The sequence below is a fragment of the Bacillus sp. FSL W8-0770 genome, from assembly GCF_038008705.1.
GTDB classification, from domain to species: Bacteria; Bacillota; Bacilli; order Bacillales; family Bacillaceae_G; genus Bacillus_A; species Bacillus_A cereus.
In genome coordinates this window covers 5,101,372-5,216,714 of sequence record NZ_JBBOZR010000001.1, presented here as the reverse complement: position 1 = coordinate 5,216,714, position 115,343 = coordinate 5,101,372, and the positions used below count along the sequence as shown (strand labels likewise).

Genomic DNA, 115,343 nt, shown 5'->3' with positions numbered 1-115,343 from the left:
ATCGTCCTGCAGTAGTAGAAGTTGTATTGAAGAAAGATCCAATTCAAGAATGTGAAGAATATTTAAGAAATGTTATTCACAATATGGGTGTGGAAGTTGAAATTAGTAAAATTGTAAAAGGACGCGAGATCGAATTTACAATTTCTGGTGATGATGTAGGAGTTTTAATTGGAAAAAGAGGTAATACATTGAACTCTTTGCAGTATTTAACAAAACTTGTCGCAAATCGTAACACGAAGCAGTATATCGGTATTACAATAGATGCTGAAAATTATCGTAGTAAAAGAAAAAGTACGTTAGAATCACTTTCTTATCGATTAGCGAAACAAGTATTTAATACGAAAAAAAGAGTTATTTTAGAACCGATGCCATCTTTTGAACGAAAAATTATTCATCAGGCATTATCAAATCATCAAGGTATCAATACAACTTCTGAAGGAAATGAACCACATCGGCATGTTGTAATATCTCCTAAATGACCGGTTGCTCAAATGAGTGCCGGTTTTTTTGAGCGGAAAATAGATGTGGATAACTAAAAAACACTAAACTTATCCACTGTGAATAAGTTTAGTGTTTTTTACATGGGGATATAATAAAATGAGTTATTCTTCTTTTGTAGATAGGTTCGTTATGGTATCCTAATAATTTAGTGAAAGAAATAATCATGTTGAAATAGAGATAAATAAGCAAGTGAGGTGAAAGGACATGGAATTTGATACAATTGCTGCGATTTCCACAGCGCTTGGAGAGGGTGCAATTGCCATTGTTCGAGTAAGTGGGGATGATGCGGTTGAGAAAGTTAATCGTATTTTTAAGGGGAAGGATTTAACAGAGGTTCCTTCTCACACTATTCATTATGGTCATATTGTTGATTTAGATACAAATCAAGTTATTGAAGAAGTTATGGTGTCTATTATGCGCGCACCAAGGACTTTTACACGTGAAAATATAGTGGAAATTAACTGTCACGGTGGACTTGTTTCAGTAAATAAAGTATTGCAACTTATTCTAGCACAAGGAGTACGATTGGCAGAACCGGGCGAATTTACAAAACGTGCTTTTTTAAATGGACGTATCGATTTATCACAAGCAGAAGCTGTTATGGATTTGATTCGAGCAAAAACAGATCGTGCGATGAATGTAGCAATTAATCAAATGGAAGGGCGATTATCTAAATTAATTGGTCTTTTGCGTCAAGAAATATTAGAAACATTAGCTCATGTTGAGGTAAATATAGATTATCCAGAATACGATGATGTAGAAGAGATGACACATAATATTTTAATTGAGAAAGCGACGCATGTTCGTTCGGAAATCGAAAAAATATTAGAAACATCAAAACAAGGGAAAATTTTACGTGAGGGTATTGCTACAGCAATTATCGGTAGACCTAACGTTGGGAAATCATCGTTATTAAATAGTCTTGTTCAGGAGAAAAAGGCAATTGTAACTGATATTGCAGGAACAACTCGTGATGTTATTGAAGAGTACGTTAACGTGCGTGGTGTACCTCTTAAACTTATAGATACAGCCGGTATTCGGGAGACAGAAGATGTTGTTGAACGAATTGGTGTGGAACGTTCAAAAGAAATGATGAGCCAAGCGGATTTAGTATTAGTTGTTGTTAACTATAGCGAGGCTTTAACAAATGAGGATGAAGATCTATTCCGTGCGGTACAAGGAAAAGACTTTATTGTTATTGTGAATAAGACTGATTTACCGCAAGCGATTGATATGGAACGTGTTACAGAGTTAGCCGCGGGAAATCGTGTTATTACAACATCCTTAATTGAGGAACAAGGAATAGATGAACTCGAAAAGGCAATAGCTGATTTATTCTTTGAAGGAACAATCGATTCTGCAGATATGACATATGTTTCTAATGCGAGACATATTGGATTATTAACACAAGCAGGAAAAACAATCGGTGATGCAGTTGAGGCGATTGAAAATGGTGTACCAATTGATATGGTACAAATTGATTTAACAAGAACGTGGGAAATACTTGGTGAAATTACTGGGGACACAGTGCATGAAAGCTTAATTGACCAGTTGTTCTCTCAATTTTGTTTAGGAAAATAATATAGTGAAGTTGTAGAAAGATAGAGATTATTAGGAGGAATAAACAATGGGATACAATGCCGGTTCATACGATGTCATAGTAATCGGTGCAGGTCATGCAGGATGTGAAGCTGGTCTTGCGGCAGCACGAATGGGCTCAAAAACATTAATGTTAACAATTAACTTGGATATGGTAGCATTCATGCCATGTAACCCTTCTGTTGGTGGACCAGCAAAAGGGATTGTTGTTCGTGAAATTGATGCATTAGGCGGAGAAATGGGACGTAATATTGATAAAACTCATATTCAAATGCGTATGCTAAATACAGGTAAGGGACCAGCCGTACGTGCACTTCGAGCGCAAGCTGATAAATTCTCTTACCAACATGAATTAAAGAAAACAATTGAAGAAACACCAAACTTATCGTTGTTCCAAGGAATGGTAGAGCGTTTAATCGTTGAAGAAGGTGTATGTAAAGGGGTAGTTACACAAGCTGGTGCAGAATATACAGCAAAAACAGTTGTAATTACAACTGGAACATTTTTACGCGGCGAGATTATCATGGGCGACTTAAAATATTCAAGTGGTCCAAATAACCAGCAACCGTCTATTACATTATCTGAGCATTTAGAGGAGCTTGGATTTGATCTTGTGAGATTTAAAACAGGGACACCTCCTCGTGTAAACAGTAATACAATTGACTACAGTAAAACAGAAATTCAACCAGGTGATGATAAGCCACGTGCATTCTCTTTTGAAACAACGAAATTTATTATGGATCAAATTCCATGTTGGTTGACATATACAAGTACAGAAACACACCGTTTAATAGATGAAAATTTACATCGTTCAGCTATGTATTCTGGTATGATTAAAGGAACAGGTCCTAGATACTGTCCTTCTATTGAAGACAAAGTAGTAAGATTTAATGATAAACCACGTCATCAAATTTTCTTAGAGCCAGAAGGGCGTAATACACAAGAAGTATATGTACAAGGTTTATCCACAAGCTTACCAGAAGATGTACAACGTGACATGCTTAGAACAATTCCAGGCCTAGAAAATGTTGAAATGATGCGTACAGGTTATGCAATTGAATATGATGCAATTGTGCCAACACAACTATGGCCAACACTTGAAACGAAAAAGATTAAAAATTTATATACAGCAGGACAAATTAATGGAACTTCTGGTTACGAAGAGGCGGCCGGACAAGGGCTTATGGCTGGAATTAATGCAGCATGCCGTTCTTTAGGTAAAGAAGAAGTTGTTTTAGGTCGCGAGGATGCTTATATTGGCGTCTTAATTGATGATCTTGTAACGAAAGGTACAAATGAACCATATCGTTTATTAACGTCTCGTGCAGAATACCGTCTATTATTACGCCACGATAATGCTGATCTTCGTTTAACTGAAGTTGGTCGTAAAATTGGATTAATTAAAGAAGAGCGCTATGAGCGATTTACAAATAAAAAATTACAAATTGAACAGGAAAAGGAACGTTTAAGCAGCATTATTATTAAACCACGTCCTGAAGTTCAAGAATTAATTCGCAATATTGGCGGAAGTGAATTGAAAGATGGAATACGTGCAAGTGACTTATTACGTCGTCCAGAGATGACATATGAGCATATTCATCTTTTAGTACCAAGTGAAGTAGAATTAAGTGATGAAGTTAAAGAACAAGTTGAAATTCAGATTAAGTATGAAGGATATATTGAAAAATCTTTACAGCAAGTAGAGCGTATGAAGAAAATGGAGAATAAAAAAATCCCTGTAGATATTGATTATGATGCGATTTCTAGCATTGCTTCAGAAGCTAGACAGAAATTGAAAGATGTTCGTCCACTTTCAATGGGGCAGGCTTCACGTATTTCTGGCGTAAATCCAGCGGATATTTCCATTTTACTTGTTTATATAGAACAAGGAAAAATTGCACGCGTATCGAACCAATAAATAGTAAGGAGATATTGCTAGATGAACATAGAACAATTTCAATCTATGCTAGAAGAGAAGGGAATCACCCTCTCTTCTAGACAGTTAGAGCAGTTCAAAATCTACTTTGAAACATTAGTAGAGTGGAATGAAAAAATGAACTTAACGGCTATTACAGAAAAAGAAGAAGTATATTTAAAACACTTTTTTGATTCCATTACAGCTGCTTTTTATTATGATTTTTCAAAATCATTCTCAATTTGCGATGTTGGTGCAGGTGCTGGATTCCCAAGTATTCCTTTAAAAATTTGTTTCCCGCATTTAAAAATAACAATTGTAGATTCGTTGCAAAAACGTATTAATTTCTTAAATCACTTAGCACAAAAGTTAGAATTAAGTGATGTTGCATTTTGTCACGATCGTGCTGAAACGTTTGGGAAAAAAGAAGGTGTACGTGAATCATACGATATTGTAATGGCACGTGCAGTTGCGCGTCTTTCTGTATTAAGTGAGCTATGTTTACCGCTTGTAAAAGTTGGAGGAACATTCATTGCAATGAAAGGTGCAGCAGCAAACGAAGAAATTGAAAATGGCAAGTATGCTTTAGAGGTGCTAGGCGGAGAGTTAAAAGAGATGTCTACGTTCCAATTACCGTTTGAAGAGAGTGAACGTAATATTTTATTAATCGAGAAAAAGCGCAAGACACCAAAGAAATATCCACGCAAACCGGGAACACCCAATAAATTACCTATTGAAAAATAAATCTTATTAGACGTAAGATTAAATTATATAAATGAAAACGTAAATGTTTCATAGGAAACATTTTATGGAGAATAGTCAATAGGCCTAAAAGGTGGTGGAATATGTATGAAAAATACGTTTTCTCGTTTATTTGGCTTTGGAGATAAAGAGAGCGAATTCGAATTACAAGACGAAAGCCATGAAGAGATAGATAAAAAGGTATATGAAGAAATACAAGAAATTCCGATAGTAAATATTACCCCTAACCGTTATCAACCAAGAACAGTTTTTGATGATGCGCGTATTGATGAGCTAGCATTAACAATTCGTACACATGGACTTATTCAGCCGATTGTTGTAAGGCAATATGAGGATGATAAGTACGAGATTATTGCTGGAGAAAGACGTTTTCGCGCGGCAACAAAGTTAGGGTGGGAAAAGGTTCCTGCAATTATAAAGAACTTAAATGATACAGAGACAGCTTCTGTAGCTTTAATTGAAAACTTGCAACGTGAGGAACTAACGGCAATCGAGGAAGCTGTGGCATATCAAAAGCTGATTGAGTTACATAATTTAACACAAGAAGCATTGGCACAACGACTTGGAAAAGGACAATCTACAATCGCAAATAAGTTGCGATTGTTAAAGTTGCCTGAAGAAATAAAAAGTGCATTATTAGAAAAAAGCATTACAGAACGTCATGCCCGCGCTCTCATTCCTTTAAAAAATGAGGAATTACAACTGAAAGTTTTACAGGAAATTGTGGAGAAACAACTAAATGTAAAGCAAACAGAAGAACGAATTGCGAAGTTACTAGAGGAAGCGAAACCGAAGCGTAAGGCAAAGCAAAAAGCAGTAAGTCGAGATACGAGGATTGCTATGAATACAATTAGACAATCTTTACAAATGGTTACTGAAAGTGGTTTGAATGTTAATTCTGAGGAAGAAGAATTTGATGAGTACTATCAAATTACAATTAAAATTCCAAAGAAAAAATAATAATGACGTGTTAGAGACCTTATCCTATTGGAGAGGTCTCTTTTACTATATTTTCTTGTTAAATGAAGAAGGAGTTTAGAAATAAATTTTGAAGTTTAATAAAGGACGTAAAAGAAAAAGTTTTATTTCATGTTACAATAAACGTAATTGTTACTAGAATAAGATAGAAAGGTTGAAAGTAGGTGACATCATGGGAAAAATCATTGCTATTGCTAATCAAAAAGGCGGTGTTGGAAAAACAACAACATCTGTTAATTTAGGGGCTGGATTGGCGCAAGTAGGTAAAAAAGTCCTTCTTGTAGATATTGATGCTCAAGGAAATGCAACGACTGGTGTGGGAATTGAAAAATCTGAATTAGATCAATGTATTTACAACGTTCTTGTGGAAGATGCAGATGTTCAAGGGGTTATACAGAAAACCGCAACTGAAAACTTAGATGTTCTACCCGCTACAATTCAATTAGCTGGTGCTGAAATTGAATTGGTACCGACTATTTCCCGGGAAGTACGTTTGCAAAGAGCATTACAGCCAGTTCGTGATGAATATGACTATATTATTATCGACTGTCCCCCATCTTTAGGGTTATTAACGATTAATGCATTAACAGCAGCAGATTCTGTTATTATTCCTGTACAGTGTGAATATTACGCACTAGAAGGGTTAAGTCAGCTATTAAATACAGTTCGACTTGTACAAAAACATTTAAATAAAAATTTAGCAATTCAAGGTGTATTGTTAACAATGTTGGATGCCCGTACAAATTTAGGAATCCAAGTTATAGATGAAGTGAAAAAGTATTTTAGAGATAAAGTATATCGCTCGATTATTCCGCGTAATGTACGCTTGAGCGAGGCTCCAAGTCATGGGAAACCTATTATGCAGTATGACGCTAAATCAAGAGGAGCAGAAGTATATATAGATTTAGCAGAGGAAGTGATTGCAGGTGGCTAAAGGATTAGGAAGAGGAATTAATGTGTTTTTTCCTGATTTAGATGTGAAAGAAGAGGAAACAATTCAGGAGATTCTTGTAACTGAATTAAGGCCGAATCCATATCAACCGCGTAAACACTTTAATAAAGAGGCGATTCAGGAATTAGCAATTTCGATTAAGGAACACGGTATTCTACAACCATTAATTGCTAGGAAGAGCATTAAAGGATATGAAATTGTTGCAGGTGAAAGACGATTTCGTGCTGCGAAAGAGGCTGGTTTAGAAAAAGTACCTGCGGTTGTAAGACAATTAAATGAACAGCAAATGATGGAATTTGCTTTGTTAGAAAACTTACAACGAGAAGATTTAAATCCTATGGAAGAGGCAATGGCATACCAGATGTTAATGAATGAGCTAAATGTAACGCAAGAACAATTAGCGAAACGTCTTGGTAAAAGCAGACCCTACATTGCAAATTATACTAGGTTATTAAGCCTACCTTCTTTCGTACAAGATATGATTGCAAATGGTCAACTTTCAATGGCTCATGGGAGAACTTTACTTACGATAAAAGATGAAGAACAATTGAAGTCCTTATTGAAACGCATTGAAAAAGAAGGATTAAATGTTCGTCAATTAGAGAAAATCGTCCAAGAGATTAATCAACACGTTTCACGTGAAACAAAAAAAGTGAAAAAAGAGCGAAATATATTTTTCGTAGAACGTGAAACGTTCTTAAGAGAAAAGTTTGGCACAGATGTGAAAATTAAAGAGACGAAAAAAGAAAAAGGTAAAATCGAAATTGAATTTTTTAATAAAGAAGATTTAAATCGTATTTTAGAACTATTAGCACAGAAAAATTAAAAAGCAAACCATCTTATTATTTATAGATGGTTTGCTTTTTTTAATGCGGATAATTTTTGATCCGTCTCTTTTATACTTTGTGCGATTACATCAGCCATTTTCATGACTAAACTTAATCTTGTATTTTGAAGAACGAAAAACTCCATAAACCCATTTAGATTGACGATACCGTGTATGTGCAAATCACCAACTGCAGGTAATTTCTTATTCATAGCAGCTCCAGGTTTACTAGGTCCCTTTCCAGTAGTGATTGATCCGATATTTTGGGACTTTCCTAAACATGCATCAACAGCAATTATAAATGCAGTAGGATATTCTTTCTGTATATTCTGAATTTTCTCTTCCAAATTTAGCGCATGTACTGGCTCATCTAGTGTACCGAATACTTGGAGGTTTTGGATGTCTATTTGTTCAAGTTTTGTACCAACTAATGGGCCGAGTGCGTCACCTGTAGAGCGATCTGTGCCGATACAAACGAGAATGAGTGGTATATTAGTTTTAATAGGAATATGGGTAAGTAAGAAATTACTGATTATCTCGGAGGCTTCTAGATCTTGGTGCATAACGTTTTGAGTTTCTTTCTCAAAAAATGGTAAGCGAAAACTTCCAATATTCATGAAGCACCCATCCTTTTAATAAATTTTCAATATATGTTATATGGTGAGGAAAATGGAAAGTTATAAGTGCGTAATTTTTGCAAAATGTGAATGAAAACGGAAATAATAGTACTAGTATATATACATTCGTTCCATTTTATACCTGGATGTCGGGGATAAAATAGGATTAAAATCATAAAATTTTTTCAGCAATTAGGGGACTTCTGATACAATAATAAGGGTAACTAAAAAGAAATTTTAGCTAGAGAGGTAGAGGTACATGGATTTATTAGCGAAGTGGTTTAATTCTATGAAACAGTATTTATTAGATGCTGATCGTTGGGCTCATATTGGAGTTGCGACATTAAAAATATGTATTATTTTAACAATTGGTGCAGTTGTTGTGCGAATTGCAAGAGCGGTTGTACGAAATGCGTTTCGCATGGGAAGTCGTTCTCCAATTCAAATTTCAGAACGTCGTACAGTTACAGTAGCGAAATTACTTGAAAATATTGTAGCGTACGTTGTTATGTTCATTATGCTAATTGCGATTTTAGGTGTGTTTGATATTAATGCATCAGGTTTATTAGCGGGTGCTGGGGTAATTGGTTTAGCAGTCGGATTTGGTGCTCAAAGTTTAGTGAAAGATGTTATTACAGGTTTATTTATTTTGTTAGAAGATCAGTTTTCGGTTGGCGATTATGTTAAAATCGGTCAATTTGAAGGAGTCGTTTTAGAAATTGGACTTCGTACAACGAAAGTAAAGAGTTGGACAGGTGAAATTCATACTTTACCAAATGGAAGTATTGTTCAAGTTACTAACTACTCAGTTAGTAATAGTGTAGCGTTTGTTGATGTATCTATTTCATATGAGGCTGATATTGCGAAAGCAGAGCAAGTTATTGAAGATTTATTAGTAGAATTACCTTCAAAGTACGAAAAAATGGTAACAACACCTCAATTATTAGGTGTGCAAACATTAGCTGCATCAGAAGTTATATTACGTGTTATTGCTGAAGTAGAACCGATGCAACATGCAGTTATTGCAAGGGCACTTCGTAAAGAGATTAAAAATCGTCTTGATTTACATGGAATTGAAATTCCATATCCACGTATGGTTTTATATAATCGTGAAGAATTAGTTAGTGGAAAAGCAATTTAGTATGGAGAGGAGTTTGGAGAGTGGAGCAAAAGGAATATAACTTGTATGATGTTGTGGAAATGAAGAAAGCCCATCCATGTGGCGAGAATCGTTGGAAAATTATTCGTATGGGAATGGATATCCGCATTAAGTGCGAGGGGTGTGACCATTCAGTAATGATTCCTCGAAGAGAGTTTGATCGTAAGGTGAAAAAAATACTTGTGAAGCACGAAGAATAGAGGGAGAGTAACAGTTACAGTAGGTAACTGTTACTTTTTTTCGTTTGGCGGAAACTTGTCATTTTTTTCGTTACTATCTATAATGATGAAAGATTGAGACATAGGAGTGAAAAATATGGGATTAACGGCTGGGATTGTTGGATTACCTAACGTAGGGAAGTCCACTTTATTTAATGCAATTACACAAGCAGGAGCAGAATCTGCGAACTATCCATTCTGTACAATTGATCCAAACGTAGGGATTGTAGAAGTACCAGATGAGCGTTTAAATAAATTAACGGAACTAGTAGAACCGAAAAAGACTGTTCCGACTGTATTCGAGTTTACTGATATTGCAGGTATCGTAAAAGGTGCTAGTAAAGGTGAAGGTTTAGGAAATAAATTCTTATCTCACATTCGTCAAGTAGATGCAATTTGCCAAGTTGTTCGTTGTTTTGAAGACGAAAATATTACGCACGTTTCAGGGAAAGTAGATCCAATTGATGATATTGAGACAATCAATTTAGAGCTAATTTTAGCGGACTTAGAGTCTGTTGATAAGCGTATCGAGCGTGTTGCGAAATTAGCAAGACAAAAAGATAAAGAAGCGGTATATGAGCATGAAATTTTAGTTCGTTTAAAAGAAGCTTTTGAAGAGGGAAAACCAGCTCGTACTGTTGAATTTACAGAAGAGCAGATGAAGATTGTTAAAGGCCTTCATTTACTTACAACAAAAGAAATGTTATACGTAGCGAATGTAAGTGAAGACGATGTTATCGATCCTTCGGAAAATAAATACGTACAAATGGTAAAAGAATTTGCAGCAAATGAAAATTCTCAAGTTATCGTTGTATGTGCAAAAATCGAATCAGAAATCGCTGAATTAGACGAAGAAGAGAAAAAAGTATTCCTTGAAGAATTAGGAATTGAAGAGTCTGGTTTAGATCAATTAATTCGTGCAGCATATGATCTATTAGGACTTGCTACTTACTTTACAGCTGGCGTTCAAGAAGTACGTGCTTGGACATTTAAACAAGGAATGAAGGCACCACAATGTGCTGGTGTTATTCATACAGACTTTGAGCGTGGATTTATTCGTGCAGAAACAGTTTCTTACGATGACTTAATGACAAACGGTTCTATGACAGCTGCAAAAGAAGCTGGAAAAGTACGTTTAGAAGGAAAAGAATATATCGTAAAAGACGGAGATGTTATGCACTTCCGTTTTAACGTTTAATTTAATATTTCCTAGGAAAAATAAAGATATGAGCTTGGCAAATATATTATATGTTTGCCAAGTTTTTTATGTATTGGTGAGTTGATTCATATAACTTACTATGATATAATCTAAACTCGTGAGTAATTACTATAAATTAATTGCTCCTTGCCCATTACGGGCCGTTTAGACCAAAAGGAGGTGAAAGTGTAATGAGAAAGTACGAAATTATGTACATCATTCGTCCTGGCGTTGAAGAAGAAGCTCAAAAAGCTTTAGTTGAACGTTTTGCAGGTGTTTTAACAAACAATGGTGCAGAAATCATTAACACGAAAGAGTGGGGTAAGCGTCGTTTAGCTTACGAAATCAACGACTTACGTGAAGGTTTCTACATGATCTTAAACGTGAAATCTAACGCAGAAGCGATTAATGAATTCGACCGTTTAGCTAAGATCAACGAAGACATCCTTCGTCATATCGTTGTTAAAGAAGAAGAAAAATAATTGATATATAAGGGAGAGTGGTTCGATTGATGAATCGTGTTATCCTCGTTGGTCGTTTAACTAAGGACCCTGACTTACGTTACACGCCCAATGGTGTTGCAGTAGCTACTTTTACGTTAGCTGTGAATCGCGCATTTGCCAATCAACAAGGTGAGCGTGAAGCTGACTTTATTAATTGTGTAATATGGCGTAAACAAGCAGAAAACGTAGCAAATTATTTGAAAAAAGGTAGCTTAGCAGGCGTAGATGGACGTCTTCAAACTCGTAATTACGAGGGACAAGATGGTAAACGTGTATACGTAACAGAAGTTCTTGCGGAAAGCGTGCAATTTTTAGAGCCGCGTAATGGCGGTGGGGAGCAACGTGGTTCATTTAATCAGCAACCATCAGGAGCTGGTTTCGGTAACCAAGGCTCTAACCCATTTGGTCAATCTAGTAATTCAGGTAACCAAGGTAACTCTGGATTTACGAAGAATGACGATCCATTTTCAAATGTAGGTCAACCGATCGACATTTCCGACGACGATTTACCGTTCTAATACAGTAAATTTGTTAGTTTTAACAAAGAATGGAGGGAAATAGACATGGCAGGACGCAAAGGTGGACGTGCGAAACGTCGTAAGGTGTGTTTCTTCACAGCTAACGGCATCACTCGCATTGACTATAAAGATGTTGATTTATTAAAACGTTTCGTTTCTGAGCGTGGTAAAATTTTACCTCGTCGTGTAACAGGAACAAGCGCGAAATACCAACGCAAACTTACAGTTGCAATTAAACGTGCTCGTCAAATGGCACTTTTACCATATGTTGGTGAATAATAGCGTATGAAATGCACAGTAGAGTCGGACTCTACTGTGCATTTTGCTATGCTTTTCTTTTTTGAAAGAGAGGTTAAAATGTGAAACAAGCAAGATTTATTACTGAAGGTGCCGCGTTGTTGGCTATATATGCAATGTTATTGCTTATATCTATGTATGTTCCGGTTTTGGGTACAGTTGTAACTTTTGCGTTGCCGTTACCATTTATACTATTAATGATAAGACATAAACTATCTAATGTGCTCGTGTTTTTTGTAGCGGCACTTTTTGTTACTATTATTGTGAGCCAACCGATGAATTTAGTGAAGACAATTATGTTTGGATTGATAGGGATTGTTTTAGGATATATGTATAAAACAAGAAAAAAGCCAGTGGAAATCTTAATAGCTGGGACGCTTGCATACTTAATTGGTTTTGTACTTATTTATGTTGCGAGTATAAAGTTTTTCAACATAGATATAATGAAGCAAATGCAAAGTATATTTAGTGAAAGTATGGCGAAAAGCGAAAAGATAGTAAGTGCTACAGGTATGCCGATTAGTAAGGAACAAAAAGAGTTACTTGCACAAATGAATGATATATTACAATCGTTACTTCCGAGTATACTTGTGCTAGTTTCAGTATGTTTTTCTTGGATTACAGTGATAATATCAGGTAGTGTTTTGAAAAAGTTAAAACATGACGTTATATCTTGGCCTAAATTTAAAGATATACAATTACCAAAGAGTATCATTTGGTATTACGTTATGTTTATTTTGTTAGCAACTTTTATAAAAGTAGAACCAACATCATATTTACATATGGTATTTTCTAACCTAAATGTCATATTTGCACTATTGCTTGTACTGCAAGGTCTGACATTTATCGCCTTTTTAGCGTATAGAAAAGGTTTTACTAAAGGGGTTCCTATTATTAGTTTTATTGCATGCATGTTTATTCCGATGCTGTTTCCTCTTGTGACAATCTTAGGTATAATTGACTTAGGGATTTCATTGCGTTCTAAAATAGGGGGATAAAATAATATTCCTTATACTATTTTAATCTGTTTAACTAACTGGAAGGTGAGTTAGTTTTACTTTATAGGAGTTGTATACATGCCTGAATTTGATAAGAAACAGTGGTTTTTATATCCTGTTTATGTATTGGCATTTTTTGTGTTTGTGCTCATTTCAATTCTCTGTTATTTTCATTTAATTATGGGGATAGCTGCTTTTGTCATTTTTTGTATCGTATTCTTTATCGTTATACGATTTGAACTTAATTTTCAAAGGAATTTCGAAAAGCATACGACAGATATGATTACAAGGGTAAAGAAAGTGAGTAATGAAGCATTTAACCAGATGCCGATTGGTATTTTGTTATACAATAAGGATTATGGGATTGATTGGGCAAATCCTTATTTATCTTCATGTCTGGGACAGCATGCATTAGCTGGATGGCACCTTTACGATGTATCAGAAACATTACTTCTTTTCATTAAAGGAGAAACTTCTGATGATATAGTCTCTTTAAATAATCGAAAGTTTCGCGTTTTTGTAAGGAAAGAAGAAAAGTTAATTTATTTCTTTGATGTAACGGAACAAACAGAAATCGAAAAGATGTACGAGGATCAAAGGACTGTTTTAGCTGTCATCTATTTGGATAATTATGATGAAGTTACACAAGGATTAGATGATCAATTACGTACGAATATAACAAGTCTTGTGACATCGCGACTAAATGAATGGGCACTTAAGTATGGGGCGTATTTAAAACGTGCATCTTCAGAAAGATTCTTCGTTGTGCTAAATGAAAGTATTTTGACGCAGATGGAAAAAGGGAAATTTAGCATTTTAGATCAGGTGCGTGAAGAAACATCTAAAAGGAATATACCACTTACATTAAGTGTGGGTGTCGGATCAGGTGATTTACCTTTATCAGAGCTTGGAGCAATGGCTCAATCTGGTTTAGATCTTGCGCTTGGGCGTGGGGGAGACCAAGTAGCTATTAAACAAGCGACAGGTAAAGTTAAGTTCTATGGAGGTAAGACAAATCCGGTTGAAAAACGTACCCGTGTACGCGCTAGGGTCATTTCGCATGCGTTAAAGGATTTAGTATTAGAAAGTAGTAATGTCATTATTATGGGGCATAGGGCTCCCGATATGGACGCAATTGGTGCTGCGATTGGTATTTTAAAAGTGGCTCAATTAAATGAGCGTAAAGGATATATTGTGTTAGATGAAAATGATTCCGATAAAGGAATTAAGCGTTTGATGGACAAAGTGAAACAAAATGAGGAGTTATGGTCTCGTTTTATTACTCCAGAGCAAGCGATGGAATTTGCAAATGATGAGTCGTTACTTGTTGTTGTCGATACGCATAAACCTTCTATGGTGATGGAGCAAAAACTGTTACATAAAATTGAAAATGTAGTAGTTATTGATCATCATCGCCGTGGAGAAGATTTTATTGAAGATCCATTGCTAGTTTATATGGAACCATATGCTTCTTCAACAGCAGAATTGGTTACAGAATTACTTGAGTATCAACCTAAAAATTTAAAGATGACAATGTTAGAAGCGACGGCATTGTTAGCGGGTATTATTGTCGACACGAAAAGTTTCACATTCCGGACAGGGGCTCGTACATTTGATGCTGCTTCTTATTTACGCTCACATGGTGCAGATACTGTACTTGTACAAGAACTTTTAAAGGAAGATATGGATCAGTATTTACGGGTTGCAAAAGCTATAAAAAATGCGTACATTTATAAAAATGGAATTGCGATTGCTAAAGTTGATAGTGATGATTACTACGATCAAGTGCTTATTGCGCAATCGGCAGACACGTTATTAACGATGACAGGGATTATTGCATCATTTGTTGTTGCGAAACGTGGCGAGAATCTCATTGGAATTAGCAGCAGGTCTTTAGGTGAAGTGAATGTGCAGCTAATTATGGAAAACTTAGGCGGTGGCGGGCATTTGACGAATGCAGCCACACAGATGAAAAATGTTACAGTAGATGAAGCTGAGGAGAAGCTTCGATTTGTTATTGATGACTATTTACAGGGAGGCACACAATCATGAAAGTAATTTTTCTAAAAGACGTAAAAGGTAAAGGTAAAAAAGGAGAAGTAAAAAACGTACCAGATGGCTATGCAAATAACTTCTTATTAAAACAAGGATTAGCTGCTGAAGCAACAAATAGCAGTATGAAAACTTTAGAAGCTCAAAAGCGTAAAGAAGAAAAAGATGCAGCAGCAGAGCTTGAAAATGCAAAAGAGTTAAAAGAGACTTTAGAGAAATTAACTGTAGAATTAAAGGCGAAATCTGGAGAAGGTGGCCGTTTATTTGGTTCTATCACAAGCAAACAAATCGTAGATGCAATGCAAAAATCACACAAGATTAAGCTTGATAAACGTAAATTTGAAATGGACGATGCAATCCGCGCGTTAGGTTATACAAACGTTACTGTGAAATTGCATCCACAAGTAACAGCAACAGTAAAAGTTCATGTTAGTGAACAATAAAAATAAATTAAGCAAGGAGGATTGCGTATGAGTGATGTACTTGCTGATCGTACCCCTCCGCATAATATAGAGGCTGAGCAGGCGGTTTTAGGGGCCATATTGATTGATCAAGATGCGTTAACTTCAGCATCAGAGTTATTGGTACCTGATTCGTTCTATCGAACGAAACATCAAAAGATTTTTGAAGTCATGCTTGGGCTATCTGATAAGGGAGAGCCGATCGACTTAGTAATGATGACATCAGCAATGGCTGATCAAGGATTACTAGAAGAAGTTGGTGGGGTTTCTTACTTAGCAGAGTTAGCAGAAGTTGTGCCAACTGCAGCTAACGTAGAATATTACGCACGCATCATCGCTGAAAAGGCGCTTTTACGTCGTTTAATTCGCACGGCGACTCATATTGTATCGGATGGATACGAGAGAGAAGATGATGTGGATGGTCTTTTAAATGAGGCTGAGAAAAAAATATTAGAAGTATCCCATCAAACGAATGCAAAAGCATTCCAAAACATTAAAGATGTTCTTGTAGATGCTTATGACAAAATTGAACTTTTGCATAATCAAAAGGGTGAAGTTACTGGGATACCAACTGGGTTTACTGAATTAGATAAGATGACAGCAGGTTTCCAACGAAATGATTTAATTATCGTGGCAGCACGTCCATCAGTAGGGAAAACGGCATTTTCATTAAATATTGCACAAAACGTAGCGACGAAAACGGATGAAAATGTAGCGATTTTTAGTTTGGAGATGGGTGCTGATCAGCTTGTTATGCGTATGCTTTGTGCAGAAGGGAATATTGATGCACAAAGACTTCGTACTGGTTCATTAACTTCCGATGATTGGGCAAAATTAACAATGGCAATGGGGAGTCTCTCAAATGCTGGTATATATATTGATGATACGCCAGGTATTAAAGTAAATGAGATTCGAGCAAAATGTCGTAGATTAAAGCAAGAACAAGGTCTTGGTATGATTTTGATTGACTATTTGCAGCTTATTCAAGGAAGTGGGAAATCAGGAGAAAACCGTCAGCAGGAAGTATCTGAGATTTCTCGTACCTTAAAAGGGATTGCACGTGAATTGCAAGTGCCTGTTATTGCTTTATCACAGTTATCTCGTGGTGTAGAATCTCGTCAAGATAAACGCCCGATGATGTCTGATATTCGTGAATCTGGAAGTATTGAGCAGGATGCTGATATTGTAGCTTTCCTATATCGTGAAGACTACTATGATCGAGAAACGGAAAACAAAAATACAATTGAAATTATTATTGCAAAACAACGTAACGGTCCAGTAGGTTCAGTGGAACTTGCATTCGTCAAAGAGTTCAATAAGTTCGTTAACTTAGAACGTCGTTTTGAGGATGGACATGCTCCACCGGCATAAAGGCAGTATAAAAAAGAAACACATTTCTTATAATAAGATGTGTTTCTTTTTTTTTTATAAGAAAGATAAGGCTTTCATAAGTTAAATATATAATTCTTACGAACGAAAATGTTTTTTTGTGAAAAAATGTTCGCTTTTCGGTTGACTTCTCTTTCGGTTTTGGTACAATTATATTGTTTGAATAGATCGTTTGAAAATTGCGGAGGTGCTTTAATAATGTCTTCAGTAGTAGTTGTAGGAACACAATGGGGCGATGAAGGAAAAGGTAAAATCACTGATTTTCTTTCTGAGCATGCGGAAGTAGTTGCAAGATATCAAGGTGGAAATAACGCGGGACATACAATTGTTTTCGGCGGAGTTAAATATAAATTACACTTAATTCCATCTGGTATTTTCTATAAAGAGAAAATTTGTGTAATCGGAAACGGATTAGTAGTAGATCCAAAAGCATTACTTGAAGAGTTAAAATACTTACACGATCGTGGTGTAAGTACTGATAATTTACGTGTAAGTAACCGTGCACATGTTATTTTACCTTACCACTTAAAGCAAGATGAGTTAGAAGAAGCAAGTAAAGGTGATAACAAAATCGGTACAACGAAAAAAGGTATCGGTCCTGCATATATGGATAAAGCTGCTCGTATTGGTATTCGTATGGCTGATCTTTTAGACCGTGAAGCATTTAAAGAGAAGCTTGAGCGCAATTTAGTAGAAAAAAATCGTTTATTTGAAAAAATGTACGATACAGAAGGTTTCACTGTAGAAGAAATTTTCGAAGAGTACTTCGAGTACGGGCAACAAATCGCGCAATATGTATGTGATACATCTGTTGTATTAAATGATGCATTAGATAATAATCACCGTGTATTATTTGAAGGTGCGCAAGGTGTTATGCTTGATATTGACCACGGTACGTACCCGTTCGTTACATCTTCTAACCCAATTGCTGGTGGTGTAACAGTTGGAACTGGAGTTGGTCCTGCGAAAGTTACTCGCGTTGTAGGTGTATGTAAAGCATATACAAGCCGCGTTGGTGATGGTCCATTCCCTACGGAGCTTCATGATGAAATTGGTCATCAAATTCGTGAAGTTGGTCGCGAGTATGGAACGACAACTGGTCGTCCACGCCGCGTAGGTTGGTTCGATAGCGTTGTTGTAAGACATGCACGTCGTGTTAGTGGTTTAACGGATCTATCATTAAATTCTATCGACGTTTTAACAGGTATTCCAACTCTTAAAATTTGTGTTGCTTACAAATACAATGGTGAAGTTATTGATGAAGTTCCAGCTAACTTAAACATTTTAGCAAAATGTGAGCCTGTATATGAAGAGCTTCCAGGTTGGGAAGAAGATATTACTGGTGTAAAATCATTAGATGAACTTCCTGAAAATGCACGAAAATACGTAGAACGTGTTTCTGAGTTAACAGGAATTCAAATATCTATGTTCTCAGTTGGACCAGATCGTAACCAAACAAATATTGTTCGTAACGTATACGAAGCTTAATTAATAGTGTTTAGAAAAAACTCATGTCCGCATGAGTTTTTTCTTATTCTTTTATAAAAAAACGAAAAAAGTATTGCAATAAATACAGAATACATGTTATGATACATCTTGTCGTCACGAAAATATGACGTTGGTGAGTATGAGCCATTAGCTCAGTTGGTAGAGCATCTGACTTTTAATCAGAGGGTCGAAGGTTCGAGTCCTTCATGGCTCACCATTTTATTTTTCGTGGCCCGTTGGTCAAGTGGTTAAGACACCGCCCTTTCACGGCGGTAACACGGGTTCGAATCCCGTACGGGTCATGTTTTTTTTTGCTTATTTTTGGTCCCGTGGTGTAGTGGTTAACATGCCTGCCTGTCACGCAGGAGATCGCCGGTTCGACCCCGGTCGGGACCGCCACTTTTGTTTATACCACCATTAGTGGTTTTATATATAGTTTTGGCTCGGTAGCTCAGTCGGTAGAGCAGAGGACTGAAAATCCTCGTGTCGGCGGTTCGATTCCGTCCCGAGCCACTCTCAGGATATTAAGTGGGCCCACTTAATATCCTTTTTATTTATGTAATTTTACAAAACTGAGTAGTTATTTTAAAATAGAACGAGGAGCCTCTAGCAGTTGAAGCTAGAGGTTTTTCTATAGATCGTATAAGATGCCGTGTAAAAGTGGATCATACATGAGTCTATGAGAATAGAGGAGAAAATACTTAAACAAAGGATGCGGTCATATAGGACATACTATGTAAACATCAATATGTTTAGGGATTATTGACCATATTTTTATAAGGAGGAAATAGACGATGATGGGAAAGAAAATTTTAGTAGTTGATGATGAAAAGCCGATTGCAGATATTTTGAAGTTTAACTTAGAAAAAGAAGGTTTTGAAATAGTAATGGCACATGATGGTGATGAAGCAATTGAAAAGGCTAATGAAGAGCAACCAGATATGGTTTTATTAGATATTATGCTACCAGGTAAAGACGGCTTAGAGGTTTGCCGTGAAATACGTAAAAGCTCAGAAATGCCGATTATTATGCTTACAGCAAAGGACTCTGAGATTGATAAAGTATTAGGGCTTGAGCTTGGGGCAGATGATTATGTAACGAAGCCATTTAGTACAAGGGAATTACTTGCTCGTGTGAAGGCGAATTTACGCCGCCATCAACAAGGTGGTGCTGCGGAAAAAGAAGAAAATACAGAAATGGTTATTGGACCAATTGTGATTAATCCAAATGCATATAGTGTAACGAAGCGCGAGGAAAATATCGAGCTTACACATCGTGAATTTGAGTTGCTACATTATTTAGCGAAACATTTAGGACAAGTTATGACACGCGAACATTTATTACAAACAGTTTGGGGTTATGACTATTTTGGAGATGTGCGCACAGTAGACGTTACAGTACGTCGTTTGCGTGAAAAAATTGAAGATAATCCAAGCCATCCTACTTTAATTGTAACTAGACGTGGAGTAGGGTATTACTTGCGTGACCCAGAGCAGGAATAGTATATGAAGAAAGTTGGTTTTTTTCAATCTATTCATTTAAAATTTGTGCTTATATATATGCTATTAATATTAATAGCGATGCAAGTTATTGGAGTATATTTCGTAAGGGAATTAGAGAAGAGCTTAGTACAAGGTTTTAGGGATTCTTTAACGCAGCAAACAAACTTATTATCATATAATTTGAAGCAAGAGTTTAAAAAAAGTTATACAAAAGCAGAAACAGAGTCAACAGATGAAACGATTAAAACGTCAATTCGAAAATTTGCCTCTGATCAGAAGAAAGTTATACAAGAGGTAAGTGTATTTGATTCGCACAGAAAGTTACTGGCTATTTCAGATGAATCAAAGCAGAATAAGGTGAATCGAACATCAACTGATATAGCTGTTCAGCGAGTGTTAGTACAAAAAAAGCCAGAAGTGAAAATTGAGAAGGATGGTAGTACAGGTCATCGTGTTCAAGTTATGCTTACTCCGATTCTAGATGATAACGGTAAGGATGCGCTTGGTGTTATTTACATTGTGGCATCTATGGAAGATGTATATAAACAAATGAAGGATATAAATCAAATTTTTGCTACGGGAACAGTAATTGCTTTATTAGTAACGGCCGTACTTGGGATTTTGTTGGCTCAAACAATTACAAGACCAATTTCAGATATGCGGAGACAAGCAATCGAAATGGCAAAAGGAAATTATTCCAGAAAAGTAAAAGTGCATAGCCATGATGAAATTGGACAACTGGCATTATCCTTCAATAATTTATCGAAAAAATTACAACAAGCTCGTTCTTCTACAGAAAGTGAAAGGCGTAAATTATCATCTGTTTTATCACATATGACAGATGGAGTAATTGCTACTGATCGAAAAGGGGATATTATTTTACTAAATGACCCTGCGGAAAAGATGTTAAATGTTTCTCGTGAAACAGCGCTCGATCAATCTGTTTTAGAGGTATTAGGGATACAGGAAGAATTTACGCTCGATCATTTATATGAAGAGCCAGATTCTGTTTTATTAGATTTTAGTACGAGAAATGAACCATATATTTTACGTGCTAGTTTCTCTGTTATTCAAAAAGAAACAGGGAAGGCAAACGGCTTAATTGCTGTACTATATGATGTAACAGAGCAGGAACGTATAGAACGGGAACGCCGTGAGTTTGTGGCAAATGTCTCTCATGAATTAAGGACGCCATTAACGACGATGCGCAGTTATTTAGAGGCACTTACAGATGGAGCATGGCAGGATCCAAATATTGCACCACAATTTTTAACGGTTACACAAGAAGAAACAGAAAGAATGATTAGACTTGTAAATGCGTTGTTACAGCTATCTAAATTGGATAGTACAGAGCATCGTTTAATGAAAGAATGGGTCGACTTTACTGATTTCTTTAATAATATTATTGATCGCTTTGAAATGTCTAAAGAGCAAAATGTAAGTTTCAAACGATCTTTCTCTAAGAAATCTAGATTTATTGATATGGATACTGACAAAATTACTCAAGTGCTGTATAACATTATTTCTAACGCATTAAAGTATTCACCAGAAGGTGGAACAGTAACATATCGTTTACGTGATCGCGGTGATTTATTAGAAATTAGTGTAAGTGACCAAGGAATGGGTATTCCAAAAGAAAACGTTGATAAAATCTTTGAACGTTTTTATCGCGTAGATAAAGCTCGTTCAAGACAAATGGGTGGTACGGGACTTGGATTAGCAATTGCAAAAGAAATGATTGAGGCACATGGTGGCTCTATTTGGGCGAAGAGTGAAGAAGGAAAAGGGACAACTATTTATTTCACGTTACCAATGGCAGCAGATGAAGAGGACGATTGGGAATGAGTATGGAAAACTTTAAAACAATAGTTTTAATTAACCTAGTTGTAATTAGCCTATTTCTTACTTTTAATCTATGGACGTATGTGCCAGATTCTACATCCATGCAAAACGCGAAATTTGTACAGGGGAATGAAGGAATGAACCAAACTAAAATTTCCGATGTTGTCCGTCCTACTTCTATCATCGTGCATAAAGATAAAAATCATTATGGGAGCAGAAGAGAGGCAGATATAGAATCAATCTATAAGCCCCTGGAAGTAGGGGAACTACATGATTTTAGAGAGATATCAATCACTAAGGGTGATTTCCTTTCATATGTGCATGGTGAAGGGAAAGTTGAACTTGTTTTCCCTACCGATATCCCATTTGATGCAGTTAAATCCATGTTTAACATGAAAGAGAAAAGTACAGATAAGCCTAAACACTTTAATCGTATTCTCCTTGATCCTTCTAGAAGTAAGGATCAAGAAATTAAAATTAACTTTGTTTCTGATGGTGATAACTTTAAAATATACGAGGCAAAATTAAGTGGCTTGTATTTAAAAGATATTGTAAATGCCCAAAATCAATTTATAGTATCAGCAAAACCTTATTTTGATTATCAACTCAATGATATGAAAAAATTATTTTTACCAGATGGAACGACAGAGTTAAGCAATATAACATATATTTCATCTAATTTAGCAGTTGATACGTTTAAGAATGCTCTGTTTAGTGATCCTCGTTATTTAAGTCCGATTACCGAGATGTCGAAAGAAACATTTACAGATGGTATTAGATCCATGGAAATTGAAAACGATCGTCACATGCTAAAGTATAAAAACTCTTCTGTCTTAACTGAGAAAACGATAGATAATTTAATGCTTTTACAAAAAAGCTTTGAATTTGTAAGTGGTCACAGTGGGAGTTTGGATTCATATCGTTTGGACTATATGAATAAAGGAGAGACAGTATTTCGCTTAAATGAAGATGGATATCCAGTATTCAATGCAGATGGATTAGCGGAATTAAGACAAGTATGGGGATCAGAAGAAGTAATGGAATATGAAAGACCGTTGCTGTCTTTAAATACTAAAGGTATAGAACAGAAGGTTACTCTTCCGTCAGGGCATGTTGTAATAGCATCCCTAGAAAATAATCCAGAGATAAAGAAACAAGTAATTAAGGATATTGGCATTGGATACAAGTTATCACTAGATGGGCAAGTGGTTCGACTACAACCAATTTGGTATGTAAAGCTTGTTGAAGATGAAACAGGTAAACAGAAAATCTATGAGTGGAGTGAGGGAGGACTAAATGGATTGGGATCGGATTAAAACCATATTTATTGTGACCTTTTTTGTTTTGGACCTCTTTCTCATTTTCCAATTCATTCAAAAGCAAGATAGTAATCAATTGGAGCTTATTGCAGAAACAAAGATAGATCAAGAATTAAAAGCAAATAAAATTACGATGGGAAATATCCCTAAAGAACCGAAAAAAGAGTCATTTATTAGAGCGGAAAATAAAGCCTTTAAAGAAGAAGATATACAGTCTTTGAAAAATCAAACGGTGCATATACAAAATATGTACAAGATAGAAAGTAAGCTAAAAGAGCCTTTTTTAAATACGAAATCATTATCAAAAGATAAGTATAATGAATTTTTGAAGAACTATGTATTGGATGGACAAAAATATGAATTTGGAGCGGTGAAAGACTCTAAAATTTATTTCTTCCAAAAATATAAAGATAAGCCTATTTTCTATAATAATCAGGCGATGATTGTTGTGGAATTAAATGAAAAAAATGAACTTGTTTCATATACGCAGACAATGCTAACTGATTTAAAAGAAATGGGCGAAGGTGAAAAAACGAAAGAGCAAGAAATTATTACGGCTCAAACAGCTTTAGAAAATTTGTATTTAAAAAATAAAATTCATGGAAATACGCATGTTAAAGAAGCGCAAATTGGTTATGCCACTCTTACCGCATCTACTTCTAATAACCAAGTACTTGCTCCAACGTGGAATTTAAAAACGGAGCAGAAGCAGGACTTCTTTGTGAATGCAATTGAAGGACAAGTTATGGAATTAGGAGAAAAGGAAAATCAAGTGGTTGATGAACATACTGGAGTGAGAAAGAATGGGGTTGCATTTTAGCGTACTTGCAAGTGGAAGTACAGGAAATATGCTATACGTAGGAACCGATGAAAAAAAATTACTAGTCGACGCAGGTTTAAGTGGTAAAGCAACAGAGGCTTTATTTAAACAAGCAGAACTAAATATAAATGATGTATCAGGTATTCTTGTAACGCATGAGCATAGTGATCATATTAAAGGATTAGGTGTATTGGCACGTAAATATGATTTACCTGTTTATGCGAATGAGAAAACATGGAATGCAATGGAACATTTAATAGGAAATATCCCAACTGAACAAAAGTTTATTTTCTCAGTTGGTGATGTGAAAACATTTGGTGATATTGAAGTCGAGTCATTTGGAGTTTCTCATGATGCGGCAGAACCGATGTTTTATGCTTTCCATAACAATAATAGGAAATTAGCGCTTATTACAGATACGGGATACGTAAGTGACCGTATGAAGGGCGTTATTAAGGGAGCTAATGCTTTCGTATTTGAAAGTAATCATGATGTAGAAATGCTTCGTATGGGACGTTATCCATGGAGCATTAAACGACGTATTTTAAGTGACGTTGGGCATGTTTGTAATGAGGATGCTGCATTAGCGATGGCAGATGTAATTACAGATGAGACAAAGCATATTTATTTAGCCCATTTAAGCTTAGATAATAACATGAAAGAACTAGCGCGTATGTCAGTATCACAAGTACTAGAGGAAAAAGGATTTGGAGTGGGTGAATCATTTGAAATTCACGATACAGATCCAAAAATGCCTACAAAAATTCAATACGTATAATTCTTCATTTTAGTAAACAATAAAGGTGAATATAGTTGTTTTCAGGAAGATAGGTGAACAAATATGTCCTTTATTGATGAAGAAAGTTATCGTATGAAACGTGCAGGAAAAAAGAAGCACAAAGGTATAGTTCTTTCGAGTATAGCGGGAACAATTGTAGGAGCTTCTTTATTTGCGTTTGGAGCGCCTTTATTTTCGAATTCTGCTGATACGCTTCCGCAAGCTGAAGCAAGCGGAAGTAATATGGCTGAAGCTCAAGGGATTAAACAGATTAGCTTTGTAGATGCTGTTGATCGTGCATCTGAAGCTGTTGTGGGTGTTATTAACATTCAACGAGATAATTTTTCAGAGGCAGATTCAGAGGCCGGTACAGGATCAGGAGTAATTTATAAAAAGACAGATGGTCAAGCTTATATTGTAACGAATAATCATGTTGTAGCTGGAGCGAATCGTATTGAAGTAAGTCTAAGTGATGGTAAGAAGGTTCCTGGAAAAGTATTAGGAACCGATGTAGTCACAGATTTAGCTGTATTAGAAATAGATGCAAAGCATGTGAAAAAAATAATTGAAATTGGCGATTCTAATACTGTTCGCAGAGGAGAACCAGTTATTGCGATTGGAAACCCACTTGGACTGCAATTTTCTGGAACAGTTACACAAGGTATTATTTCAGCTAATGAACGTATTGTCCCTGTAGATTTAGATCAAGATGGACATTATGATTGGCAAGTAGAAGTGTTACAAACAGATGCAGCGATTAATCCGGGGAATAGTGGTGGTGCGCTTGTAAATGCAGCAGGACAATTAATTGGTATTAATTCAATGAAAATTGCTGCAAAAGAAGTAGAAGGAATCGGCCTTGCTATTCCGGTGACTAGAGCTGTTCCAATTATGAATGAACTTGAGAAGTATGGAAAAGTAAGAAGACCGTATGTTGGGATTGAACTTAGGTCATTAAATGAAATCCCAAACTATTATTGGTCAAAAACATTACATTTACCAGGTACTGTAACAGAGGGCGTTTGTATTTTGGATGTGAAAAGTCCTTCGCCAGGTGCGGATGCTGGTTTAAGAGAACATGATGTTATTGTGGCAGTAGATGGAAAACCGATTCGCGATATTATTGGATTCCGTACGGCCTTATATGATAAGGAAATTAATGATAAAATGACTCTTACGTTTTATCGTGGTACAAAAAGAGTAACAACAACAGTGAAATTAGGCATTCAAAAGTATTAAAAACAGGAGGGCCTACCTCCTGTTTTCTATTGTAGAAAAGTGAGGTGTAGAAAATGAATTTACCTTGTTGTTTAGAACATGTTGAATTAGCGTTAGATATTATTGTGGATGAGTGTGAAGTTGCACCAGTTATCAACAATGTGGATAACTCGGGAAAAGAGAAAAAAACATGTGAATTTTGTCAAAATGAGGCGACATATGTTGTATCGAACACAGATTCTCACACAATATGTGGGTAGTATTTGTGGATATGTGGATAAGTTTTGTGGATAACATGTTTGTAAGGTGGAGGATACGTGTGAATATCTCGATTATTTCAATTGGGAAATTAAAAGAAAAATATTTGAAACAAGGTATAGCAGAATACTTAAAACGATTATCTGCATACGCAAAAGTAGAAGTAATTGAATTACCTGATGAAAAGGCGCCAGAAAATTTAAGTGAAGCAGAAATGTTAATTGTAAAGGAAAAAGAAGGTATACGTATACTCGATAAAATTTCTGATGACACGCATGTGATTGCATTAGCTATAGAAGGAAAGCAAAAGTCATCAGAAGAATTTGCGGTAAGTCTAGATCGCCTTGCTACATACGGAAAGAGTAAAGTCGCATTTGTAATTGGTGGATCACTGGGACTAAGCTCAGAAGTGATGAAGCGTTCAAATGAATCACTTTCTTTTTCAAAGATGACATTGCCACACCAATTAATGCGATTAGTGTTGCTTGAGCAAGTGTATAGAGCGTTTCGGATTAATCGTGGAGAACCGTATCATAAGTAATGTATTCTATGTAAAACACTGATATTATCATATTTATTTTATTATGCCTATAATTGGAGGCTATGTGAATGGTAAGTGATCAGAAGAGATATTCTAGACTCGCAAATATAACAAAAATAATAAATACGAAATTAGAACTACGTGACGTATTGCAGCGTGTGACAATGGCGATATCAGAGGAAATTGTTAGGTGTGATGCTGTTGGAATTTATTTACCCCAGGAAGATGGAACATTTAGAGGGTTTGCAGGAAAACCAGAGACTATAAATGGCGTAACGCTCGATACTCAAGTAATTGATCCTGAAATAGACTTACTGGCAAAAGAGGTTATTGAAACGAAAAAAACCATCTATATTCCTGATACCTCAAAGGATCATCGACCAGATCCGAGACCGGTTAATGCATTCAAAATTAAGTCCTTATTAGCTCTGCCTATCTCATTTGGGCAAGAGTTATTTGGTCTAGTTTTTTTATTTGATTATGGAATTCCGATGAACTTAACAGATTCAGAAATTCAAAGTGTTGAAGCTTATGTAAATATGGCTGCGGTTGCAATTCAAAACACAAATAATTTAAAACAAAAGGAAAACCTTATTGCTGAGAAGCAGCTGTTACTAAATGTTACACGTGATTTATCAATGTGTTCCTCGATACAGGAGAGTTTTGATAAATGCTTTTTTTACCTAGAACAGATTTTAGAGAGTAAAAATATGACTGCCCATCTTCTAGATCCGCTAGATAAAACAACAATTAAAACAACGAAATTAAGTAAGGCCTGTCATTGGACAGAAGCGGATTGGACAGAGAAAAGCTATGAAGCCAAGATTCAAGAAGTTATTCAAACAAAAAATATAGATAGTAAGGGTCTATTGATGATTCCATTGGTTTCAATTGGAGAAGTATTAGGGGTAATCGTCGTTGGCAAAGAAGGAAAAGCTCACAATTATGATCATTCTCAACTTCAACTAGCAAAATCTATCGTTGATGCCACAGCCCCTACGTTTTCGAATTTGTCATATATGGATCAACTAGAAAGCATAGTGGAAGAGCGAACGAGAGAGCTAGCTGCTGCTAATGAAAAAGTTACAAGTGTGATTGAATGTATTACGGATGGATTTTTTATTTTAAATAATAAATGGGAATTTACATACGTAAATAAGCACCAATATTTTCCGAAAAGAAAAACAGCAAAAGATGTATTAGCAAAGAATATATGGGATGTTTTCCCGAGTGAAATCGACACAGTTATGTATAAGGAATTTCATCGTGCGATGTCAGAGCGAACTACAGTTCATTTCGAATTTCTTTCTACTGCAGATGAATATTGGCATGAAGTTATTGCATACCCGTATGATGATGGTATTTGTTGTATTTTTAAAAACATAACGGAAAAAAAGAAATATGAACAGGAATTGAAAAGATTATCCAACATAGATTTAATAGGGCAAATGGCAGCAGGTATCAGCCATGAAATTAGAAATCCAATGACAACAGTACTAGGATTTTTACAGTTATTAAAAGAAGAGAATACCTATGAGAAACATAATAAGTACTTTCATTTAATGATTGAAGAACTTAACCGTGCCAATTCTATTATTACTGAATTTCTCTCAATGGGTAATACAAGGAAATCGGATTTGCAGATGTTAGATTTAAATTCAATTATCCACGATATTATTCCTTTAATAAAGATTGATACGTACAATCAAAATAAATATATTCAAGTCGATACAAATGACATTCCAGAATTACTTTTAAATCGTAATGAAATACGGCAATTATTAATGAATCTATATCGTAATGGCTTAGAAGCGATGAATACAGGGAAAGTCCTAACCATTAGCACTTACAAGGAAGGTCAAAATTGTGTGGTGCTTGCAGTGCGGGATCAAGGAAAAGGTATCAGGCCTGAAGTATTAGAGAAACTGGGTACGCCGTTTTACACGACCAAAGATAATGGAACTGGATTGGGGTTAGGTGTATGTTATGCCATTGCTGCCCGCCATAATGCAAAAATAGAAATTCAAACAGGATCGGAAGGCACTACCTTTTTTGTTAAATTTAATTATGAAAATAATAAAAAATAACCTTATTTAGAATAGTTACGATGAACCGTATCATAAATAAATTTATTCTTTGCATATAAAAGGATAAAAAGACCATTGGACAAAAATTACCGATGGTCTTTTAAATATTATTAGATGGTATGTAGATTTCCTAAAATAAGTATGTTTCTATTTCCATAAAAATATGCTGTAATATGAAGAGGAAAAAGTATAAGTAGTTAGAGAAGTGAGGAATTAAAGGTGAAGAAGTTTAAGAAGTTTTACTTGGAGATTACGAGTGTATGTAATCTTGCGTGTAGCTTTTGTCCGCCGACGGAAAGGCAGAAGCAATTCATTTCTGTGGAGGATTTTGCTAAAAGATTAGACCAAATTAAACCTCACACAGACTACATTTATTTGCACGTGAAGGGTGAGCCGTTGCTCCACCCGAAAATAGATCAACTATTAGACTTAAGTCATGAAAAAGGGTTTAAAGTTAATATTACAACGAACGGAACGTTAATTAATAAGAGAAGACATAGGCTGTTAAATAAGCCTGCGTTAAGACAAATGAATTTTTCACTGCATAGTTTTGATGGACATCCAGGTTCGCAAGATAAAGAGGGCTATGTAAGGAGTATACTTTCCTTCATTAGGGAAGCGACAAGTCAATCAGATTTAATTGTATCGTTAAGGTTATGGAATTTAACTCAGGATAATAAAACGAATGCTGAAATCCAGAAAAATAGAGAGTTATTATCTATAATTGAAAATGAATTTGATCTATCTTATCAAATTGAAGAGAAGCTTACACCAGGAAAAGGTATAAAAATTGCAGAACGTGTCTTTATTAATCAAGACTATGAATTCCAGTGGCCAGCATTACATGAAGAAGAGGATGATGGGAAAGGATTCTGTCATGGACTTCGTAATCAAGCGGGTATTTTAGCGAATGGAACAGTTATTCCTTGTTGTTTAGATGGTGAAGGGATTATTAACCTTGGGAATATTAATAATGATTCATTTTCTAACATTATCGAAGGTGAAAGAGCAACAAACATTGTCGATGGATTTTCGAAAAGAGTTGCGGTTGAAGAACTTTGCAGGAAATGTGGATATCGCAAACGGTTTGGGAAGTAAATATGAAATAAGCCCTCATAAAGCGAGGGCTTATTTTTTATACTTGATAAGAATGCTCTAATTTATCAATTAATGAACCAACGTAAGAAACAGCTTTACGGATTGCATCTGGTTTTGACATATCTACTCCGGCATGTTTCATTGTACCACCAGCGATCGATAGCAGGTTGTACTTCCTCTTTAATCATTTGAGCTACTGCAGTGGATGCAGTGTGTGCTGCCTTTTTTGTAGTATTTCTAGTAACGATTTACGGAAAGGTTCAAGTTAATTTAAGAATTAATATACTTTGTCACCATTGAAAATCGAGTTTTTCACGACAACATAATCTACAGTACGAATAGCATCTAATTTTGTTCCACCAGCGTAAGAGATAGAAGATTGAAGATCTTGTTCCATTTCGATTAACGTATCTTCTAAAGAACCTTTATGCTCAACGAACATTTTCTTACCTTCAACGTTTTTCTTCTCACCCTTTTGGAATTCAGAAGCAGAACCGAAGTATTCTTTATAAAGTTTGCCATCTCTTTCAATTGTTTCCCCTGGAGACTCTTCGTGACCAGCGAATAGAGAACCGATCATGACCATAGTTGCCCCAAATCGAATAGATTTAGCTACGTCGCCGTGTGTACGAATACCACCATCAGCGATAATTGGCTTACTTGCAGCTTTTGCACACCAGCGAAGTGCAGCTAGCTGCCAACCACCAGTTCCGAAGCCTGTTTTAATTTTAGTAATACAAACTTTACCAGGTCCAATACCAACTTTTGTTGCATCGGCACCAGCATTTTCTAATTCTCTTACCGCTTCTGGAGTTCCAACGTTTCCAGCGATAACGAAGCTCTCTGGTAAATGTTTTTTAATATGTTGAATCATGTTGATCACAGCATTAGAATGACCGTGTGCGATATCAATCGTGATATATTCAGGTGTCAGTTGCTCAGCAGCTAATTGTTGTACGAATTCATATTCGTCCTCTTTTACACCAACGCTGATAGAAGCGATTAATCCACGTGATTGCATATCTCTAATGAATGAGATTCGTTTCTCTGGTTGGAAACGATGCATGATATAAAAGTAGTTGTTCTCAGCTAAATAAGTTGCAATTCTTTCATCAATAATCGTTTGCATATTTGCAGGTACGACAGGTAATTTAAATTTATGTTTTCCTAAAGTGACAGTTGTATCACATTCAGAGCGGCTATTTACAATACATTTTGCAGGAATTAATTGAATATCTTCATAGTCGAATACGTTTTCCATCATTTACACCCCTAAAATACGAATATTTTATTTTTATTAATCAAAAATGTTCGTCCATAGGATAATTTACATTATTTTTATTAAGAAGTCAAAGGATTTCTTAACATTTTTTTAAAAAGTAGATTTTATATCTAAAAAACAACGTTAAAAACGAATTTAAAACGTTTTTTTATTTTTATTGTTCGTTTATGAAAAAGGTTGAAAAATTAAGATAATTATACAAGGTTGTATGTATTCTTTTTATTTTTTTGGAGTGGATGTAGGATACTATGAAAAGGTTAATGCTAACAATACGAGCAAAAGATGTTATCAAGTAGTTGAACATTATATGAAATGATAAGGTTTATTTCTATATAAAAAGATGAATCTGGCATGATCCACCTTTTTATGTGAGGTTTCAAGTATAATAAGTAGGGTGATAGTAATGTATACAAAAGATAAAAAAGAAAATAATACAAAATAAAATGAGGTTAATATATGAGTAAAAAAAGTTTTTCTGATTATAAACTAAGTACGGAAATCGTAAGGGCACTTACTGGGTTAGGATATAATCATCCAACAGAAGTACAAGGTGAGGTTATTCCAGTTGCATTAGAAAAGAAGGATCTTGTTGTGAAGTCCCAGACTGGAAGTGGAAAAACAGCTTCATTTGGTATTCCACTTTGTGAAATGGTGGAGTGGGAAGAGAATAAACCACAAGCATTAGTTTTAACACCAACGAGAGAGCTTGCGGTACAGGTAAAAGAAGATATTACAAATATAGGTCGATTCAAAAGGATTAAGGCTGCGGCAGTTTATGGGAAATCTCCATTTGCACGTCAAAAATTAGAATTAAAGCAAAAGACACATATTGTAGTTGGTACTCCTGGTCGTGTGTTGGATCATATTGAGAAGGGTACCCTTTCTTTAGAGTGTTTGAAGTATTTAGTTATTGATGAAGCAGATGAGATGCTAAATATGGGCTTTATCGATCAAGTAGAGGCAATTATTGATGAATTACCTACAAAAAGAATGACGATGTTATTTTCAGCAACACTTCCAGAAGATGTTGAGAAATTGTCTCGTACATATATGAATTCACCAATTCATATTGAAATTAAAGCAGCTGGGATTACGACGGATAAAATTGAACATACTCTTTTTGAGGTGATAGAAGACGAGAAGCTTTCACTACTTAAAGATGTAACAACGATTGAGAATCCTGATAGCTGTATTATTTTCTGTCGTACACAAGAAAATGTAGATCATGTATATAGACAATTAAAACGAGCTAACTATCCTTGTGACAAAATACATGGTGGTATGGTACAAGAAGATCGTTTTGAAGTCATGGATGATTTTAGAAAAGGAAAATTCCGTTATTTAGTAGCAACAGATGTAGCTGCGAGAGGAATTGATATTGATAATATTACACATGTTATTAATTATGATATTCCACTTGAAAAAGAAAGCTACGTACATCGTACTGGAAGAACGGGACGAGCTGGAAATAGTGGAAAAGCTATTACATTTATAACACCATATGAAAATAGATTTTTAGAAGAGATTGAGGAGTATATTGGATTTGAAATTCCAAAGGCAATTGGACCTTCAAAAGAAGAAGTTATGAAAGAGAAAGCTGCATTTGAAGAAAAGATACATGCTAAACCAATTATAAAGAAAGATAAAAATGCAGATATCAACAAAGGCATTATGAAGCTGTACTTTAATGGCGGGAAGAAAAAGAAAATTAGGGCGGTAGATTTCGTCGGTACAATTGCTAAAATTAAAGGTGTTACAGCAGAAGATATAGGTATTATTACGATACAAGATAATGTTTCTTACGTTGAAATATTAAATGGAAAAGGACCACTTGTCTTGAAAGTCATGAAGACTACAACGATTAAAGGGAAACAACTAAAAGTTCATGAAGCAATTAAGTAAATAAAAAACTATCCACTTTAATAGGTGGATAGTTTTTTATTTATGATTCTTTTAAATCATCCACTAGTTGCTCCGCTAAACGTCTATACATATTACTCATAGTCACGAAGGATGTTAGTAGTAGAAATTTTTCTAGCTTTGTATCTTCTAAGGAAGAAATCTCATTTACTTCTGTAACACGGTTATTTACGTCTTGTTTAAAGCTTTCGACATTGCTTTCAGTAAGAGCAAGATAATTTTTGTATAACGTATTTAATTCGAATGAATCATCATTTAATAAGGAGTCATTTATAGTTTCTAATGAACTTTTTATGTCGTTAATGGAGAGAGCTCCCTTTAATTGATAAATTAGGCTAATTAAAATCATATGCTCTTTTGAATACTTTTTATTTTTGATAGGGATGAATAGTTTCCCTTTTGCGTAATTATTAATCATCGTTTTTGTTAATACTTTTTCATCATCAGTTCTCGTTGTATCTGCATAAGTATTCTCAAATAGTTGGACAACTTGGTCTACATATAAGTCAACATTTGGAATATCCTCAAGTTTAATGTTTTTTTCTAAATGTAATGTCTTAAGTAATTCATTTATATTTTCCACGTAGAATCCCTCACTTTTATAACTTAGTGGAACTTAATGTTTAATATATCTTTAAATATGGTATTACGAAACAAATGAATTGTAAATGTTGACCTTAAAAAGAAATGTGTATATAATTACATGTAGTTATCAAAACTACATGTAATTATATGAGGGGTGTTATTATGAATACTTATGTAAGGGAACCAGTTAATGCATTTACTCACTTAGGTGGAGCGATATTATCATTTATTGCGTTATTAGCTATGCTTGTGAAAGTTTCTATCAAGATGCCATCATTTGCTGCAATTACAGCTGTTATTTTGTTTGGTATTGGAATGATGGTCCTTTATACGGCGTCAGCTGTATATCATAGTGTTGTGGCCAATGAACGTGTTATATACTTCTTTAGGAAGCTAGATCATTCTATGATTTTTATATTAATTGCAGGTACATATGCACCCTTTTGCTTAATTACATTAAATTCAGCAAGTGGTTTGCTATTATTTTGTTTAGTCTATGCAACTGCGATTTGTGGCATTGTATTTAAAATGTTTTGGTTTAATTGTCCAAGGTGGTTATCGACAGCAATTTATATTACGATGGGTTGGTTAATTGTTTTATTCTTTGCACCGTTAGCTGAGAATTTAAGTACAGGAGGCATTATTTTCTTAGTACTTGGTGGCATTTTTTATACAATTGGTGGATTTATTTATGGAACAAAGCCAAAATGGTTAGAGTTTAAATATATGGGGCATCATGAAATTTTTCATGTTTTTGTATTATTAGGTAGTCTTGCGCATTTTCTAAGTGTATATTGTTACGTAATTTAATAAAAAAACGCCACATAATAAAAATTATGTGGCATTTTTTTATTACCTGATTAGAATCGTATATGTTATAAAATTATTATGGGATAAAATGTAAGTTTCTGTATTCGCATGTTAAACATAGGATAAGAAATATGTGATATACTTTGAGAAGTTTATAATGAATGAAATATGGAGGACTATAATTATGGCAATACTTGTAACAGGTGGAGCAGGATATATTGGTAGTCATACATGTGTAGAATTACTAAATAGCGGTTACGAAGTTATAGTAGTGGATAATCTTTCGAATAGCTCGGTAGAATCTATAAATCGAGTAAAAGAAATAACAGGAAAACAATTTAAGTTTTATAAAGAAGATGTTTTAAATCGCGAAGCGCTTGACGCAATTTTTGAAGAAAATTCAATTGAAGCAGTTATTCATTTTGCAGGATTTAAAGCTGTAGGGGAGTCAGTAGCGATTCCATTAACATATTATCATAACAACATTACAAGCACGTTAGTGCTATGTGAAGTAATGCAGAAACATAATGTAAAGAAGATAATCTTTAGTTCATCTGCAACTGTATATGGTATCCCGGAAACGTCACCGATTACCGAGGAGTTTCCATTAAGTGCAACAAATCCATATGGTCAAACGAAATTAATGATTGAGCAAATTATGCGTGATGTAGCATTTGCAGATGCAGAATGGAGTATCGCATTACTTCGCTATTTCAATCCATTTGGTGCACACGAAAGTGGGCGTATCGGAGAAGATCCAAATGGAATCCCAAATAACTTAATGCCATATGTAACGCAAGTAGCGGTAGGTAAGTTAAAAGAATTAAGCGTATTCGGAAATGACTATCCAACGAAAGATGGAACAGGAGTCCGTGATTACATCCATGTTGTGGACTTAGCAAATGGTCACGTAAAGGCGCTTGAGAAAGTACTGAGTACAACAGGAGTAGATGCTTATAACCTGGGCACAGGCATGGGCTATAGTGTACTAGAGATGGTTGAAGCGTTTGAAAAAGTTTCGGGCAAGAAAGTTCCTTATAAAATTACAGAGCGTCGCCCAGGTGATGTGGCAGTATGTTTTGCTGATGCATCGAAAGCAAAGCGTGAATTAGGCTGGGAGGCAACACGCGGATTAGAAGAAATGTGTGCTGACTCTTGGAAATGGCAATCAAATAATAAAAATGGCTATTTAGAAGTTTAATGATGAATATAAAAAATGACCTTTGCATAAAAGCAAGAGGTCATTTTTTATATTCATTTTCTACTAAGTTTATTAGCGAACCTAGAAAAGAACGTTCGCTGTTTTAAATGATATGATTTTACAATATCTTATGCTAGAAGGTAGTAGAATGAGATAGAGTAATGTATTATTTTATTAATTTTTTATGGGAATTGAAAGCGTATTATTGAAATGTATTCCAACACTTGTATCATTGCTAGAGTCCGTTTATAATCAAGGAATCCTAGTTCAAGTTTTGATAGGATTATTTATTATTGAAAGCGTTTTAAGTTCACTCCTTTTTTGAGGTAGGAGGTCTGACTTATTTAGATAAAAAATTATGTATGTAGTTTTAAATGGGAAGAAAAATAATATAAGTATCATTTTATAGTGTGGGGAGGTTAAAAGTGTGAAAGGTAAAGATTTTCACACGAATATATATGGGTTATGTAGGATTATTACTTTCAGGGGCAGCTTTATTTTTAAATAGTCTTGTTATATTAGGGAAAGCAGAGATGAAAAGTGCGGGTGTTTTTAATTTATTTGTGGGTGCACTACAAATTATTATTCCGTTTTATTTGATTATGATTTCTGACCAAAGCAATTGGACAGTGTATTCATATGCGGCTACTTTCTTATTTGGATTAACTTATTTATATGTAGGTGTTACTTTTATAAAAGGAATGGATAGTAGTGGCCTAGGATGGTTTTGTATTTGGGTAGCAATTATTGCCTTATTCTATATGGTTGTTTCATTTGTTCAATTCCATGATGTTGTTAATGCGTTAACGTGGTTTATGTGGGCATTACTTTGGTATTTATTCTTTGTATTAAATACACAAAAGAAGAACATTAATCAATATCTTGGAAGGATTGCCTTCGTACAATCATGGGTAACATTGACTTTACCTTCACTCTTTTATTTTATGGGAGTGTGGGGAGAGGGATTCGTATATGAATTATGGGTTTATGTATCTGTAATTTCTATTTTATACTTCTGTTATTGTATTTATAAATATCGAGTACGTTAATATATTATCTGTATAAAGGCATGGAATCGTTAAACGAATTCCATGCTTTTTATATGTTAGCACTTATAATAGAGAGGTAGTATTTTACAATTTGCTAAAGTGGGGATGATGAAGTTGAAAAAAGTATTGGTGCTAGGGGGAACAAGATTTTTTGGTAAACATTTAGTACAAGCACTTTTGCAAGAGGGGCACGATGTAACGATTGCGACGAGGGGAGTTACTGAAGATTCTTTTGGTAGCGCAGTAAAAAGAATAATTATTGATAGAGAAGATGGAAAGCTACTAGAAAAGCGTCTAGAAGGAAAAAGTTATGATATTGTATACGATAATTTATGCTATAGCTCGAATGCAGCGAAGATAATATGTGAAGTGTTACGAGGGAAAACGAAGAAATATGTTATGACATCTTCAATGGCCGTCTATGAACCTGCCCTAAGCTTATCAGAAGAAGACTTTAATCCGTACGATTATGCAATCGCGTATGGAGATAGGAATGACTTCAATTATGGTGAAGGAAAGAGATTAGCTGAAGCCGTTGTATTTCAACAAGCAACATTCCCAGTTGTTGCAGTTCGTTTTCCAGTTGTTATTGGAGAAAACGATTATACGAAAAGGTTACAATTTTACGTTGAATGTATTGTGAACCAAAAACCTATCGTTGTGGATCATGTAGATGGAACTTTGTCATTTATACATGAAAAAGAGGCAGGAGAGTTTCTAGCTTGGTGCGGAATGGAAAATGTGAAAGGGCCAATTAACGCCTGTAGTAACGGGGTAGTTTCTACGGAAGAAATTATTCATTTCATAGAAGAGAAGACAGGAATAAAAGCACTCATTCAGAAAGCTGGGGAAAATATAGCTCCTTATAATGAGGTAACTAACTGTACATTACATAATGGAAAGGCTCGTGAATTCGGATTTTTGTTCCGAGAGCTGAAACTAGAAATGAAAAATGTTTTAAAACATTATATAAATACAATGAAGTAATCATAAATCCCCCGGTGGCAATCCGGGGGATTCTGGAGGATTTCGACAATACTGATTTTACATTACCAAATTTACCTTATACGTACGACTAATGTTTTTGTGATTGAATTGCTTGTAAATACTTCTCGTTTACTTGGTCCCAGTTTACTGTATGCCACCAGTTGGTAACAAACTCTGGGCGCCTATTTTGATACTTTAAATAATAAGCATGTTCCCATACATCAATTACGAGTAAGGGGATTTTCCCTTCTTGCAAAGGCGTATCTTGATTTGGTGTACTCATAACAGAGAGTTCCTCACCGTCAAGAACAAGCCATCCATAGCCACTTCCAAAACGACTAATAGCTGCTTTGGAAAGTTGATCTTTTAAGTTGTCAAAGGTATTGAAATAATAATCAATTACTTTTGCAACGTCTCCATTAGGCTCACCGCCACCTCGTGGGCTCATCACTTCCCAAAAAAGACTATGACAATAGTGACCGCCACCGTTATTTCGTACAGCTGTAACAATTTCCTTCGGTAAAGTATCTAAATTACATAGCAATTCTTCTAAAGATTTATTATGTAATTCAGTATAATTTTCTAAAGTAGCATTTAAATTGTTTACGTATGTCGCATGGTGCTTTCCATGATGAATGGAAAGTGTATTGCTATCAATATGTGGCTCTAGTTCATCATAGTCATATGAAAGCTTTGGCAATTGAAATGAAGACATAACATTACCTCCTTTCCACTTAAAAAGTTGGTCTAGGTAAAAATACTTTACCTGAGTCAAAAATACACCCATTTTCCATATAAGTCAATAGTAAGTCCATTAATTTTCTGAAAAATATTACAATAAAAGTAACACTCTCACTTTCATTTGTGACTCCTATCCTTTTTGCTTATACTGTAAAGTAGCAGGGTTTTGTTGAAATAGAAGGAGATTGTTTATGAGTAAAACGAAACAATTAATAGAGGAAGCAAGTAATTTTATTACGATTTGTTATAAGGAGCTTCATAAAGAACAATTGATAGAAGAACGTATAAAAGAAATTCAAATTGAGATAGAGAAGACAGGGACATATGAGCATACATTTGAAGAACTTGTTCATGGTTCACGAATGGCATGGCGTAACAGTAATAGATGTATTGGAAGACTATTTTGGAGTAAGATGCACATATTAGATGCGCGCGAAGTAAATGATGAAGAGGGTGTATATAATGCATTAATTCATCATATTAAATATGCAACGAACGACGGGAAAGTTAAACCAACCATTACGATTTTTAAGCAATATCAAGGTGAAGAAAATAATATAAGAATTTATAATCACCAATTGATTCGATATGCAGGATATAAAACAGAAACGGGAGTGATTGGTGATTCTCATTCCGCTACATTTACGGACTTTTGTCAGGGGCTTGGTTGGCAAGGAGAAGGTACGAATTTCGATGTATTGCCACTTGTGTTCTCTATAAACGGGAATGCGCCTACATATAAAGAAATTCCGAGAGAAGAAGTAAAAGAAGTGCCAATTGAACACCCAGAATACCCTATTTCATCACTTGGAGTAAAATGGTATGGTGTTCCAATGATTTCAGATATGCGTTTAGAAATTGGCGGTATTTCTTATACAGCCGCTCCGTTCAATGGATGGTATATGGGAACAGAAATTGGGGCGCGCAACTTAGCAGATCATGATCGTTATAATTTACTTCCGGCTGTTGCGGAGATGATGGATTTAGATACATCGAGAAACGGTACCTTATGGAAAGATAAGGCGCTAATTGAGTTGAATATTGCCGTACTACACTCCTTTAAAAAACAAGGAGTTAGTATTGTTGATCACCATACTGCTGCACAACAATTTCAGCAATTTGAGAAGCAAGAAGCTGCTTGTGGTCGTGTTGTAACAGGTAATTGGGTATGGCTTATTCCGCCATTATCTCCAGCTACCACTCACATTTATCATAAACCGTATCCGAATGAAATTTTGAAGCCAAATTTCTTTCATAAATAATATTTAGTGTAGGTTTTTTCTGTGAAATATAATTTTTTTAATTACTGTTATGTAGCAAATGGAAGCCTTTACTCTCGGTTATTTTTGGAAGAGGCTTTTTGAACCAAGGAGTACCTTATGTTATAATCAAATTTCTGTTTCGAAGACCTTATAGAAATATAAGGTCTTTTGTTTTGCTTTTTTATGTAAGAGGAAGAGAATTTTTCTTTTTAATAAGGGATTTGGCATATTTTTAGGGACAACATAAGTATGTGGGAAGTCGATAAAATGTTATGCATATATAATTATTGTGTTTTGGTTTTAAACAATAAAACATAATAAAGTTGTTTTTTTAGATTGCTGAGGAAGGAGGAAGTGTAAATGAGGATGAAGAGTCGAAAAACTGATTGGCCTGTATTTATTATTAGTGGTGGTTCACTTTTATTATTTGTAATTGCAGTTTTTTTGAACAAGGATTATGTAGAGAGTGCGATTAATAAAAGTTTCGCTTTTTCAATTAAATATTTCGGTGCCTTCTGGCAAGTTTTATTATTAGGTACATTTATTGTTGCGATGTGTATGGCGTTCTCCAAATATGGGAGAGTTAAGCTTGGAGGATTAGAAAAACCTGAGATTAGTACGGCAAAATGGCTTGCTATTATTATGTCTACATTACTTGCCGGAGGTGGCGTTTTTTGGGCAGCAGCAGAGCCAATGTATCATTTGATGACGGTGCCACCAATACATGATGGTATATCTGCTGGAACGAAAGAAGCAGTCATGCCTGCTTTAGCACAAAGTTATATGCATTGGGGATTTTTAGCATGGACGATTTTAGGTACAATTAGTGCGGTAGTTATGATGTATGGACATTATCATAAAGATATGCCGCTAAAACCTCGAACGCTCTTATATCCTATTTTTGGGGAAAAATTAAGAAAGAGCCTGCTTGGAACGATAATTGATGCAGCTGCAATTATTGCAGTAGCTGCAGGTACAATTGGCCCAATTGGATTTTTAGGTTTACAAGCAAGTTATGGATTACAAGAATTATTTGGAATTTCTGATGTGTTTACTACTCAATTAGCAATTATTGTTTGTGTGGTGGCCGTGTCTACCATATCGGCAGTAACAGGTATTGATAAAGGGATTCAAATTATAAGTAATTTAAATGTTAGATTAGCAATTGTATTAATGGCATTCATATTACTATTTGGGCCAGGTGGATTTATTATTGATTCGTTTGTTTCTTCGTTTGGATTTTATGTAAATGAATTTATACCGATGAGCACATATCGTGGTGATGCAAGTTGGTTAGGATCTTGGACAATCTTTTTCTGGGGATGGTTTATTGGATACGGACCAATGATGGCAATTTTAGTGAGTCGAATTTCAAGAGGGAGAACGATTCGAGAAATCATCGTTGCAATTGGAATTATCGCACCTATTATTACAACGTTTTGGTTTACTATATTAGGTGGATCAGGCGTGTTTTATGAGTTGATGAATCCTGGGTCTATCTCGGACGCATTAAGTGAATCTGGTATGCCGGCAGCTATGATTGCAATTACAGGACAATTGCCACTTTCTAATATTATTGGACCAGCATTTCTTTTATTAACAATTTTATTTGTAGTGACAACAGGGGATTCAATGGCGTATTCCATTTCAATGGCAGTGACTGGAGACGGAGATCCTAGAATTAGTTTGCGAATTTTTTGGTCGCTTATTATGGGCGCAGTTGCAGCAATTCTTTTATATATGGGTGAAGGAAGTATTAATGCGCTACAATCGTTTATCGTGGTGACGGCAGTTCCGGTATCAATTTTGTTATCCCCAATGCTATGGTTAGCGCCTAAAGTTGCGGGAGAATTAGCATTAAAACAAGGTATTGTAAAAGAAGAAGATAAAACTGCATTCTTATTTCAGAAGGCTAGTAAATCAAAATAAATAAAAACGTAAAAGAGGAAGCATCTTAAATGAGATGCTTCCTCTTTTACGTTTAATCTAATACTTTTCCCTTTGTTTCTGGTACACATAGTAGCATTGTAATTAACCCGATTGGGTAGATGATAAAAATCAAGGACAATGCTCCAAGTAGGTTGCCACCTGTAGCGAGTAAGCCAATAATAACAGGCCCAAATCCAGCTAACCCACGTCCTGTACCGAAAATAAAGTTTTCAGCGGTAGAGCGAGCTTCAGCAGGATAGTTTTCAGCTAAAATTGCCCCAAATCCTCCCATCATTCCATTTGCAAAGAATCCAAGCAATGCACTTCCCCATAATAATAATGTTGAATCTGTGAATAAGAAGAAGTAAATGAGACAGTATACTGTACCGCCAATATAATAGATTGCAAAAGTTTTACGGCGACCAATTTTATCAGCTAGAATACCAAAGATTGCAATTCCAATTAGCATACCGATGGTAGAAATGAACATCCAGCCACTTGCTTTTGCTAATGTATAGTTATATTTATTTGCTAAAATAGTGGGCATCCATGTGAAGATTCCATAATATCCGAAGTTTTGGATAAACGACATAATAATGAGACCGATTGTTGTAATTGTTACTTTTTTATTGGCAAATAACTTTCGAAGTGGGAATTTTTTTATATGTTTTAGTTGTTCTGCTTCAGTAGTTGTTAATTTACCTGTAGCTTCTTTTTGCAACAGTTCCTTTTTGTAGCGTTGTTTTTGCTCCCATATTTTCGGTTCACTTAAACTTTTACGGACATAGACAGCTAGTAAAGCTGGAATTAATCCAAATAAGAAAACGGCTCTCCATCCAAAGTGCGGGACAATAAATGCTGGAAGGAGTGAAGCAACCAGTACACCAAATTGCCATCCAAGTGCAACAACAGATGTCGCTTTAGCGCGCATTTCTTTAGACCATGTTTCTGTTACAATGGCCATTCCGATTCCGAATTCACCACCAACACCCATTCCAACTAAAAAGCGCAGAATTAATAATTGCCAGTAGTCTGTTGCGAAATAAATGAGTGCGGTTGCTAGTGAAAACAGTAAGATTGTGAAGGCCATTGTACGAATACGGCCAAATAAATCAGCAATAAATCCAAATAAATAAGAACCAATTAACATCCCTATTGTGGTAGCTAATGTTAAGTTTCCACCTTCAACAGGACTTAAGTGAAACTCTTTTAAAATATAGACAAGTACGAAAGATAATAGCAACATATCTAAACCTTCTGCTGCATATCCTAGCGCAGAACCAAATAATGTTTTATATCTTTTCGCTTTCGTCTCCTCTGTTATTTGTTGTACATCAGTAGTGACGTTCATTATTACTCCTCCTTATTTTCTACAGTCGCTATGGAAGAATAACAAAAGGCCTTCTCACCTGATATGATGAGAAGGCCAAAAAAGCATACGTATCCCCCAAAAAGAACATACGTATATTATATTCCGACTTCCTTCTCAACCTCACGGGGTTGGGTTAAAGGACTGTATTATATTACTTTATTTTTAGCACTCTTCTATTGTATTGTCAAATAAAGAGGAAGTTATTATGTGTAAAATATTTCAAAAAATATTTCGTTCTTCTTGACGCCGACTTCATTATTTTCCCATAATAAAACTAACTAAATAAAAAGGAATGAATCAAAGATGCTAAATTTAGTACTCATGATGATTGAACGAGTCGGACTTATAGTTATTTTAGGATTTTTACTCTCTCATATTAAAACTTTCAGACGCCTCCTTCATAAACAGGATGGCTATGTAGATAAGCTGAAGCTTATTTGTATTTTTTCGGTATTTACAATTGTAAGCAATTACACTGGGATTGAAATAGCAGGAAATACGATTATGAATGAAAATTGGTTACAAGGTGTTTCTTCGTCAAGTACAATTGCGAATACGCGTATTATGGGTGTCGGTATTAGCGGCTTACTTGGTGGCCCTATCGTAGGGGTTGGAGTAGGATTTATTGCTGGTATTCATCGTTATATGCTTGGTGGTACGACAGCGCTAAGCTGCGCAATCTCTTCTATTTTAGCTGGGATTATAACTGGTTGTATCGGATATATTTTCAAAAAATATAATCGTACAATTACTCCTAAGTTTTCAGCAGTTTTAAGTGTTTTTATCGTATCTTTAGAAATGCTAATGATTTTATTAATTATAGAGGATGGAATTAGCGTTGTGAAAACAATAGCGATACCAATGATTCTTGTAAATAGTTTTGGAAGTTTTATTTTACTTTCTATGATACAAGCTATTTTGCGTCAGGAGGAGAATGCAAAGGCACTTCAGACTCATAAAGTATTACGTATTGCAGATAAAACGTTACCGTATTTCCGCCAAGGCTTAACAGAAGAATCATGTAAGCATGTGGCACAAATTATTCACCGTTTTACAGGAACAGATGCGGTATCCTTAACAGATACAGAGAAAATATTAGCTCATGTTGGATTAGCATCAGATCACCATATTCCTTCACATAGTTTAATAACCGGTTTGTCGAAAGAAGTGTTAAACACAGGGAAAATAATGAAAGCGAAATCACGTGAGGTTATTAATTGTCAACATGAAGGCTGCCCTTTGCAAGCGGCGATTGTAATTCCACTAACTTCGCATGGAAATACGATAGGGACATTAAAACTCTATTTCAAAAATCCTAACCAGTTAAGTCGTGTGGAAGAGGAATTAGCAGAAGGGTTAGCAAAAATATTCTCCACGCAGTTAGAGTTAGGAGAAGCTGAGTTGCAAAGTAAATTACTTCAAGATGCGGAGATAAAAGCATTACAAGCGCAAATTAACCCGCACTTTTTATTTAATGCGATTAATACAGTATCAGCTTTATGCCGAACAGATGTAGAAAAAGCAAGGAAGTTATTATTACAGCTTAGCGTATATTTCCGTTGTAATTTGCAAGGGGCACGTCAGTTATTGATTCCACTAGAACAAGAATTAAACCATGTACAGGCATACTTATCCCTAGAACAAGCAAGGTTCCCAAATAAGTATGAGGTAAAGATGTATATTCAGGATGAGCTAAAGACAACTTTAGTACCACCATTTGTTCTTCAACTATTGGTTGAAAATGCATTGCGACATGCTTTTCCGAAGAAGCAACCAGTATGCGAAGTGGAAGTGCATGTTTTTGAAAAAGAGGGTATGGTTCACTTTGAAGTAAAAGATAATGGACAGGGAATTGAGGAAGAACGTTTAGAACAATTAGGAAAGATGGTAGTTTCGTCAAAGAAAGGGACTGGAACAGCTTTATATAATATTAATGAACGTCTTATTGGATTATTTGGAAAAGAAACGATGCTTCATATCGAAAGTGAATTAAATGAGGGGACAGAGATTACTTTTGTTATTCCAAAAAAAGTAGGGGAGGAAGAGCAGATTGTTAAAAGTACTAGTAGTTGACGATGAAATGTTAGCACGTGATGAACTAAAGTATTTATTAGAGAGAACGAAAGAAGTTGAGATAATTGGTGAGGCTGATTGTGTGGAAGACGCATTAGAAGAACTAATGCAAAGTAGACCAGATATTGTGTTTTTAGATATTCAATTATCCGATGATAACGGATTTGAAATCGCGAATATATTAAAGAAGATGAAAAATCCACCTGCAATTGTATTTGCTACTGCCTATGATCAATATGCGCTGCAAGCATTTGAAGTAGATGCGTTAGACTACATTTTAAAACCATTTGATGAAGAGCGTATTGTGCAGACATTAAAGAAGTATAAAAAACAAAAACAAGCGCAAATAGAAACGAAGCACGAAATAAAGGGGACAGATGTAACAGCAGAGATGCATAAATTAGCATTACCAATTGAAGAATCAATCGTACTTGTGAATATTGAAGATATTATATATGTAGGGCTTGTAGATGGGAAAGTCACAGTAAAAACAATGAGGGAAACGTATGTAACACATGATACACTTGTAATTTTAGAGAAGAAGTTACCACAAGCAAGCTTCATGCGCGTACACCGTAGCTTTATTGCGAATATTAATCATATTACTGAAATTCAGCCATGGTTTAATTCTACTTATAATTTAATCATGAAAGAAGGATCGAAAGTACCTGTTAGCCGTACATATGCAAAAGAACTCAAGAAGCTGCTTCGTATTTAAGAAGCAGCTTTTGTATTTCATCCTTTTATATTTGTAACTGATTCTGTATATTTGACGTTCTGTTATGTAAACGCTTACTTATACGTTTGTATCCTATACAATAAAGGTACCAAATCGAAAGAGGTGGCCAAAATGAGTACGAAAAAAGTATATAGTTTCTTATCACAAGCATTCATATTCTCAGCTATTATGTTAATTTCTAATATTATTGCAACACATTTACCAATTCCAATGCCTTCATCGGTAATCGGGTTAGTTATTTTATTTAGTCTATTATGTTTAAAAGTTATTAAATTGGAGCAAGTTGAATCACTCGGAACAGCTTTAACAGGTATTATTGGATTCTTATTCGTCCCATCAGGTATTTCAGTTATTAATTCTCTTGGTGTAATGGGGCAATACTTTGTACAAATTTTAACTGTAATTGTTGTAGCAACAGTTATTTTACTCGCTGTAACAGGGTTATTTGCACAATTTATTTTAGGAAAAGATGAAAAAGAAACAGAAGATACAAAAGAATTGAAAGTAGTAAATAAAGGACGCAAGCACGGAAAGGTTGCGTAACCATTGCATTTATATATTGTTAGGAGGTAATGAACATGGCAAGCACAATGACTCCATATTTCGGAATCGTCGTTTCATTAATCGCATACGGAATCGGAACATTATTATTCAAGCATTCAAAAGGGTTCTTCCTATTTACGCCATTATTCGTAGCGATGGTATTAGGGATTGTCTTTCTAAAGGTAGGTAACTTTACTTTTGAAGAATATAATACTGGCGGAAAAATGATTAGTTTCTTCTTAGAGCCAGCAACCATTGCATTTGCTATCCCACTCTATAAACAAGTTGATAAGTTGAAAAAATATTGGTGGCAAATTTTATCAGCTATCGTGGTTGGATCTATTTGCTCAGTAATTGTCGTGTTCATTGTTGCAAAAGCAATCGGTTTAGATACAGCAGTAATGAATTCAATGCTACCACAAGCAGCAACAACAGCAATTGCGTTACCAATTTCAGAAAGTATTGGTGGTATTCCAGCAATTACATCGTTTGCAGTTATTTTCAACGCAGTTATCGTATACGCATTAGGAGCATTATTCTTAAAAACATTTAGAGTGAAACATCCGATTGCAAAAGGTTTAGCGCTTGGAACAGCGGGTCATGCATTAGGAGTTGCGGTAGGAATTGAAATGGGTGAGGTAGAGGCAGCAATGGCAAGTATTGCTGTAACGGTAGTTGGGGTTGTAACAGTAGTTGTCATCCCAATGTTCATACCATTCATTGGATAGTAAAACTTACTTAAAAAACAAGAAAAGCAAGCTATTTGTAGGACAGATTTCTACTGATAGCTTGCTTTTTATGTTACAGTAGTGGTAAGACCTATTTAAAAAAATGTAAGTTTCCTTAAATCTTCATTAATACTATGTAGAATACGTTTTGAATTAGGTCATTGTATTGTAAAATAAGAAGTAAGCTACTGTATACCTGTTAAGGTAGGCATATAATGAGTTTATAAAAATCTTAATATGAATGAATAATTAAAAGTAGAAAAGAGAGAGAAATCTACTTAGTAACGTTTTAGTTTATAGGACAGGAGAGAGTATTCGTCGATTATGCAAATAAAAAACCTGTTTCAAAGTAAAGGATTTCAGAGGTTACTCGTATTAGTAATACTTGCTCTCGTGTTATACGGGCTGCAAAGTATGTTGAATTTAATATTAATTACGTTTATTCTCACGTATTTAATGGATCGATTCCAAAAGTTTATTTCCCGCAAATTAGATCATTTCATGCCTATTAATCGAAAAATTATTATAGCATTTCTATATGTAATGTTAATTGGTGGAATTGCTATTACGCTATTTAAATATTTACCAGTATTGACGATACAAATTTCACAACTGATTTACCAATTCAATGTATTTTTAAGAAACCCACCAGATAGTGAACTAATTAAGTATGCAGTTAATGCTGTCAATCATATGGAGCTTTCTAAATATGTAGGACAAGGCGTAGACATTTTGTATAAATCGATTACGAATGTTGGTAAATTTGGCCTTCAGGTTTTACTTTCTTTAATTTTGAGTTTGTTTTTCTTATTAGAAAAATCTCGTATTGTTGGTTTTACTGCAAAGTTTAAAGAAAGCAGGCTTGCAATTTTCTATACTGAAATTGAGTACTTCGGAAAGAAATTTGCACGTTCATTTGGAAAGGTAATCGAAGCACAATTTTTAATTGCTGTTGTTAACTGTGTTCTTTCAGTTATCGCATTATGGATATTAGGATTCCCGCAATTATTAGGTTTAGCATTAATGATTTTCTTGCTTGGATTAATTCCAGTAGCGGGGGTTATCATTTCGTTATTCCCACTTTGTATGATTGCTTACAATATTGGCGGTATTATGTACGTTGTTTATATTTTAGTTATCGTAACAGTGATTCATGCGCTTGAAAGTTACGTATTAAATCCGAAGTTTATGTCGCAAAAAACAAATTTACCGATTTTCTATACTTTTATGGTATTAATTTTCTCAGAGCACTTCTTAGGTGTATGGGGACTGATTATCGGTATTCCAATCTTCATTTTCTTACTAGATGTTTTAGACGTGACAAGTGATGAAATGGAGAAGGATGTTGGAAAAAATAAAGTGAAGTAAGAAAAAGCATCGATGTTCGATGCTTTTTCTTTTATAACATGATGTTCCTTATGCCATACTGTAAGAAGAACATAGAATAGGGGTGAAAGAATGGCTGTAAATGAAAAGGTAGAGTTAGCTACATTTGCTGGAGGGTGTTTCTGGTGTATGGTTTCTCCATTTGAAGAGATGGAGGGCATTATACAGGTTATTTCAGGTTATACAGGCGGTCATAAAGAGGACCCAACGTATAAAGAAGTGTGCTCAGAAACAACAGGACATTATGAAGCGGTACAAATTACATTTGATGCAAATAAAATGTCGTATGAGGAATTGTTAAATATATATTGGAGACAAATTGATCCGACCGATATTGGAGGACAATTCCACGACCGCGGACAGTCTTATGAAACAGTGATTTTTTATCATAATGAAGAACAACGTAAAAAAGCAGAAGCCTCAAAAGAAGAACTTGAGCAGAGTGGGCGCTTTTCAAAACCAATTGCGACAAAAATACTACCAGCAGCTACATTTTATCCAGCTGAAGAATATCACCAAGGATATCATAAGAAAAACACATTCCGCTATGAGTTATATCGTAAAGGCTCAGGACGAGATGCTTTTATTAAGCAACATTGGCCAAAGGATAATGCTCATTTAAAAGAAAAACTCAATGAGATGCAGTTTTATGTAACGCAGGAAAATGGTACAGAACCACCATTTCGAAATGAGTATTGGAACCATAAAGAGGAAGGTCTTTATGTAGACATCGTTTCAGGTGAGCCGCTATTTACTTCTCTAGACAAATTTGATAGTGGATGTGGATGGCCTAGTTTTACAAAACCAGTTATGCCAGCAAGTGTGAAAGAAAAGATGGATGTGAGTCATAATATGACACGTACAGAAGTGAGAAGTAAAGAAGGAGACTCACATCTTGGGCACGTATTTCCAGACGGTCCAGGACCAAATGGCCTTCGTTACTGTATTAATTCCGCAGCTCTTCGATTTATTCCAAAAGAGGAATTAGAGAAAGAAGGCTATGGTGATTTCCTAATCTTGTTTGGAAATAAAAAATAACCTCGCAGTTAGCGAGGTTATTTTTTGTTATTTTGTTTTTTTCTTTTTAAATTTGCTTAATACTTCATAAACGATTGGAACAATAAGAAGTGTTAATAACGTTGAACTTGTTAATCCACCAATTACCGTTACACCAAGTCCTTTAGAAATTAAACCACTACCTTCAAATCCTAATGCAAGCGGGATAAGAGCACCGATTGTTGCAATTGCAGTCATTAAAATTGGACGAAGGCGTGTTGCACCAGCTTCTAATAAAGCTTCACGTGTTGATAGTCCTTCATTTTCTTTATGAATAACGCGGTCGATAAGCACGATTGCGTTTGTTACAACGATACCGATTAACATAAGCGCACCAATCATTGCAGACACACTTAATGTTTCACCGGAGATTAATAAGGCAACAAGAGCTCCGATAATTGTAAATGGTAGCGAGAATAAAATTGCGAATGGTGCAAGGGCACCGCCAAATGTAACGACAAGAACGAAGTATACAATGGCAATCGCAGCTAACATCGCTAAGCCAAGTTGCTTAAATGATTCTTCAATATCTTTTGTAACGCCGCCCATAGAAACATCTACGCCAGAAGGAAGATCCATTTTATCTACTTCTTTTTGAACAGCGGCAGATGCTTTTGAAACGTCATCAGATGTTAGTTTTGCACTTACTTCTGCATAAACACGGCCATCGCGGTGTTTCACTGTATTCGAAGTTTCACCTTCTTTTACAGTCATAACATCTTTCACAGCCACTTCATTACCAAGTGGTGTTGTAATTTTACGATTTGTTAAGTCATCGATTGTTTCATAATTTTGTTTTTCAGCTTCTACATATACGTTGATATCTTTACCGTCTTTTTTAATTGTTGTCAGAACAGGGCGATCATGTTGATTAGAAAGTCCCATTCCAATTTGAGCAGCCGTTAAGCCCATTTTACTCAGCTTTTCTTGATCTGCGACTAAAGTGTACTCTGCATATGTTTTTGCAATACTAGAATCTATATCTTTTAAGTCTTTATTTTTCTTCATGATATTTTGAATATTTTTTACAACAGGCTTAATGTCTTCTGAGCTATCTCCGTAAACGTATAGTTTAATTTCGTTACTACCGCCACTTGCTCCGAAGTCTTGGTTTTTCCATTCACCTTTGCCAGACATCTTCTGTAAATCTTTAACGACTTGTTCTTTCTCTTTTTCAAAGTTTTTCGTGTCGTTATCATATTGCACGAAGAACATTGCTTGGTTTGATTGACCAGGACTCATTGGGTTTTCGCCACCTAATGAGAATTGAATTGTTTTGACGTCTTTATTATTTTGGAAGTGCTTCTCAGCTTTTGTTGCAATTTTTTCAACGTCTTCTAACGTTTGACCTGGTTCAGGGTTGTATGTTGCGATAATCATTTTTTCTTCTTCAGAAGGTAAGAAACTTACACCGATAACTGGTACAAGTGCAAGACTACCAACTAATAGAAGGACAGCGATACTTGATGTAATAATTTTGTGATTTAAAGCCCATGCAAGTATGCGTTTATACCCATTTGCTAATTTACTTGGTTTTTCTTCATGATGTACTTCTTTTTCCCTCATGCTCTCTTTCTTAAATAAGGAATGAGCTAGCATCGGTACGATTGTAACTGCTACTAGTAATGATGCTAATAAAGCGAAGACGATAGTTAAGGCGAATGGTAAGAACATTTCACCAATCATACCTTTTACTAGTCCAAGTGGTAAAAATACAGCAATTGTTACGATGGTAGAAGACATAATTGGGATAAACATTTCTTTCGTAGCTTCACGAATTAAATCTTTTCCGCGCAATTTCTCTTCTGATAACGACATACGTCGGTAAATATTTTCAATAACAACAATTGAGTCATCGACAACGCGGCCTATAGCAACGGTCATTGCTCCAAGTGTCATAATGTTAAGCGTAATATCCATTTGCTTTATGACTAAAACAGCAATTAATAAAGAAAGTGGTATTGAAACGACAGAGATTAACGTTGTTCGAATATTTCGTAGGAACAGCATAATAATAACGATCGCAAAGATAGCACCGAAAATTGCTTTGCTCAGCATTGTTTCTACTGATTTTTCAATAGGTGCACCTTGATCGAATGTTGAAATAATCTCTAAGTCTTTATACTTTTTCTCAAGTTCTTTTACTTTATCTTTTACTGCATTTACAACATCAACTGTATTTGCATCAGAGGCCTTCACAATTTGAATTCCAATTGCTTCTTTTCCATTTGTTCGAGAAATGGATTCTGCTTTCCCAACTTCTTTAATGTCAGCAATTTCATCTAATGTAACTGTTGGAATCCCGTTCATAGCGGCTGGATTCATTTGTGGCGTTTGCGCACCAGCGCCAGCATTTTGACTACCTTGACCGTTAGGTGAGGAAGGTATAGCTGGGATTTTAAGTTCTTTTAATGCTTTAATCGTTGTAATATTGCCATCTACAACAACTGATTTTTCCGTTTCTTTAAATGTGTATAAGCCAAGTGGTAAAGATACATCCGATCCTTTAATCACATTTTTTACAGTATCTTCACTTAGTCCTAGTTCTTTCATTTTATCTTTCTTGAAGACAAGCTGTACTTCATCTACTTGTTGACCAGCAATTTGAACAGATGCAACACCATCAAGTCCTTTTAATCCCGGTACAACATTTTTTTCTACATTTTCAGTTAAAGTAGCTAAAGATTCATTCTTGCTTGCTACGCTTAACGAAATAACGGGAAAAGCATTGAAGTTTACTCGTGAAACTTTAGGATCTTTAACACCTTCTGGGAGTTTTACATTTGTGAGAGCTTCTTTAATTTCTGTTTCTGCTTTTTCCATATTTTTGTCAAAATCGTATTCTACTTGAATAGAAGATGCGTTTTGAAAAGATGATGAACTCACAACGTTAACACCGCTTAAATTTTGTAGTTGTTCTTCCATCGGCTTTGAAACTTTATCAGCTACTTCTTCTGGTGTAGCACCAGGATAGACCGTAGTTACTGTCACAATCGGTGTTGTAATATCAGGAATTGTTTCCAGCTTCATATTGAGTCCAGAGTAGATCCCCGCAATAGTAACAATAATGGTTAGTAGCCAAACTGCGAACTTATTTTTTAACGAGAAATTGATGATTTTGTTCATGTTTGCGCTCCCTTTGTATTATATTGACCAACTGGTCAGTCTAATACATAATATAACTGACCGTTCGGTCAATCGTCAATAAAAAGGGATGGTATAATACATTTATAATAAGATGCGAGATTAAATTTAGGAGAGAAGATATGAAAGAAAAAGAGCGTTTAATTATAGAATCGGCTATGAAGTTATTTGCTACTAAGGGTGTAAATGCGACATCAGTGCAGGAAATTGTGACAGCTAGTGGTATATCTAAGGGAGCTTTTTACTTATATTTTAAATCGAAAGATGAGCTTTTATTAGCGACACTTCGATATTATTATGACAAAATCCAAAAGAAAATGCTGGATATTGAACAAGAGCCTTTATTACCACGTGAAAAATTTGAAAAGCAATTATACTTTCAGTTTACTGATGTGCAAAAACATAAAGAGTTTATTATTATGCATGCAAGAGAAAATGCCATTCCGTTTAATAAAGAAGTGGAAGAATTTATGATGCGGATGAAGTTAGAGTCTCATGCATTTTATCGGAATAGTTTATTGTCCATTTATGGTGAAAAGGTTATGCCATATTTATTGGATTTAGTAATTATGGTAGAAGGTATATGCCATGGTTATTTACAATTGATTATTTTAAATGAACCAAAAATTGATTTCATTCATGTTGCCTCATTTATTTTAAAAAGAGTAGACGATTTAGTAGAAGGGCTTCTAGAATCTTCGGAAGGGCCTGTTTTAAATGAAGCAAAAATGGGAGAATTTTTTTGTAGCTCAGAGCTTATTAAAGAACAAGTAAAAGAGCATTTTTTAAATGAAATTATTATATTAAAACGAACATTAGCAGACCAACTAGAAAATGATGAGGTTTTAGTTACTTTAGATGTTTTAGAATCCGAAATGAGAGTGCCAAATCCAAGGATTCCAGTTATTCGAGGGATGTTAGCGAATTTAGAAGCGTATAATGATTTGAAGGATTTTAGATTGAGGTTAGCTCGATATTACTATATAAATTGAGACTTTAATCAGTGGGATTTCATTCCCACTGATTAAAGTTGAAAATAGTATTTATTTTACATTTTGAAATTTATACATGTCACCATAAACGTTGGTGTCGTTGTATATAAACAATACAATATCTGCATTTTGTTCTTCTAGTTGCTGTTTCACACTTTTTCCTTGCGTGTAACGAGGGTCAATAAAAGTTGTTTTAGCAAAATTACGTGCGAATAAAGGATATGTAGCATCAGCATACGAATCTTTTAAGATAACAAGGTGTAAATCATTGTCTGCCTTTGTATTAATGATGTTTATTTCAGGGAAATCTGTTTGATAAACATTAGCATATCCAGGAGCAGGAACATCTTTTTCTTTTCCGTAAAACTGAGTCATTGATTCTTTAGCGGTATTATCTTTAATAGCACCGTAGTAAACTGTGTAGTCGTCCCAAGATTCACCGAAATTATAGCGGACATATGGGATTTGTACGGATGAAGTATCAATTAAGCGGTACAATTGATTATTCCAGCTACCAACAAACTTTCCTTTCGGTTTTTCCCAGTTAATAGTGTAGTCGTCTTTCTTTATTGGTTGTCCTTTATATTTATTTGAATGAGAATTAATAAAGTTCATCGTATCCTCATATGCATAAAAGGCACCTTCCATATTCCAATGATGATCTGTAGTTAAATACATTCGTTCTAGTTTTTCTTTAGTAAATCTTTCTTTAAACATTGGTAATACATCAATAATAGGGAATTTCGTTGCTGTCAATTTCTCAGCAAGGTGATCCCTAAGAATTTGTTCGTAACCAAGATTTAGGTAAGAGGGAAGCTTATACTGTAACGCTGTCTGCTTACTAGGAACTAAAGAGAAATAGAATTCTGTTTGTGGAAAATCTTTTTTCAAAGTTTTTAATTCCTGAACACCAGCATCAACATCATTTAAATGATTTTCCATATTAGGTCTATTAAAAATAAATTGATCGTTTGTAACATGAATGTTATTTACAAATGTTCGATTCATAGAGAGTTGGAATTTTATATAGCTTTCAAGAAAGAGATCCCTAGGTCCAACATGGTCTGTAAAGTATGTTTCGATACCCTTGAATAACTCTCCAGTCTTTATAGTAGAAGCATTTACAGCAGGTCTAATAGCTAAGTTCCTGTTTTCAAATTCAGAAAATGTTTTTTTATCTATAAGGATAACTTTTGCTGTCCAAATACCCACCCCAAAAATAACTGTAAGGAACCCCATTATTAAAGTGAGGTTTTGAAATTTTTTCATAGTGAACCTCCTTTAAAAACGGAAATAAATAAATGGATTATAAGTTGCATTTGTTAGGAATACTAAAACAATGACTAGAATACTTAAATAATATACTGGCGATAAAACAGCAAATCTTTTTGTCGATAACATTTTTTGTAACCATGGGAATACGGGTGCTGCAGTAATAATAGCTAATAAGAAAATTCCCCAATAATTCATTATATAGAAGTAACTGTTAATATCTGTTAACGGACTGTTAAATCCGAACATGGATTTTAGGAATTCAAAGCAATAACTGAAGTTATCTGCACGGAAAAACACCCATCCAATAATAACTAAAAACATCACGTAAATATGTTGAAGAGGACTCCATAATTTTTGAAGCAGGTTTTCGATTCCAGCTTTTTCAAGTGCAATTAGAATTCCGTAATAAATACCCCAAATCATAAAGGTCCAACTAGCACCATGCCAAAAACCGGTTAGTCCCCATACGATGAAGAGGTTACGATAAACTTTCCAAGTTGTAACGCGATTTCCTCCAAGTGGAATATAGACATAATCACGGAACCAAGAACCGAGCGAAATATGCCAACGACGCCAAAATTCAGAAATGGATTTTGAGATATATGGATAATTAAAGTTTTCTAGAAAATCAAATCCAAACATCTTTCCTAATCCAATTGCCATGTCACTATATCCAGAAAAATCAAAGTAAATTTGTAGCGTATAGGCAATGGCTCCCATCCAAGCTAATGATACACTCATATCAGAAGGATTCATTGAGAAGATTTCATCGGCTATAACACCTAATTGGTTAGCAATTAAAACTTTTTTACCCAAACCAATAATAAATCGGCGGACACCTTCAGAGAATTTGTCGGCATCAACAGTTCGCTGGTGTAATTGGTGAGAAATTGTATTATAACGAACAATTGGTCCTGCTACTAACTGTGGAAATACAGTAAAGTATAAGGCCAAATCAAAGATATTTCGTTGAGCATCGACTTTTTTCTTATAAATATCGATAATATAACTCATCGCATGGAACGTGAAAAATGAAATACCAATTGGTAAAGGTATTTTTTCAAGAACAATATTGGTATGTAAGATAGAGTTAATATTATCTACTAAAAAGTTTGCATATTTAAAATATCCTAAAATAGCGATGTTCATTACAATTGCAAACGTTAGTAATAATTTTCTTTGACCATTTGTGAAGCGACTATTCCCTAATAAAATCCCAAACCAATAGTTAACAAGGATAGAGAATAGCATTAGAAAAACATAAATGGGTTCGCCCCAAGCATAAAATACTAAACTAAAAAATAATAAAACTATATTTTGTAGTTCTTTGCGTACAGCATAATAAATTAAGAGTACGGCAGGTAAAAATAAACATAAAAAGACAAGGTTACTAAATACCATTTTAATTAATTCCTTTCCTATTTTATCTAAATAATACCAAAAATATCATTTAAATGTAATCATTAAAAAACTAGGATATTATTAACGTATTTAATTTTTTTATATTGTGAGAGATATAAAAAATCCTTGTTTATAAAAAAAGGCCGTCCCAAAATATTTTTAGGAACGGCTTTTTTACTGATAGGAAATAATTTAGTTGTTTTTTTCTGCCCACTCTTCAACATCCCAAACCTTTGTAATCCAATCTTTATAGAATTCCGGTTCGTGACATACAAGAAGAATAGTCCCTTTATATGCTTTCATAGCCTTCTTAAGTTCTTCTTTTGCTGTAACATCAAGATGGTTTGTCGGCTCATCAAATAGTAGCCAGTTACTTTCCTCGCCCATTAGCTTACATAAACGAACTTTTGCTTGTTCTCCACCACTTAATTGACTTAATGGGCGAGAAATATGTTCATTTTTTAATCCGCATTTTGCTAACATCGCACGAATTTGATGCTGGTCTAGGCCAGGGAATGTATTCCATACATCATCAATTGGTGTTATATTATCAGCTTTAACTTCTTGTTCAAAGTATGCAGGCTCTAAGAAGTCACCAAGACTTGTTTTACCGCTTAAAGGTTTAATTTTACCTAAGATTGTTTTTAGCAACGTTGATTTACCAACACCGTTACATCCAACAATAGCAATTTTTTCACCACGTTCAATCGTCATTGATAGCTTTGGTAGTAGAGGATGCGTATATCCGATTTCTACATTTTCACCTTCAAAGACGAAGCGACTACTTGCGCGACTTTCTTTAAATGAGAATTCAGGTTTAATCGCTGTTTCTGGGCGATCAATAAGTTCCATGCGATCAAGTTGTTTTTGACGACTCTTTGCACGACCTGTCGTTGAATAACGAGCCTTGTTCTTTGCAATGAAGTCTTCTTGCTTTTTGATAAACTCGCGCTGCTTTTCATAAGCGTTTATATGTTGATTTTTATTGATTTCTGCTAGTTCTAGGAATTTTTCATATGTCGCTGTATAGCGTGTCATTTTTGTGAATTCTAGATGGAAAATAACATCAACACATTTATTCATAAATTCCGTATCATGAGAAATCAATAAGAATGCATGTGGGTATTCTTTCAAATAATTTGTTAACCAATGAATATGTTCAACGTCTAAATAGTTAGTAGGTTCATCAAGCAATAACACTTCTGGCTGTTCAAGTAATAGCTTTGCAAGCAATACTTTTGTACGTTGTCCACCACTTAGTGCTGAAACATCACGATCTAAACCAATTGCATCAATTCCAAGACCACGTGCAGCCTCTTCAATTTTCATATCTAGTAAATAGAAACCACCTGCTTCAAGTGCATCTTGTATTTCTGCCATTTGCTCAAGAAGTTCTTCTAGTTCTTCTGGTGTAGCAGTTCCCATTTTTTCTGTAACTTCATTTAAAGCTTTTTCCTTTTCGAATAACGGTAAAAATGCATCCGCTAGTACGTCACGGATTGTACGCCCAGGCGTTAAAACAGTATGCTGATCTAAGTAGCCATAATGTGTGCCCGGTGTCCATTCTACGCGACCTTGGTCATGAATAAGCTGACCAGTAATGATATTCATGAATGTTGATTTACCAACACCGTTTGCACCAACTAATCCAACGTGTTCACCTGCTAATAATCGCATAGATACATCTTTAAATAATGTACGATCGCCAAATGTATGTCCTAATTTTTCAACTGTTAATAAGCTCATAGTATCCTCCGTCCAACTTGAAATAGTACCTTGAATCATGATACTAAATTCTTTCATATAATGCCATCATTTCAAAATGTATATTTTTTCAAAAGAAGTGTTTGTAAATGTTAGTATATAAAAAAGTTACTTCTACCTACAGAAGTAACTTTTTGGTTATGCCTTTTGTTTAACTTCACTAACTTTCTTTTCAGCTACAATAAAATGCGGTCTACGTTTTGTTTCATAATAAATACGACCGATATATTCACCAATCACACCTAGGAATATGAGTTGAATACCGCCAATAAATAGTATAGCGGAAATGAGAGTAAAGTAACCAGGAACTTCCACACCACCAAGGATGATTTGAACGAACGTAGTGATTACGTATAAAAGTCCTAAAATGGTTGTTAGTAATCCGAGATATATAGATAGACGTAACGGTTTATTATTGAATGAAATTACACCATCAATTCCGTAATTTAATAATTTCGAGAAGGTCCATTTACTTTCTCCATCAGAACGTAATACATTTTCATATTCAATGATTAATTCGTTATAACCAATCCAAGAGAATAAACCCTTTGAAAATCGGTTGTATTCACTTAAAGACACTAAAGAATCCACTGCTCTTCGACTTAAAAGTCTAAAGTCACCAATACCATCTACTAATTCAATATCTACAAACTTATTCATCACCTTATAGTAAAGACGAGAGACGAAAGAGCGAACAGGTGAATCACCAGTTCTTGTTCTTTTTGCAATGACTTGGTCGTAGCCTTCGTTATATCCTTCTAACAATTCTTTTATTAACGTAGGAGGGTGTTGTAAGTCAGCATCCATAATAACAATTGCATCGCCTGTAGCATATTTTAAACCAGCTAACATTGCAGCTTCTTTTCCGAAGTTTCGACTAAATGATATGTAGTGTACTGACGAATCTGCACTAGCTAAATCACGTAAAATATTTAATGTATCATCTTTACTACCATCATTAACAAAAACAAATTCATAATCGGTAGTTAATTTATGAATTTCAAGAGAAGTCTCTGAATAAAAGGCACGAAGCACCTTTTCTTCATTGTAGCATGGTACTACTATTGAAAGGGTCATGTTAGGACCTCCTTAGGTGTAATTTTAAAGTGGGCATGAAGTAAAAGTGAAGCAATCATCTTCAACTTTTACTTCACTTCATTTTAATACCTTTTTTTAAAACGACTTTTTAATTTTGAATATCTTTTCGTATCTCCAAGAACTAGAAGCGAGATGCAAATGATAAATGAAATGATAGAAATAACGAGACCCATTTTGAAATAAGGTGTGACGTATTTCATTTCAACTACATGTTGCCCTTTGGAAATAGGAACGCCAATAAAGGCGGAATTAGCCTTCGTAAATTCCGTTTCTTTACCGTCAACTTTTATTGACCATCCTTTACTATATGGTACCGATAAATATAGTAATCCATCTTTAGTGGAATTAATATCACCTTTTAAGGAGTTACCTTCATAGTAAATGTTTTGTAGGCTATTTTCTTTTAAAGTATTTACTTTTTTCGGGACAGTCTGATAGTTAGTACTGTTGATTTGTAAATCTTTCAACTCATATTGACCAGGAGTAGGAATAGAAATGATTAGCTCGGTTGGCTTTGCATCTTTTCCTAAGTTGTAAACAAATCTTTCTAACGGATAAGCATAAGCTCCATCTTCATTACCTTTTATCATAGATTTGTCATTCACGGTAACCCCAAATGATTCCTTGTTTATATTTCTAATTTTAATTTCAACAAGAAGATCACCTAACATATCGTTATTATCAATAGGTACTATTATACGCCCATTTTCATGAACAGTGAGTATATCTTTCTCTTTCTCTATATTTTCCCACTTCATTTTATTTGGATTAATCTTAATTTGTTTTGAATCTAGCTGTTTTGTATTAAATTGTTTTAGTGGGAGACTTCCAACATCATTTACAACTACAGCATCTAATAAAAGTTGATCTTTCTCGGCAAAATTAAGTTTTGAAAATTCTTCATCACTTATTCCAGCTTCGTATACATAGCCTAATGGTAGTGCAAATTCATTTTTATAAATGTTGTAAGGACCTACTTGTTGTAAATGCTTATAACCATAAGGAATTTCGGTTTTATTAGCACCTTCACTTAGTACATAATATTTTACCCCTAGCATGTTCTCAAGGAATAATCGTTTATCTAACTGGAAGAACATAGATGGACTATCGTATCCTTGGAAAACATTGTACTTATTTTTCATAAAGTCATGAACATGATAATTGACTAAGCTTTGATAAGTACTTGTACCATGATAACCTTGCAACATCGGCGTATTTTTATAATTATTGTTTGGATTGATAATTCGATAAAAATCTTTATCTTGATTTTGTATATAACGAATTGCGTCAATTTCATCCTTATTATCAAGACCTGGCCCGTGTAATGATTCTTTTGTCACGCCTGCTTGATTAAAGTGTTTATTAAGAGCAAAATCTGAATAGAAGTAATTAATAAATATTACATTGACGAGTACATTTAATACAATGAAACATTGTAAGGCTACTTTTGATAAATAGCGCCATAGTAATATGGTAATAATAGATAATACAGTAATGCAAATTAAAATGTTATCAATCGTTTGTAGTGGCTGTGCGTTTATATTTACTTTTCTATAGAATGCGTAAATAAATAATGCTGTTGCTAGCAAAGGACCTATTAAATAATTGACCTTCTTTTTGTGGAGTAGCATCCAATCTAAAATGTAGGCAACAGTTTGCGCAACCACAAATGCAAATAAGTAAAACCATCTGTGTTGCATGGCAGAAAAGCCATTAAATACGGAATACGTATATGGAAGCATATATAGCACTAACATAAACCCAGTAAAGAGTAATTTATTTGTGACAAGTTTATTGCGTATTAGAAGCGCGCTAGTAATAAGGAAGAGGATGAAAACAGGGAATGCAAGCTGATACTCCTCTGTATTATTAATGAAAAAGATACTTTCCATTAAGTTTTTATAAAACGTATCTTCAAAAAATAACGGTATAGTAAATTTTGTAGCGAGTCGGTCGGAACTAAATACACCATTTACAGATGGTATAAAGCAAACAGCAGATAAACCTAGTGATAAAACATATAGAAAAGCAATTCTAATATAATAAATTATAAATGTTTTAATTGTTTTGTTCTGCTGTGTAGCGAAATATTGGAAAAAGGCATAAATATAGATAAAAATACTAGTAATGAAAGCGAAATAGAAATTTGATGCAAGCATAAGTGCTGTTGCAAACAGGAATAATCCTTTTTTTCGCTCTAAAATATATTTATCTAATCCCCATATTACTAAAGGTAAAAACACTATAGCATCTGCCATGAAATCCCATAATAAAGAATGGCGAATGAAAGTTATACATCCTCCATATATAATGGCAGAAATAAAAGAAGAAAAAATAGTTTTATTGTGATAACGTAAAGAACCATACATGAATAACATAGCTAATGTACTTTTTAAAACACTCATATATAGTTTCAGCTCAAAGATTTGGTCAAAATTTAGTTTAGGAAGTAGAAGCGTAAGCCAGAAAAATGGTGCTGTACTATAGTAATAACTAAATTCTCCGAATAAATCTCCACCTAAGCCATAATCCCAAGACCAAAATAAATTTCCATCTTTAAATGCGTGTTGTAAAAGGAATGTAAAGAAACTGAATTGTGATAATGCATCTCCCGTACTAGAAAATACACTGTCTGATTTTAGGAAAAAGTAATGAAAAGCAAATGCACATATTATTAATAATGGAATAATAATAAGTGTGCTTTTAGTGAAAAATGTTCTTTTATTTACTTCTGAAGTCATTAAATAAATAAGCCTCCTTAAATTCAATTTCCACATTCTTCATCTCTGGTTATCTTTTTAGGATGAAGAAAAACTATGTATGAATCGTCGATTTTTAATAGTATTAATAAAGTGTTTATTTGTATAATTTATAGTAAATTTAGGGTGTTTGTAGTTAATATTTACATGAAAAATTAACTATGAATTACCTTAATAATAGGTGTTTTACATCTAGTGCTGTTCGTTTCCAAGTATAATCATTCCAGAAAGGCAAGTCAATTTAAGATATAGATTGAAAAAAAGCCCATTTTCTAAGTGAAGAAGATAAAAATAAAAACTTCAAATTTAATTTGAAGTTTTTATTTTTATTTATTTTCGAGCCAGCTTTTTATTTATAAATCCTAAAATCAATCCTCGTATTTGCGGATCAATTGCAAGACCGATAATACCGTATAATATACCAGTAATTGTTAAAGCAATTAGTGGCGGTAAGGTAATTAATATTGTACGGTATAGAATATAGCTTAATATAAAGGCTAAGGTATTGAATATAATCCCTTTAAATAGTAACGAGAAGCCTTTACGAACAAATAGAGTGAATCCGATTAATAACGTAATCTCGGTAAGGATAGCGGCAATAGCGGCTCCCATCATTCCGAACTGACTACCTAAGACGATGTAACTTATAATGGCAACAGCTAGTCCGATTCCCATTGTTGTTGCACGTTTCCATTGTTGACCAATGGTCGTTAAATTATCAGCAAGTGGATAGTTAATAGATTGTAAAATGACCATAAAGGCTAAAATGGCAAGAGCATCACCAGCTGGCGCATACTCTTCGCCTAATAAAGTAACAATCCAAAAACTTGGATCAGCGATAAATGGAATGGAGATTCCCATCCCTAAGAAAGACATTAGTTTTAATTCAAACTGAGATAGTTTTCTATGTTCATCAATATTCTTTTCATTTCCAAAAGTAAATAATTTTGGGTAGAAGGCTGCTGCAATTACACCAGGTATTTGATAAAGGACTGCAGGTATTTTCGATGCAGCTCCAAAGAATCCAACTTGCTCATACGTCGAAACTTTTTCTAATATAATAGGGCCTAACTGCGGTAAAAGCATAATAATAATGCCATTGATTGTGAAAATCAGCAGTTGATCTAAAATCCCTTTGTCCCAGCCCTTATGAACTGTCGTATGGCGGAGTACCATTATGAAGGCGATGACTCCTGTTACAAGACTAGATATCCCATACATAGCAGCGACCGTCATAAGTGACCATTTCAACGACATTCCTAGTAGAAGCGCAGCTGCGGCTGTTACACCTTGTAGTACAGAAATAATCGCTGTAAATTGCATACGTTCTGTTACTTGGAAGTAAGCCATTCCAACACCTTGTAAAGTTGCTCCAAACATTGTTGGTAGTACAACCCAATATACCATGGCGCGTAAGTAGGCATCAGTATAGAAGAACTGAGCAAAAATAGCGAAGAGTACAGAAATTACGACAGCTAATACGAAACGAATGCGTAAATAACTACTGATTAGTACGCTAATATTTGCATCCTTTCTCGTTCCTTCACGCATAAACGTATGTGTCAAACCTGCATCTGTGAAATAACAAATAACAGCGGAAACAGCTAATGCAGTTGTAAACATCCCATACTCACCGGGAGAAACGTATCTTGCGAAGAGAATCGTCGCGATAGCAAGTACAAATCGAACAGTAATATTTCCTACAAATAGGTAGGAGGCATTTTTAAGAATCTTATTTGTTTTCATGAGAAAAAACCTTTCTATTCTTTAGGACCTTTTTCGTTTGTCCTATTTGTAAATTTGATTTGTTTACGGAAAGAGAGATGAGTACTATATTTTCAGTTTAAGAAAACAGAAATTTAATTCGCACAAACCAAAGCATTGCATATAGTTTTTTACTACGCTTTCCATTTTTCGAATAGATTTTACGGCAATATTTCTTTATATCTTTTTTGATTAATTGGACTTGGGCATTATTTAATTGAGAGTTTTCTTTAATGTATATACAAGCATTATTGATAACCGTATAAGGGAATAAATAAGTCTCAAGAATCTCAATAAGTGACTGAGGGTCTTTCGTAATGAAGTCTTGAGATTTATTATGTACCCAGTCTTTCATACGATTGAATACTTCTAGTTCTTTAGTTGTTTTTAATTCGTAATCTTTATATTTAGAAGAAAGATTTCCTTCGGATAAGATTCTATAATATGTTAAATATTCATCGACATAGCATACATTTGTCACACTCATTAGTTTAAATAAAAACTCCAAGTCTTCTCCCCAGCTACATCCTGGTGTAAAACGGATATTATGATTCATTGCGATAGAGCGTTTGAAAATCCAAGTACTTGTTTGAGCAACAACTTGGTGTGTTAAGAATGCTTTTGCCATATCACCTTTAATAAAGTTTGTTGTATGCTCAACCTTTTCGCCTGTTTCTTCGTAGAAATTCATATAACCACAATAGCACGCATCCATGTTGTTTTTATGCATACTCTCGATTTGTTTCTCAATTTTAGTTGGATGCCATAAGTCATCACTATCAAGGAAAGCGACGTATTCCCCGCTAGCATTTTCAATCCCTGTATTACGAGCTACTGAAACGCCTTGGTTTTTTTGGTGAACGTATTTTACTTGCCCCGGATATTTTTCTGCAAGATTTTTTACGATAGAAGGTGATTGATCTTTACTTCCATCATCTACAATTACAATTTCAATGTTTTTATATGTTTGATCCAGTATTGACTGCATTGTTTCTTCAATATATTTTTCTGTGTTATACAGAGGTATGACAACAGAAACAAGTTGTTTTTGTTCCATCATAGAATTTTTATCTCCTCAAATTTTTTATGTCTTGCACCATATATACAAGCCTTTTGAAAGGAAGAAGATTACAAGAACATCTGTATCAGTTTAACGCATATAAACTTTGTAAATCAACTTTCTATTATTGTACTTTGTATAAAAAGTATTTATTATAGAATATATTTTCTTGTAAAAATATAGAAATGCAATTTGGAAATTATGTATTTTAAGGGGAAATATGAAATGTTAAGGCGATTTGCGCTTCGTTTTGCAACTTTACAAACACATGGTGCAGATTTGACTCTAGCTAGCGATGATATAGGTTATCAAAAAACGGCAACTATTTTATTGGAAACAGGAATGTTAATATATCATGAGCTGGATAAACCACCTATTCATATTATGCCAGGTTTTCCAGTGTTTTTAGTTACTGTATTTTACTTTTTTGTAAATGGCAATAAAGGCCTTTTTGTAGCTAAATTAATTATTATCCTATTAGGGGTACTTATTATTTTACTAACTTATAAGATTGGTACTTATTTATTGAATCCCGCTGCAGGATTAATAGGTACTTTCTTATTAGCTGTATATCCTCCAGAGATTGTTTTGGAAAATTTAACTTTAACAGAAGGACAGTTTCTATTCTTTTCCATTGAGATTATTATATTGGAGTTTAAAATTAGCTGATACTCATAAAACGAAACATTTTCTACTTTTTAGCATTGTACTTACGCCTACAATTTGCTTTATATCCAATACTATTATTTATATATCTTTTAATGAAGCGCTATCCATTCCGCATTGATGAAGCAAGCGATAGTATTTTTATAATAAAAAATACATGCAAGGAAGGACCTGTGCATGTATGATGAGAAGATTATGTTAAATATTCCAAGGCTTACTTAAAGTTAAAACTTCAGCCATCTCTTTACTTTTTAAACGTCCTTTTTTTCGGTTTTCCGCGCGTTCTAAACCGGTTGTGTGTAACCAATGTTCTTCCTGAGTTTCAGGGAGTACTTGTGGTACGGACGAAGGTTTTCCATCTTTTATTGCTACAAATGTAATGAAGCAAGTAGCGGCAATTCTACGCTCGCCTGCTAATAAGTTTTCTGCGATTACTTTTACGAAAACTTCCATTGAAGATTTCCCTGTATAACATACAAATGCTTCATAACAAACAGAATCAGCTTGGTGAATTGGAGTTAAAAAATCAACTGAATCAATAGATGCTGTTACGCAATGTTTACGACTATGTCTTGCAGCCGCAATTGAAGCAATACTATCAATTTCTGCTAATAATTTCCCTCCAAAAAGTGTTTGGTGATTATTTAAATCGTTAGGAAAAACACGTGTTGTCTTAATTGCTTTAGATTCTCGCATGAATTTCTTTTCCATATATTCAGCCCCTATAGTCTGTTTTCAATCAGAATAATATGTGTAAGCAGATTACTCATATTAGATATTTAATGAAGTAAAGTGTATTCCAAAAGAGGATTATTTAAACTTCTGTATTTGTATTCATGTAACTGAAAGAAAATTTATTTTATCTAAAATGTAGTGTAAAAGAGGATTCGCTTACATTGCAAGTAAAAAGTAATGACTATGTATTTGTCATAGAAATTCCCTATCAGCCGTGTACCCATTCATGATAGAATCGTTTTGTTATGAATGGAAATAGAGGTGCAATGGACATATGAATCATATACAAACAAATTTTTCATCTTTCTTCAATAAAATTACAATCGGTGCGATGCTCGCATTTTTGGTTTATAGTTGTTGGGCAGCATTTGAGACAAGTAAGCAATTTTTTGGAGGAAGTACAACAAGTGTAACAATCATATTAGCAATTTTCGTCATACTCATTTTGTTAGTGGCATCAATTCTACAATATCGTTTTACAGATAAACAATTTCTTATTTTTCTTATAAGTATATCTATAGTTGTGAGGCTTAGTATGCTGTTATTTGTAGATGCTCCAATAATTGGTGATATGAAAGTGATGTATGAGTCTGCAAAGCAGATTGCAATTGGTAATAATATAGGGACTGTAACTCATTTACCTTTTATTATATATGAGTCGGTAATTATTCGTATATTTGGTGATTCATTATTCGCTTTACAACTATTTAATGTGCTATTTTGCACAGGAACAGCATTATTTATTTATCGTATTGCGGGAATGGTTTTTGGAGAAGAATGCGGTCGTATTGCTTCTATCTTTTATGCTCTGTATATTCCAAATATATTCATGAGTTCCGTATTAACTCCTGAGTCACTTGCAATATTTTTATTTTATTTTGCTTGTTACATACTTTTATATAAAGGATTAGATCATCCTTATATGTGGGTGTTTTCAGCGATTTTATTTGCATTTAGTAATATGATTTTCCCAATGGGATTATTTCTTCCTATTTTTATCACGGTATATGTATTATTAATTGAAGTATTTCAATCAGCAACGAAACAAAAAGTGTTACTAAAGATGATAGGGATACTTATTCTATTTTATAGCGCTCATTTTGGTGTGAATTATGGAATTAAGACAATGGGATTATCACAATATACGATTGCGAATGAGACATATGTTCAATCTGTCTTAATTGGAAAAACGAAACATGAGGAAAAAATATCAAAAAATCAAAGTGTAACAGAGCATATTGATCAAAAGTTAAAAGAGATTGAGGGAGAAAGATTTAAACTTTTAGAACCGATGATAAATCAGTTTTCGGATGAGGGGATAAATTCTATTCTTTTCAAATGTGAAAAACTGATTTATATAGCCGTAACATTGTTTATGACTATAGCTCTATTACACTTCCTTATTAAGAAACAACAAAATGAGGGATATATGTTGTTCTTATTTTTAATTAGTGGCTACGTATTGCTAAAGCTCTTCCAAGTAGATATGGCATATTACAATGTAATTATGCCGGCATTGTTTATTTTGCAGAGCTTTGGTGTTTATATGAGTTATGTGTATTGTCAAAAAATATTTTTCAGAAAATAAAAAGAATCCATTCTGGATTCTTTTTTTGATGGAAGGTGAAATTTAGTAGTCAGTGCAGATGGAAAGTATGCCTGACTACTAAATTTCATCTTATCGATTTAGTTCTAGTTGCAAATTATCGGCTGTTAGAGCCATTTGTGAGGAATCATCTTGAATTCCTTTCATTACTTGTGAAATAGCTTGTAATTCGTGTTCAATTTTCTTATTCTGTTCTTTTGAGTTAGACATATCTTTTACAATTTCTTGGAAGTATCGATCTGTTGCCGACATACTATCCGTTCCTTCCGATACGAGAGAGCTAATTTGTTTCACGGAAGACGAGACACGAGTAATTTGTTCATTTGTTTTTTCGACGAGCTTTGTAACGTTAAATATAGATTCTTTCGTTTGCTCTGATAATTTTCGAATTTCACCAGCAACAACAGAAAACCCCTTCCCAAATTCTCCAGCACGTGCAGACTCGATAGCAGCGTTTAGTGCGAGTAAATTTGTTTGCTCCGCAATCGATTTAACAATATCTATGATTTCATTAATTTTGTTAGAAATATTGAGAAGTTCATGAGTATCTGTAATAATCGTTTCCATATTCATTTGAATAGATCCCATTCGTTTATTCTGCTGGTTTAATTGTTCTTTCCCTTTATTTGCTTTTTCTTCAGATGTTGTAGCTAATGATGTACCTGTTTTAGCAATCTCTACAATAGTTTCAGATTTGGCGGTTAGTTTTTGAATAGAAGAGCTTGTTTTTTCAGATACAGCAGCTAGTTCTGTTGCGATATGCGTAATTGTCATAGCAGTTAATTCTTTTTCTTTCTCAAGCTCTTTTTGCATTCTTTCATATTCAGATTCATAAGCTGCAAGAACAAGTTCTTGTTCAAGAGTGAATAATTTATTTATGACATTTATAGAATATGAAAAATCATCGATTGTCGTTATTTTTGTTTGCAAAATCTTCATGATAGAGCGGAATAATTCTTGATAAGCAGCAGTATACCATTTTCGATGTAAACCAATTTGTACATGCCTTTTGGCAATCCTAACACGCTGTTCAATAAAATCTTCATGCATATGGCCGCTGAATAATTCTTTAATATGTGTTTTTAAAGTTTGTTTTAGTTTTGGAATAGAGCTGTAACGCTCAATAATAGTAATTAAATTAGGTTGTTTTGTAATGTTGGCATAGAATTTTTCAGTAATCCAATCAATTTCTGCATAAATAAAAGGCTGTAGTACTTTTACAACTTGTAAATCTTCTTTTGAAATATGTAGCATATCCATTTGAATTTTTAATTCAGAATTAGTAGGTACATTAAAAGTTATTTGTTGGTCCTTACTTAATTCGATTATACTGGCATGTGTTTTATTAATATTTTTTTTGAAAACCCCAAGCATCATTCTTCCCCCTGTATATAAAACGTTTTCAATTTTAAAACTAATATAGAGTAATTATATATGCTTATATATAATTACTCTATATTAGTTCGTTGAATAGTATATAAATTAAGAGAATTCTATCTAGAATTCTCTTAATGGCCTTTATTAATTTTAGCATGTGTTTTAAAGAAAACGGGGAAATGCACATTATATATTACAGTGACGACACGAATAACGAATGTTACTAATAAACAAACATAGAAAGCTAATACGTGCGCCCCCATAGCGTGTGTGATTAGGAAGCTAATTGCTCCTAAGATAGAAGCGATTGCGTAAATTTCTTTTCGGAATACGTAAGGGATATCTTGAGCACAAATGTCACGCAAAATACCGCCTCCAATACCTGTAATGACTCCCATTGAAACAACTAGAAATGAGGCGTCAACATGATGTGACATTGCCGCATTTGCACCAATAGCTGTAAAAACGCCTAAGCCAACAGCATCAGAAAGCATAATAACGACTTGAAGTTTATTGATGCGCTCAAAAAACATACAAGTAAATAATGCTGATAATACACTTACGAAAAAGTAAATGGGTTTTACAAATGCGACAGGGGGCAGGTTACCAATCATGATATCACGAATAATACCGCCGCCGAGCGCAGTAGCTACAGCTAAACAAAGGACACCAAATAAATCTAAATCTTTTTTTAAACCAACTAATGTACCAGAAATGGCAGCGGCGATAATGCCAAGAAACGTAAATATATCGATTAATAACATGGCCTTAATCCCTTCCTCTTAAAGATGTTCCAGAGAAAAAATATACACTAAAGTATTGGAAATAACAATTACTTTTCGCTACATGTAGAAAAACGGATAAAATACATAAAGAAAGCGTTTGAAAATGTTTAGAAGAAAACGGAGCAAGGTTAATCTTTAGTTGTAGGATAGCCGAGTGGGTGTTTGCGTGTAGTTATTAAATTTTTATATATTTATAAATGAATTAACAAATGTTACTATAATGCTGATAATAAGTAGAAGAGTGTTAGATAGTTTTTATAGAGATAGGGAAGGATAGCTAAAGGATAATGTTTTCTAGTACTACTTACGCTAGATTTGGTTAGTTTCGGCATAAAAATAAGTTCTCAATTTAAATATGAGTTATGTTATAATTGCTAGGTGTGTTTTGAAGATAAAAATTATGATTAAAAGATAATGTTAAGATTTTGTATGGAGGTCTTGGAATGTTAGCAAATCAAGCTAGGGTTAGATTTGAGCGTTTTTTGCTCTTTTTTATTATTTTACAGCCTGTTTTAGATTTATTAACGTCTCTTAGCATCACTTTATTAAAGTCAAATGCTACCGTTGGAATTTTAGTAAGATTCCTTATTATGGCTGTTGGTGGCATTTACATTTTAATTCAGGCAAAAGAGAAGGAAAATAGAAAGTTTTTAATTTATCTTATATTATTAGCCGGAGTTTTAGGAGTAGGATTTATTAATAACAAACTAGTTAAGGATCCTATTGTACTTAGTGAAGAGGTTAAATTCGTTGCGAAAGCATTATATATATATATCATGCTGGGATCATACATTTTAGCTTTAAAATCATTGAAAAAGACAGTTAATATTAGTGATAAGGTTCGAAATAGTATTGTATATTCTACATTAATCATTAACGCAATTATGGTTATTTCTATTTCAACATCTACTGACTTTGGTAGTTATGAATGGATGAAGGTTGGTTCTCGAGGTTGGTTCTATGCAGGGAATGAACTAGGTTCAATCTTAGCTATTATTTTCCCTATTGTAGTACTATATTCTATTCAAAAAACAAAGAGCTGGAAACACATTTTATATTGGATTCCATCACTTTTAATGATTTATTCGCTAATTCAAGTTGGTACAAAAGTAGGGATGGGCTCAATCGGTGCTACGCTAGCGGCAGCAATCGGGATTATTTTACTACAATTATTATTTGATAGAAAAAATCCGAACAAAAAATCCCTTGCACTTAATGCAGTAATTGCTATTGTCCTATTAGCTGGTGTAGTTGGAACGTTTAAACAAACGCCATTAGCACAAAATATGGGTATTCACAATAATTATTTATCAGAGCAAAATGTGGCGCAGCAAGGTCAAAAAGAAAAAGAAATTAAAGAGAAGCTGAAAAAAGAGCAAGAACTTAAAGAAAAAGAAGAAAATCACCATAAAGTTGAAAAGCCAGAAGAAAAGGCGAAGATAGAAGAGGAAGTTAAGAAAGAGCTTGAGAAAGAGCAAAAGAAAGAAAATCAAGAAAATCTTATTTTCAGTGGACGTCAAGTATATGAAGAAAGACATAAGCAGTTCTTTAAAGAAGCACCAATGTCACAAAAGCTATTAGGAATGGGTTATGCAGGTAACTTTAAATACAATGAACAAAAGCAGCCAGATCCAAAACTAATTGAAATGGACTTCCATGATTGGTTTTATGATTTCGGGATTATTGGCTTTGTATTACTAATGATTCCATTTATTTATTACGGGCTAAGAATTCTACTAGCATTTGCTACGAGATTTAAGGACATATTTAATATAAAATATGGAATGATTTCAGCAAGCTTATTGTTAGCGTTAGGTATTGCTTATATTGCAGGACATATTTTAACAGCACCAGGAGTTGGGATTTACTTTGTAGTGGTGTTAGCTTATCTAATAGTAGACCTAGAAATTGAATGATAAAAATAAAAGCTAACTTTTGTTAGCTTTTATTTTTTAGTACAGTAAAATAAAAATAGATGGAAACATAGCGAGGATTTAAAGGAGGAAAAAATATGAGAATATTGCATATGAATGCAGGAGCAGAAGATGGGGGAGGGAAAACACATATTATTTCACTTCTCGATCAGTTTCCAACTGGTGAAGTAGAATTAGCAGTATTTGAAGATGGAATTGTTGCGAAGGAAGCAAGGGAGTTAGGGATAAAAGTCCATGTGTTTTCACAAAAATCGCGCTATGATTTATCCATTTTAAAGAATATAAGTGAATTTATTAATAAAGAAAAATTCGATGTAGTTCATACACATGGCCCTAGGGCTAATTTCTATGTTTCTTTAATGAAAAAGAGAATAAAGGCAAAATGGGTAACGACTATTCATAGTGATCCATTTCAAGACTTTACTAAACAGGGCTTAAAAGGTTGGATTTTTACGAAATTAAATTTGAAAGCCTTAAAAAATATAGACTTATTTTTCGTTGTAACAAATAGATTGAAAAAAAGCCTGGCAGCATTAGGTATTTCAAATGAAAAGATGCATGTTATTTATAATGGAATTGAATACGATAAGGAAAAAGCAGAAGACTATAATAAAAAAGAAATGTTCAATATTGATGAAGATGTATTTACGGCAATCCAAGTAGCACGATTACATCCTGTCAAAGGACATGAAGTTTTATTCGATGCGTTACAACAAACAAAATTAGAGAAAATTAAAGTATTATTAGTTGGCGATGGCCCATTAGAAGAAAATCTAAAGTCATTAGCTACTGAAAAAGGGATTAACGATAAAGTAGAGTTTTTAGGACATCGTCAAGATGTAAAACAATTATTTGCGTCGTCACATGTAAATTTATTAACTTCCCATAGTGAAGGGTTCCCACTAGTTTTATTAGAAGCGGCAAATCAACGCGTACCATCAATTGTGACTAGGGCTGGAGAAATTGAACCATTAATCGTAGATGAAACTTACGGATGGATTGTGCCGACAGGTGATGGAAAGGCATTAGCATTAGCTTTAGAAGAAGCGTATGATAAGTGGAAAACTGGAGAGTTAGCAGCAATGGGTAAACATATTTATGAGCATGCTACTATGAACTTCTCACTTCAAAAACTATATGAAGATACAAAGGAAACATATAAGCAATTAATAGCGAAAAACTTGTAATGATAGAGAGGATAGTTAACTATGGCAGTACAAACAGTTGATATTCTAGGCGTTCCTTTTTCTACAATGACAATGGATGAAACGGTCCAATATTTAAAAGAACAACTAGAAGCGGAGCGAACTCATACGTTTCAGGTAGTAACAGCAAACCCTGAAATTGTTATGTGCGCAAAAAAGGATGAAAAGTTCTATCAAACATTATTGAATACAGATTTAATTACACCTGATGGTATTGGGGTTGTAAAGGCAAGCGGGATGCTTGGTACACCTTTAAAAGAACGTGTAGCAGGTTTTGATTTAATGTGTAATTTACTTGCGAAGTTATCAGAAGATAGTAAGCCGGTATCTGTTTTCTTATTAGGTGCAAAGCCGCATGTTGTACAAGCTGCAGCAGATCATTTAACAAAGACATATTCAGCTGTATCCATCGCCGGTATACAAGATGGTTATTTTAAACAAGAAGACGAAGAGAATATTATTTCTCGCATTCAAGAAGCAAAACCAGATTTATTACTTGTTGCACTTGGTTTTCCGAGACAAGAGAACTTTATCCAAAACAATAAGCATCGTTTAGAAACGAAAATGGCTGTTGGAGTGGGTGGAAGTTTAGACGTATGGGCTGGAGAGGTAAAACGTGCACCAAAATGGATTCAAGCGATTCATTTAGAGTGGTTTTATAGATTATGCAGTAATCCAACACGCTGGCGTCGTCAGTTAGTATTAGCGGAATTTTTAAAAGAAGTAATGCGTTCGAAAAAGTAGCGAAATATCGCTGCTTTTTTTATTTGTTCATTTTTAATAAATTGAAACTTTAATCAGTGAGGCATCCCCACTGATTATTAGCTCTCACCAATCGGGATAGACGTTTTACTTTTTGGGAATGATGAAGGAGAATTTTTTACACAAAAGTATTTTACTTATACAATTCACACATGTAAAATGATGTGTAAAGACACCTGTGTGAGGAGGACTTCTAGTGGGCAAGGTAAAAGAAATTTCGAAGCGCAAACTACTTGGTATAGCTGGGCTTGGATGGCTATTTGATGCAATGGATGTTGGAATGCTTTCATTTGTAATGGTAGCCTTGCAAAAGGATTGGGGATTAAGTACGCAAGAAATGGGCTGGATAGGCAGTATTAACTCAATCGGTATGGCAGTAGGAGCGCTTATTTTTGGGATACTATCAGATAAAATAGGGCGAAAATCAGTCTTTATTATTACATTATTATTATTTTCTATCGGTAGTGGTTTAACTGCATTAACGACGACACTTGCGATGTTTCTCGTTTTACGCTTTTTAATTGGTATGGGGCTTGGCGGAGAGCTTCCGGTTGCCTCTACACTAGTATCAGAGAGTGTTGAAGCGCATGAGCGTGGGAAAATTGTTGTGTTATTAGAAAGTTTTTGGGCAGGTGGATGGCTAATTGCAGCTCTTATCTCGTATTTTGTTATTCCTAAATATGGTTGGGAAGTTGCGATGGTATTGAGTGCAGTTCCAGCATTATATGCTTTATATTTAAGATGGAATTTACCGGATTCCCCAAGGTTCCAAAAAGTTGAAAAAAGGCCATCTGTTATTGAAAATATAAAATCAGTTTGGTCTGGGGAATATCGTAAAGCAACAATTATGCTATGGATTCTATGGTTTTGTGTTGTCTTTTCCTATTATGGAATGTTCCTTTGGTTACCGAGTGTAATGGTGCTAAAAGGATTTAGTTTAATAAAAAGTTTCCAATACGTACTTATTATGACATTAGCTCAACTTCCAGGATATTTCACAGCTGCTTGGTTTATTGAACGTCTCGGTCGTAAATTTGTTTTGGTTACGTATTTAATCGGGACAGCTTGCAGTGCTTATTTGTTTGGGGTTGCGGATTCATTAACAGTATTAATCGTGGCAGGTATGTTACTATCCTTCTTTAACTTAGGTGCTTGGGGAGCATTATACGCCTATACACCTGAGCAGTATCCAACGGTTATTCGTGGTACAGGTGCAGGAATGGCAGCAGCATTTGGTCGTATTGGTGGTATTCTTGGGCCACTATTAGTGGGATATTTAGTTGCTTCAGAAGCTTCACTATCATTAATATTTACGATTTTCTGTGGATCAATTTTAATTGGTGTATTCGCTGTAATAATACTTGGACAGGAAACGAAGCAACGAGAATTAGTATAAAGTGAAAATTTAAACGTATCCCTGACCGTTTATTATCCTACACTACTCGGCTCTTTATAGGCAGTTAGTGCGGGATAAAAGGGGAGAGGAAACCGAAGTGGTTTCCTTTTTTCTGTTTTTTTAGATAAATAATGGTATAGTAAGAAAAAGGGATTATTTCTTATAAAAGCGAATGTATACAACAGGACATATGGACAAAGAATTAGGTGGTTGAAGAAATGAAAATTTTACTGATCATGGAAGAGGCAGAAGAGAGAAGAGAGTTAGCTGAAAATTTCACTGAAAATATGAGAAATGTAGAATGTTTTGAAGCAAAGACAGGAACAGAATCTTTATTTATGATGAAAAAACATATACCAGACTTTGTTTTTTTAAGTTCCAAATTACTAGATGGTACTGGTTTTGAATATGCAAGTTTATTACGAGAAATAAATTGCTATACAAAATTTATTTTTGTAGGTGAAAACATAGAAGAATCTATTACAGCTTTTCGTTTCCAAGCATTTTATTATTTATTGCGACCATTTCGTGAAGAAGATTTACAATTTCTTTTATATAAAATAGGTAAAGAACAAGGTGAGAAAGCAAAGAGTTATTTGCGGAAACTACCGATAGAAAGTCAAGAGGGTATACGATATATTCTTCCAGAAGATATCGTATATGTAAGTAAAAATAAAGAAAATAAAACTGTTTCAATTTACACAACGAATAATCAGTATATTTCAACATATACACTTCAGGAATTAGAAAATAAGCTAAATGCATATGATTTTTTACGTGTACATAAAAGCTATTTAATTAATATGTCATATGTAAAAGAACTGAAACCTTATTATAATGGCACGTATAATTTGTATTTAGATAGGTATGATGAGCAACCGATTCCAGTCAGTCGTAATTATGTAAAACGCCTTCGAAATAACATTGAATTATAGTAGGTAATGAGAGTATTTTAACATGATAAACTGAAAATCCTTCATGATAGGGAGGATTCAAGTTAAATATTCAGAAAATTTAGTACAATCTCCACTAAGAAATAGTATTGGGGGAATTGTATGTGAAGACATTGAAATCGATTTTACTTTGGGGCGTTATTACAGCAGTAGGAGCAGGTGCTTTTGGGGTAGTAGCTTTATCACAAGGTGAAACCATTAATGCTGTATGGCTCTTAGTAGCTGCCGTATGTGTATATGCAGTTGCTTATCGCTTTTATAGTAGATTTATAGCGAGAAAGGTTTTTAATTTAGATGATAATCGGCAAACACCAGCCCATACATTAAACGATGGGAAAGACTATGTTCCAACAAATAAGTGGGTATTGTTTGGACATCACTTTGCAGCGATTGCTGGGGCGGGACCTTTAGTAGGACCGATTTTAGCAGCACAAATGGGATATTTACCAGGAACCATTTGGATTATTGTTGGGGTAGTTGTTGCGGGGGCTGTCCAAGATTTTGTCATTTTATTTGCTTCGATGAGACGTAATGGTAAATCGTTAGGAGAAATGATTAAAGATGAGATTGGACCTGTTACAGGACTAATTGCAATGATAGGTATTTTAGGAATTATGATTATTTTATTAGCAGTATTAGCGTTAGTCGTAGTAAAGGCACTAATCGGAAGTCCTTGGGGAATGTTTACGATAGCAGCAACGATTCCTATCGCTATTTTAATGGGAGTTTATATGCGCTATATTAGGCCTGGTCGTGTTGGAGAAGGATCAGTAATTGGTATTATCCTACTTATTTTATCTCTTGTTGGAGGACAGTATGTAGCAGAAAATCCAACACTTGCAAGTATGTTCACATTTAGTGGTGAAACAATTGCTATTATGCTTATTGTATATGGATTTATCGCATCGGCATTACCAGTTTGGATGCTTTTAGCACCACGTGATTATTTAAGTACATTTTTAAAAGTCGGAACAATTGTAGGGTTAGCAATCGGTATCTTAATTGTAGCACCAGATTTACAAATGCCAGCAGTTTCGAAATTTATTGATGGAACTGGTCCTGTGTTTTCTGGAAACTTATTCCCGTTCTTATTTATTACTATTGCTTGTGGTGCAGTGTCTGGATTCCATGCTCTCGTTTCATCAGGTACGACGCCGAAGATGATCGAGCAAGAGGGACACGCACAGCCAATCGGTTATGGAGCAATGTTAATGGAGTCGTTTGTAGCAGCGATGGCGATGATTGCGGCTTGTGTATTAACACCGGGAACGTATTTTGCAATTAATAGCCCCGCAGCACTTATCGGTACAGATGTTTCGCAGGCAGCTCAAGTTATTTCCTCATGGGGATTTGCTATTACACCAAATGAACTAAAAGATCTCGCTGTAAATGTTGGAGAGCAAACAATTTTATCACGTACAGGTGGTGCGCCAACATTAGCGATAGGTATGGCATATATTTTCTCACAAGTAATAGGTGGAACGGCCATGATGGCATTTTGGTATCATTTTGCGATTCTCTTTGAAGCTCTATTCATTTTAACAACAATTGATGCCGGAACGCGTGTCGGCCGATTTATGATTCAAGATATTTTAGGGCATGTATATAAGCCATTTGGGAAAACGGATTCTACATTAGCGAATGTAATCGCTACAACATTATGTGTATTAGGGTGGGGATATTTCTTATACCAAGGGGTAATAGATCCGCTCGGTGGAATTAATACATTATGGCCACTTTTCGGTATTGCAAATCAAATGCTAGCAGGTATTGCATTATTACTTGGAACGACAATTTTGTTTAAAATGGGAAAAAAGGCGTACGTTTGGGTAACACTTATTCCAACTATCGGGTTGCTGATTGTAACGATGACGGCGGGATATCAAAAGCTATTTCATGAAAATCCTAAAATTGGATTTCTATCGCATGCAAAGGTATTTCAGGGAGCATTAGATGAGGGAAAAGTGTTAGCGCCAGCTAAAAATGTCGCTCAAATGAAGCAAATTATTTTCAATGATTATATCGATGCAGCGCTTTGCGGAATTTTTATGATAGTTGTAATCGCTGTGTTAATTTCAGCACTTCGAATTTGGATCCAAGTATTAAGAAATAAGCCAATGCCGTTAAAAGAGGCACCATATATTCCTAGAGATGAAAGTGAGTCGAGGAACTATGCTTAAAAAGTTGTGGCAAGTATGGGGTGAAAGAAAACGCTTTATTAGTTTGCTCGTTGGAGTACCAAGTTATGAAGTATATGTGGAGCATATGAAAAAGCATCATCCTGAAGAAGAGGTTGTATGTCAAAAGCAATTTTTTGCTGAGGCACAAGAAGCAAGATTTAATGCAAAGGGTGGAAAAATATCACGCTGTTGTTAATGAAAAAGGGCGAGTTTTCGCCCTTTTTATTTTTTTGCTGTTTCACGTGGAACAGCAAAAATAAACAAAACCTTTGGGAATTAAAGGTATTTCGTATACAATAAAGTGAGGAAGGGGATAGATGGAAAAGTAGGGAGATTATTTTATGTTAAGGGACTTATTTGTAAATACAACAATTATTCTTTCCTTTATTTTTATTGGGGGCCAGCTTTTAAGGGATAAGCCGTTAAAAGAAGGATTCTCTTTTGGGCAGAAATGTGTAGTAGGCATTTTTACTGGGATACTAGGTATAGTATTGATGTATTTCAGTGTTCGTGTTGGTACCATTCTATTGGATTTACGCTATTTAGCTGTTATTCTAGCTGTTATTATTGGAGGACCGATAGCGAGTACCATAACAATTGGTATGATTTTAGTAACTAGGCTGTTGTTTATGGATTATTCATTAGCTTCTCAAGTGGCTTTTTATACAATCATTGCGATAGGAATAGGGAGTATCTTTATTTCGCGCATGAAGCTTTCTTTAGGGGGAAAGTGGGTATGGTTACACACATATATTTTATCTATTCTAATCCCAGCGTTATATATATGGTTAATTAAAGAAATCCACATAGTGGGATTATATTTAATTTCTAGTATTATTACAGGTTACATAACATTCATAAGTGCAAATTATGTTTTACAATCCAATGAGTTATTTCAAAAGATGAAACAATACGCAACGATAGATGCATTGACAGGTTTAGGAAACGTAAGACAGTTTGATTTAGAGATGAATCGTCATATTAGTAATAAGAACATGAAAAATGATTCGTTTTGTTTACTACTTATAGATATTGACCACTTTAAGTATGTAAATGATACGTACGGGCATCCTGCAGGGGACGAAGTGCTAAAACAAGTAGGATGTATTTTACGAGAAACTTCACAATTTCCAGATTTGGCTTTTCGAAAGGGTGGAGAGGAGTTTGCGCTTTTGATACCGAATAAGGGATTAGCTTACGGAATTCTTATGGGCGAGCAAATTCGTACAGCTGTTGAAAGTCACTCATTTCAATTGTTAGATGAAACGAAAATAAAAATTACAGTTTCGGTGGGGGTTTCAGAATATGAAGAATCAACGGAGCAATTTATTCAAGCGGCGGATGATGCGTTATACTACTCGAAACGAAATGGTAGAAATAAGGTCAGCTCTGTATCTTAAAGATAAGATGACCAGAAGACATAAAGCTTATAAAAAACACTCACAGAGGCAATGTATGAAATTTGTGAGTGTTTTTTATTTATATATTAGACAAGTTCTTTTGATACAACAAATTTACGATATGCACCATGGTGAGTTGGACCTACGTATTCGTTAATTTTGAATGAGTAACGAATAGCAGCTGTGATGAATTCTTTAGCAGTTTTTACTGCTTCTTTCACAGGTTTTCCTTTTGCAAGTTCTGCTGTAATTGCAGCAGAATATGTGCAACCTGCGCCGTGTGTATTTGTCGTATCAATTTTTTCTGATTCTAGAAGGTCGAATGTTTCTCCATCATATAGGACGTCGATTGCAGTTTCCGTACCAAGTTTGCTACCGCCTTTAATTAGGACGTATTTCGCACCTAAAGCATGGATCTTTTTCGCTGCTTCTTTCATGTCTTCAAGAGAATTAATCTTTACGCCACTTAATTGGTAAGCTTCAAATAAGTTTGGTGTTACAATTAATGCCTTTGGAACAAGAACGTCACGTAAGCAATCATTCGTTTCAGGATGTAATGCTTCATCAGCACCTTTACATACCATAACAGGGTCAACTACTACATTTTTGAAATTGTGCTTTTCGATTGTTTCTGCAACCATTTCAATAATTTCTACTGATCCAAGCATACCTGTTTTTAAAGCGTCTACGCCAACACCTTCAATTGTTGTTTCTAATTGTGGTTTTAATGTAGAAGCTGGGATTGGAAATACGTTATGTGCCCAACCGTTATGTGGATCCATCGTTACGATTGTTGTAAGAGATGTCATTCCGTATACGCCCAGTTCTTGGAATGTTTTTAAATCTGCTTGTATACCAGCACCGCCACTTGTGTCAGAACCAGCGATAGTAAGTGCTTTATTTAATGTCATTATGAAAGCCCCCTCGAGTGATATAATGAAAACTATGTTCTCACCATTATATCAATGTTACGAATAAGTACAAAGTGAAAAGTAGATGATTTATTTTAAGAGCTATTTAAAATCTTGTATGCAGGAGACTGAGTATGTTTCGAGATAATCGTACAAATGAATTAGTTATATTAAAGGAAATTGCAGAAACATTAAATACATCAAATGATACATATCATGTATTGCAAGCTGTCCTAGAGAAATTACTAAGTGTAACAGGTTTAACGACAGGATGGATTTTTCTTGCGGATGAAAATGGGAAGTATACGAAGTTAATTGACTATCAATTACCAGAGGCACTGACATATGAAAATAAACGCCCGATGTGCGAAGGTGAATGTTGGTGTTTACGAGGTTTTGTAGATGGAAAATTAGAGAGAGCCGTTAATATTATTGAATGTAAAAGAATTAATAATGCAATTGAATATAATTGGGGGGATACGGAGGGCATTCTTCATCATGCTACGGTTCCTTTAAAAGCTGGGGGAGAAAAATTTGGGGTGTTAAATGTTGCAAGTCCGGGTAAAACACATTTTTCAGAAGAAGAATTAGTATTACTCCAATCGGTTGCCTTCCAAATTGGTACGGCTTTAAAGCGAACAAAATTATATGAAAATGAAAAGAGAAGAGCACATTATTATGTGAAATTAGAGCGTTTCATTCAAGATTTAAAAACGATTCATAAGTTTAATGTACTACCTGAAAAGGTGGTAAATCACGTAGGTGAAGTATTTCAATGGAATCAAGTAGCGCTTTTTATTAGGGAGGAAAAAGAATTATCTCTGCGAGCGTCTTACGTTCAGGAAGAGTTAAAAGAGGATATAAAAGAGGCGGCCAAGAAGGCGTTAGAACAAGATGAACCAGTTCTAATAAAACATCAAATAGGACATAATGTACATCTAAATCGAGCTGTTATTGCTACACCAATACATATTCAAAACCATATATTTGGTGTTTTATGTGTTAGCTTGAATAATGGAGAGTTGGATGCTAATACAATAGATGTAATTCAAGCATTATCGAACCATGTTTCGTTAATAATAGAGAATTTGAGGTTAAACGAGCAGCGCCGTGAACTTGTACGAATGGAAGAAAGAAATCGGTTAGCAAGAGATTTACATGATTCTGTTTCGCAAAAATTATTTTCATTAACCTTCATGACAAAAGGCGCTGAGGCAGTTTTAAAAGGTAAAAATGAAAAGGTAGATCAATCTTTGCATGAGATGCGTGAACTGGCGCAAGGAGCTTTGAAAGAAATGAGGACATTAATTTGGCAGCTTCGTCCGGCAGGATTAGAAAAAGGATTATTGCCAGCTCTAAAGCAGTACGGTGAAAATTTGGGACTGAAAATTAGGGAGCAAGTTACGGGTGTTCGTGATTTACCTCGTGTAGTAGAAGAAGCTTTGTGGCGCATAGGCCAAGAAGCACTGAACAATGTAAGTAAGCATGCAGGTGTAAAAGAAGCGACGATTTATTTTACAGTGAATGAGAAAAATGTGTCATTAGAAATAGTCGATCAAGGAAACGGCTTTGTAGAAAAGGATATAAAAGAGAAGAAATCACTTGGCATGACTACGATGCGTGAAAGAGTAGAATTAGTTGGTGGAACAATTAAAATTGTAAGTGATAAGAAAAGAACAAGTGTAAAAATAAACGTACCATTATGATGTGAAAATGAGGGAAGTTCGTGAAAATAAAAGTATTGTTAGTTGATGATCATACAGTCGTTTTAAAAGGATTAGCATTTTTCTTAAGTACACAGGAAGATTTAGAGTTAGTTGGAGAAGCGAATAATGGGAAAGAAGCGTTAGTGAAAGTAGGAGAAACAACTCCCGATGTTATATTAATGGATTTATACATGCCTGAAATGGATGGTGTTGAGGCGACGGCATATATTAAAAAAGAGTATCCAAATGTGAAAGTAATTGTATTAACTAGCTTTTCTGATCAGGCGCATGTGTTACCTGCATTAAGGGCTGGAGCAAGTGGGTATATTTTAAAAGATGTAGAACCAGATCAGCTTGTTGAGGCTATTCGAAGCGCATATAAAGGTAATATTCAATTACATCCGGATATAGCAAATGCTCTTCTCTCTCAAACATTACCTGTAGAAGAAAAGGAAGAAGAACCTTCTATTCAAGTGGATGTGCTAACAGCGAGAGAAAATGAAGTATTGCAGCTATTAGCAAAAGGGATGAGCAATAAGGAAATTGCATCTGTTTTAGTTATTACAGAAAAGACAGTTAAGGCGCATGTAAGTAGCATTTTGAGTAAGTTGAATTTATCTGATCGTACGCAAGCGGCATTATATGCAGTGAAAAATGGAATTGTATAAGACGAAAGTCGTAAGACCAAGTTCGCCTTTAGAAGGTGGACTTTTTTTATGGAAAAATACGTCTATGTGAGGACGAAATTGTCTTTATATAAAGATAAAATATGTTTGTAAGCAACAAAACAACAATTACAAGGGATACCTTTTTTGAAAGCATATAACAACATAAGAGTGAGTACTAGGAGGAATAAATAATGGCAACAGTTTTATTCGTTAAAGCAAATAACCGTCCAGCGGAACAAGCAGTTAGTGTAAAATTATATGAGGCATTTTTAGCAAACTATAAAGAAGCACACCCAAATGATACAGTAGTAGAACTTGATTTATATAAAGAAGAATTACCATATGTAGGCGTAGACATGATCAATGGTACATTCAAGGCAGGTAAAGGCTTTGATTTAACAGAAGAAGAAGCAAAAGCAGTAGCAGTTGCTGATAAGTATTTAAATCAATTCCTAGAAGCTGATAAAGTTGTTTTCGGCTTCCCATTATGGAACTTAACGATTCCAGCAGTATTGCACACATATATTGATTATTTAAACCGTGCTGGTAAAACGTTCAAATATACGCCAGAGGGTCCAGTTGGCCTAATCGGAGATAAGAAGATTGCATTATTAAATGCAAGAGGCGGCGTATATTCAGAAGGTCCAGCAGCTGAGGTAGAAATGGCTGTTAAATATGTAGCAAGTATGATGGGCTTCTTCGGCGCAACAAACATGGAAACAGTAGTTATTGAAGGACATAACCAATTCCCAGATAAAGCAGAAGAAATCATCGCTGCAGGTCTTGAAGAAGCAGCTAAAGTAGCAAGTGAATTTTAATTAAAATTATAATCGTCACTCGAAAAAACAGTATTAACGTTTACATGTTAATGCTGTTTTTTATATTTTTAGTTCATCAGCAAGTTTTTCTAATGTATTTCGATCTTGTATATAATATGTTCGGCCTTCTTTTCTTAAATAATTTTGTTGGCAAAACTGATTTAATATATATAAAAGATGACGGTAGCTGACATTTAAATATTCCGAGGCCTCGGTATGCTTTTCTATATAACAATTATTTTGTTCTGTTAATAAAATAAAAGCAGCTAATCGATTTTCAAAAGGATAACTATAGTTTTTTGCGTAATTTTCAGTGCGAGTAATTGTCTTTTCTCCAATAAATTTACATAAGTGCTGTAAAAACGTTGCATCTTGTAATAAAAGTTGCTGACAATCTTTAAGAGGAAGTGCCAAACACACACAATCTTCTAGTACTTCAACGGACTTAGTAATATTTTCTACTCCTATTAATCCTAATTCCCCGATAAAAGATGGTGCTTGAATAAAATTAATTAATGAAACCTTCCCGTTTTTATGACTCATATATATTTTTGCTTTCCCAGAAATTAAGTAATAGAGATAAGGGAGAGCATTTCCTTCGCTACATATCATCTCTTTCGTTTGAAAAGAATGCAGCTCTACATATGGCAAGACATGAAATGAAAATAGGGTATGGAATTGATGGATTCGCATGTATTGATAAATTTCTTCCTCATTTTTGCTGATTTTCATATTTTCACCCCTATGTATAGTATGAGATATCTCCTATTATCTTTACAAGAAGGAATGATACGATTTATGTAAATTTGTTTTTGTAGAAAAGAGAGTGTGATGAATTTATGAAAAAATATAAAACGTTGTTATTTGATGTAGATGATACATTACTAGACTTCCAAAAGGCTGAAAAAGTGGCTTTACGGGTGCTTTTTGAAGAGAAGGGAATCCCTTTAACAGACGAGATAGAGGCTCGTTATAAAAAAATAAATAAAGGTCTTTGGGATGCTTTTGAAAAAGGGGAACTATCACGCAATGAAGTTGTAAATACAAGATTTTCTCTGTTGTTTAAAGAGTATGGAGAAGAAGTAGATGGAATATTATTGGAAAATAATTATCGTAACTACTTAGAAGAAGGAAATCAACTCATGCAAGGTGCGTTTGAATTTATAAATCAAATTCAAGGAGAGTATGAATTGTATATAGTGACAAATGGTGTTTCTAAGACGCAAGATAAACGTTTACGTAATGCAGGTTTACATTCATTATTTAAAGATGTTTTTGTTTCGGAAGATACAGGTTTTCAAAAACCGATGAAAGAGTATTTTGATTATGTTTTTGAACGGATTCCTAACTTTGCACCTGAAGCAGGGCTGATTATTGGGGATTCATTAAGCGCTGATATGAAAGGTGGATATGTAGCGGGAATTGATACTTGTTGGTTTAATCCAGAAAGGAAATTAAATGATAGTGGGATTATACCAACATATGAAGTGCATAATTTTGAGGAGTTAGAAGCGTTATTAAAGCAGCATGTGTAATAAAAAAATAGGCAGTGGAGCTTTCATCCCCACTGCCTATTTTTATTAATTTTTATTTTCGTTATGTTTTGGGAGCGGAAAGGCATTCCCGATAGCAGCTGCACCAAGCATGGGCAATAGTAAATTAAGCGGGAAAAACATAAGTAATAGTAATGTTATAGCTATTGGCTTTCGTAACGCATAGCTTGAAATTGCTGTCGTTACGATGGCAACAGATGCTACTGGATCTATAGGAAGAATAGATGCTACAGCGTATCCGATACTTGACCCGGAAAATATAATTGGGAAGATATGTCCACCTCGCCACCCTGTGTTCAAACAAACGGCAGTAATGCACAACTTTAAAATCCCTGAAAGAAGTAGTATCCAAAAAGATAAATGGCTCCATTCAACAACTAATTCTTTTAATTGATGTTCCCCTGAAAATAATGTGTACGGAAGAAAAGTTCCCGCAATTCCTAATAAAATACCACCGATAATTCCGAGTGTCAGTTTGTATTCCCTAAAAGGGTGAATTAACTTCTCTAATGTGAATTCTAACTTGAAATAAAAGAAACCAACTATAGCACCGATACTAGCAAGTGGAAGAAATGCGATCCATTCATTGAAAGAAAGTGCACCTTCCCCGAAATCAACAATAAAGGATCCACGATTATCGAGTTTACTCAGTAGTAAATAAACAGAAAAACCTGCGAAAGTAGTAGTTAAGTATACAATCGCCTTTTTTCCTTTAGAAAAAGCAGCAATTTGTTCCCCCTCATTTTCATTTGGTGCTAAATAACCGAATAATGGTGCGTTAAAAATGACACTTAAAGTAGCTCCAATTCCGATCTCGGTTAGCTCATTCATACCCTTTAAGGCAAATTTAAAGCGATCCCCTACCCATGTGCACAGTCCGCCTATAATTCCAACTAGTGCGGCTTCTGGACCAAGACTAGCTCCGAAAATTAAAACAATAATCGCTGTTAAAGTAGCCTGATGGACAAAGCGATATTCGATTCGACCAGTTTTTTTATATTCAGCCATCACTTCAGGCATAAGGCGTGGGTATGTACCGAAATGTTTTTGTGATAGACCAACAAGGACCCCGCCAATTATTGTTACGCAAAGGGTGTAATAAGAGGGAAAAGAGAGAACTTCAGGCAAGTATCCCCAAATAAAGTGGATTCCAATATTTATTGTGACTAAAAATAACCAGACTGTAGCTCCTACTATAGATCCTAGAAGAATGCCATATAGAGCAAGTATGTACTGCATATCTTTTTTATTTGTCATGTTATACCTCCGTTATGTAAATCTTAGTAGGTAAAAAAGTGAAATATACTAGTGAAAAATGGATTGAATATATATAGTATCTTTTTGAGAAGATGGCCTATTCAACATATAGGCTAACTTTTGGGGAATTTGGATTATAGGTTAAATTACTTATTTAATTTTATAGACTGATTTGAGGTTTTTAAAGGTCTTTTTTGAAATAGACTAGAATATATTTCCTTTGTTGCTTTATATGAAACTGTTAACATTTATTTTAGAACATTCAGAAAAACTGTTTGACATTAGGAAATTATTGCTATAAAATCAACGGTAATTGCATAGTCTTATCAAGAAAAGGTGGAGGGACAGGCCCGATGAAACCTTGGCAACAGCCGTATAACGGAATTGTGCCAAATCCTGCAGGTAGTAATCCTGAGAGATAAGAAAGAGCCTTTAGAGCGTGTTTTCAAACTGCTCCTTTCTTGTTTTCAGGAAAGGGGCAGTTTTTTATTTTGTATAAAAGAAAGGAGAATGAGAGATGGGAGAATCATGGGGAAAAGGAACAATTTGTGTGCAAGGTGGCTATACGCCAAAAAATGGTGAACCACGTGTTTTACCACTTTATCAAAGTACAACATATAAATACGATACTTCAGATGATTTAGCAGCCCTATTTAACTTAGAGGCAGAAGGATATATTTATACACGTATTGGAAACCCTACTCTAGCCGCATTTGAGCAGAAGTTATCAGATTTAGAAGGCGGTGTAGGAGCTGTTGCAACGGCTTCTGGGCAAGCAGCTATTATGCTCGCAGTTTTAAATATTTGTAGTAGTGGGGATCATTTACTTTGTTCTTCAACGGTTTACGGGGGAACGTTTAATTTATTTGGAGTGAGTTTGCGTAAACTGGGTATTGATGTTACGTTCTTTAATCCAAATTTAACGGCAGATGAAATTACGGCGCTTGCTAATGACAAGACGAAACTTATCTATGCAGAATCGTTAGGAAATCCAGCGATGAATGTTTTAAATTTTAAAGAATTTTCAGCTGCTGCTAAAGAATTAGAGGTACCTTTTATCGTTGATAATACATTAGCAACTCCTTATTTATGCCAGGCGTTTGAACATGGGGCAAATATTATTGTTCATTCTACGACGAAGTATATCGATGGGCATGCGAGCTCCTTAGGCGGTATTGTAATTGACGGTGGAAACTTTGATTGGACAAATGGAAAGTATCCTGAACTTGTTGAACCAGATCCAAGTTATCACGGTGTAAGTTACGTTCAAAACTTTGGTGCAGCAGCGTATATTGTGAAAGCACGTGTTCAGCTATTAAGAGATTATGGAAATTGTATGAGCCCATTCAATGCATATATTAGCAATATTGGCTTAGAAACATTGCATTTACGAATGGAACGTCATAGTGAAAATGCTCTTGCAGTTGCTAAGTGGCTTGCTAATCATGAACGTATTGAATGGGTGAATTATCCGGGCTTAGATAGTAATGAAAATTACTCATTGGCACAACAGTACTTGAAAAAAGGCGCTAGTGGTGTTTTAACTTTCGGTATTAAAGGCGGATTAGAAGCAGCAAAAGAATTTATCGCAAATGTAAAACTAGCAACTCTTGTAACGCACGTAGCTGATGCACGAACTTGCGTTATACATCCTGCTAGTACGACGCATAGACAATTAAATGCTGAAGATCAGCGTTTAGCTGGTGTTACATCTGATTTAATTCGTTTATCAGTTGGTATAGAAGATGTTTCTGATATTATTGCAGATTTGGAAGCAGCTCTAGTTGGGGGCAAAACACATGCCGATCATAATTGATAAAGATTTACCGGCTCGCAAAGTGTTACAAAAAGAAAATATTTTTGTAATGACGAAGGAGCGAGCGGAAACACAAGATATACGCGCTTTAAAAATTGCTATATTAAATTTAATGCCAACGAAGCAAGACACAGAGGCGCAATTACTTCGCTTAATTGGAAACACACCGTTACAATTAGATGTTCATTTGCTTCATATGGAATCACATCTATCTCGTAATGTAACGCAAGAACATTTAACAAGCTTTTATAAAACGTTTCGTGATATTGAAAATGAAAAGTTTGATGGGCTCATTATTACAGGAGCGCCAGTGGAGACCCTCGCTTTTGAAGAGGTAGATTATTGGGAAGAGCTTAAACATATTATGGAGTATTCAAAAACGAATGTAACATCTACGCTCCATATTTGCTGGGGAGCACAGGCTGGCTTGTACTATCATTATGGTGTTCCAAAGTATCCCCTTAAGGAAAAAATGTTCGGTGTATTTGAACATGAAGTTTGCGAGCAACATGTGAAATTGTTACAAGGATTTGATGAATTGTTTTTTGCTCCGCATTCTCGTCATACAGAAGTACGAGAGAATGATATTAGAGGAGTGAAAGACTTAACATTGTTAGCAAACTCTGAAGAAGCAGGTGTTCACCTTGTTATTGGGCCAGAAGGAAGGCAAGTGTTTGCCCTTGGACATAGCGAATATAGTTGTGAGACGTTAAAACAAGAATACGAACGAGATCGTGACAAGGGATTAAATATTGATGTGCCAAAAAACTATTTTAAACATAATAATCCAGATGAAAAGCCGCTTGTTAGGTGGAGGAGTCATGGTAATTTATTGTTTTCTAATTGGTTGAATTATTACGTGTATCAAGAAACCCCTTATATATTGTAAAGAAAGATTGTGTAACACGTGGCAACGTTTTCCTTGTAAAGATTAACCTTTATTTTTCCGAATGTTCAAAATACATTGTTTTTCAGATTTTTTACTCATATAATTTCATCTAAACACAATTTTTGAGGGGTGGACAGTACTATGAAAGAAATTCAAGTTGGGTTATTAGGTCTTGGGACAGTTGGCAGTGGTGTGGTTCGTATTATTACGGATCATCAAGAACGACTCATACACCAAGTAGGTTGTCCAGTGAAGGTAACGAAAGTATTAGTGCAAAACATTGAGAAAGAGAGAGAGATAGAGGTACCTTCTACTCTATTAACACAAGATGCAAATGAAATTTTAGATAATCCAAATATTGATGTTGTCATTGAAGTGATGGGTGGCATTGATGATGCAAAATCATATATTTTACAAGCTTTAAAAAGCGGAAAGCATGTTGTAACTGCAAATAAAGACTTAATGGCATTACATGGGGCGGAACTATTAGCGACAGCAAAAGATAATAAGGCTGATTTATTCTATGAGGCGAGTGTGGCAGGGGGAATTCCAATTTTACGCAGTATCGTAGAAGGACTTTCCTCAGATCTTATTACGAAAGTAATGGGAATTGTAAATGGAACGACAAATTTTATTTTGACGAAAATGTCAGACGAAGGGAGAGCATATAACGACGTGTTAAAAGAAGCCCAACAACTTGGATTTGCAGAAGCAGATCCAACATCAGATGTAGAAGGTTTAGATGCAGCGAGAAAAATGACGATTTTAGCTACTCTCGGTTTCTCTACAAATGTAGAGCTTGGAGACGTGAAAGTAAAAGGGATTACCTCTATTACAGAGGAAGATATTGAATATAGTAAGAGCTTAGGTTATACAATTAAATTAATCGGTCTTGCAAAACGAGATGGTGAAAAATTGGAGGTTACAGTTGAACCAACTTTACTTCCAAATACACATCCTCTTGCGGCAGTACAAAATGAATATAACGCTGTGTATGTTTACGGTGAAGCAGTTGGGGAAACGATGTTTTATGGACCAGGCGCAGGAAGTTTACCAACAGCGACAGCTGTTGTTTCGGATTTAGTTGCTGTAATGCAAAATATTAGATTAGGGGTAACAGGAAATAGTGCTGTAGTCCCACAATATCAAAAAGTATTAAAAGAGCCAGACGAAATTGTCGTGAAAAAGTTTTTAAGACTGCATGTAAAAGACGAAATTGGTGTATTTGCAAAAATTACTTCATTGTTCTCTGAGCGCGGAGTTAGCTTTGAGAAAATTATTCAAATGCCGCTTGAAGAGAAAGGAAAGGCTGAAATTGTAATTGTAACGCATCGTGCGTCTCTTGCTGATTATGATTATATTCTACATACGTTGCAAGGGTATGAAGAAATAGATTGTTTGAAAGCGAACTATCGAATTGAAGGGGATGCTAAGTAGTATCCTTACCATAAAACAGAAAGAGCCTATTAAGCAGCTTGCTTAATAGGCTCTTTTCTATTTAAAATCTGCGTACCAACTTGAATAAATGCTTGGATAATCCAGCCTGTTGTAAAGGATAAGATGATTGTTCCAAAATAGATAGGTCCGTCTAATAAAAAGCTTAACGTTAAAAATAAAAAGGCTAATGAAATCTCTGTTCTTCTAAACGTCCATTTTTTCTTCTCAGCAACCGTTAAAACGAAAGCTTCTTGAGGCGCTGCGCAAAGGTTTGTAGAGACGTAAAGACCAATTCCAGCTCCAACGAATAGATTTCCGCAAATAAGTGTTATATATTTTGGAAGAGAGCGGATAGCGTCCATAATAGTTGTAATGGAACCAATCCAATCAACAAAAAGAGAAATAAGAACCATCGTTACAATTGTACCGATTGTAATTTGTTTTTTATTCCAAAAGAGTACGATAAGTGTAAAGGCAAAGTTAATCATAAAAATCCAAAAACCAATACTTATGCCAAAATTTTGATATAGTGCAATAAAGAAGGAATCATAAGGGCTAAGTCCAAAGGAAGTAATTGTCGTCATCATATTAATACCGATGGCAAGAATGAGTAAACCGCCAATGAAAAATATATATTCTAATTTGAATCGAAGCATAGTTGTATATCCTTTCTAAATGTATTTGCTAGGAAAGGATATATTGTGGAAAGCTTACCAGGTCAAGGGAGAATTTTTGTGAGAAGGGGAAAATGAGATGACAAATATAAGAAAGATTGCTGAACTTGCTGGAGTATCTGTTTCAACTGTTTCACGTGTACTAAATAATCATCCGTACGTAAATGAACAGAAACGAAAAGAAATTTTAGCGATTATAGAAGAATTAAATTACACGCAAAACGTGAATGCGATTCATTTAGTGAAAGGAAAAACGAATGTAATTGGCGTTTTATTACCACACGTAAATGATCAATATTATAGCGCTATTATCGAGGGGATATCAAAAGAGACAGCCAAGAATAATTATAATATGATGCTTTGCCAGACGAATTATAGCGAAGAAAGAGAACTAGAAATTTTAAATATGTTAAAAATGAAAAAGCTTGATGGGGTTATTATTTGTTCTCGGGCAAATAGTAAGGAGAAGCTTGAAGAATATACAAAATTCGGCCCGATTGTTATGTGTGAAGAAATAGATTCAAAATGCATTTCAAGTGTCCATATCGATTACTACAAAGTATTTTCATTTGGGATGAAAAGCTTAATAGATGCCGGTCATACACATATTGGATATTGTATTGGAAGAAGTAATAGTGTTAATAGCCAAAGACGAAAGAAGGCATATGAAGATTCGCTTCAACAGAGTATCGTAACACCGCTAGAGACCTGGAAATTTGAGGGTTGTTTTACAGTGGAAGATGGACGCAATGTAATTAGAGAATGGGCTCATATGTCAGTAAAACCGACGGCGTTCCTTGTATCTTGTAACCATATTGCAGCGGGGATGGTTACAGAAGCAAAAAAACAAGGAATTCGTATTCCAGAGGATATTACGATTATCGGGTGTGATGATCAAGAGGTGGCAGATATATTGGGTATAACGACGATTTCGCATTCTAGTAAAAACGTTGGAGTAAAAGCGTTTGAATTATTATATGAAAAGATTAATGAAGAGAAATTAGATGTGAAGCATATAGAGTTATTACCAGAGTTAGTAAATAGAGAAACGACGTAATTGAGAAGGTGTGAAAATCGCTTTTCAAAATTTCGTTTGGTATAATTATGGACAATCTATGAGGGCTAAAAGGGGTTTTGATATGAGATCAAAAGTAGTAAAAGTAATTCTACTCATTACAATTGCATCTTTCTGTTTATTTGCATATGGCTTTGTTTCAGGTGTAAATGATGTATTAAATCCGAAAGCTTCAAATTTAATTAAAAAGACCGATGTAGTGGCAAAAGAGAAAAAGAAAACGGGAACGTTACAAATCGTTAGTTTAGGTGATTCATTAACGCGTGGCGTTGGTGATAAAGAAGGAATTGGCTATGTTGGGCGAATGAAAGAGGATTTACAAAAAGATTATAAGCAAAAAATTGCATTAACAAATTTAGCAGTTAGTGGTGCAAAAATGCCCGATTTATTAAAACAAATTGAAAGTAATGGCGCTCAATATTCAATTAAGCAAGCAGATGTAATCGTGTTAACGATTGGTGGGAATGATTTGTTCCCAGGCTGGGAATCGCTTGGGAAAATAGATTTAGAGACGTATCGTCCTGACACAGAAACGTTTCAAAATGAAGCAAAGAAAATTATAGAAGAAATTCGTAAATTAAATACAGATAGTCCGATTTTTTGGCTTGGTTTATACAATCCTTTTGAAGATGTAGAAGATTTAAAAGGGTCTTCAAACATTGTTGTGGACTGGAATGCATCTTTAGAGAAGTTAGCGCTAAACGATAAAAATGTGTATATTACACCGACATTTGATTTATTCCAAAACCGCGGTAAAGATTTATTATACTCTGATCATTTTCATCCGAACGAAGTAGGTTATACGTATATGGCAGAACGTTTAGTTCAAAATGTTGTAAGTAAATTAAAACTAGAACAAGGAGGGGTAAAATGACGACGATACTTTCCGTACGAGATTTGAAGAAGGTAATTGGAAAGAAGACTCTTGTAGAGAATATTTCCTTTGATGTAAAGCAAGGAGAAGTGTTCGGGTTCTTAGGACCAAATGGTGCTGGAAAGACGACTACCATTCGAATGTTAGTCGGATTGATTAAGGCGACAGAAGGTAAGATTTCTATCGGTGGTTATTCGATTAAGGAAAATTTCAGGGAAGCGATGCGTCAAATTGGGAGTATCGTTGAAAACCCAGAGTTGTATACATATTTAACGGGATGGGAAAATTTAAAGCAATTTGCTCGTATGTTAGGTGATATATCAGATGAACGTATTATTGAAATTGCTGAAATGGTTCATTTAGATGAAAGAATTCATGACAAGGTAAAAACGTACTCACTTGGTATGAAACAACGCCTTGGAATTGCGCAGGCGCTCCTTGGGAATCCAAAATTGCTCATATTAGATGAGCCAACGAATGGTTTAGATCCAGCAGGGATTAGAGAACTTAGGGAATTTATACATAAGCTTGTAAAAGAAGAAAATATGAGCGTGTTTATTTCAAGTCACTTGCTAAGTGAAGTGCAAATGATATGTGATCGCGTTGCTATTATTCATAAAGGAAAAATGATAACAGTTGCCAAGGTTGAAGAATTAATTAAAACAGCAAGTGATCGTGTAGAATGGATTGTTACACCAATTTCTAAGGCGAAAGATATGCTAGAAGCGGCCGAAGAAGTAAGGGAAGTGAGTGTAGAAGGCGATCGATTACTATGCCGCATGGATATTGCATCTATAAGTAGTTGGAATAAACACTTTGTCGAAAATGAAATAGATGTACATAGCGTTAAGGAGCTTGTATTTACGCTAGAAGATTTATTTATTGAACTCACAAGGGGTGAGCAGCATGCGTGAATTTGCGAATCTAGTTTTAAATGAATCAGAAAAGATTTACCGTAAGAAACGTATTTTTGTTGTCATGCTTATTTTAGCAATCTTGATCCCGCTTTTTGTGTATGCGCAGTATCGTGAAATAGAAACGACACAAAAAAGACTCGGTACAACCGATTGGAAGGTTTCATTGCAACAGCAAATTGTTGATTCTCAGAACCGGTTGAACAATTCTAGGTTGCCAGAAGAATGGCGTGATTGGTTAAAGGTAAGAGTTGAGCAACAACAATATTATTTAGATCATGATATTAATCCGATGGCACCGGGTGCACCGACTTTTGTCAGAGCATTTATTGAACAAGGAATTACATTATTTATTCCGCTTCTTGTAATGATTGTAGCCATTGATATCGTTTCAGGAGAACGAAGTGATGGGACGATGAAGATGTTACTTACGCGGCCAATTCGGCGCTGGAAAATACTCCTTAGTAAATACGTGACGATGTTATTTTTCATTTCGCTCATACTGTTTCTTGTAGGTTTATTTGCTTACATATTATCAGGGCTTGTATTTGGGTACTCGGGATGGAATTTACCTGTTTTAACAGGATTCGTTATTGATAAGGAAACGTTAAATACGAACTTTGTGCATCTTATTCCGCAGTGGCAATACATCTTAATGGCGTATGGACTAGCCTGGTTTGTTGCTATCGTTGTCGGAACTATATCATTTATGGTCTCTGTTTTAATTCGTAATACACCAGCTGGTATGGGCGTTATGCTAGCTGCATTAATTGCAGGCGGTATTTTAAGCTCGTTCGCAACATCTTGGGAAGGCGCCAAATATATTTTTAGTGTGAATCTATCATTAACGGATTATTTATCAGGAAAATTACCTGCATTACAAGGTTTATCGATGGGATTTTCTTTGATGAATTTAACTGTTTGGGCAGTTGTTTCTCTTGTTATTTCGTTCGTAGTATTTACAAGACAGGATATGGTGAATTAATTAGACAGGAAGTGACAGTATGGAAAATGTTTTAAAGAATGATTGGGAGCCACTATTGGCACCAGAATTCGAGAAAGAGTATTATCTTACTCTATCCAGTTTTTTGACAGAAGAATACAGCACGCATGTTGTTTATCCGAAGGTAGAAGATATTTTTAACGCTCTTCAGTATACAAGTTATGAAAATACAAAGGTTGTTATTTTAGGACAAGATCCATATCATGGACCGAATCAAGCGCATGGTTTAAGCTTTTCTGTGCAACCTGGTGTTAAAACACCACCGTCATTGTTAAATATGTATAAAGAACTTCGAGATGAATATGGTTATGAAATCCCGAATAACGGTTATTTAGTAAAATGGGCGGAACAAGGAGTATTATTACTAAATACCGTATTAACAGTTCGTCAAGGCGAAGCAAATTCTCATAAGGGAAAAGGATGGGAGCACTTCACAGATCGTGTAATTGAACTGTTGAATGAACGTGAAAAGCCAGTTATTTTCATATTGTGGGGGCGCCATGCACAGGCGAAGAAGAAGTTAATTACGAATCCGAATCATCATATTATCGAATCTGTACATCCAAGCCCATTATCGGCAAGACGTGGTTTCTTTGGTAGTAAGCCATATTCTAAAGTAAATACGATTTTAGCTAATATGGGCGAAAGAGAAATTGATTGGGAAATTCCAAATTTATAAATAGAAAAGGTAGTTAACAGTCGTTAACTACCTTTTTATTATTATTGTTGCTCGTTCTTTAATTTTGCATCTAGTACAAAAGTGCCGAATGGGATAACTGATGAAACAAATGCTCCAAGTGCCCATAAAATTGATTTACGGTGTACGATTGTTACTTGAATTACTGCAAAGATGAATAGAATAAATAGAACACCATGAGCCATGCCTGTAATTTTAACAGCTGTTGCAAACCCTGCGAAATATTTCAATGGCATTGCTACAAATAATAGTAATAGGAAAGAAATACCCTCAACTAGTCCAATTGCTCTTAATCGTCCGATTGGTGTAGATAACATAAAGTAGCCTCCTTTAACGTATGCTTGTATATAGTAAATTTGTATTCTTTTTCAAAATAAAATAGTCTATTTTGTTTCATTATATACAAAAAGAAAGTTTACACTACGAGAATAGTGCAAAGTTCAAAATATAGTCACAAAAGCATGAGAATTTAAATAAAAACCTATTTGAAGTATTTGACTTCAAATAGGTTTTGTGAATGAAAATATTAAACAAGTACATCCGTTTTTAAAACGAATTTCTCTACAACTTTTGCAACACCATCGTTCATATTTGTATCTGTTACGTAGTTTGCAATTTCTTTAATATCATCAGGTGCATTGCCCATTGCAACGCCAAGACCAGCAAATTCAATCATCGCTTGGTCGTTATAGCTATCGCCCATTGCGATAACTTCTTCACGCTTAATGCCAAGCTTTTGGATCAGTTTGTTTAAGCTCGTTCCTTTTGTAACACCAGCTTCAGTAAATTCTAAGAAGAATGGTTTCGAACGCATCACGCTTAATTGGCCTTCTAGCTGTTTTTGTAGTTTCTTTTCAACTTCAACAAGGCGTTCAGCTTCTTTATTCATTAATACTTTTACTACGGGCTCTTTAACTGCAGCTTTAAAGTCATCTACTACAACAATTGGCATACCAGTAATATCGCCCTCAATTTCAGTATAAGGATTATTTTCTTCCGTTACGATATCATCGCCCATATAAGTATGAATCCATACATCTTCAGTTTTACTAATTTCAAATAGGTTGTGAACGATTTCAGGAGATAGTGTACTACTAAAGATTTCTTCGTTTGTTTTACAGTTAATAATTTTTGCACCATTAAAAGATAAAATGAAACTGCCGTATTCTTCTAAACGAAGTTCTTTCGCTACATTGCGCATACCGAACGTTGGACGTCCAGAAGCAAGTACAACCTTTACGCCTTGCTCTTGTGCAGTCATTAACGCTTCTTTCGTACGAGGTGAAATAGTATGGTCATCACGTAATAAAGTATCATCTAAATCTAAAACAATCATTTTATAAGTCATATAGAAAATTCCTTTCTTTAATTGAAATCAAAATACATGTTCATGAAGAGATTGAGGAATAATAGTAAGACATCAAACCTCTTTGAAAAGAAGTAGATAAATTATTATGAGTGTGTTGCTCATAATATTGGTTAATAATCATTGGGGATGAATAAAACCCCAATGATTAAAGTTTGATTTTATCGTAACAACTCTAAAGGTAGAGTGCAATAATGGAAGTTTTCCAATTTAAGATATTTGTTTTGCTGTGGAACGAGAAAATAGTATTTCTAGCAAGATTGCCATTACAGATCCAAGAACGAGACCATTACTTAAAAACGATGCTAGAAATGGTGGAAGTGTGGAATATGCTCCTGCTGGAACAAACATAACTCCGACTCCTGTAAAGATTGAAAGACCGGCTACTTTAAATAATCGTTCTTTATCCTGGACAGTTTCGTATTCTCGAAAGGCGAGGCCAATCATGCTTGCGAATACAGGATAAATAGCGGCATAACCAACTGCAACAGGGATTGCTGCAAAGAATGAAGTAATCTTTGGAAATATACTAACGACAATAATAAAGCTTGACCCTAATATAAACGGGAGACGTTTATAAATATTAGTCGTTGCAATAAAACCTGCTGATCCAGAAATAGCGACAGGCCCAATAGCTGAAAATAGGCCGCCTAGCAATTGGTTGATTCCTGTTATAATGCCAGCTTGTTTAAAACGATCTGATGCAGCGTTTTCTTCATATTTAGAGACAACCTTTTGTACAACGCGAATACTTGCTAACATATTTGTTAGAAGTAAGAGCGTAACGAAAATGACCGTAATTACCATGTTCCATTCAACACGAGGCATTCCGAAAACAAATAAGGATGGAAAACGGATTATGTCTGTCACTGGTGTTATTGGATTAGATAATCCGAAGCATGCGAATAATATCCAGCCGCATACGATACTGAAAAGAACGGAATATTGTCCAATAATAGGTAGCTTCATGATGAAAAAGGATAGTAAAATAACAATGAGTGAAAGAATAAATACGTTAGGTTGTACTTCTGTATGTTTTCCATCAAGGCCAAACATTCCCTTTAAGAAGGAGCCACTAAGCTGCGCGACAAGAAGAAATAAATACGTTCCAATGACTGTCGGTGTAAAATAGCGAACGAGTTTATCAATAAGTCCAAAAACGCTAAGAATAATACAAATAATACCACTTAATAAGAAAGCATATTGAAGAACTTTAAGTGTCTCATTATTTGATCCAAATAGTACGACGCCTAAACTTGCGTAAAGAGAGAAAATTCCCCACCAAAGGCCAGCAGGACCTTCTTGAATAGGAAGTTTATGCCCAAATATAGCTTGCAAGAGACCAGCAAAACCTAGAACAAATAATGTTCTTTGTACAAATGCGATGGCTTCAGCGCCATTAAGACCATAACTAGTTGCGACACTAATTGGTACAATAAGGCTTCCAGCTAAAATAAATAGTGCCCATTGTAAGGCGGAAAGAAATGTCTTCATTATATCAACCTCTTTCATAGATTCCGTATCTAGTATATACGTATTTTATTTCCACTGGCAAAGATTGTAGATAGAGAAAAGAGTTGAAACACAGTATGAATGCACGTAAGCAATTATGGATAGCAGTTATATGTATGACTTTTGTTGTAATTCTAGGAACGATAGGATTTATGACGATTGAAGAGATTAGTTTGTTTCAAGCATTTTGGATGACAATGATTACTGTATTGACTGTTGGATACGGAGATTCCGTTCCTGTAACGCAAGCGGGGAAAGTATTTGCGCTTCTTATTATTCCTGTTGGCGTAGGTATTGTTACGTATGCAATTGGGGTAGTGGCAGCTATGATTATTGAAGGGAATTTATTTTATGCAGTACGGAGGAAGAAGATGGATAAACAAATAGCGCAGTTGAAAAATCATATTATAGTATGTGGTTGCGGTAGAGTGGGGCTTCAAGTTGTACATGAATTGCAAGAAAAGAATATTCCATTTGTCGTTGTTGATAAAGATGAAAGTATATTGGAGCAGGAAAAGCTTTTATTTGTACATGGAGATGCAACGGAAGATCAAGTATTACATAATGCCGGAATTTTAAAAGCAGCTGGTTTAGTTGCTATTGTTGCAAATGATGCCGAAAATGTATTTATTACATTAACAGCAAGAGGGTTAAACGATACGATTAAAATTGTGGCGAGATCTGAAAAGCCAGAAACTGAAGAGAAATTAAGGCGTGCTGGTGCAAATAAGGTTATTAATCCATCTAGTATGGCGGGTATTCATATCGCAAAAGGTATTGCAAATCCATTAACTGTTCATTATATTGATACAGTGTTGTATGGAGTAGAACAGTCATTTGTCATTGAAGAAATTCTAGTTGGAAAAGATTCAATATTGGTTGGTAAATCGTTACTAGAGAGTAATGTAAGGAATCAGTTTGATGTAACAATATTAGCGATTTCAAGAAATGGGAATATTATACATAATCCGACAGGGCAGGAAAAATTGAAAGAACGTGATATGATAATAGTATTTGGTTCAGTAGAAAAATTGGGACAATTCGAGAAAGAATTACAAAGTACGAGGTGATAAGGAATGCAAATATCTAGCGACAAGATTTTAAATAAAATGGCGAATGAAATTGCGAAGGCAAAAAGTAGTGAAGGACAAAAGTCAAAAGAACATTTATTAGTTGTGCGTGCTTTATGTGACTTATTATTAGATGAACAAGTTGAAACATCTACATATAGAGAACCGAAAATTCAATCGCAAGTAATTGGATCACAACCAGTAACAACTATGCAACCAATTGCACCTGTTTCTGGGGAGCCAGTATATATAAAAGAAAGTGATGCAAACGGTAATTCTTTATTTGATTTTTAGAAGATAAATCGTTTGGCTTATATGCAAAAATTGCTTATGATAAAGGTAAAAAAGGGGAATTAAGATGAAAATTTTCTTTTTACTAGGTTGTATTGCAGCGGGGCTATCTGTTGCGTTAGGGGCCTTTGGAGCACACGGTTTAGAAAATAAAATTTCTGCAAAAATGTTAGAAGTTTGGAAAACAGGCGTTACATATCAAATGTTTCATGCAGGTGGACTATTCGTAGTTGCTTTATTGATGGATAAGGTTCAATCATCACTTTTAACTACTGCTGGTTGGCTAATGGTAGCTGGAATTATTATGTTCTCAGGTAGTTTGTATGCATTAAGTACGACAGGCATTAAGTTCTTTGGTCCAATTACACCTCTTGGTGGTGTAGCGTTTATAGTGGCGTGGATTCTAGTAGGGACTGCAGTTGTAAAAGGATTATAAAAAAACAAAAGCTGGCATTTGCCAGCTTTTTTTATGGTCTTGGAGTATAAGTTGCTTGTTGACTAGGTAAATACGTAATTTCTTCTGGAAACTCTACGTAATCTAAGTAGATCATTAGTAGTAAATAGCGTTTTCCTGATTGCGGTTCACTAATAACAATATGGTCACGGCCAGCTGCTTCAATAATACCTGTATAAGATTGTGTACCAAGGGAACTGCCACGTTCATAAGTCATTACAACCGTAGCTTGCTTACCTTTGTTTAAACGAAGGATATTTTCAATATAGGATTGCTCTAGAGGTAACATGCCTTGAGAAATTGCATATTGAGCTTGCGCAGCTTGAGCTGTTTGTTGTTGCATCGCTTGCTGCTGTTGTTGAGTCATTTGTTGCGGTTGTACATAAGTTCCAGATGGTTGATAAAAACCTGTTCCATAGTACGGATTTTGTTGCTGTGCCATTCAAAAATCCCTCCTCATTTTTATTCCTTAATATACGCTAGGGCAGTCTCCAGCAGATGGCTGGAAGAAGCAGTGCTTTTTAAAGCGACCAGAGTTTTGTTGGTTATACCAAGTTGGTGGACATGCCCCTTCAGGTCTAAAGAACCATAAGGCAAAGTTAGCAGGCCAAAAACGTTGCCCTTGAATGGTCCGTCTCGCTAGGGCAATATCTTGTTCACGTGCCCGTTGATAAAAGTATCCTTTTTGCGTTGCTTCAAAACCGCCGGGGTTTTGATAAACCATTTGACGTAAATTACGAATGCTTTTAAAGTCTAAACAATTTCCGCGGACACGATTTACCCCAACGTTTCCGACCATTAACATTCCTTGTTGTCCTTCTCCTTCGGCTTCAGCACGCATCAGTCTAGCTAACAACTTTACATCTTCTTCGTTATAAGCAATAACTCCCATTATGTGTCACCTCTCTTTTTGGAATACCTTTTGGAAAGAGGTTTATCTCTAGATGAAGTGTGTAACAATTACTAGTTCATACGTATGAGGAAAAGGGCTCAGATATGACAACCAAACGAAGTTTTACATTGAGAGCGGAAAATAAAAAAAGCTAGCGTGAGCCAGCTTTTTTATTAAAAAACTTTAGACCATAAGTTTGAGAAGAAATCACCAATAGAGCGCATTGTTAACACAAACCAATTTGCTTTTTCAACTTCCTCTGTCGTTTTTGCAGTAACTTTCATACTTTTACTACCGTCTAAGAAACCATATTTATCAGTTGATTCTAAAGTAATTGAGCCTACTTTGGCATCTTTCTTAATAGGAGCAACTAAATGTCCATCTTCAGCAAGAGATTTATCTAATTCAGTCCCAATTTTATAAGGTTCTTTGCTACCTTTTTTCGCAATTACTGTTATTTCTTTTTCGGGTGCAACAGTTACTTGGTCTTCTTTCCCTTTTACTACAGAGATTGTATTGTTCTTATTAACTTTTAGTTTTTGTTTTTCAAAGTTATTAAATCCATATTCGATTAATTCACGAGATTCTGTGAAACGTTCATCCATTGATTTTGTTTTAATAATAACCGAGATAAGACGTACATCACCACGTTTAGCAGTAATAGTAAATCCGTATCCAGCTGTATCAGAACTTCCAGTTTTTAAACCATCAGTACCTTCATAAGCGAAAGCAGCTCCTGGTAACATCCAATTCCAGTTTTCCATACGAATTGGTTTTGGGTGATTATCTGGGAAGTTTCTAAATCTTTGTTTTGTATCCTCTAGCATTTCTGGATACTTTGTAATCATTGCTTTTGAAAGCATACCCATATCACGAGCTGACATAGAGTTTTCTGCATTTGGATCAGTACCCTCAGGATGTTTTCCTTTTAAGTCAGCGTTATTTAAGCCCGTAGCGTTTACAAATTTATATTTCTTTAATCCTAGCTTTTTAGCATGTTCATTTGCAAGATTTAAGAAGTTTTTCTCACTTCCTGCAAGAAGTTCTGCTAAAGCGATACTAGATCCATTTGCAGAGAATATAACAATAGAATGATATAATTCTTTTACAGTATATTGACGTCCTTTTTCGAACGGTACATTAGAGAATTCATTATTACGAGAGACTTCATAAGCGTAATCAGAAATATTTACTTTCGTATCCCATGTGATTTTTCCTTCTTTAATTGCTTCTAAAACAGCGTAAACAACAATTAATTTCGACATACTAGCAATAGCTAGCAATTCATCTGGATTTTGCTCGTGAAGTATTTTTCCTGTATCTGCATCAAATAAAAGTGCAGCGGCTGCCTCAATATGTATTTTTTCTTCCGCATGGGATGTTGTTACTCCCAAGGAAGAAATTGACAATACAAGCAATAGTAAAATAGACAAAATTTTTTTCATATAGATTATCACCTTCGCATCGTTATTTAGCATATAGCTCGTAACATTTTAGCATATCTTTACATATAAAAAGGTTACAATTTTACAATAAATTTGAAAAAATGTCGGTTTTTCTTCAAAAGTGCAGAAAAAAGGGGATTTTTGAGGATAAATATAGAGAAGAATAAAAAAAGGAACGAATTTCGTTCCTTTTCACCATTTATATGTGTAAAAATTTCTCTACTTTTTCGTCTGGTAAAATGTTTCCAACGAAGAATGTTCCAAATTCACCATAACGAGCACTTACTTCATCGAAGCGCATTTCATATATAAGTTTTTTAAATTGAAGAACATCGTCAGCGAATAATGTTACGCCCCATTCGAAATCGTCGAATCCAACAGATCCTGAAATCACTTGGCGTACTTTACCTGCGTATTGACGGCCAATTTTACTATGACTGTACATCATTTTTTTACGCTCTTCCATAGGAAGCATGTACCAGTTGTCATCACCTTGGCGACGCTTATCCATTGGATAGAAGCAAATATGATTTGCTTTCGGCAATTCAGGATATAAGCGAGCTAAAATTTGCGAGTTTTGGTATGGATCCTCATCAGCTGGAAGATAGTTGCTTAATTCAACAACAGATACGTAAGAATATGCAGGAACCATATATTCAGCTAAAGTTGTTTTATTCAATTCTGTCTCAATTTCATTTAACTCTTCCATTGTTGGACGTAAAATCATAAGCATAATATCAGCTTTTTGGCCAACAACTGTATACATTGCGTGACTACCTTTTTTCGCAGTAGCTACTTCGTTCCATTTTTCAACGACATTTAAAAATTCAGACACTGCTTGTCCGCGTTCGTCGCTAGATAATGTTTTCCATGCAGCCCAATCAATAGAACGTAAATCATGTAAACAATACCAGCCATCTAACGTTGTTGTTGCTTCACTCATTCTATTCACCTCAGTTAATGATAGTTTTACACGTTAACTATAGCATATATAGTTTTAAAATCATCTATATAAAACCTTGGCGCATAAAATTGTCACATTTAAGTGTTTAAGCAAGGTGAATTTAACGGCTGAATTTTATGAAAATATAATCATTTTTATTTTATCTATTTTTTGGGAGCTATAAGTTTAAAATATAGAAGAAAAGCAGTATTCTTAAAGATAGAGTTTTTTTAACATATGTAGGAGGGTTTATTCGTGAGCAACTTATTTACAACAGTAAAAGAAAAAGTTCAAGGAAAAGGCATTTCTATCGTACTTCCTGAAGGAACTGATGAAAGAATTTTAGGCGCTGCAGAGCGTTTAGCAAAAGAAGAGTTAGTAAAACCAATCTTAGTTGGTAATAGAGAAGAAATTAGCGCAAAAGCTGCTAGCATGAATTTAACATTAGCAGGCGTTGATATTTACGACCCAGCTACATACGAAGAAATGGATGCAATGGTAGCATCTTTCGTTGAACGCCGTAAAGGTAAAGCAACTGAAGAAGACGCTCGCAAAATCCTTAAAGACGAAAACTACTTCGGTACAATGCTTGTATACATGGGCAAAGCACACGGTCTAGTAAGTGGTGCAGCTCATTCTACAGCTGATACAGTTCGTCCAGCACTTCAAATTATTAAAACAAAACCAGGCGTTACAAAAACTTCTGGCGTATTCATCATGGTACGTGAAGAAGAGAAATATGTATTCGCTGATTGCGCAATTAACATTGCACCAAACAGCCAAGATTTAGCTGAAATCGGTATCGAAAGTGCGAAAACTGCTGAGTTATTCGGCATTGATCCACGCGTTGCTATGTTAAGCTTCTCTACAAAAGGTTCTGCGAAATCTCCAGAAACAGAAAAAGTTGTAGAAGCAACTCGCATTGCAAAAGAAATGGCTCCTGAGTTAACTTTAGATGGAGAATTCCAATTCGATGCTGCATTCGTACCATCTGTAGCTGAGAAAAAAGCTCCAGGTTCTACAATTAAAGGTGATGCTAACGTATTCGTATTCCCAAGCTTAGAAGCTGGTAATATCGGCTACAAAATCGCTCAACGTTTAGGTAACTTCGAAGCAGTAGGACCAATCTTACAAGGCTTAAACATGCCTGTAAATGACCTATCTCGTGGATGTAACGAAGAAGAAGTGTACAAGTTAGCTTTAATTACAGCAGCTCAAGCACTTTAATTCTATAATGAATTGAAATAAAGACCGTCGCTATTATAGCGACGGTCTTTATTTTTCTAAACCAAGTGCTTTATTATTACGATCAATAATACGTTGTAAATTCGTCTCATATAAAGAAATCTCATCTATTGTTAATTGAGATGGTGTTAACTTTGGAGCGAATTGCTGCAATGTTTTTAAAAGACGCATCATTAAATCTTGTACTGTAATGGTTTCACCAAGTAATTCTGAGAGTGAGGCCATCGTACTTGGTACAATTTCAGGGTACGTAAAGCGTGTTTCTTCCCCTTGAATTGCTAGGTTGTAGAAATCACGAACGAGTGCGGCACGCTCAGAGCCACTTCCGGTAGCGCAGAGATAGATTTGGACAGCGACACCTCCGCGAATACGACGTTGTGAAATACCAGCGAATTTTTGATCGCGAATACTTAAGTCATAACTACCAGGACAGTAAGAGCCGACAATTTCTTTTGCCTCGATAGTAACGTCGTAATCCTTTAACATCTCCTTAATCAAATGCCACATTGTATCGTATCCAAGGTCAATATCGATACCTTTTTCTGTTTCTTGGAATAAAAGTGATACGTTTAAAACACCTTCATCAAGCACGACCGCAAGCCCGCCAGAATTACGGACAATAACATTGAAGTTGTTTTGTTTTAAAAAAGAAATACCTTCTTCTAAATGCGGAAGGCGTGAATCTTGAATGCCAAGGACAATTGTATTGTGATGAACCCAAGAACGCATTGTTGCGGCTGACTTGCCATTTCCAATGCTTGTGCATAATGTGTCATCCATTGCGAATGACTGAAGTGCATGGAATGTTGGTCCCAAACTAGATTGATCTACAATGCGCCACTCTGGCTGAGATAAAATGGAACGGGAATTGCTCATATAACTAACCCCTTATCTTTAAAATGACAATCTCTATTATAGCAAAAAATGAAGAATGGAGTTTTCTCACATATAAAGGGGGAGCTTAGAGGTGAAATAATAAAAAGGATGCATTACATGCATCCTTTTTATTCTGCAATTTTTTCTAAATTACCGTTTCGGTCCATTCGGAAAGATGTTTGAGAACGTTCTTCGTCATCCATGACTGCCAATTTACGAGCTCGGTTCATAATGTTCATAAGTGTTTCGTAATCTTCTTGTACAGTATGAGATTGCTTTTCTAATTTTTCTAGTTTCTTTTCTAGTTCCTCATTCCGAAGGATTTGTGCTTTAATTTCTTGTTTCAATCTCGTATTCTCGTTTTCAAGAGCTGTCACTTTTATATTTGAAGATCCGACTGTTTGTAAAAAATAAATAACATCTTGCATTGTCATAGAGCTTCTTGCAGCAGGAGCAGTAGATTCTTGATATGGAATAGCTTCTTTATATTGTACAATTGATTCTTCTTGTACTAATTCTTCATAATCAGTTATCGAATCTGAAGCTGGTGGTGTATAAAGTAAACGTTTTTTCGCTTGTTCACCGCTTGCAGCACGCATTTTATCTTTACGATGTTTTTTTGCTAGTTGAAGAGCTTGTTCATAGCTATAGCGAACAACAGCATTCCAGCGGAAACCACAAGCAGCAGATGTACGATTTAACTGATCCCCTACTTCCTCAAATGCATTTAATTGCGTACTTCCTTCTCTAACATGACGAAGTACCGTTTCAGCAAGTAATAAATCATCCTCATCTGTCCAAGCATCTTGTCTTACTTTCATAGATTCAACTCCCTTTCTTTTTATGAACTTCCTATTTTTATAATGGGCAAAAAAATAAACTTTTATACAAAGCTTTTAAAAATATGGTAGATTTCGATGAAAGGTAAAAATTTTCCCATGAATGGTGAGTGCTTCTGTAGGAGAGCATATAAAATATGTAGCATTATGTAGAGAATAGGCTTTGTAGGGAAACTTGCAACGAGCTTCAAAGAGCGGTAAAATACCATTTAGTGTTTATTTTTAAACGTACTTGAGAAAAGTTTAAAATAGAGGAAGTGTTATATAATGGGAAACGAGTTTCGCGTGTGCGATGACTGTCAGGCAACGAACGTTAAAACGTTAGTTCCGAAGTTAAAAAAAGTAGATTCATGTGCAACGATTGAAGTTGGATGTCAGTCTTACTGTGGTCCTGGTCGTAAAAAATCATTCGCATTTGTAAATAACCGTCCAGTTGCGGCTCCAACAGAAGATGAGTTAATCGCAAAAATTGAAGCAAAGTTAAATAAGTAAGAAAAAGAAGAGTGAAAAGATTACTCTTCTTTTTTATGCCCATAAGAGGAATAATTTATTCTGCGAAAGTACTCTTATGTGGACGAACGTTTTCTAAAGGATAGACACAACTTTTGTATTAAAATTCCAATTTATATAAATTTATATTTCAAAATAATGGTTGACAGTCTTTTAAAGCGATAGGTAGAATAGAAGTGTCTGATTCTGATAATCATTATCAGGAAAATAACAATTCACCTAATTTTTTTATTACTATTTGAGAATAAATTTCATTTCAATAAATATATGTTGTTAGTTAGGATGGTTGAGGGATGGAAGCGAGCGCAAGCAGTATAGAACAGCAAGAAGAGAATGTTAAAGAGATTAAGAGCAGACCGCTTATCGCTTCTATTATTTTAGTAGCGGGTACAGTTTTGTTAGCTTTAAGCATGGCAGTTTCTATTTCTTTTGGGGCTGCAGATATTAGTTTAAAGACTGTATGGCAAGCTGTATTTCAGTTTGATGGATCTATTACACATCATAATGTAATTCAAGAGCTTCGCATGCCTAGAGCAATAGGGGGCGTAGTTGCAGGTGCCTTTTTAGCGGTATCAGGAGCAATTATGCAAGGTATGACGCGAAATCCACTTGCTTCACCATCGTTAATGGGGATTACAGATGGGGCTGTATTTGGAATTGCAATTATGTATGCATTTTTTCCTAATTCACCTTATTTAATGTTTGTTATCGCATCTTTTATTGGAGCTGCGTTTGGTGCAAGCATTGTATATGGAATTGGGTCTTCTTCACCAGGTGGATTAACACCTGTGAAATTAGCTTTAGCAGGTGCAGCTATTAGTGCTTTATTAGGGGCAATTTCATCTGGAATCGCATTGTATTTCAATCTTGCCCAAGAGGTAAGCATGTGGAATGCAGGCGGGGTTGCTGGAGTGAAATGGCAAAGTATTAATATGTTAGTGCCAATTGGCCTTGTTTGTCTTTTTATCGCAATTATGATGTCGAGATATATTACAATTTTGAGCTTCGGTGAAGAAATTGCAATTGGACTTGGTCAAAATACGACATTAATTAAATTTATCGGAACAGTACTTGTTCTTGTTTTAACGGGTTCCGCAGTTTCCATGGCAGGATCAGTTGGATTTGTTGGTCTTGTAATTCCGCATATGACTCGTTTTCTTGTAGGCTCGGACTATAGATGGGTTATTCCATGTTCTGCGGTCTTAGGCGGGCTGTTAATTGAATGTGCAGATATGTTATCTCGCGTTATTAACCCGCCATTTGAAACGCCAATTGGAGCAATTACAGCGCTAATTGGGGTTCCATTCTTCCTCTACTTAGCACGTAATGAAGGGAGAGGAAAGATGTGAGGACGAGTGTCTTAACAAAAAAGAACATTTCTATATTAACGATTTTAGTAGGACTAATCGTTTCTATATTTCTTATTAGTTTAAATACAGGAACTTTTAAAATCCCGCCAATGGACGTATTAAAGTCATTGGTTGGACTAGGGGCTGAAGATCAGTCTGTTATTTTATTTGAATTCCGTATGCCGCGTATGGTAATTGCTATACTAGTCGGATCTGCTTTAGCTATGTCAGGTGCGATTTTGCAAGGTTTATCACGAAATCCGCTTGCTGATCCAGGTATTATAGGTATTAATGCTGGAGCGGGATTAACAGTTGTTATATTCGTCTACTTCTTCTTCGGGAAAGTAGGGACTGGTACATTTTTATCTGTATTCATTCTTCCATTCTTCGCACTAGTTGGAGCGATATTAGCAGCGGTAATTATTTATTTACTAGCATGGAAAGACGGCGTTTCATCGACTCGATTAATACTTGTCGGTATTGCCGTTGCAGCTGGATTTGGAGCTGTTAGTTTAATTTTCTCTATGAAGATGACATCTAACGATTTTCGTTTTGCTACGATTTGGCTGGCGGGAAGTCTATGGGGTACAGATTGGAAATTCGTATTAAGTGTACTTCCATGGATGGTTATTTTCTTACCGCTTGCTATAAGTAAAGCACACATATTAAATGTAATGAACCTAGGCGATTCTACAGCAGTTGGCCTTGGTGTAAACGTAGAAAAAGAAAGACGTAAATTATTATTTATTGCAGTTTGTTTAGCAGGTGCATCTGTTGCTGTTGCCGGTGGAATTGGCTTTATTGGTTTAATGGCCCCGCATTTAGCAAGGCGCCTTGTTGGTGGTAAACATCAAATTATGTTGCCCACAGCAGCGCTAATAGGAACGTTTTTACTTTTATTCGCAGACGTAATTTCAAGAAGTGTATTAACAACTTCAGAAATACCAGTCGGTCTTGTTATTTCTGTAATTGGTGCACCATATTTCATTTATTTACTTATGAGGACAAAATAAAGGGAGGCTTTTCGTATGGCAACTTTAGCGGTGGATGCGGTATCTGTTGGCTATAATGAAGGTTTAATTATTGATGGTTTAACAGTTGAAATTCCGGAAGGGAAAATTACAACAATTATTGGACCAAATGGTTGTGGGAAGTCCACATTATTAAAAACGGCGTCTCGTATTTTGAAGGCAAAGCAAGGTACTGTTTATCTTGACGGAAAAGCAATTGAGAAACAGCCAACGAAAGAAATTGCAAAGAAAATGGCGATTTTACCACAAACTGCAGAAGTGCCAACGGGTCTTACTGTATTTGAGCTTGTGTCATATGGAAGATTCCCTCATCAAAAAGGGTTTGGCACGTTGAAAGAAGAGGATTATCGCTACATTAACTGGGCACTTGAAGTGACAGGAATGAAAGAATTTGCGAATCGTCCAGCAGAAGCGCTATCAGGTGGTCAACGTCAACGTGTTTGGATTGCAATGGCTCTTGCACAAGGAACAGAATTACTTGTATTGGATGAACCAACAACGTACTTAGATATGGCTCATCAATTAGAAGTATTAAACTTATTGAAAAAGTTAAATGAAGAAGAAGGTAGAACGATTGTTATGGTTATCCATGACTTAAACCACGCTTCTCGTTTCTCTGATCATATGATTGCATTAAAAGCAGGTAAGTTAATGAAACAAGGAACGCCAGATGAAGTTATGACAAGTGAAACACTTCGTAACGTATTTGAGATTGAAGCTCAAATCGTTCCATGTCCAGTAAACTGTAAGCCAATTTGTTTAACATATGATTTAGCGATGATTAGTAATCAATTGCGTAAAAAAGCATAAGTAGAACCCCCTCGTAAAGAGGGGGGGCTTCTAATGGACGTTGAGCTTCTTATATATGAATGGGAAGTTGAACGCCCGTTAGAATGGGTTGTTAACAACAATTAATAAATATATATTAATTAATTGTTATATTTGTTTCTTATAGTTCATTGTAACTTATAAGATAAATACAGCTAGAAGGAGTGGGAACATGAAGAATTTTAAAATGGCACTATTAGCAATGGTACTAGTTGTGACTTCTGTACTATTTGCAGCTTGTTCTAACAAAGAAGAAGAAAAGAAAGCAGATGCAAAGACTGAAGAGCGCACTGTAAAACATGCAAAAGGGGAAATTAAAATTCCTGCAAACCCAAAGAAAATTGCTGACCTTAGTGGTTCAACGGAAGAATTACTAATTTTCGGTATGAAACCGGTTATTACTGCTAATACATCTCAAGAAAAAATTGATGCACATATTGAAAAGAAACTAAAAGACGTTAAACCAGTTGGTTCTGCTTGGGGCGATAAAATTAACATTGAAGCAGTAGCTGCTGCAAAACCAGATTTAATTCTTGTAAATAATCGTCAAGAAAAGATTTATGATCAATTATCTAAAATTGCACCAACAGTTATGTTAAACACTCCATTAGATCAATGGCGTCCAAAATTCGAAGAAGTAGGTCAAATCTTCGGTAAAGAAAAAGAAACAAAAGAATGGTTCAAAAAGTATGATGAAAAAGCAAGCAAATTACATGACAAAATCGTCGCTAAAACTGGTGAAGCAACATTTATGAAAATGGCTGCATATCCAAATGCTTTCCGCATATATGGTGATTACGGTTACGGTAGCGTAATCTTTAATGATTTAAAACTACCAGCAGTTAAAGGTACACCAACTGATAAACCGTTAGTACAAGTACAAAAAGAAGCTTTAATCGATTACAACCCAGATTACTTATTCGTATTTACAACTGGTGACGGTTCTCAGCGCTTAAAAGAATTCCAAGAAGAATCAATTTGGAAAAACATGAACGCTGTTAAAAATAACCACGTATTTACAATTAAAAATGAAGACTTAAACAAAGGTTACTTCCCACTAGGGAAAGATATGATCTTAGACGAAGTTGCTGAATTCGTTTTAGGTAAATAATGTATAAAGGAAATCACTTTTACTTCGGTAAAGGTGATTTTTTCTTTTTATAAAGGGAATTAATACAGTCTTTCATTTCTTTCTGTTTCTCATTTCGTTTATAATATAAAGTAAGAATGTAGTAAAGAAAGGGGGATGTCGGAAAGTGGTATATTTAAACGACAAACTCAGCGAAACAAAAGTGTTTAAAGACCCAGTACATAAATATGTGCACGTGCGTGATCGTGTTATTTGGGATTTAATCGGAACGAAAGAATTTCAACGCTTGCGCCGTATTAAGCAGCTTGGAACGACATTTTTTACATTTCACGGTGCAGAGCATAGTCGCTTTACTCATTCGTTAGGTGTATACGAAATTATTCGTCGTATGATTGATGATGTGTTTGATGGCAGACCAAATTGGAATGCTGAAGATAGATTGTTATGTTTATGTGCGGCATTACTTCATGATGTCGGTCACGGCCCATTTTCTCACTCGTTTGAAAAAGTATTTTCATTAGATCATGAGAAATTTACGCAAAAGATTATCGTAGGCGATACGGAGATTAATGATGTATTAAGTCGTGTTGATAAGGAGTTTCCACAAAAGGTAGCAGATGTAATTGCAAAAACATCTACTAATAAATTAGCGATTAGTATGATTTCGAGCCAAATTGATGCGGATCGTATGGATTATTTATTAAGAGATGCTTATTTTACAGGCGTAAAGTACGGAAACTTCGATATGGAACGTATACTGCGTGTAATGCGTCCGTATGGGAATCAAGTAGTCATTAAAAATAGTGGTATGCATGCTGTTGAGCATTACATTATGAGTCGTTATCAAATGTATTGGCAAGTATATTTCCACCCGGTAACGCGAAGTGCAGAAGTTATTTTAACGAAGATTTTACACCGTGCGAAATCACTGCACGAGAAGTATTATACATTTAAAAATCATCCTGTTCATTTCTATTCTTTATTTGAAGAAGAAGTAACAGTAGAGGATTATTTAAAGTTAGACGAGAACGTTATGTATTACTACTTCCAAGTATGGCAGGAAGAAGAAGATTCAATTTTAAGCGATTTATGCCGCCGTTTTATGAATCGAAATCTATTTAAATATGTAGAGTTTACAGATAAACACGGTTTAGATAATTGGATGGAATTAAGTAGTTTATTTAAAAAGATTGGACTTGATCCGGAGTATTATTTAGTAGTTGATTCAACATCAGACTTACCGTATGACTTTTATCGTGCAGGAGAAGAAGAAGAGCGTCTACCAATCCTACTTCTTATGCCAAACGGAGAGCTTAGAGAGCTTTCACGTGAGTCGGATATTGTTGAGGCGATTACAGGTAAGAAAAGAACGGATCAAAAGCTATTCTATCCGCATGATTTAATCTATGAAGATGGAAGAAAAGGAAAATATAAAGAGAGAATTATTGAGTTGTTAGAAGGAAAGAAATAAGAAGCAGCTAATGGCTGCTTCTTATGAAAAAACTTGAAATTATTTGTCGCTTAAGCGTTTTCCGCCAACTGCATAATGGTTTTTAGACATTTCTTCGATGAAAACAACGATGTTTTCTTCAGGAGCACCAGTTGTTTCGCTTACTGCTGCTGTTACTTTCTCAGCAAGAGCTTTCTTTTGTTCTTCTGTGCGTCCTTCTAGCATTTTCACTGTTACGTATGGCATGTACAATCGCTCCTTTTATGTAAGTTACACTCTTATTATAGCGGATTATGGGGAAGAACAATCGAAAAAACAAATAATTTCTTTTTTTGACATATGGAAGAGGAGATGAAGCATGGATCAGTTATTTAGATACCCGTTGCACCAAATTCCTTTGGTAGCAATGGCCATTATTATCGCATTATCAGTTCATGAATTTGCACATGCATATGTAGCATATAAATTTGGAGACGATACAGCAAAGAGACAAGGTCGTTTGACTTTATCACCGATGGCACACTTAGATCCTATAGGTTTGATTGCAGTATTAATTCTTGGATTCGGTTGGGCAAGACCGGTTCCTGTTAACCCATATAACTTTAAAAGACCGCGTCTTGCAGGTATATTAGTTTCAATTGCGGGGCCGATTAGTAACTTAATTTTAAGCGCAATTGGTTTAATTATTTGGTATAGCTTATTAAAATTTGGTGTATTATACTCAATTCCATCTGCAGTAGCAGATACGTTAGCTCAATTTTTCCAGATTTTTATTATGCTGAATATCGTTTTACTTGTATTTAACTTATTACCGATCCCGCCACTTGATGGGTATCGTGTAGTAGAAGATTTAGCGCCAGCAAATATTCGCGCGAAAATGACACAGTATGAAAAATACGGGGCAATTGCGTTATTAATTCTCGTTATTACACCGCTTAGTAATTACACAATTCAACCTATTTTCCAGGTAGTTATTCCGCATGTATTTGTATTTTTAGATAGCATCATTGCGCCTATTTTTGGCCTTTTATAATTTTTAAGTGAGGAGGATTTTACATATGACAGAGAAAAAGAAAAAAATCGGTTTTAATATCGTGAAAAATGATTCAACAGATGGACATGGTGGATTTGGTGTTGGGGCATTAAGCTTAGAAAACATTTCACCTGTATTTGTTGATGTACTAGAGAAAACTGCATTCGTTGATATTGGTGCGATGCACGCGCGTAGTACAGTAGAAAAAGGTATTAAGTTTTTAACAAATAAAGATGAAGTTCCAAACGGAAAACCATTTTGGCTTGTTTGGGTAACGATTGAAAGAACTGCGACAGGTGCGTATTATGCAGGTGTAACAGCTTGTGAAATGACAGTAGACCGTGAAATTCGCCGCGGATATAAATCACTTCCAGAGCACGTAAATAAAATGGATAAATCATTGAAGCGTCACATTATGGTTGACCATATGGATGAATCATCTAAAAAGGTACTTGGTACGTTCTTGAAAGAACATAATGAAGCTATTTGGAACGAATCTAGTGAAGAATTGCGCCGTGCATTATTAAGTGAATAAAAAATAGCTGACGGATGCCCGTCAGCTATTTTTTTTACCAAGGAAGATATTTTTTCCACCAACTTGTTTTTTTCTTTTCTTCAGTCGTTTTTTCAAATTCTTCTTTATCATCGACGTGATCCATACAATATTCAGTCGGTTCGGTACCTTTAGCGAAATACATTTTCACAGAAATAGGACAATTTTTTGTAGCAATTTTACCGTTCTCTGGATTGATATTAACCGCTACGACGTCACCTGGTTGTTTAAATTCTTTTTTTGGTTGTCCATCTAACCCTTTCTCCATCGTATCAGTCCATATTTTCTTCGCATATCCTTGTTCTGCTACGTTTGAAATAGATTTAGGTTGATCATATCCGACCCACACACCAGTTACGATTTGCGGAGTAAATCCAATCATCCAACTATCCGTTTCAGTAGAACCAGATTTGCCGGCATATGTTCTTGATAGTTTGGATAACATCGATTGACCAGTTACA

The 115,343-nt window shown here is 35.0% G+C and carries 106 protein-coding genes, 4 tRNA genes, 3 pseudogenes and 1 riboswitch (2 of these 114 only partly in view); of the genes and pseudogenes, 80 read left to right on the top strand and 33 right to left on the bottom strand.

What is annotated here, in order from left to right:
- From jag to spo0J, 7 genes are all read left to right on the top strand, one after another.
- On the top strand, positions 1-479 hold the 3' portion of the coding sequence (gene jag / locus NST27_RS26840) for an RNA-binding cell elongation regulator Jag/EloR (protein WP_000022794.1). 139 nt of this gene lie to the left of the window's left edge; the window shows 479 of its 618 coding nt (coding positions 140-618); its start codon lies off the left edge, out of view; it ends in the stop codon at positions 477-479.
- A 226-nt stretch (positions 480-705) separates the two neighbouring features.
- Positions 706-2,082, top strand: coding sequence for a tRNA uridine-5-carboxymethylaminomethyl(34) synthesis GTPase MnmE (gene mnmE, locus NST27_RS26835; protein ID WP_000393769.1), 1,377 nt, complete (start codon positions 706-708; stop codon positions 2,080-2,082).
- A 46-nt stretch (positions 2,083-2,128) separates the two neighbouring features.
- On the top strand, positions 2,129-4,018 hold the full coding sequence (mnmG, locus tag NST27_RS26830; protein ID WP_000541032.1) for a tRNA uridine-5-carboxymethylaminomethyl(34) synthesis enzyme MnmG: 1,890 nt from the start codon (positions 2,129-2,131) through the stop codon (positions 4,016-4,018).
- A gap of 21 nt (positions 4,019-4,039) precedes the next feature.
- Positions 4,040-4,759, top strand: coding sequence for a 16S rRNA (guanine(527)-N(7))-methyltransferase RsmG (gene rsmG, locus NST27_RS26825; protein WP_061661980.1), 720 nt, complete (start codon positions 4,040-4,042; stop codon positions 4,757-4,759).
- A gap of 105 nt (positions 4,760-4,864) precedes the next feature.
- Complete coding sequence (gene noc, locus NST27_RS26820; RefSeq protein ID WP_000799016.1) at positions 4,865-5,737, top strand: nucleoid occlusion protein; 873 nt, start codon at positions 4,865-4,867, stop codon at positions 5,735-5,737.
- Between the two features lie 190 nt (positions 5,738-5,927).
- On the top strand, positions 5,928-6,689 hold the full coding sequence (soj, locus tag NST27_RS26815; RefSeq protein WP_000516114.1) for a sporulation initiation inhibitor protein Soj: 762 nt from the start codon (positions 5,928-5,930) through the stop codon (positions 6,687-6,689).
- Positions 6,682-7,533 carry a stage 0 sporulation protein Spo0J gene (gene spo0J / locus NST27_RS26810; protein ID WP_001051829.1) on the top strand — a complete coding sequence of 284 codons (852 nt, stop codon included), beginning with the start codon at positions 6,682-6,684 and terminating at the stop codon, positions 7,531-7,533. Before soj ends, spo0J begins: the two co-directional genes overlap by 8 nt.
- Before the next feature lie 20 nt (positions 7,534-7,553).
- On the opposite strand, the gene yyaC is transcribed toward spo0J, so the two are convergent.
- Positions 7,554-8,150 carry a spore protease YyaC gene (gene yyaC / locus NST27_RS26805; RefSeq protein ID WP_001020715.1) on the bottom strand — a complete coding sequence of 199 codons (597 nt, stop codon included), beginning with the start codon at positions 8,148-8,150 and terminating at the stop codon, positions 7,554-7,556.
- 259 nt (positions 8,151-8,409) lie between these two features.
- Between yyaC and NST27_RS26800 the strand changes: the two genes are divergently transcribed.
- The 25 genes from NST27_RS26800 to NST27_RS26680 all read left to right on the top strand — a co-directional run bounded on the left by NST27_RS26800 (position 8,410) and on the right by NST27_RS26680 (position 29,894).
- Complete coding sequence (locus NST27_RS26800) at positions 8,410-9,291, top strand: mechanosensitive ion channel family protein (protein ID WP_000364815.1); 882 nt, start codon at positions 8,410-8,412, stop codon at positions 9,289-9,291.
- Between the two features lie 20 nt (positions 9,292-9,311).
- On the top strand, positions 9,312-9,509 hold the full coding sequence (locus NST27_RS26795; protein ID WP_000435485.1) for a DUF951 domain-containing protein: 198 nt from the start codon (positions 9,312-9,314) through the stop codon (positions 9,507-9,509).
- 115 nt (positions 9,510-9,624) lie between these two features.
- A complete protein-coding gene (gene ychF / locus NST27_RS26790; protein WP_000524667.1) occupies positions 9,625-10,725 on the top strand; it encodes a redox-regulated ATPase YchF in 1,101 nt (366 codons plus the stop codon).
- 191 nt (positions 10,726-10,916) lie between these two features.
- Positions 10,917-11,207 (top strand): 30S ribosomal protein S6, encoded by a 291-nt coding sequence (gene rpsF / locus NST27_RS26785; protein WP_001233778.1) that lies wholly within the window; start codon positions 10,917-10,919, stop codon positions 11,205-11,207.
- 26 nt (positions 11,208-11,233) lie between these two features.
- Positions 11,234-11,746, top strand: coding sequence for a single-stranded DNA-binding protein (ssb, locus tag NST27_RS26780; protein WP_000981966.1), 513 nt, complete (start codon positions 11,234-11,236; stop codon positions 11,744-11,746).
- Positions 11,747-11,791: 45 nt separating this feature from the next.
- Positions 11,792-12,025, top strand: a complete 234-nt coding sequence (gene rpsR / locus NST27_RS26775) for a 30S ribosomal protein S18 (protein ID WP_000918873.1) — start codon at positions 11,792-11,794, stop codon at positions 12,023-12,025.
- Positions 12,026-12,105: 80 nt separating this feature from the next.
- Positions 12,106-13,041 (top strand): YybS family protein, encoded by a 936-nt coding sequence (locus NST27_RS26770; RefSeq protein WP_000806426.1) that lies wholly within the window; start codon positions 12,106-12,108, stop codon positions 13,039-13,041.
- A gap of 78 nt (positions 13,042-13,119) precedes the next feature.
- Positions 13,120-15,093: a DHH family phosphoesterase gene (locus NST27_RS26765; RefSeq protein ID WP_001113788.1), complete on the top strand. Its 1,974-nt coding sequence runs from the start codon at positions 13,120-13,122 to the stop codon at positions 15,091-15,093.
- The gene (rplI, locus tag NST27_RS26760; RefSeq protein ID WP_000864228.1) at positions 15,090-15,536 is read left to right on the top strand and encodes a 50S ribosomal protein L9; all 447 of its coding nucleotides are present in this window, start codon (positions 15,090-15,092) and stop codon (positions 15,534-15,536) included. The genes NST27_RS26765 and rplI overlap by 4 nt, the downstream gene beginning before the upstream one ends.
- Before the next feature lie 27 nt (positions 15,537-15,563).
- Positions 15,564-16,925 carry a replicative DNA helicase gene (gene dnaB, locus NST27_RS26755; protein ID WP_001286148.1) on the top strand — a complete coding sequence of 454 codons (1,362 nt, stop codon included), beginning with the start codon at positions 15,564-15,566 and terminating at the stop codon, positions 16,923-16,925.
- Positions 16,926-17,141: 216 nt separating this feature from the next.
- A complete protein-coding gene (locus tag NST27_RS26750; RefSeq protein WP_000100238.1) occupies positions 17,142-18,431 on the top strand; it encodes an adenylosuccinate synthase in 1,290 nt (429 codons plus the stop codon).
- A 141-nt stretch (positions 18,432-18,572) separates the two neighbouring features.
- A tRNA-Lys gene (locus NST27_RS26745) sits at positions 18,573-18,648 on the top strand.
- Between the two features lie 13 nt (positions 18,649-18,661).
- Positions 18,662-18,733, top strand: a tRNA-Glu gene (locus NST27_RS26740).
- A gap of 21 nt (positions 18,734-18,754) precedes the next feature.
- Positions 18,755-18,830: transfer RNA gene (locus NST27_RS26735), tRNA-Asp, on the top strand.
- A 41-nt stretch (positions 18,831-18,871) separates the two neighbouring features.
- Positions 18,872-18,944, top strand: a tRNA-Phe gene (locus NST27_RS26730).
- 281 nt (positions 18,945-19,225) lie between these two features.
- Complete coding sequence (gene walR, locus NST27_RS26725; RefSeq protein ID WP_000971865.1) at positions 19,226-19,933, top strand: cell wall metabolism DNA-binding response regulator WalR; 708 nt, start codon at positions 19,226-19,228, stop codon at positions 19,931-19,933.
- A gap of 3 nt (positions 19,934-19,936) precedes the next feature.
- Positions 19,937-21,778: a cell wall metabolism sensor histidine kinase WalK gene (walK, locus tag NST27_RS26720; RefSeq protein ID WP_000755367.1), complete on the top strand. Its 1,842-nt coding sequence runs from the start codon at positions 19,937-19,939 to the stop codon at positions 21,776-21,778.
- Positions 21,775-23,091 (top strand): YycH family regulatory protein, encoded by a 1,317-nt coding sequence (locus NST27_RS26715; RefSeq protein WP_000061563.1) that lies wholly within the window; start codon positions 21,775-21,777, stop codon positions 23,089-23,091. Before walK ends, NST27_RS26715 begins: the two co-directional genes overlap by 4 nt.
- Complete coding sequence (locus NST27_RS26710) at positions 23,072-23,914, top strand: two-component system regulatory protein YycI (protein ID WP_000383740.1); 843 nt, start codon at positions 23,072-23,074, stop codon at positions 23,912-23,914. The genes NST27_RS26715 and NST27_RS26710 overlap by 20 nt, the downstream gene beginning before the upstream one ends.
- Positions 23,898-24,692: an MBL fold metallo-hydrolase gene (locus tag NST27_RS26705; RefSeq protein ID WP_000522837.1), complete on the top strand. Its 795-nt coding sequence runs from the start codon at positions 23,898-23,900 to the stop codon at positions 24,690-24,692. Before NST27_RS26710 ends, NST27_RS26705 begins: the two co-directional genes overlap by 17 nt.
- A 63-nt stretch (positions 24,693-24,755) precedes the next feature.
- Positions 24,756-25,931: a S1C family serine protease gene (locus NST27_RS26700; protein ID WP_000008042.1), complete on the top strand. Its 1,176-nt coding sequence runs from the start codon at positions 24,756-24,758 to the stop codon at positions 25,929-25,931.
- A 53-nt stretch (positions 25,932-25,984) separates the two neighbouring features.
- A complete protein-coding gene (locus NST27_RS26695; RefSeq protein WP_001052831.1) occupies positions 25,985-26,170 on the top strand; it encodes a CxxH/CxxC protein in 186 nt (61 codons plus the stop codon).
- 59 nt (positions 26,171-26,229) lie between these two features.
- Positions 26,230-26,709: a 23S rRNA (pseudouridine(1915)-N(3))-methyltransferase RlmH gene (gene rlmH / locus NST27_RS26690; RefSeq protein ID WP_001027003.1), complete on the top strand. Its 480-nt coding sequence runs from the start codon at positions 26,230-26,232 to the stop codon at positions 26,707-26,709.
- A 68-nt stretch (positions 26,710-26,777) separates the two neighbouring features.
- Positions 26,778-28,796: a GAF domain-containing sensor histidine kinase gene (locus NST27_RS26685; RefSeq protein WP_000253107.1), complete on the top strand. Its 2,019-nt coding sequence runs from the start codon at positions 26,778-26,780 to the stop codon at positions 28,794-28,796.
- Between the two features lie 219 nt (positions 28,797-29,015).
- Positions 29,016-29,894: a radical SAM/SPASM domain-containing protein gene (locus NST27_RS26680; RefSeq protein WP_000713633.1), complete on the top strand. Its 879-nt coding sequence runs from the start codon at positions 29,016-29,018 to the stop codon at positions 29,892-29,894.
- 37 nt (positions 29,895-29,931) lie between these two features.
- On the opposite strand, the pseudogene NST27_RS29655 reads toward NST27_RS26680, so the two are convergent.
- Positions 29,932-30,124: pseudogene (locus tag NST27_RS29655) on the bottom strand (oligoendopeptidase F); the annotation flags it as partial.
- Between the two features lie 47 nt (positions 30,125-30,171).
- On the bottom strand, positions 30,172-31,155 hold the full coding sequence (guaC, locus tag NST27_RS26670) for a GMP reductase (RefSeq protein ID WP_000432447.1): 984 nt from the start codon (positions 31,153-31,155) through the stop codon (positions 30,172-30,174).
- A 477-nt stretch (positions 31,156-31,632) separates the two neighbouring features.
- On the opposite strand from guaC, the gene NST27_RS26665 reads away from it, so the two are divergent.
- Positions 31,633-33,078, top strand: a complete 1,446-nt coding sequence (locus tag NST27_RS26665) for a DEAD/DEAH box helicase (RefSeq protein WP_000039354.1) — start codon at positions 31,633-31,635, stop codon at positions 33,076-33,078.
- A 40-nt stretch (positions 33,079-33,118) separates the two neighbouring features.
- Here NST27_RS26665 and NST27_RS26660 read toward each other — a convergent pair whose 3' ends face one another.
- Positions 33,119-33,679, bottom strand: a complete 561-nt coding sequence (locus NST27_RS26660) for a DUF1836 domain-containing protein (RefSeq protein ID WP_000427884.1) — start codon at positions 33,677-33,679, stop codon at positions 33,119-33,121.
- Between the two features lie 164 nt (positions 33,680-33,843).
- On the opposite strand from NST27_RS26660, the gene trhA reads away from it, so the two are divergent.
- The 4 genes from trhA (at position 33,844) to NST27_RS26640 (ending at position 37,728) form a co-directional block, all read left to right on the top strand.
- Entirely contained in the window at positions 33,844-34,491 is a 648-nt protein-coding gene (gene trhA, locus NST27_RS26655) for a PAQR family membrane homeostasis protein TrhA (protein WP_001099728.1), read from the top strand.
- 184 nt (positions 34,492-34,675) lie between these two features.
- On the top strand, positions 34,676-35,692 hold the full coding sequence (galE, locus tag NST27_RS26650; RefSeq protein ID WP_000996548.1) for a UDP-glucose 4-epimerase GalE: 1,017 nt from the start codon (positions 34,676-34,678) through the stop codon (positions 35,690-35,692).
- A 458-nt stretch (positions 35,693-36,150) separates the two neighbouring features.
- Positions 36,151-36,741: an AmiS/UreI family transporter gene (locus NST27_RS26645; protein ID WP_000542569.1), complete on the top strand. Its 591-nt coding sequence runs from the start codon at positions 36,151-36,153 to the stop codon at positions 36,739-36,741.
- 105 nt (positions 36,742-36,846) lie between these two features.
- Complete coding sequence (locus tag NST27_RS26640) at positions 36,847-37,728, top strand: NAD-dependent epimerase/dehydratase family protein (RefSeq protein WP_001986984.1); 882 nt, start codon at positions 36,847-36,849, stop codon at positions 37,726-37,728.
- Between the two features lie 88 nt (positions 37,729-37,816).
- Here the strand turns inward: NST27_RS26640 and sodA are convergent, their stop codons facing one another.
- Positions 37,817-38,443 (bottom strand): superoxide dismutase [Mn], encoded by a 627-nt coding sequence (gene sodA, locus NST27_RS26635; RefSeq protein WP_000094042.1) that lies wholly within the window; start codon positions 38,441-38,443, stop codon positions 37,817-37,819.
- A gap of 217 nt (positions 38,444-38,660) precedes the next feature.
- Between sodA and NST27_RS26630 the strand changes: the two genes are divergently transcribed.
- Together NST27_RS26630 and NST27_RS26625 are read left to right on the top strand one after the other, a co-directional pair.
- Positions 38,661-39,731, top strand: coding sequence for a nitric oxide synthase oxygenase (locus tag NST27_RS26630; RefSeq protein WP_000047628.1), 1,071 nt, complete (start codon positions 38,661-38,663; stop codon positions 39,729-39,731).
- A 360-nt stretch (positions 39,732-40,091) separates the two neighbouring features.
- A complete protein-coding gene (locus NST27_RS26625; protein WP_001242441.1) occupies positions 40,092-41,660 on the top strand; it encodes a BCCT family transporter in 1,569 nt (522 codons plus the stop codon).
- A gap of 52 nt (positions 41,661-41,712) precedes the next feature.
- Here NST27_RS26625 and NST27_RS26620 read toward each other — a convergent pair whose 3' ends face one another.
- Positions 41,713-43,011 carry an MFS transporter gene (locus NST27_RS26620; RefSeq protein WP_001103408.1) on the bottom strand — a complete coding sequence of 433 codons (1,299 nt, stop codon included), beginning with the start codon at positions 43,009-43,011 and terminating at the stop codon, positions 41,713-41,715.
- Between the two features lie 324 nt (positions 43,012-43,335).
- On the opposite strand from NST27_RS26620, the gene lytS reads away from it, so the two are divergent.
- From lytS to msrB, 6 genes are all read left to right on the top strand, one after another.
- Complete coding sequence (gene lytS / locus NST27_RS26615) at positions 43,336-45,105, top strand: two-component system sensor histidine kinase LytS (protein WP_000933587.1); 1,770 nt, start codon at positions 43,336-43,338, stop codon at positions 45,103-45,105.
- On the top strand, positions 45,083-45,823 hold the full coding sequence (locus tag NST27_RS26610; protein WP_000921840.1) for a LytR/AlgR family response regulator transcription factor: 741 nt from the start codon (positions 45,083-45,085) through the stop codon (positions 45,821-45,823). The genes lytS and NST27_RS26610 overlap by 23 nt, the downstream gene beginning before the upstream one ends.
- Before the next feature lie 132 nt (positions 45,824-45,955).
- Positions 45,956-46,387, top strand: a complete 432-nt coding sequence (gene lrgA / locus NST27_RS26605) for an antiholin-like murein hydrolase modulator LrgA (RefSeq protein WP_000104901.1) — start codon at positions 45,956-45,958, stop codon at positions 46,385-46,387.
- 35 nt (positions 46,388-46,422) lie between these two features.
- The gene (gene lrgB / locus NST27_RS26600; RefSeq protein WP_000168868.1) at positions 46,423-47,115 is read left to right on the top strand and encodes an antiholin-like protein LrgB; all 693 of its coding nucleotides are present in this window, start codon (positions 46,423-46,425) and stop codon (positions 47,113-47,115) included.
- 324 nt (positions 47,116-47,439) lie between these two features.
- Positions 47,440-48,483 carry an AI-2E family transporter gene (locus NST27_RS26595; RefSeq protein ID WP_001166010.1) on the top strand — a complete coding sequence of 348 codons (1,044 nt, stop codon included), beginning with the start codon at positions 47,440-47,442 and terminating at the stop codon, positions 48,481-48,483.
- A 90-nt stretch (positions 48,484-48,573) separates the two neighbouring features.
- On the top strand, positions 48,574-49,539 hold the full coding sequence (gene msrB, locus NST27_RS26590) for a peptide-methionine (R)-S-oxide reductase MsrB (protein WP_061661998.1): 966 nt from the start codon (positions 48,574-48,576) through the stop codon (positions 49,537-49,539).
- Between the two features lie 27 nt (positions 49,540-49,566).
- Here the strand turns inward: msrB and NST27_RS26585 are convergent, their stop codons facing one another.
- Positions 49,567-52,683 carry an efflux RND transporter permease subunit gene (locus NST27_RS26585; protein WP_001033503.1) on the bottom strand — a complete coding sequence of 1,039 codons (3,117 nt, stop codon included), beginning with the start codon at positions 52,681-52,683 and terminating at the stop codon, positions 49,567-49,569.
- A 140-nt stretch (positions 52,684-52,823) separates the two neighbouring features.
- On the opposite strand from NST27_RS26585, the gene NST27_RS26580 reads away from it, so the two are divergent.
- Positions 52,824-53,693 carry a TetR/AcrR family transcriptional regulator gene (locus tag NST27_RS26580; RefSeq protein WP_000659635.1) on the top strand — a complete coding sequence of 290 codons (870 nt, stop codon included), beginning with the start codon at positions 52,824-52,826 and terminating at the stop codon, positions 53,691-53,693.
- 51 nt (positions 53,694-53,744) lie between these two features.
- Here NST27_RS26580 and NST27_RS26575 read toward each other — a convergent pair whose 3' ends face one another.
- The 7 genes from NST27_RS26575 to NST27_RS26545 all read right to left on the bottom strand — a co-directional run bounded on the left by NST27_RS26575 (position 53,745) and on the right by NST27_RS26545 (position 64,814).
- Entirely contained in the window at positions 53,745-54,962 is a 1,218-nt protein-coding gene (locus tag NST27_RS26575; protein WP_000714499.1) for an alginate O-acetyltransferase AlgX-related protein, read from the bottom strand.
- 12 nt (positions 54,963-54,974) lie between these two features.
- Positions 54,975-56,369: an MBOAT family O-acyltransferase gene (locus NST27_RS26570; RefSeq protein WP_000232077.1), complete on the bottom strand. Its 1,395-nt coding sequence runs from the start codon at positions 56,367-56,369 to the stop codon at positions 54,975-54,977.
- Positions 56,370-56,561: 192 nt separating this feature from the next.
- Positions 56,562-58,115: an ABC-F family ATP-binding cassette domain-containing protein gene (locus tag NST27_RS26565; protein ID WP_001986897.1), complete on the bottom strand. Its 1,554-nt coding sequence runs from the start codon at positions 58,113-58,115 to the stop codon at positions 56,562-56,564.
- A gap of 156 nt (positions 58,116-58,271) precedes the next feature.
- Positions 58,272-59,210 (bottom strand): glycosyltransferase family 2 protein, encoded by a 939-nt coding sequence (locus tag NST27_RS26560; protein WP_000175826.1) that lies wholly within the window; start codon positions 59,208-59,210, stop codon positions 58,272-58,274.
- Between the two features lie 83 nt (positions 59,211-59,293).
- Positions 59,294-61,972, bottom strand: a complete 2,679-nt coding sequence (locus NST27_RS26555; RefSeq protein ID WP_000200231.1) for a YfhO family protein — start codon at positions 61,970-61,972, stop codon at positions 59,294-59,296.
- A gap of 348 nt (positions 61,973-62,320) precedes the next feature.
- Positions 62,321-63,736: an oligosaccharide flippase family protein gene (locus NST27_RS26550; protein ID WP_000856151.1), complete on the bottom strand. Its 1,416-nt coding sequence runs from the start codon at positions 63,734-63,736 to the stop codon at positions 62,321-62,323.
- A gap of 97 nt (positions 63,737-63,833) precedes the next feature.
- Positions 63,834-64,814: a glycosyltransferase family 2 protein gene (locus NST27_RS26545; RefSeq protein WP_000970526.1), complete on the bottom strand. Its 981-nt coding sequence runs from the start codon at positions 64,812-64,814 to the stop codon at positions 63,834-63,836.
- Between the two features lie 201 nt (positions 64,815-65,015).
- Here NST27_RS26545 and NST27_RS26540 point away from each other — a divergent pair.
- Positions 65,016-65,618 (top strand): annotated as a pseudogene (locus NST27_RS26540) (4-amino-4-deoxy-L-arabinose transferase); the annotation flags it as partial.
- A 60-nt stretch (positions 65,619-65,678) separates the two neighbouring features.
- Here the strand turns inward: NST27_RS26540 and NST27_RS26535 are convergent.
- The gene (locus tag NST27_RS26535) at positions 65,679-66,191 is read right to left on the bottom strand and encodes an acyl-CoA thioesterase (protein ID WP_000412126.1); all 513 of its coding nucleotides are present in this window, start codon (positions 66,189-66,191) and stop codon (positions 65,679-65,681) included.
- A gap of 298 nt (positions 66,192-66,489) precedes the next feature.
- On the opposite strand from NST27_RS26535, the gene NST27_RS26530 reads away from it, so the two are divergent.
- Positions 66,490-67,803: an ArnT family glycosyltransferase gene (locus NST27_RS26530; RefSeq protein WP_001015650.1), complete on the top strand. Its 1,314-nt coding sequence runs from the start codon at positions 66,490-66,492 to the stop codon at positions 67,801-67,803.
- 90 nt (positions 67,804-67,893) lie between these two features.
- On the opposite strand, the gene NST27_RS29650 is transcribed toward NST27_RS26530, so the two are convergent.
- From NST27_RS29650 to NST27_RS26520, 3 genes and pseudogenes are all read right to left on the bottom strand, one after another.
- Positions 67,894-68,595, bottom strand: coding sequence for a methyl-accepting chemotaxis protein (locus NST27_RS29650; protein WP_370658441.1), 702 nt, complete (start codon positions 68,593-68,595; stop codon positions 67,894-67,896).
- A gap of 54 nt (positions 68,596-68,649) precedes the next feature.
- Positions 68,650-69,195: pseudogene (locus tag NST27_RS29645) on the bottom strand (protoglobin family protein); the annotation flags it as partial.
- A 134-nt stretch (positions 69,196-69,329) separates the two neighbouring features.
- The gene (locus tag NST27_RS26520) at positions 69,330-69,962 is read right to left on the bottom strand and encodes a trimeric intracellular cation channel family protein (RefSeq protein ID WP_000924371.1); all 633 of its coding nucleotides are present in this window, start codon (positions 69,960-69,962) and stop codon (positions 69,330-69,332) included.
- Between the two features lie 464 nt (positions 69,963-70,426).
- Between NST27_RS26520 and NST27_RS26515 the strand changes: the two genes are divergently transcribed.
- The 8 genes from NST27_RS26515 (at position 70,427) to NST27_RS26480 (ending at position 79,813) form a co-directional block, all read left to right on the top strand.
- Positions 70,427-71,899, top strand: coding sequence for an O-antigen ligase family protein (locus NST27_RS26515; RefSeq protein WP_000880768.1), 1,473 nt, complete (start codon positions 70,427-70,429; stop codon positions 71,897-71,899).
- A gap of 95 nt (positions 71,900-71,994) precedes the next feature.
- Complete coding sequence (locus NST27_RS26510) at positions 71,995-73,104, top strand: glycosyltransferase family 4 protein (protein ID WP_001221225.1); 1,110 nt, start codon at positions 71,995-71,997, stop codon at positions 73,102-73,104.
- A 21-nt stretch (positions 73,105-73,125) separates the two neighbouring features.
- Positions 73,126-73,866 carry a WecB/TagA/CpsF family glycosyltransferase gene (locus NST27_RS26505; protein ID WP_000290748.1) on the top strand — a complete coding sequence of 247 codons (741 nt, stop codon included), beginning with the start codon at positions 73,126-73,128 and terminating at the stop codon, positions 73,864-73,866.
- A 214-nt stretch (positions 73,867-74,080) separates the two neighbouring features.
- Positions 74,081-75,280, top strand: coding sequence for an MFS transporter (locus tag NST27_RS26500; RefSeq protein WP_000521077.1), 1,200 nt, complete (start codon positions 74,081-74,083; stop codon positions 75,278-75,280).
- A gap of 218 nt (positions 75,281-75,498) precedes the next feature.
- Positions 75,499-76,215, top strand: a complete 717-nt coding sequence (locus tag NST27_RS26495) for a LytR/AlgR family response regulator transcription factor (RefSeq protein WP_000698256.1) — start codon at positions 75,499-75,501, stop codon at positions 76,213-76,215.
- A gap of 122 nt (positions 76,216-76,337) precedes the next feature.
- A complete protein-coding gene (gene cstA, locus NST27_RS26490; protein WP_000854319.1) occupies positions 76,338-78,413 on the top strand; it encodes a carbon starvation protein CstA in 2,076 nt (691 codons plus the stop codon).
- Entirely contained in the window at positions 78,406-78,609 is a 204-nt protein-coding gene (locus NST27_RS26485) for a YbdD/YjiX family protein (RefSeq protein ID WP_000914504.1), read from the top strand. Before cstA ends, NST27_RS26485 begins: the two co-directional genes overlap by 8 nt.
- A gap of 145 nt (positions 78,610-78,754) precedes the next feature.
- Positions 78,755-79,813 (top strand): GGDEF domain-containing protein, encoded by a 1,059-nt coding sequence (locus NST27_RS26480; protein WP_000942899.1) that lies wholly within the window; start codon positions 78,755-78,757, stop codon positions 79,811-79,813.
- 86 nt (positions 79,814-79,899) lie between these two features.
- Here the strand turns inward: NST27_RS26480 and pdxK are convergent, their stop codons facing one another.
- Entirely contained in the window at positions 79,900-80,724 is an 825-nt protein-coding gene (gene pdxK, locus NST27_RS26475; protein WP_000174245.1) for a pyridoxine/pyridoxal/pyridoxamine kinase, read from the bottom strand.
- A 134-nt stretch (positions 80,725-80,858) separates the two neighbouring features.
- Here pdxK and NST27_RS26470 point away from each other — a divergent pair, with 134 nt between their 5' ends.
- From NST27_RS26470 to NST27_RS26460, 3 genes are all read left to right on the top strand, one after another.
- The gene (locus NST27_RS26470) at positions 80,859-82,430 is read left to right on the top strand and encodes a GAF domain-containing sensor histidine kinase (RefSeq protein ID WP_000488141.1); all 1,572 of its coding nucleotides are present in this window, start codon (positions 80,859-80,861) and stop codon (positions 82,428-82,430) included.
- 20 nt (positions 82,431-82,450) lie between these two features.
- Positions 82,451-83,098, top strand: a complete 648-nt coding sequence (locus NST27_RS26465) for a response regulator (protein ID WP_000695812.1) — start codon at positions 82,451-82,453, stop codon at positions 83,096-83,098.
- A gap of 191 nt (positions 83,099-83,289) precedes the next feature.
- Positions 83,290-83,916 (top strand): FMN-dependent NADH-azoreductase, encoded by a 627-nt coding sequence (locus tag NST27_RS26460; RefSeq protein ID WP_000246723.1) that lies wholly within the window; start codon positions 83,290-83,292, stop codon positions 83,914-83,916.
- Between the two features lie 60 nt (positions 83,917-83,976).
- On the opposite strand, the gene NST27_RS26455 is transcribed toward NST27_RS26460, so the two are convergent.
- A complete protein-coding gene (locus NST27_RS26455; RefSeq protein WP_000703321.1) occupies positions 83,977-84,648 on the bottom strand; it encodes a transcriptional regulator YeiL in 672 nt (223 codons plus the stop codon).
- Positions 84,649-84,755: 107 nt separating this feature from the next.
- On the opposite strand from NST27_RS26455, the gene NST27_RS26450 reads away from it, so the two are divergent.
- Positions 84,756-85,451 carry a YjjG family noncanonical pyrimidine nucleotidase gene (locus tag NST27_RS26450; RefSeq protein WP_000760192.1) on the top strand — a complete coding sequence of 232 codons (696 nt, stop codon included), beginning with the start codon at positions 84,756-84,758 and terminating at the stop codon, positions 85,449-85,451.
- Between the two features lie 45 nt (positions 85,452-85,496).
- Here NST27_RS26450 and NST27_RS26445 read toward each other — a convergent pair whose 3' ends face one another.
- A complete protein-coding gene (locus NST27_RS26445; RefSeq protein ID WP_000182467.1) occupies positions 85,497-86,726 on the bottom strand; it encodes a chloride channel protein in 1,230 nt (409 codons plus the stop codon).
- A gap of 320 nt (positions 86,727-87,046) precedes the next feature.
- Positions 87,047-87,151: riboswitch (SAM riboswitch) on the top strand.
- Between the two features lie 92 nt (positions 87,152-87,243).
- Between NST27_RS26445 and NST27_RS26440 the strand changes: the two genes are divergently transcribed.
- The 3 genes from NST27_RS26440 to NST27_RS26430 all read left to right on the top strand — a co-directional run bounded on the left by NST27_RS26440 (position 87,244) and on the right by NST27_RS26430 (position 90,868).
- Positions 87,244-88,542 (top strand): bifunctional O-acetylhomoserine aminocarboxypropyltransferase/cysteine synthase, encoded by a 1,299-nt coding sequence (locus tag NST27_RS26440; protein ID WP_000504780.1) that lies wholly within the window; start codon positions 87,244-87,246, stop codon positions 88,540-88,542.
- Entirely contained in the window at positions 88,526-89,431 is a 906-nt protein-coding gene (gene metA / locus NST27_RS26435) for a homoserine O-acetyltransferase MetA (protein WP_001121538.1), read from the top strand. Before NST27_RS26440 ends, metA begins: the two co-directional genes overlap by 17 nt.
- Positions 89,432-89,572: 141 nt before the next feature.
- Complete coding sequence (locus NST27_RS26430) at positions 89,573-90,868, top strand: homoserine dehydrogenase (RefSeq protein ID WP_000659093.1); 1,296 nt, start codon at positions 89,573-89,575, stop codon at positions 90,866-90,868.
- Between the two features lie 29 nt (positions 90,869-90,897).
- On the opposite strand, the gene NST27_RS26425 is transcribed toward NST27_RS26430, so the two are convergent.
- Complete coding sequence (locus NST27_RS26425; protein WP_000943411.1) at positions 90,898-91,524, bottom strand: YczE/YyaS/YitT family protein; 627 nt, start codon at positions 91,522-91,524, stop codon at positions 90,898-90,900.
- Between the two features lie 97 nt (positions 91,525-91,621).
- Between NST27_RS26425 and NST27_RS26420 the strand changes: the two genes are divergently transcribed.
- The 5 genes from NST27_RS26420 to NST27_RS26400 are packed head-to-tail and all read left to right on the top strand — an operon-like array spanning position 91,622 to position 96,087.
- Positions 91,622-92,599 (top strand): LacI family DNA-binding transcriptional regulator, encoded by a 978-nt coding sequence (locus tag NST27_RS26420; RefSeq protein WP_000181957.1) that lies wholly within the window; start codon positions 91,622-91,624, stop codon positions 92,597-92,599.
- A gap of 10 nt (positions 92,600-92,609) precedes the next feature.
- On the top strand, positions 92,610-93,491 hold the full coding sequence (locus NST27_RS26415) for an SGNH/GDSL hydrolase family protein (RefSeq protein WP_002022849.1): 882 nt from the start codon (positions 92,610-92,612) through the stop codon (positions 93,489-93,491).
- A complete protein-coding gene (locus NST27_RS26410; RefSeq protein WP_000207709.1) occupies positions 93,488-94,405 on the top strand; it encodes an ABC transporter ATP-binding protein in 918 nt (305 codons plus the stop codon). Before NST27_RS26415 ends, NST27_RS26410 begins: the two co-directional genes overlap by 4 nt.
- Entirely contained in the window at positions 94,398-95,390 is a 993-nt protein-coding gene (locus tag NST27_RS26405; protein WP_001206477.1) for an ABC transporter permease subunit, read from the top strand. The genes NST27_RS26410 and NST27_RS26405 overlap by 8 nt, the downstream gene beginning before the upstream one ends.
- Positions 95,391-95,409: 19 nt before the next feature.
- A complete protein-coding gene (locus NST27_RS26400; RefSeq protein ID WP_000432520.1) occupies positions 95,410-96,087 on the top strand; it encodes a uracil-DNA glycosylase in 678 nt (225 codons plus the stop codon).
- Positions 96,088-96,128: 41 nt separating this feature from the next.
- Here NST27_RS26400 and NST27_RS26395 read toward each other — a convergent pair whose 3' ends face one another.
- The 3 genes from NST27_RS26395 to NST27_RS26385 all read right to left on the bottom strand — a co-directional run bounded on the left by NST27_RS26395 (position 96,129) and on the right by NST27_RS26385 (position 98,965).
- Positions 96,129-96,422, bottom strand: coding sequence for a DUF3817 domain-containing protein (locus NST27_RS26395; protein WP_000953396.1), 294 nt, complete (start codon positions 96,420-96,422; stop codon positions 96,129-96,131).
- A 209-nt stretch (positions 96,423-96,631) separates the two neighbouring features.
- Entirely contained in the window at positions 96,632-97,453 is an 822-nt protein-coding gene (locus NST27_RS26390) for a Cof-type HAD-IIB family hydrolase (RefSeq protein WP_000221382.1), read from the bottom strand.
- A gap of 228 nt (positions 97,454-97,681) precedes the next feature.
- Entirely contained in the window at positions 97,682-98,965 is a 1,284-nt protein-coding gene (locus NST27_RS26385; RefSeq protein ID WP_000847044.1) for a purine/pyrimidine permease, read from the bottom strand.
- 95 nt (positions 98,966-99,060) lie between these two features.
- On the opposite strand from NST27_RS26385, the gene NST27_RS26380 reads away from it, so the two are divergent.
- From NST27_RS26380 to NST27_RS26370, 3 genes are all read left to right on the top strand, one after another.
- Positions 99,061-100,053 carry a potassium channel family protein gene (locus tag NST27_RS26380; RefSeq protein WP_000993989.1) on the top strand — a complete coding sequence of 331 codons (993 nt, stop codon included), beginning with the start codon at positions 99,061-99,063 and terminating at the stop codon, positions 100,051-100,053.
- Positions 100,054-100,059: 6 nt separating this feature from the next.
- Complete coding sequence (locus NST27_RS26375) at positions 100,060-100,347, top strand: YwdI family protein (protein WP_001167349.1); 288 nt, start codon at positions 100,060-100,062, stop codon at positions 100,345-100,347.
- A 64-nt stretch (positions 100,348-100,411) separates the two neighbouring features.
- Positions 100,412-100,780, top strand: coding sequence for a DUF423 domain-containing protein (locus tag NST27_RS26370; RefSeq protein ID WP_000688315.1), 369 nt, complete (start codon positions 100,412-100,414; stop codon positions 100,778-100,780).
- A 31-nt stretch (positions 100,781-100,811) separates the two neighbouring features.
- Here NST27_RS26370 and gerQ read toward each other — a convergent pair whose 3' ends face one another.
- The 4 genes from gerQ to hemQ all read right to left on the bottom strand — a co-directional run bounded on the left by gerQ (position 100,812) and on the right by hemQ (position 104,078).
- Positions 100,812-101,240, bottom strand: a complete 429-nt coding sequence (gene gerQ, locus NST27_RS26365; protein ID WP_000068652.1) for a spore coat protein GerQ — start codon at positions 101,238-101,240, stop codon at positions 100,812-100,814.
- Between the two features lie 27 nt (positions 101,241-101,267).
- Positions 101,268-101,690 (bottom strand): cell wall hydrolase CwlJ, encoded by a 423-nt coding sequence (gene cwlJ, locus NST27_RS26360; RefSeq protein WP_000538167.1) that lies wholly within the window; start codon positions 101,688-101,690, stop codon positions 101,268-101,270.
- Between the two features lie 173 nt (positions 101,691-101,863).
- Positions 101,864-103,135: a serine hydrolase gene (locus NST27_RS26355; RefSeq protein WP_000722867.1), complete on the bottom strand. Its 1,272-nt coding sequence runs from the start codon at positions 103,133-103,135 to the stop codon at positions 101,864-101,866.
- 199 nt (positions 103,136-103,334) lie between these two features.
- Entirely contained in the window at positions 103,335-104,078 is a 744-nt protein-coding gene (gene hemQ, locus NST27_RS26350) for a hydrogen peroxide-dependent heme synthase (RefSeq protein WP_001287599.1), read from the bottom strand.
- 255 nt (positions 104,079-104,333) lie between these two features.
- Between hemQ and pta the strand changes: the two genes are divergently transcribed.
- The gene (gene pta, locus NST27_RS26345) at positions 104,334-105,305 is read left to right on the top strand and encodes a phosphate acetyltransferase (RefSeq protein ID WP_000067225.1); all 972 of its coding nucleotides are present in this window, start codon (positions 104,334-104,336) and stop codon (positions 105,303-105,305) included.
- Between the two features lie 48 nt (positions 105,306-105,353).
- Here the strand turns inward: pta and NST27_RS26340 are convergent, their stop codons facing one another.
- Both NST27_RS26340 and NST27_RS26335 read right to left on the bottom strand, forming a co-directional pair.
- Positions 105,354-106,199, bottom strand: a complete 846-nt coding sequence (locus NST27_RS26340; RefSeq protein ID WP_000071950.1) for a lipoate--protein ligase family protein — start codon at positions 106,197-106,199, stop codon at positions 105,354-105,356.
- A 128-nt stretch (positions 106,200-106,327) separates the two neighbouring features.
- A complete protein-coding gene (locus NST27_RS26335) occupies positions 106,328-107,020 on the bottom strand; it encodes an RsfA family transcriptional regulator (protein WP_000868358.1) in 693 nt (230 codons plus the stop codon).
- A 285-nt stretch (positions 107,021-107,305) separates the two neighbouring features.
- On the opposite strand from NST27_RS26335, the gene NST27_RS26330 reads away from it, so the two are divergent.
- The 6 genes from NST27_RS26330 (at position 107,306) to NST27_RS26305 (ending at position 113,317) form a co-directional block, all read left to right on the top strand.
- The gene (locus NST27_RS26330) at positions 107,306-107,530 is read left to right on the top strand and encodes a DUF1450 domain-containing protein (RefSeq protein ID WP_000526078.1); all 225 of its coding nucleotides are present in this window, start codon (positions 107,306-107,308) and stop codon (positions 107,528-107,530) included.
- Positions 107,531-107,841: 311 nt separating this feature from the next.
- Entirely contained in the window at positions 107,842-108,897 is a 1,056-nt protein-coding gene (locus NST27_RS26325; RefSeq protein ID WP_000388296.1) for a FecCD family ABC transporter permease, read from the top strand.
- Complete coding sequence (locus NST27_RS26320) at positions 108,894-109,910, top strand: FecCD family ABC transporter permease (protein ID WP_001260757.1); 1,017 nt, start codon at positions 108,894-108,896, stop codon at positions 109,908-109,910. Before NST27_RS26325 ends, NST27_RS26320 begins: the two co-directional genes overlap by 4 nt.
- A 15-nt stretch (positions 109,911-109,925) precedes the next feature.
- Positions 109,926-110,738: an ABC transporter ATP-binding protein gene (locus NST27_RS26315; protein ID WP_000212068.1), complete on the top strand. Its 813-nt coding sequence runs from the start codon at positions 109,926-109,928 to the stop codon at positions 110,736-110,738.
- A 190-nt stretch (positions 110,739-110,928) separates the two neighbouring features.
- Positions 110,929-111,867, top strand: coding sequence for an ABC transporter substrate-binding protein (locus tag NST27_RS26310; RefSeq protein WP_047387299.1), 939 nt, complete (start codon positions 110,929-110,931; stop codon positions 111,865-111,867).
- Between the two features lie 145 nt (positions 111,868-112,012).
- The gene (locus tag NST27_RS26305) at positions 112,013-113,317 is read left to right on the top strand and encodes an HD domain-containing protein (RefSeq protein ID WP_000262731.1); all 1,305 of its coding nucleotides are present in this window, start codon (positions 112,013-112,015) and stop codon (positions 113,315-113,317) included.
- 39 nt (positions 113,318-113,356) lie between these two features.
- On the opposite strand, the gene NST27_RS26300 is transcribed toward NST27_RS26305, so the two are convergent.
- Positions 113,357-113,542, bottom strand: coding sequence for a 2-hydroxymuconate tautomerase (locus NST27_RS26300; RefSeq protein WP_001147171.1), 186 nt, complete (start codon positions 113,540-113,542; stop codon positions 113,357-113,359).
- 112 nt (positions 113,543-113,654) lie between these two features.
- Here NST27_RS26300 and NST27_RS26295 point away from each other — a divergent pair, with 112 nt between their 5' ends.
- The gene (locus NST27_RS26295) at positions 113,655-114,329 is read left to right on the top strand and encodes a site-2 protease family protein (RefSeq protein ID WP_000372451.1); all 675 of its coding nucleotides are present in this window, start codon (positions 113,655-113,657) and stop codon (positions 114,327-114,329) included.
- Between the two features lie 25 nt (positions 114,330-114,354).
- Positions 114,355-114,864, top strand: a complete 510-nt coding sequence (locus NST27_RS26290; RefSeq protein ID WP_000136678.1) for a YwhD family protein — start codon at positions 114,355-114,357, stop codon at positions 114,862-114,864.
- A 34-nt stretch (positions 114,865-114,898) separates the two neighbouring features.
- On the opposite strand, the gene NST27_RS26285 is transcribed toward NST27_RS26290, so the two are convergent.
- On the bottom strand, positions 114,899-115,343 hold the 3' portion of the coding sequence (locus NST27_RS26285; protein WP_000372963.1) for a transglycosylase domain-containing protein. It continues 1,607 nt past the right edge of the window; 445 of the gene's 2,052 nt are visible here — the last part of the coding sequence; the start codon falls outside the window, past its right edge; its stop codon occupies positions 114,899-114,901.

Excerpts from the sequence above, each read along its gene's own strand:
- mnmE (WP_000393769.1), top strand. The coding sequence starts at position 706 with ATGGAATTTGATACAATTGCTGCGATTTCCACAGCGCTTGGAGAGGGT.
- mnmG (WP_000541032.1), top strand. The coding sequence starts at position 2,129 with ATGGGATACAATGCCGGTTCATACGATGTCATAGTAATCGGTGCAGGT.
- rsmG (WP_061661980.1), top strand. The coding sequence starts at position 4,040 with ATGAACATAGAACAATTTCAATCTATGCTAGAAGAGAAGGGAATCACC.
- noc (WP_000799016.1), top strand. The coding sequence starts at position 4,865 with ATGAAAAATACGTTTTCTCGTTTATTTGGCTTTGGAGATAAAGAGAGC.
- soj (WP_000516114.1), top strand. The coding sequence starts at position 5,928 with ATGGGAAAAATCATTGCTATTGCTAATCAAAAAGGCGGTGTTGGAAAA.
- yyaC (WP_001020715.1), bottom strand. The coding sequence starts at position 8,150 with ATGAATATTGGAAGTTTTCGCTTACCATTTTTTGAGAAAGAAACTCAA.
- NST27_RS26800 (WP_000364815.1), top strand. The coding sequence starts at position 8,410 with ATGGATTTATTAGCGAAGTGGTTTAATTCTATGAAACAGTATTTATTA.
- ychF (WP_000524667.1), top strand. The coding sequence starts at position 9,625 with ATGGGATTAACGGCTGGGATTGTTGGATTACCTAACGTAGGGAAGTCC.
- rpsF (WP_001233778.1), top strand. The coding sequence starts at position 10,917 with ATGAGAAAGTACGAAATTATGTACATCATTCGTCCTGGCGTTGAAGAA.
- rpsR (WP_000918873.1), top strand. The coding sequence starts at position 11,792 with ATGGCAGGACGCAAAGGTGGACGTGCGAAACGTCGTAAGGTGTGTTTC.
- NST27_RS26765 (WP_001113788.1), top strand. The coding sequence starts at position 13,120 with ATGCCTGAATTTGATAAGAAACAGTGGTTTTTATATCCTGTTTATGTA.
- rplI (WP_000864228.1), top strand. The coding sequence starts at position 15,090 with ATGAAAGTAATTTTTCTAAAAGACGTAAAAGGTAAAGGTAAAAAAGGA.
- dnaB (WP_001286148.1), top strand. The coding sequence starts at position 15,564 with ATGAGTGATGTACTTGCTGATCGTACCCCTCCGCATAATATAGAGGCT.
- NST27_RS26750 (WP_000100238.1), top strand. The coding sequence starts at position 17,142 with ATGTCTTCAGTAGTAGTTGTAGGAACACAATGGGGCGATGAAGGAAAA.
- walR (WP_000971865.1), top strand. The coding sequence starts at position 19,226 with ATGATGGGAAAGAAAATTTTAGTAGTTGATGATGAAAAGCCGATTGCA.
- walK (WP_000755367.1), top strand. The coding sequence starts at position 19,937 with ATGAAGAAAGTTGGTTTTTTTCAATCTATTCATTTAAAATTTGTGCTT.
- NST27_RS26715 (WP_000061563.1), top strand. The coding sequence starts at position 21,775 with ATGAGTATGGAAAACTTTAAAACAATAGTTTTAATTAACCTAGTTGTA.
- NST27_RS26710 (WP_000383740.1), top strand. The coding sequence starts at position 23,072 with ATGGATTGGGATCGGATTAAAACCATATTTATTGTGACCTTTTTTGTT.
- NST27_RS26705 (WP_000522837.1), top strand. The coding sequence starts at position 23,898 with ATGGGGTTGCATTTTAGCGTACTTGCAAGTGGAAGTACAGGAAATATG.
- NST27_RS26700 (WP_000008042.1), top strand. The coding sequence starts at position 24,756 with ATGTCCTTTATTGATGAAGAAAGTTATCGTATGAAACGTGCAGGAAAA.
- NST27_RS26695 (WP_001052831.1), top strand. The coding sequence starts at position 25,985 with ATGAATTTACCTTGTTGTTTAGAACATGTTGAATTAGCGTTAGATATT.
- NST27_RS26685 (WP_000253107.1), top strand. The coding sequence starts at position 26,778 with ATGGTAAGTGATCAGAAGAGATATTCTAGACTCGCAAATATAACAAAA.
- guaC (WP_000432447.1), bottom strand. The coding sequence starts at position 31,155 with ATGGAAAACGTATTCGACTATGAAGATATTCAATTAATTCCTGCAAAA.
- NST27_RS26665 (WP_000039354.1), top strand. The coding sequence starts at position 31,633 with ATGAGTAAAAAAAGTTTTTCTGATTATAAACTAAGTACGGAAATCGTA.
- trhA (WP_001099728.1), top strand. The coding sequence starts at position 33,844 with ATGAATACTTATGTAAGGGAACCAGTTAATGCATTTACTCACTTAGGT.
- galE (WP_000996548.1), top strand. The coding sequence starts at position 34,676 with ATGGCAATACTTGTAACAGGTGGAGCAGGATATATTGGTAGTCATACA.
- NST27_RS26645 (WP_000542569.1), top strand. The coding sequence starts at position 36,151 with ATGGGTTATGTAGGATTATTACTTTCAGGGGCAGCTTTATTTTTAAAT.
- NST27_RS26640 (WP_001986984.1), top strand. The coding sequence starts at position 36,847 with ATGATGAAGTTGAAAAAAGTATTGGTGCTAGGGGGAACAAGATTTTTT.
- sodA (WP_000094042.1), bottom strand. The coding sequence starts at position 38,443 with ATGTCTTCATTTCAATTGCCAAAGCTTTCATATGACTATGATGAACTA.
- NST27_RS26630 (WP_000047628.1), top strand. The coding sequence starts at position 38,661 with ATGAGTAAAACGAAACAATTAATAGAGGAAGCAAGTAATTTTATTACG.
- NST27_RS26625 (WP_001242441.1), top strand. The coding sequence starts at position 40,092 with ATGAGGATGAAGAGTCGAAAAACTGATTGGCCTGTATTTATTATTAGT.
- NST27_RS26620 (WP_001103408.1), bottom strand. The coding sequence starts at position 43,011 with ATGAACGTCACTACTGATGTACAACAAATAACAGAGGAGACGAAAGCG.
- lytS (WP_000933587.1), top strand. The coding sequence starts at position 43,336 with ATGCTAAATTTAGTACTCATGATGATTGAACGAGTCGGACTTATAGTT.
- lrgA (WP_000104901.1), top strand. The coding sequence starts at position 45,956 with ATGAGTACGAAAAAAGTATATAGTTTCTTATCACAAGCATTCATATTC.
- lrgB (WP_000168868.1), top strand. The coding sequence starts at position 46,423 with ATGGCAAGCACAATGACTCCATATTTCGGAATCGTCGTTTCATTAATC.
- NST27_RS26595 (WP_001166010.1), top strand. The coding sequence starts at position 47,440 with ATGCAAATAAAAAACCTGTTTCAAAGTAAAGGATTTCAGAGGTTACTC.
- msrB (WP_061661998.1), top strand. The coding sequence starts at position 48,574 with ATGGCTGTAAATGAAAAGGTAGAGTTAGCTACATTTGCTGGAGGGTGT.
- NST27_RS26585 (WP_001033503.1), bottom strand. The coding sequence starts at position 52,683 with ATGAACAAAATCATCAATTTCTCGTTAAAAAATAAGTTCGCAGTTTGG.
- NST27_RS26580 (WP_000659635.1), top strand. The coding sequence starts at position 52,824 with ATGAAAGAAAAAGAGCGTTTAATTATAGAATCGGCTATGAAGTTATTT.
- NST27_RS26575 (WP_000714499.1), bottom strand. The coding sequence starts at position 54,962 with ATGAAAAAATTTCAAAACCTCACTTTAATAATGGGGTTCCTTACAGTT.
- NST27_RS26570 (WP_000232077.1), bottom strand. The coding sequence starts at position 56,369 with ATGGTATTTAGTAACCTTGTCTTTTTATGTTTATTTTTACCTGCCGTA.
- NST27_RS26565 (WP_001986897.1), bottom strand. The coding sequence starts at position 58,115 with ATGAGCTTATTAACAGTTGAAAAATTAGGACATACATTTGGCGATCGT.
- NST27_RS26560 (WP_000175826.1), bottom strand. The coding sequence starts at position 59,210 with ATGACCCTTTCAATAGTAGTACCATGCTACAATGAAGAAAAGGTGCTT.
- NST27_RS26555 (WP_000200231.1), bottom strand. The coding sequence starts at position 61,972 with ATGACTTCAGAAGTAAATAAAAGAACATTTTTCACTAAAAGCACACTT.
- NST27_RS26550 (WP_000856151.1), bottom strand. The coding sequence starts at position 63,736 with ATGAAAACAAATAAGATTCTTAAAAATGCCTCCTACCTATTTGTAGGA.
- NST27_RS26545 (WP_000970526.1), bottom strand. The coding sequence starts at position 64,814 with ATGATGGAACAAAAACAACTTGTTTCTGTTGTCATACCTCTGTATAAC.
- NST27_RS26535 (WP_000412126.1), bottom strand. The coding sequence starts at position 66,191 with ATGGAAAAGAAATTCATGCGAGAATCTAAAGCAATTAAGACAACACGT.
- NST27_RS26530 (WP_001015650.1), top strand. The coding sequence starts at position 66,490 with ATGAATCATATACAAACAAATTTTTCATCTTTCTTCAATAAAATTACA.
- NST27_RS29650 (WP_370658441.1), bottom strand. The coding sequence starts at position 68,595 with ATGACAATTACGCATATCGCAACAGAACTAGCTGCTGTATCTGAAAAA.
- NST27_RS26520 (WP_000924371.1), bottom strand. The coding sequence starts at position 69,962 with ATGTTATTAATCGATATATTTACGTTTCTTGGCATTATCGCCGCTGCC.
- NST27_RS26515 (WP_000880768.1), top strand. The coding sequence starts at position 70,427 with ATGTTAGCAAATCAAGCTAGGGTTAGATTTGAGCGTTTTTTGCTCTTT.
- NST27_RS26510 (WP_001221225.1), top strand. The coding sequence starts at position 71,995 with ATGAGAATATTGCATATGAATGCAGGAGCAGAAGATGGGGGAGGGAAA.
- NST27_RS26505 (WP_000290748.1), top strand. The coding sequence starts at position 73,126 with ATGGCAGTACAAACAGTTGATATTCTAGGCGTTCCTTTTTCTACAATG.
- NST27_RS26495 (WP_000698256.1), top strand. The coding sequence starts at position 75,499 with ATGAAAATTTTACTGATCATGGAAGAGGCAGAAGAGAGAAGAGAGTTA.
- NST27_RS26485 (WP_000914504.1), top strand. The coding sequence starts at position 78,406 with ATGCTTAAAAAGTTGTGGCAAGTATGGGGTGAAAGAAAACGCTTTATT.
- NST27_RS26480 (WP_000942899.1), top strand. The coding sequence starts at position 78,755 with ATGTTAAGGGACTTATTTGTAAATACAACAATTATTCTTTCCTTTATT.
- pdxK (WP_000174245.1), bottom strand. The coding sequence starts at position 80,724 with ATGACATTAAATAAAGCACTTACTATCGCTGGTTCTGACACAAGTGGC.
- NST27_RS26470 (WP_000488141.1), top strand. The coding sequence starts at position 80,859 with ATGTTTCGAGATAATCGTACAAATGAATTAGTTATATTAAAGGAAATT.
- NST27_RS26460 (WP_000246723.1), top strand. The coding sequence starts at position 83,290 with ATGGCAACAGTTTTATTCGTTAAAGCAAATAACCGTCCAGCGGAACAA.
- NST27_RS26455 (WP_000703321.1), bottom strand. The coding sequence starts at position 84,648 with ATGAAAATCAGCAAAAATGAGGAAGAAATTTATCAATACATGCGAATC.
- NST27_RS26450 (WP_000760192.1), top strand. The coding sequence starts at position 84,756 with ATGAAAAAATATAAAACGTTGTTATTTGATGTAGATGATACATTACTA.
- NST27_RS26445 (WP_000182467.1), bottom strand. The coding sequence starts at position 86,726 with ATGACAAATAAAAAAGATATGCAGTACATACTTGCTCTATATGGCATT.
- NST27_RS26440 (WP_000504780.1), top strand. The coding sequence starts at position 87,244 with ATGGGAGAATCATGGGGAAAAGGAACAATTTGTGTGCAAGGTGGCTAT.
- metA (WP_001121538.1), top strand. The coding sequence starts at position 88,526 with ATGCCGATCATAATTGATAAAGATTTACCGGCTCGCAAAGTGTTACAA.
- NST27_RS26430 (WP_000659093.1), top strand. The coding sequence starts at position 89,573 with ATGAAAGAAATTCAAGTTGGGTTATTAGGTCTTGGGACAGTTGGCAGT.
- NST27_RS26425 (WP_000943411.1), bottom strand. The coding sequence starts at position 91,524 with ATGCTTCGATTCAAATTAGAATATATATTTTTCATTGGCGGTTTACTC.
- NST27_RS26420 (WP_000181957.1), top strand. The coding sequence starts at position 91,622 with ATGACAAATATAAGAAAGATTGCTGAACTTGCTGGAGTATCTGTTTCA.
- NST27_RS26410 (WP_000207709.1), top strand. The coding sequence starts at position 93,488 with ATGACGACGATACTTTCCGTACGAGATTTGAAGAAGGTAATTGGAAAG.
- NST27_RS26405 (WP_001206477.1), top strand. The coding sequence starts at position 94,398 with ATGCGTGAATTTGCGAATCTAGTTTTAAATGAATCAGAAAAGATTTAC.
- NST27_RS26400 (WP_000432520.1), top strand. The coding sequence starts at position 95,410 with ATGGAAAATGTTTTAAAGAATGATTGGGAGCCACTATTGGCACCAGAA.
- NST27_RS26395 (WP_000953396.1), bottom strand. The coding sequence starts at position 96,422 with ATGTTATCTACACCAATCGGACGATTAAGAGCAATTGGACTAGTTGAG.
- NST27_RS26390 (WP_000221382.1), bottom strand. The coding sequence starts at position 97,453 with ATGACTTATAAAATGATTGTTTTAGATTTAGATGATACTTTATTACGT.
- NST27_RS26385 (WP_000847044.1), bottom strand. The coding sequence starts at position 98,965 with ATGAAGACATTTCTTTCCGCCTTACAATGGGCACTATTTATTTTAGCT.
- NST27_RS26380 (WP_000993989.1), top strand. The coding sequence starts at position 99,061 with ATGAATGCACGTAAGCAATTATGGATAGCAGTTATATGTATGACTTTT.
- NST27_RS26375 (WP_001167349.1), top strand. The coding sequence starts at position 100,060 with ATGCAAATATCTAGCGACAAGATTTTAAATAAAATGGCGAATGAAATT.
- NST27_RS26370 (WP_000688315.1), top strand. The coding sequence starts at position 100,412 with ATGAAAATTTTCTTTTTACTAGGTTGTATTGCAGCGGGGCTATCTGTT.
- gerQ (WP_000068652.1), bottom strand. The coding sequence starts at position 101,240 with ATGGCACAGCAACAAAATCCGTACTATGGAACAGGTTTTTATCAACCA.
- cwlJ (WP_000538167.1), bottom strand. The coding sequence starts at position 101,690 with ATGGGAGTTATTGCTTATAACGAAGAAGATGTAAAGTTGTTAGCTAGA.
- NST27_RS26355 (WP_000722867.1), bottom strand. The coding sequence starts at position 103,135 with ATGAAAAAAATTTTGTCTATTTTACTATTGCTTGTATTGTCAATTTCT.
- hemQ (WP_001287599.1), bottom strand. The coding sequence starts at position 104,078 with ATGAGTGAAGCAACAACAACGTTAGATGGCTGGTATTGTTTACATGAT.
- NST27_RS26340 (WP_000071950.1), bottom strand. The coding sequence starts at position 106,199 with ATGAGCAATTCCCGTTCCATTTTATCTCAGCCAGAGTGGCGCATTGTA.
- NST27_RS26335 (WP_000868358.1), bottom strand. The coding sequence starts at position 107,020 with ATGAAAGTAAGACAAGATGCTTGGACAGATGAGGATGATTTATTACTT.
- NST27_RS26330 (WP_000526078.1), top strand. The coding sequence starts at position 107,306 with ATGGGAAACGAGTTTCGCGTGTGCGATGACTGTCAGGCAACGAACGTT.
- NST27_RS26325 (WP_000388296.1), top strand. The coding sequence starts at position 107,842 with ATGGAAGCGAGCGCAAGCAGTATAGAACAGCAAGAAGAGAATGTTAAA.
- NST27_RS26315 (WP_000212068.1), top strand. The coding sequence starts at position 109,926 with ATGGCAACTTTAGCGGTGGATGCGGTATCTGTTGGCTATAATGAAGGT.
- NST27_RS26310 (WP_047387299.1), top strand. The coding sequence starts at position 110,929 with ATGAAGAATTTTAAAATGGCACTATTAGCAATGGTACTAGTTGTGACT.
- NST27_RS26300 (WP_001147171.1), bottom strand. The coding sequence starts at position 113,542 with ATGCCATACGTAACAGTGAAAATGCTAGAAGGACGCACAGAAGAACAA.
- NST27_RS26295 (WP_000372451.1), top strand. The coding sequence starts at position 113,655 with ATGGATCAGTTATTTAGATACCCGTTGCACCAAATTCCTTTGGTAGCA.
- NST27_RS26290 (WP_000136678.1), top strand. The coding sequence starts at position 114,355 with ATGACAGAGAAAAAGAAAAAAATCGGTTTTAATATCGTGAAAAATGAT.